Source organism: Bacillus sp. z33 (genome assembly GCF_058313615.1).
The window spans coordinates 461,372-576,714 of record NZ_JBZFQN010000003.1 but is presented as its reverse complement, the minus strand read 5'-3'; the positions used below and the strand labels follow the sequence as shown (position 1 = coordinate 576,714).

At 38.1% G+C, this 115,343-nt stretch carries 111 protein-coding genes and 2 riboswitches (2 of these 113 running past the window's edge); of the genes, 40 read left to right on the top strand and 71 right to left on the bottom strand.

Annotated features, from left to right (window positions below; translation table 11 throughout):
• On the top strand, positions 1-53 hold the 3' portion of the coding sequence (locus AC4G3L_RS14530) for a YeeE/YedE thiosulfate transporter family protein (RefSeq protein ID WP_491077692.1). Its footprint begins 1,012 nt before the window's first position; only the last 53 of its 1,065 coding nucleotides appear in the window; its start codon lies beyond the left edge, outside the window; it ends in the stop codon at positions 51-53.
• A gap of 20 nt (positions 54-73) precedes the next feature.
• On the top strand, positions 74-301 hold the full coding sequence (locus tag AC4G3L_RS14525; protein WP_491077691.1) for a sulfurtransferase TusA family protein: 228 nt from the start codon (positions 74-76) through the stop codon (positions 299-301).
• A gap of 47 nt (positions 302-348) precedes the next feature.
• Here the strand turns inward: AC4G3L_RS14525 and AC4G3L_RS14520 are convergent, their stop codons facing one another.
• Entirely contained in the window at positions 349-1,272 is a 924-nt protein-coding gene (locus AC4G3L_RS14520) for an MBL fold metallo-hydrolase (RefSeq protein WP_491077690.1), read from the bottom strand.
• 22 nt (positions 1,273-1,294) lie between these two features.
• A complete protein-coding gene (locus AC4G3L_RS14515) occupies positions 1,295-2,731 on the bottom strand; it encodes an NAD-dependent succinate-semialdehyde dehydrogenase (protein ID WP_491077689.1) in 1,437 nt (478 codons plus the stop codon).
• 189 nt (positions 2,732-2,920) lie between these two features.
• On the opposite strand from AC4G3L_RS14515, the gene AC4G3L_RS14510 reads away from it, so the two are divergent.
• The 7 genes from AC4G3L_RS14510 to AC4G3L_RS14480 all read left to right on the top strand — a co-directional run bounded on the left by AC4G3L_RS14510 (position 2,921) and on the right by AC4G3L_RS14480 (position 12,079).
• Positions 2,921-4,999, top strand: coding sequence for a peptidoglycan D,D-transpeptidase FtsI family protein (locus AC4G3L_RS14510; RefSeq protein WP_491077688.1), 2,079 nt, complete (start codon positions 2,921-2,923; stop codon positions 4,997-4,999).
• A 133-nt stretch (positions 5,000-5,132) separates the two neighbouring features.
• Positions 5,133-5,591, top strand: coding sequence for a hypothetical protein (locus AC4G3L_RS14505; protein ID WP_491077687.1), 459 nt, complete (start codon positions 5,133-5,135; stop codon positions 5,589-5,591).
• A 264-nt stretch (positions 5,592-5,855) separates the two neighbouring features.
• Positions 5,856-7,319 (top strand): hypothetical protein, encoded by a 1,464-nt coding sequence (locus AC4G3L_RS14500; protein WP_491077686.1) that lies wholly within the window; start codon positions 5,856-5,858, stop codon positions 7,317-7,319.
• 235 nt (positions 7,320-7,554) lie between these two features.
• Positions 7,555-9,015, top strand: a complete 1,461-nt coding sequence (locus tag AC4G3L_RS14495; RefSeq protein WP_491077685.1) for a spore germination protein — start codon at positions 7,555-7,557, stop codon at positions 9,013-9,015.
• Positions 9,016-9,025: 10 nt separating this feature from the next.
• Entirely contained in the window at positions 9,026-10,135 is a 1,110-nt protein-coding gene (locus AC4G3L_RS14490) for a GerAB/ArcD/ProY family transporter (RefSeq protein ID WP_491077684.1), read from the top strand.
• A gap of 5 nt (positions 10,136-10,140) precedes the next feature.
• A complete protein-coding gene (locus tag AC4G3L_RS14485) occupies positions 10,141-11,262 on the top strand; it encodes a Ger(x)C family spore germination protein (protein ID WP_491077683.1) in 1,122 nt (373 codons plus the stop codon).
• A gap of 31 nt (positions 11,263-11,293) precedes the next feature.
• Complete coding sequence (locus tag AC4G3L_RS14480) at positions 11,294-12,079, top strand: potassium channel family protein (protein ID WP_491077682.1); 786 nt, start codon at positions 11,294-11,296, stop codon at positions 12,077-12,079.
• 1 nt (position 12,080) lies between these two features.
• Here the strand turns inward: AC4G3L_RS14480 and AC4G3L_RS14475 are convergent, their stop codons facing one another.
• From AC4G3L_RS14475 to AC4G3L_RS14465, 3 genes are all read right to left on the bottom strand, one after another.
• Positions 12,081-12,503: a YugN family protein gene (locus AC4G3L_RS14475; RefSeq protein WP_491077681.1), complete on the bottom strand. Its 423-nt coding sequence runs from the start codon at positions 12,501-12,503 to the stop codon at positions 12,081-12,083.
• 161 nt (positions 12,504-12,664) lie between these two features.
• On the bottom strand, positions 12,665-14,017 hold the full coding sequence (locus tag AC4G3L_RS14470; RefSeq protein ID WP_491077680.1) for a glucose-6-phosphate isomerase: 1,353 nt from the start codon (positions 14,015-14,017) through the stop codon (positions 12,665-12,667).
• Positions 14,018-14,162: 145 nt separating this feature from the next.
• Positions 14,163-15,326: an iron-containing alcohol dehydrogenase gene (locus tag AC4G3L_RS14465; protein WP_491077679.1), complete on the bottom strand. Its 1,164-nt coding sequence runs from the start codon at positions 15,324-15,326 to the stop codon at positions 14,163-14,165.
• Positions 15,327-15,468: 142 nt separating this feature from the next.
• Here AC4G3L_RS14465 and AC4G3L_RS14460 point away from each other — a divergent pair, with 142 nt between their 5' ends.
• Complete coding sequence (locus AC4G3L_RS14460; protein WP_491077678.1) at positions 15,469-15,711, top strand: DUF378 domain-containing protein; 243 nt, start codon at positions 15,469-15,471, stop codon at positions 15,709-15,711.
• A gap of 46 nt (positions 15,712-15,757) precedes the next feature.
• On the opposite strand, the gene AC4G3L_RS14455 is transcribed toward AC4G3L_RS14460, so the two are convergent.
• Together AC4G3L_RS14455 and yugI are read right to left on the bottom strand one after the other, a co-directional pair.
• The gene (locus AC4G3L_RS14455) at positions 15,758-16,960 is read right to left on the bottom strand and encodes an ornithine--oxo-acid transaminase (RefSeq protein ID WP_491077677.1); all 1,203 of its coding nucleotides are present in this window, start codon (positions 16,958-16,960) and stop codon (positions 15,758-15,760) included.
• A 205-nt stretch (positions 16,961-17,165) separates the two neighbouring features.
• Positions 17,166-17,570 (bottom strand): S1 domain-containing post-transcriptional regulator GSP13, encoded by a 405-nt coding sequence (gene yugI, locus AC4G3L_RS14450; RefSeq protein ID WP_491077676.1) that lies wholly within the window; start codon positions 17,568-17,570, stop codon positions 17,166-17,168.
• Between the two features lie 244 nt (positions 17,571-17,814).
• On the opposite strand from yugI, the gene AC4G3L_RS14445 reads away from it, so the two are divergent.
• Positions 17,815-19,161: a sodium-dependent transporter gene (locus tag AC4G3L_RS14445; protein ID WP_491077675.1), complete on the top strand. Its 1,347-nt coding sequence runs from the start codon at positions 17,815-17,817 to the stop codon at positions 19,159-19,161.
• A gap of 44 nt (positions 19,162-19,205) precedes the next feature.
• The gene (locus AC4G3L_RS14440) at positions 19,206-19,553 is read left to right on the top strand and encodes a helix-turn-helix domain-containing protein (protein WP_491077674.1); all 348 of its coding nucleotides are present in this window, start codon (positions 19,206-19,208) and stop codon (positions 19,551-19,553) included.
• Between the two features lie 971 nt (positions 19,554-20,524).
• Here the strand turns inward: AC4G3L_RS14440 and AC4G3L_RS14435 are convergent.
• Positions 20,525-21,691 carry an aminotransferase gene (locus tag AC4G3L_RS14435; protein ID WP_491077673.1) on the bottom strand — a complete coding sequence of 389 codons (1,167 nt, stop codon included), beginning with the start codon at positions 21,689-21,691 and terminating at the stop codon, positions 20,525-20,527.
• On the bottom strand, positions 21,688-22,188 hold the full coding sequence (locus AC4G3L_RS14430; protein ID WP_491077672.1) for an Lrp/AsnC family transcriptional regulator: 501 nt from the start codon (positions 22,186-22,188) through the stop codon (positions 21,688-21,690). Before AC4G3L_RS14430 ends, AC4G3L_RS14435 begins: the two co-directional genes overlap by 4 nt.
• 220 nt (positions 22,189-22,408) lie before the next feature.
• Here AC4G3L_RS14430 and AC4G3L_RS14425 point away from each other — a divergent pair, with 220 nt between their 5' ends.
• Positions 22,409-23,578 (top strand): MalY/PatB family protein, encoded by a 1,170-nt coding sequence (locus AC4G3L_RS14425; RefSeq protein ID WP_491077671.1) that lies wholly within the window; start codon positions 22,409-22,411, stop codon positions 23,576-23,578.
• Positions 23,579-23,691: 113 nt separating this feature from the next.
• Here the strand turns inward: AC4G3L_RS14425 and AC4G3L_RS14420 are convergent, their stop codons facing one another.
• Both AC4G3L_RS14420 and AC4G3L_RS14415 read right to left on the bottom strand, forming a co-directional pair.
• Entirely contained in the window at positions 23,692-23,895 is a 204-nt protein-coding gene (locus AC4G3L_RS14420; RefSeq protein ID WP_491077670.1) for a hypothetical protein, read from the bottom strand.
• A 164-nt stretch (positions 23,896-24,059) separates the two neighbouring features.
• On the bottom strand, positions 24,060-24,800 hold the full coding sequence (locus AC4G3L_RS14415) for a peptidylprolyl isomerase (RefSeq protein ID WP_491077669.1): 741 nt from the start codon (positions 24,798-24,800) through the stop codon (positions 24,060-24,062).
• A gap of 130 nt (positions 24,801-24,930) precedes the next feature.
• Between AC4G3L_RS14415 and kapB the strand changes: the two genes are divergently transcribed.
• Complete coding sequence (kapB, locus tag AC4G3L_RS14410) at positions 24,931-25,317, top strand: kinase-associated lipoprotein KapB (protein ID WP_491077668.1); 387 nt, start codon at positions 24,931-24,933, stop codon at positions 25,315-25,317.
• 41 nt (positions 25,318-25,358) lie between these two features.
• Here kapB and kapD read toward each other — a convergent pair whose 3' ends face one another.
• Entirely contained in the window at positions 25,359-25,979 is a 621-nt protein-coding gene (gene kapD, locus AC4G3L_RS14405; protein WP_491077667.1) for a 3'-5' exonuclease KapD, read from the bottom strand.
• Between the two features lie 978 nt (positions 25,980-26,957).
• Between kapD and AC4G3L_RS14400 the strand changes: the two genes are divergently transcribed.
• The 7 genes from AC4G3L_RS14400 to mnhG are packed head-to-tail and all read left to right on the top strand — an operon-like array spanning position 26,958 to position 32,714.
• Complete coding sequence (locus AC4G3L_RS14400; protein WP_491077666.1) at positions 26,958-29,366, top strand: Na+/H+ antiporter subunit A; 2,409 nt, start codon at positions 26,958-26,960, stop codon at positions 29,364-29,366.
• On the top strand, positions 29,363-29,785 hold the full coding sequence (locus tag AC4G3L_RS14395) for a Na(+)/H(+) antiporter subunit B (protein ID WP_491077665.1): 423 nt from the start codon (positions 29,363-29,365) through the stop codon (positions 29,783-29,785). Before AC4G3L_RS14400 ends, AC4G3L_RS14395 begins: the two co-directional genes overlap by 4 nt.
• A complete protein-coding gene (locus AC4G3L_RS14390) occupies positions 29,785-30,126 on the top strand; it encodes a Na(+)/H(+) antiporter subunit C (RefSeq protein ID WP_491077743.1) in 342 nt (113 codons plus the stop codon). The genes AC4G3L_RS14395 and AC4G3L_RS14390 overlap by 1 nt, the downstream gene beginning before the upstream one ends.
• The gene (locus tag AC4G3L_RS14385) at positions 30,119-31,603 is read left to right on the top strand and encodes a Na+/H+ antiporter subunit D (protein WP_491077664.1); all 1,485 of its coding nucleotides are present in this window, start codon (positions 30,119-30,121) and stop codon (positions 31,601-31,603) included. The genes AC4G3L_RS14390 and AC4G3L_RS14385 overlap by 8 nt, the downstream gene beginning before the upstream one ends.
• 7 nt (positions 31,604-31,610) lie before the next feature.
• Positions 31,611-32,087, top strand: coding sequence for a Na+/H+ antiporter subunit E (locus AC4G3L_RS14380; RefSeq protein ID WP_491077663.1), 477 nt, complete (start codon positions 31,611-31,613; stop codon positions 32,085-32,087).
• Positions 32,087-32,368 carry a Na(+)/H(+) antiporter subunit F1 gene (locus tag AC4G3L_RS14375; protein WP_491077662.1) on the top strand — a complete coding sequence of 94 codons (282 nt, stop codon included), beginning with the start codon at positions 32,087-32,089 and terminating at the stop codon, positions 32,366-32,368. The genes AC4G3L_RS14380 and AC4G3L_RS14375 overlap by 1 nt, the downstream gene beginning before the upstream one ends.
• Entirely contained in the window at positions 32,355-32,714 is a 360-nt protein-coding gene (gene mnhG, locus AC4G3L_RS14370; protein WP_491077661.1) for a monovalent cation/H(+) antiporter subunit G, read from the top strand. Before AC4G3L_RS14375 ends, mnhG begins: the two co-directional genes overlap by 14 nt.
• Positions 32,715-32,763: 49 nt before the next feature.
• On the opposite strand, the gene AC4G3L_RS14365 is transcribed toward mnhG, so the two are convergent.
• Positions 32,764-33,150 (bottom strand): hotdog fold thioesterase, encoded by a 387-nt coding sequence (locus AC4G3L_RS14365; protein WP_491077660.1) that lies wholly within the window; start codon positions 33,148-33,150, stop codon positions 32,764-32,766.
• Positions 33,151-33,332: 182 nt separating this feature from the next.
• On the opposite strand from AC4G3L_RS14365, the gene AC4G3L_RS14360 reads away from it, so the two are divergent.
• Positions 33,333-33,512, top strand: a complete 180-nt coding sequence (locus AC4G3L_RS14360; RefSeq protein ID WP_491077659.1) for an asparagine synthase — start codon at positions 33,333-33,335, stop codon at positions 33,510-33,512.
• Between the two features lie 117 nt (positions 33,513-33,629).
• Complete coding sequence (locus AC4G3L_RS14355; RefSeq protein WP_491077658.1) at positions 33,630-34,052, top strand: YuzC family spore coat inner layer protein; 423 nt, start codon at positions 33,630-33,632, stop codon at positions 34,050-34,052.
• Positions 34,053-34,096: 44 nt separating this feature from the next.
• On the opposite strand, the gene ymaG is transcribed toward AC4G3L_RS14355, so the two are convergent.
• From ymaG to AC4G3L_RS14320, 7 genes are all read right to left on the bottom strand, one after another.
• Complete coding sequence (ymaG, locus tag AC4G3L_RS14350; RefSeq protein ID WP_491077657.1) at positions 34,097-34,342, bottom strand: inner spore coat protein YmaG; 246 nt, start codon at positions 34,340-34,342, stop codon at positions 34,097-34,099.
• Positions 34,343-34,489: 147 nt separating this feature from the next.
• Positions 34,490-35,998: a leucyl aminopeptidase gene (locus AC4G3L_RS14345; RefSeq protein WP_491077656.1), complete on the bottom strand. Its 1,509-nt coding sequence runs from the start codon at positions 35,996-35,998 to the stop codon at positions 34,490-34,492.
• 423 nt (positions 35,999-36,421) lie between these two features.
• Complete coding sequence (gene spsC / locus AC4G3L_RS14340) at positions 36,422-37,087, bottom strand: stationary phase survival protein SpsC (protein ID WP_491077655.1); 666 nt, start codon at positions 37,085-37,087, stop codon at positions 36,422-36,424.
• 129 nt (positions 37,088-37,216) lie between these two features.
• On the bottom strand, positions 37,217-37,540 hold the full coding sequence (locus AC4G3L_RS14335) for a YuiB family protein (protein WP_491077654.1): 324 nt from the start codon (positions 37,538-37,540) through the stop codon (positions 37,217-37,219).
• 96 nt (positions 37,541-37,636) lie between these two features.
• Positions 37,637-37,759: a YuiA family protein gene (locus tag AC4G3L_RS14330; RefSeq protein ID WP_491077653.1), complete on the bottom strand. Its 123-nt coding sequence runs from the start codon at positions 37,757-37,759 to the stop codon at positions 37,637-37,639.
• A 152-nt stretch (positions 37,760-37,911) separates the two neighbouring features.
• The gene (locus AC4G3L_RS14325) at positions 37,912-38,391 is read right to left on the bottom strand and encodes an NUDIX hydrolase (RefSeq protein ID WP_491077742.1); all 480 of its coding nucleotides are present in this window, start codon (positions 38,389-38,391) and stop codon (positions 37,912-37,914) included.
• 96 nt (positions 38,392-38,487) lie between these two features.
• Positions 38,488-39,705, bottom strand: a complete 1,218-nt coding sequence (locus tag AC4G3L_RS14320; RefSeq protein ID WP_491077652.1) for an NAD(P)/FAD-dependent oxidoreductase — start codon at positions 39,703-39,705, stop codon at positions 38,488-38,490.
• A 299-nt stretch (positions 39,706-40,004) separates the two neighbouring features.
• Between AC4G3L_RS14320 and AC4G3L_RS14315 the strand changes: the two genes are divergently transcribed.
• Positions 40,005-41,003: an NAD(P)/FAD-dependent oxidoreductase gene (locus AC4G3L_RS14315; protein WP_491077651.1), complete on the top strand. Its 999-nt coding sequence runs from the start codon at positions 40,005-40,007 to the stop codon at positions 41,001-41,003.
• A 122-nt stretch (positions 41,004-41,125) separates the two neighbouring features.
• On the opposite strand, the gene AC4G3L_RS14310 is transcribed toward AC4G3L_RS14315, so the two are convergent.
• Positions 41,126-41,491 carry a HesB/IscA family protein gene (locus AC4G3L_RS14310; RefSeq protein WP_491077650.1) on the bottom strand — a complete coding sequence of 122 codons (366 nt, stop codon included), beginning with the start codon at positions 41,489-41,491 and terminating at the stop codon, positions 41,126-41,128.
• A 250-nt stretch (positions 41,492-41,741) separates the two neighbouring features.
• Between AC4G3L_RS14310 and AC4G3L_RS14305 the strand changes: the two genes are divergently transcribed.
• On the top strand, positions 41,742-42,500 hold the full coding sequence (locus AC4G3L_RS14305) for a TraR/DksA C4-type zinc finger protein (RefSeq protein ID WP_491077649.1): 759 nt from the start codon (positions 41,742-41,744) through the stop codon (positions 42,498-42,500).
• Between the two features lie 64 nt (positions 42,501-42,564).
• Here AC4G3L_RS14305 and AC4G3L_RS14300 read toward each other — a convergent pair whose 3' ends face one another.
• Positions 42,565-42,801, bottom strand: coding sequence for a YuzB family protein (locus AC4G3L_RS14300; RefSeq protein WP_491077648.1), 237 nt, complete (start codon positions 42,799-42,801; stop codon positions 42,565-42,567).
• Between the two features lie 335 nt (positions 42,802-43,136).
• Between AC4G3L_RS14300 and AC4G3L_RS14295 the strand changes: the two genes are divergently transcribed.
• Positions 43,137-44,204, top strand: a complete 1,068-nt coding sequence (locus AC4G3L_RS14295) for an NAD(P)/FAD-dependent oxidoreductase (protein WP_491077647.1) — start codon at positions 43,137-43,139, stop codon at positions 44,202-44,204.
• Between the two features lie 143 nt (positions 44,205-44,347).
• Here AC4G3L_RS14295 and AC4G3L_RS14290 read toward each other — a convergent pair whose 3' ends face one another.
• On the bottom strand, positions 44,348-44,665 hold the full coding sequence (locus AC4G3L_RS14290; RefSeq protein WP_491077741.1) for a YuzD family protein: 318 nt from the start codon (positions 44,663-44,665) through the stop codon (positions 44,348-44,350).
• A gap of 147 nt (positions 44,666-44,812) precedes the next feature.
• On the opposite strand from AC4G3L_RS14290, the gene AC4G3L_RS14285 reads away from it, so the two are divergent.
• Complete coding sequence (locus tag AC4G3L_RS14285; RefSeq protein WP_491077646.1) at positions 44,813-45,049, top strand: NifU family protein; 237 nt, start codon at positions 44,813-44,815, stop codon at positions 45,047-45,049.
• 46 nt (positions 45,050-45,095) lie between these two features.
• Here AC4G3L_RS14285 and thrB read toward each other — a convergent pair whose 3' ends face one another.
• From thrB to AC4G3L_RS14270, 3 genes are read right to left on the bottom strand one after another with little or no spacing between them, the layout of a single operon-like run.
• Positions 45,096-46,001, bottom strand: a complete 906-nt coding sequence (gene thrB / locus AC4G3L_RS14280; protein ID WP_491077645.1) for a homoserine kinase — start codon at positions 45,999-46,001, stop codon at positions 45,096-45,098.
• Positions 45,998-47,059 carry a threonine synthase gene (gene thrC, locus AC4G3L_RS14275; protein ID WP_491077644.1) on the bottom strand — a complete coding sequence of 354 codons (1,062 nt, stop codon included), beginning with the start codon at positions 47,057-47,059 and terminating at the stop codon, positions 45,998-46,000. The genes thrB and thrC overlap by 4 nt, the downstream gene beginning before the upstream one ends.
• A gap of 1 nt (position 47,060) precedes the next feature.
• Positions 47,061-48,353: a homoserine dehydrogenase gene (locus tag AC4G3L_RS14270; protein ID WP_491077643.1), complete on the bottom strand. Its 1,293-nt coding sequence runs from the start codon at positions 48,351-48,353 to the stop codon at positions 47,061-47,063.
• 487 nt (positions 48,354-48,840) lie between these two features.
• Between AC4G3L_RS14270 and AC4G3L_RS14265 the strand changes: the two genes are divergently transcribed.
• Positions 48,841-49,323, top strand: coding sequence for a phosphatidylglycerophosphatase A family protein (locus tag AC4G3L_RS14265; RefSeq protein ID WP_491077642.1), 483 nt, complete (start codon positions 48,841-48,843; stop codon positions 49,321-49,323).
• A 67-nt stretch (positions 49,324-49,390) separates the two neighbouring features.
• On the opposite strand, the gene AC4G3L_RS14260 is transcribed toward AC4G3L_RS14265, so the two are convergent.
• From AC4G3L_RS14260 to AC4G3L_RS14250, 3 genes are all read right to left on the bottom strand, one after another.
• Positions 49,391-50,155 (bottom strand): TIGR01457 family HAD-type hydrolase, encoded by a 765-nt coding sequence (locus AC4G3L_RS14260; protein ID WP_491077641.1) that lies wholly within the window; start codon positions 50,153-50,155, stop codon positions 49,391-49,393.
• Positions 50,156-50,705: 550 nt separating this feature from the next.
• A complete protein-coding gene (locus tag AC4G3L_RS14255) occupies positions 50,706-51,158 on the bottom strand; it encodes a DUF86 domain-containing protein (protein ID WP_491077640.1) in 453 nt (150 codons plus the stop codon).
• A gap of 47 nt (positions 51,159-51,205) precedes the next feature.
• Positions 51,206-52,504: an EAL domain-containing protein gene (locus AC4G3L_RS14250; protein WP_491077639.1), complete on the bottom strand. Its 1,299-nt coding sequence runs from the start codon at positions 52,502-52,504 to the stop codon at positions 51,206-51,208.
• Between the two features lie 190 nt (positions 52,505-52,694).
• On the opposite strand from AC4G3L_RS14250, the gene AC4G3L_RS14245 reads away from it, so the two are divergent.
• Positions 52,695-52,961: a DUF3055 domain-containing protein gene (locus AC4G3L_RS14245; RefSeq protein WP_491077638.1), complete on the top strand. Its 267-nt coding sequence runs from the start codon at positions 52,695-52,697 to the stop codon at positions 52,959-52,961.
• 52 nt (positions 52,962-53,013) lie between these two features.
• On the opposite strand, the gene AC4G3L_RS14240 is transcribed toward AC4G3L_RS14245, so the two are convergent.
• Positions 53,014-53,289, bottom strand: a complete 276-nt coding sequence (locus AC4G3L_RS14240) for a YutD family protein (protein WP_491077637.1) — start codon at positions 53,287-53,289, stop codon at positions 53,014-53,016.
• Between the two features lie 248 nt (positions 53,290-53,537).
• Here AC4G3L_RS14240 and AC4G3L_RS14235 point away from each other — a divergent pair, with 248 nt between their 5' ends.
• The gene (locus AC4G3L_RS14235) at positions 53,538-54,530 is read left to right on the top strand and encodes a M23 family metallopeptidase (RefSeq protein WP_491077636.1); all 993 of its coding nucleotides are present in this window, start codon (positions 53,538-53,540) and stop codon (positions 54,528-54,530) included.
• A 191-nt stretch (positions 54,531-54,721) separates the two neighbouring features.
• Here AC4G3L_RS14235 and yunB read toward each other — a convergent pair whose 3' ends face one another.
• The 7 genes from yunB to adhE form a co-directional block, all read right to left on the bottom strand.
• A complete protein-coding gene (gene yunB, locus AC4G3L_RS14230) occupies positions 54,722-55,486 on the bottom strand; it encodes a sporulation protein YunB (RefSeq protein WP_491077635.1) in 765 nt (254 codons plus the stop codon).
• Between the two features lie 49 nt (positions 55,487-55,535).
• Positions 55,536-56,648 carry an HD-GYP domain-containing protein gene (locus AC4G3L_RS14225; protein ID WP_491077634.1) on the bottom strand — a complete coding sequence of 371 codons (1,113 nt, stop codon included), beginning with the start codon at positions 56,646-56,648 and terminating at the stop codon, positions 55,536-55,538.
• 221 nt (positions 56,649-56,869) lie between these two features.
• Complete coding sequence (locus tag AC4G3L_RS14220; protein WP_491077633.1) at positions 56,870-57,169, bottom strand: YunC family protein; 300 nt, start codon at positions 57,167-57,169, stop codon at positions 56,870-56,872.
• A 65-nt stretch (positions 57,170-57,234) separates the two neighbouring features.
• Entirely contained in the window at positions 57,235-58,602 is a 1,368-nt protein-coding gene (locus AC4G3L_RS14215) for a bifunctional metallophosphatase/5'-nucleotidase (RefSeq protein WP_491077632.1), read from the bottom strand.
• Between the two features lie 10 nt (positions 58,603-58,612).
• Positions 58,613-59,437 (bottom strand): sulfite exporter TauE/SafE family protein, encoded by an 825-nt coding sequence (locus tag AC4G3L_RS14210; RefSeq protein WP_491077631.1) that lies wholly within the window; start codon positions 59,435-59,437, stop codon positions 58,613-58,615.
• Between the two features lie 266 nt (positions 59,438-59,703).
• A complete protein-coding gene (locus tag AC4G3L_RS14205) occupies positions 59,704-60,549 on the bottom strand; it encodes a DUF72 domain-containing protein (protein ID WP_491077630.1) in 846 nt (281 codons plus the stop codon).
• A 134-nt stretch (positions 60,550-60,683) separates the two neighbouring features.
• Positions 60,684-63,287, bottom strand: a complete 2,604-nt coding sequence (gene adhE, locus AC4G3L_RS14200) for a bifunctional acetaldehyde-CoA/alcohol dehydrogenase (protein ID WP_491077629.1) — start codon at positions 63,285-63,287, stop codon at positions 60,684-60,686.
• A gap of 367 nt (positions 63,288-63,654) precedes the next feature.
• Here adhE and AC4G3L_RS14195 point away from each other — a divergent pair, with 367 nt between their 5' ends.
• Positions 63,655-63,960 carry a c-type cytochrome gene (locus tag AC4G3L_RS14195; RefSeq protein WP_491077628.1) on the top strand — a complete coding sequence of 102 codons (306 nt, stop codon included), beginning with the start codon at positions 63,655-63,657 and terminating at the stop codon, positions 63,958-63,960.
• A gap of 126 nt (positions 63,961-64,086) precedes the next feature.
• Here AC4G3L_RS14195 and AC4G3L_RS14190 read toward each other — a convergent pair whose 3' ends face one another.
• The 18 genes from AC4G3L_RS14190 to AC4G3L_RS14105 form a co-directional block, all read right to left on the bottom strand.
• Positions 64,087-64,968 (bottom strand): mechanosensitive ion channel family protein, encoded by an 882-nt coding sequence (locus AC4G3L_RS14190; RefSeq protein ID WP_491077627.1) that lies wholly within the window; start codon positions 64,966-64,968, stop codon positions 64,087-64,089.
• Between the two features lie 304 nt (positions 64,969-65,272).
• Positions 65,273-66,670 carry a Fe-S cluster assembly protein SufB gene (gene sufB, locus AC4G3L_RS14185; RefSeq protein ID WP_491077626.1) on the bottom strand — a complete coding sequence of 466 codons (1,398 nt, stop codon included), beginning with the start codon at positions 66,668-66,670 and terminating at the stop codon, positions 65,273-65,275.
• A 65-nt stretch (positions 66,671-66,735) separates the two neighbouring features.
• Positions 66,736-67,170: a Fe-S cluster assembly sulfur transfer protein SufU gene (gene sufU / locus AC4G3L_RS14180; protein WP_491077625.1), complete on the bottom strand. Its 435-nt coding sequence runs from the start codon at positions 67,168-67,170 to the stop codon at positions 66,736-66,738.
• Positions 67,160-68,389, bottom strand: a complete 1,230-nt coding sequence (locus AC4G3L_RS14175; protein WP_491077624.1) for a cysteine desulfurase — start codon at positions 68,387-68,389, stop codon at positions 67,160-67,162. The genes sufU and AC4G3L_RS14175 overlap by 11 nt, the downstream gene beginning before the upstream one ends.
• Positions 68,389-69,693, bottom strand: coding sequence for a Fe-S cluster assembly protein SufD (sufD, locus tag AC4G3L_RS14170; RefSeq protein WP_491077623.1), 1,305 nt, complete (start codon positions 69,691-69,693; stop codon positions 68,389-68,391). Before sufD ends, AC4G3L_RS14175 begins: the two co-directional genes overlap by 1 nt.
• 17 nt (positions 69,694-69,710) lie before the next feature.
• Positions 69,711-70,496: a Fe-S cluster assembly ATPase SufC gene (sufC, locus tag AC4G3L_RS14165; RefSeq protein ID WP_491077622.1), complete on the bottom strand. Its 786-nt coding sequence runs from the start codon at positions 70,494-70,496 to the stop codon at positions 69,711-69,713.
• A 337-nt stretch (positions 70,497-70,833) separates the two neighbouring features.
• Positions 70,834-70,986 carry a YuzK family famiily protein gene (locus AC4G3L_RS14160; RefSeq protein WP_491077621.1) on the bottom strand — a complete coding sequence of 51 codons (153 nt, stop codon included), beginning with the start codon at positions 70,984-70,986 and terminating at the stop codon, positions 70,834-70,836.
• Positions 70,987-71,288: 302 nt separating this feature from the next.
• Positions 71,289-72,122, bottom strand: a complete 834-nt coding sequence (locus AC4G3L_RS14155; protein WP_491077620.1) for a MetQ/NlpA family ABC transporter substrate-binding protein — start codon at positions 72,120-72,122, stop codon at positions 71,289-71,291.
• 12 nt (positions 72,123-72,134) lie between these two features.
• The gene (locus tag AC4G3L_RS14150) at positions 72,135-72,803 is read right to left on the bottom strand and encodes a methionine ABC transporter permease (RefSeq protein ID WP_491077619.1); all 669 of its coding nucleotides are present in this window, start codon (positions 72,801-72,803) and stop codon (positions 72,135-72,137) included.
• A complete protein-coding gene (locus AC4G3L_RS14145; RefSeq protein WP_491077618.1) occupies positions 72,800-73,831 on the bottom strand; it encodes a methionine ABC transporter ATP-binding protein in 1,032 nt (343 codons plus the stop codon). The genes AC4G3L_RS14150 and AC4G3L_RS14145 overlap by 4 nt, the downstream gene beginning before the upstream one ends.
• A 115-nt stretch (positions 73,832-73,946) precedes the next feature.
• Positions 73,947-74,059: riboswitch (SAM riboswitch) on the bottom strand.
• 100 nt (positions 74,060-74,159) lie between these two features.
• Positions 74,160-75,479, bottom strand: coding sequence for an O-acetylhomoserine aminocarboxypropyltransferase/cysteine synthase family protein (locus AC4G3L_RS14140; protein WP_491077617.1), 1,320 nt, complete (start codon positions 75,477-75,479; stop codon positions 74,160-74,162).
• A gap of 91 nt (positions 75,480-75,570) precedes the next feature.
• Positions 75,571-75,679: riboswitch (SAM riboswitch) on the bottom strand.
• Positions 75,680-75,990: 311 nt separating this feature from the next.
• Positions 75,991-76,272, bottom strand: a complete 282-nt coding sequence (locus AC4G3L_RS14135) for a thioredoxin family protein (RefSeq protein WP_491077616.1) — start codon at positions 76,270-76,272, stop codon at positions 75,991-75,993.
• Complete coding sequence (locus AC4G3L_RS14130; RefSeq protein ID WP_491077615.1) at positions 76,247-76,642, bottom strand: toprim domain-containing protein; 396 nt, start codon at positions 76,640-76,642, stop codon at positions 76,247-76,249. The genes AC4G3L_RS14135 and AC4G3L_RS14130 overlap by 26 nt, the downstream gene beginning before the upstream one ends.
• Positions 76,643-76,786: 144 nt before the next feature.
• Positions 76,787-77,170: a glycine cleavage system protein GcvH gene (gcvH, locus tag AC4G3L_RS14125; RefSeq protein WP_491077614.1), complete on the bottom strand. Its 384-nt coding sequence runs from the start codon at positions 77,168-77,170 to the stop codon at positions 76,787-76,789.
• A gap of 72 nt (positions 77,171-77,242) precedes the next feature.
• The gene (locus AC4G3L_RS14120) at positions 77,243-77,596 is read right to left on the bottom strand and encodes an arsenate reductase family protein (protein WP_491077613.1); all 354 of its coding nucleotides are present in this window, start codon (positions 77,594-77,596) and stop codon (positions 77,243-77,245) included.
• 544 nt (positions 77,597-78,140) lie between these two features.
• On the bottom strand, positions 78,141-79,925 hold the full coding sequence (locus tag AC4G3L_RS14115; protein WP_491077612.1) for an acyl-CoA dehydrogenase FadE: 1,785 nt from the start codon (positions 79,923-79,925) through the stop codon (positions 78,141-78,143).
• 66 nt (positions 79,926-79,991) lie between these two features.
• Positions 79,992-81,170 carry an acetyl-CoA C-acetyltransferase gene (locus tag AC4G3L_RS14110; protein ID WP_491077611.1) on the bottom strand — a complete coding sequence of 393 codons (1,179 nt, stop codon included), beginning with the start codon at positions 81,168-81,170 and terminating at the stop codon, positions 79,992-79,994.
• A 37-nt stretch (positions 81,171-81,207) separates the two neighbouring features.
• Positions 81,208-83,634, bottom strand: a complete 2,427-nt coding sequence (locus tag AC4G3L_RS14105; RefSeq protein WP_491077610.1) for a 3-hydroxyacyl-CoA dehydrogenase/enoyl-CoA hydratase family protein — start codon at positions 83,632-83,634, stop codon at positions 81,208-81,210.
• A 144-nt stretch (positions 83,635-83,778) separates the two neighbouring features.
• On the opposite strand from AC4G3L_RS14105, the gene AC4G3L_RS14100 reads away from it, so the two are divergent.
• Positions 83,779-83,907, top strand: coding sequence for a YuzL family protein (locus AC4G3L_RS14100; protein ID WP_491077609.1), 129 nt, complete (start codon positions 83,779-83,781; stop codon positions 83,905-83,907).
• 117 nt (positions 83,908-84,024) lie between these two features.
• Here AC4G3L_RS14100 and arcC read toward each other — a convergent pair whose 3' ends face one another.
• The 7 genes from arcC to rodA form a co-directional block, all read right to left on the bottom strand.
• A complete protein-coding gene (gene arcC / locus AC4G3L_RS14095; protein WP_491077608.1) occupies positions 84,025-84,987 on the bottom strand; it encodes a carbamate kinase in 963 nt (320 codons plus the stop codon).
• A 44-nt stretch (positions 84,988-85,031) separates the two neighbouring features.
• On the bottom strand, positions 85,032-86,447 hold the full coding sequence (arcD, locus tag AC4G3L_RS14090; protein ID WP_491077607.1) for an arginine-ornithine antiporter: 1,416 nt from the start codon (positions 86,445-86,447) through the stop codon (positions 85,032-85,034).
• 66 nt (positions 86,448-86,513) lie between these two features.
• Positions 86,514-87,524 (bottom strand): ornithine carbamoyltransferase, encoded by a 1,011-nt coding sequence (argF, locus tag AC4G3L_RS14085; RefSeq protein WP_491077606.1) that lies wholly within the window; start codon positions 87,522-87,524, stop codon positions 86,514-86,516.
• A gap of 43 nt (positions 87,525-87,567) precedes the next feature.
• Positions 87,568-88,800 carry an arginine deiminase gene (gene arcA, locus AC4G3L_RS14080; RefSeq protein WP_491077605.1) on the bottom strand — a complete coding sequence of 411 codons (1,233 nt, stop codon included), beginning with the start codon at positions 88,798-88,800 and terminating at the stop codon, positions 87,568-87,570.
• A gap of 239 nt (positions 88,801-89,039) precedes the next feature.
• Positions 89,040-89,495, bottom strand: a complete 456-nt coding sequence (gene argR, locus AC4G3L_RS14075) for an arginine repressor (RefSeq protein WP_491077604.1) — start codon at positions 89,493-89,495, stop codon at positions 89,040-89,042.
• A gap of 584 nt (positions 89,496-90,079) precedes the next feature.
• Complete coding sequence (locus AC4G3L_RS14070; protein WP_491077603.1) at positions 90,080-90,766, bottom strand: Crp/Fnr family transcriptional regulator; 687 nt, start codon at positions 90,764-90,766, stop codon at positions 90,080-90,082.
• Between the two features lie 352 nt (positions 90,767-91,118).
• On the bottom strand, positions 91,119-92,291 hold the full coding sequence (gene rodA, locus AC4G3L_RS14065) for a rod shape-determining protein RodA (RefSeq protein ID WP_491077602.1): 1,173 nt from the start codon (positions 92,289-92,291) through the stop codon (positions 91,119-91,121).
• A gap of 376 nt (positions 92,292-92,667) precedes the next feature.
• Between rodA and AC4G3L_RS14060 the strand changes: the two genes are divergently transcribed.
• Together AC4G3L_RS14060 and AC4G3L_RS14055 are read left to right on the top strand one after the other, a co-directional pair.
• On the top strand, positions 92,668-93,525 hold the full coding sequence (locus tag AC4G3L_RS14060) for an MBL fold metallo-hydrolase (RefSeq protein ID WP_491077601.1): 858 nt from the start codon (positions 92,668-92,670) through the stop codon (positions 93,523-93,525).
• 391 nt (positions 93,526-93,916) lie between these two features.
• Positions 93,917-94,498, top strand: a complete 582-nt coding sequence (locus AC4G3L_RS14055) for a YdcF family protein (protein WP_491077600.1) — start codon at positions 93,917-93,919, stop codon at positions 94,496-94,498.
• A gap of 79 nt (positions 94,499-94,577) precedes the next feature.
• On the opposite strand, the gene AC4G3L_RS14050 is transcribed toward AC4G3L_RS14055, so the two are convergent.
• Positions 94,578-95,090: an acyl-CoA thioesterase gene (locus tag AC4G3L_RS14050; protein WP_491077599.1), complete on the bottom strand. Its 513-nt coding sequence runs from the start codon at positions 95,088-95,090 to the stop codon at positions 94,578-94,580.
• 207 nt (positions 95,091-95,297) lie between these two features.
• Here AC4G3L_RS14050 and AC4G3L_RS14045 point away from each other — a divergent pair, with 207 nt between their 5' ends.
• Complete coding sequence (locus AC4G3L_RS14045; RefSeq protein WP_491077598.1) at positions 95,298-97,424, top strand: MMPL family transporter; 2,127 nt, start codon at positions 95,298-95,300, stop codon at positions 97,422-97,424.
• Positions 97,425-97,628: 204 nt separating this feature from the next.
• Entirely contained in the window at positions 97,629-99,959 is a 2,331-nt protein-coding gene (helD, locus tag AC4G3L_RS14040) for an RNA polymerase recycling motor HelD (protein WP_491077597.1), read from the top strand.
• Positions 99,960-100,024: 65 nt separating this feature from the next.
• On the opposite strand, the gene AC4G3L_RS14035 is transcribed toward helD, so the two are convergent.
• The 7 genes from AC4G3L_RS14035 to AC4G3L_RS14005 form a co-directional block, all read right to left on the bottom strand.
• Entirely contained in the window at positions 100,025-101,296 is a 1,272-nt protein-coding gene (locus AC4G3L_RS14035) for an ATP-binding protein (protein WP_491077596.1), read from the bottom strand.
• 145 nt (positions 101,297-101,441) lie between these two features.
• On the bottom strand, positions 101,442-103,622 hold the full coding sequence (locus AC4G3L_RS14030; RefSeq protein ID WP_491077595.1) for an alpha-galactosidase: 2,181 nt from the start codon (positions 103,620-103,622) through the stop codon (positions 101,442-101,444).
• A gap of 173 nt (positions 103,623-103,795) precedes the next feature.
• Positions 103,796-105,256, bottom strand: a complete 1,461-nt coding sequence (locus tag AC4G3L_RS14025; RefSeq protein ID WP_491077594.1) for a S1C family serine protease — start codon at positions 105,254-105,256, stop codon at positions 103,796-103,798.
• A 774-nt stretch (positions 105,257-106,030) separates the two neighbouring features.
• Complete coding sequence (locus AC4G3L_RS14020; protein ID WP_491077740.1) at positions 106,031-107,530, bottom strand: HAMP domain-containing sensor histidine kinase; 1,500 nt, start codon at positions 107,528-107,530, stop codon at positions 106,031-106,033.
• The gene (locus tag AC4G3L_RS14015) at positions 107,517-108,206 is read right to left on the bottom strand and encodes a response regulator transcription factor (RefSeq protein WP_491077593.1); all 690 of its coding nucleotides are present in this window, start codon (positions 108,204-108,206) and stop codon (positions 107,517-107,519) included. Before AC4G3L_RS14015 ends, AC4G3L_RS14020 begins: the two co-directional genes overlap by 14 nt.
• 80 nt (positions 108,207-108,286) lie before the next feature.
• Positions 108,287-108,985 (bottom strand): ABC transporter ATP-binding protein, encoded by a 699-nt coding sequence (locus tag AC4G3L_RS14010; RefSeq protein ID WP_491077592.1) that lies wholly within the window; start codon positions 108,983-108,985, stop codon positions 108,287-108,289.
• An 11-nt stretch (positions 108,986-108,996) separates the two neighbouring features.
• Positions 108,997-110,514 (bottom strand): ABC transporter permease, encoded by a 1,518-nt coding sequence (locus AC4G3L_RS14005; RefSeq protein ID WP_491077591.1) that lies wholly within the window; start codon positions 110,512-110,514, stop codon positions 108,997-108,999.
• 291 nt (positions 110,515-110,805) lie between these two features.
• Here AC4G3L_RS14005 and AC4G3L_RS14000 point away from each other — a divergent pair, with 291 nt between their 5' ends.
• From AC4G3L_RS14000 to dnaN, 4 genes are all read left to right on the top strand, one after another.
• On the top strand, positions 110,806-111,972 hold the full coding sequence (locus AC4G3L_RS14000; protein WP_491077590.1) for an MFS transporter: 1,167 nt from the start codon (positions 110,806-110,808) through the stop codon (positions 111,970-111,972).
• A gap of 87 nt (positions 111,973-112,059) precedes the next feature.
• On the top strand, positions 112,060-112,224 hold the full coding sequence (locus AC4G3L_RS13995; RefSeq protein WP_491077589.1) for a hypothetical protein: 165 nt from the start codon (positions 112,060-112,062) through the stop codon (positions 112,222-112,224).
• Positions 112,225-112,575: 351 nt separating this feature from the next.
• Positions 112,576-113,778: an MFS transporter gene (locus AC4G3L_RS13990; RefSeq protein WP_491077588.1), complete on the top strand. Its 1,203-nt coding sequence runs from the start codon at positions 112,576-112,578 to the stop codon at positions 113,776-113,778.
• 156 nt (positions 113,779-113,934) lie between these two features.
• Positions 113,935-115,068: a DNA polymerase III subunit beta gene (gene dnaN, locus AC4G3L_RS13985; protein ID WP_491077587.1), complete on the top strand. Its 1,134-nt coding sequence runs from the start codon at positions 113,935-113,937 to the stop codon at positions 115,066-115,068.
• A gap of 63 nt (positions 115,069-115,131) precedes the next feature.
• On the opposite strand, the gene AC4G3L_RS13980 is transcribed toward dnaN, so the two are convergent.
• Positions 115,132-115,343 carry the 3' portion of a YkuS family protein gene (locus AC4G3L_RS13980; RefSeq protein ID WP_491077586.1) on the bottom strand. The gene runs 31 nt beyond the window's last position, so only the last 212 of its 243 coding nucleotides appear in the window; its start codon lies off the right edge, out of view; it ends in the stop codon at positions 115,132-115,134.

Sequence of the window (115,343 nt, the reverse complement as noted above, 5' to 3'; positions counted from 1 at the left end):
TCCGAAAACAAAAAAACCAAAAAGTAGGAGCCGGCAATACAGCGGTAGCCTAATTTAATAGGAGGTTTACGTAATGACAAAAGTACTCGAAACAAATGGAATGGTTTGCCCCTTCCCACTGGAAGAAGCAAAATTGGCAATGACAGACATGACCACTGGCGAAGAATTAATCATCAATTTTGATTGCACGCAAGGAACAGAAAGTATTCCGCGCTGGGCTGCAAAAGAAGGTCATGAAATTACGAATTTTGAACAAACTGGCAGTGCTGAATGGCAAATCGTCTTAAAAAAAGGACAATAATATAATCAATAGGCAGTCGCTTTAAATTTATTAGCGACTGCCTATTTTTAGTTAACCCACAATGTTTCTCCTATGAGCAATGTCTTCAATTGTTCTTTTGGCAGTTTCTTTCTGCTCCATTCACCCAATAATCGGTCTAACGCTTCCGGTCCTGTATCATCAGCCAGTCGATAAGCACCGTAATGCATCGGGATAAAATAATCCCCATTCAATTCTAGAAATGCTTTAACCGCATCTTCCGGATTAATATGAGAGCTTGCCATGAACCACTCAGGCTCATACGCTCCAATCGGCATGAGCACATAATTGGGATGAAACGTTTCCGCAATATCCCTGAACCCTTTAAAGTAGCCGGTGTCCCCTACAAAATAGACTGTTTCAGCTGTACGACTATTTTCAATCACCCATCCTCCCCAATGGGAAGTATTCATATCGCGGATACCTCTTCTCGTCCAATGCTGAGCTGGAACGAAATGAAAAGCTAATTCTTTACTATTAAATATTTCCCACCAGCTTGCTTCATGAACATTACTATACCCTTTTTTTATAAATGTTCTCCCCAAACCTATGGGTACATAATAAACAGGATTCCCTTTCAGTTTACGGATGGAAGGGAAATCGAGATGATCATAATGTCCATGGGAAATTAAAACAGCATCAATCGAAGGCAAATCATCTATTTTTATTCCCGGTTCTGTCATTCGGGATTGAAATCCCATCCGCTTTGCCCAAACCGGGTCAGTAAGTATATTTATTCCGTCCATTTGAATTAAAAATGTTGAATGACCAATCCAAGTTATGGAAGTACGAGATTGATTTCTATTTAATTCCTCAATCTGCGGGTCATCAACACGGCTAATTTGAGTTTCTAAATCCTTTTGTTTTCTGCGCCGCTCTTTATTCCAACGATACATATCACGAAAAGTATGCTCATTCTTTATCGCATCAAGATTTTCAAATTTTTTTACCATATGGACTCAATTCCTCACCTTTTTATAAGCCTAGTGATATATATTTTATCTCTAAATATTCATCCAATCCATAGTGGCTTCCTTCTCTGCCCAGCCCGCTTTCTTTAAATCCTCCAAAAGGCGCCTGCGCTGTTGAAGGTAAACCATCATTAACTCCAACAATTCCGTACTCAAGATTTTCCGCAATCCAAACGGCTTCGCGGATATTTTCCGAAAATACATAGGCCGCCAATCCAAATGGTGTATGATTTGCCCGTTCCACCGCTTCTTCAATTCGATCAAACGCGGAGATAGGTGCAAGCGGGCCAAATGTTTCTTCTTTCATGCAAAGCATATCGTCAGTAGCTCCCGAAATTACCGCAGGAGTTATAAAATGTCCAGGCATATCTCCAAGGATTTTTCCGCCTGTCAGAATCGTTGCCCCCTTTTCTTTAGCATCATTGATGTGCCGTACCACCTTATTAATGGCTTGCTCATTAATAAGCGGCCCAATATCATTTCCTTTCTCCATTCCATTGCCTACCTTTAATTGCTCCACTTTTTTCGTATAAAGTTTCGTAAAATCCTCCATAACCGATCGTTGGACAAATATACGGTTTGCACACACACATGTCTGACCGGCATTACGGAATTTCGAATCAATAGCTCCATTAACAGCCTTTTCAATATCGGCATTCTCTGTCACGATAAAAGGTGCAAGACCTCCAAGCTCGAGGGAAATCTTTTTCACCGTATCTGCAGCATCTTTCATTAAAATTTTCCCTACCTCGGTCGAACCAGTAAATGTAATCTTACGTACTCTGGAATCCTTCTGCCAAACAGATACGATTCGTTTTGCATCACCTGTGACAATATTAATGACTCCGGCTGGGATACCAGCCTTCTCTGCCAGCTCAACTAATTTTAAAGCTGTAAATGGTGTTTCTTCAGATGGTTTAATGACGACCGTACATCCTGCTGCCAGAGCAGGGGCTACTTTTCTCGTAATCATGGCAGCCGGGAAATTCCAAGGGGTAATGGCCGCTATAACGCCGACTGGTTGTTTTTGAACAAATATACGTTTATTTGGTGAAGAAGCCGGAATGGTCTCTCCATATATACGCTTCGCCTCTTCAGCAAACCAGGTAATAAAACTGTTAGCATAACGTATTTCCCCTTTTGCTTCTTCAAATGGTTTGCCTTGCTCAAGTGTCATGATCTCCGCTAATTCTTCCATATGTATATCTATTAATCTCGACCATTGCTTCAGTTTAGCGCTCCGTTCCTCTGCTGTTAATCCTGACCAGTCTGAACCACTATTATATGCTGCCTCAACTGCTTCCTTTGCATCTGATTCTGTTCCATTCGGAGTCTTCCCCATTATTTCACCGGTTGCAGGATTATAAACACTTATTGTATTATCACGATCTATCCAACTCCCATTAATATACATTCTTTGCGGAAACGAAATACTCTTCATCGTTATGTCTCCCTTCCATATGTAAATAGATGCTAATTACTAGTTTCCCATTCTGTCTCAACTATAAAACATACACTCGGTTCTGCCTAACATAGAGAATCAGGAATTAAGCGAAAACAATAGTATTATCCATATTAATCCATTAAAATGATAATAAGACAGTTTTTAAAATATTTGGAGGTTGAAAGATTGAAAAATCCCCATCGAAAAAAAAAGAAGAAAAAGCCATCTGTTAATACTCGAACAAATATACTACTATTTGTTATTTTTCTATTATTTACGACTTTAATATTACGGTTAGGCATTCTACAGATTGCCCATGGTGAATCCTTCAAAAAAGAAGTGGAAAGAACCGAAGACATCACCGTTAACAAACCGGTCCCACGAGGCCTTATTTATGATAAGAATCATAAATTAATCGTCGATAATCAACCTGTCAATGCCATTACCTATACACGCAGCAAAACAGCTAAAACAAAAGAAATGGTAGAGACTGCTGAGAAATTATCAAAATTAATCAGTGTAAGTAGAGAAGATATGGAAGATATAAAAGAACGGGATCTTAAAGATTTCTGGATCATTATGAATCCGAAAGCAGCACAGAAAAAAGTAACAAAAAAAGAGCTCTCTGATAAGAAAGATAAAGAACTATATAAAATTCAGCTGGATCGCATTACTGAAAAAGAATTATCATCATTCACTAAAGCAGAGTTAACAACTCTCGCTATCTTCCGTAAGTTTAACAGTGGAACCTACTTAACTCCCCAAATCGTTAAGAATAAGGATGTTACAGATCGAGAAATGGCCCGAGTCACTGAAAATCTGGATGAAATGCCCGGAGTCGACACCTCAGTCGATTGGAATCGTAATTATCCATTTGACAGTGCATTAAAATCTATCCTCGGCAGGACCTCATCCTCTGATGAAGGTCTTCCAAAGGAAAAAGTCGAATACTATTCATCCCGTGGCTACAACCTTAATGAACGTGTCGGTATTTCAAATCTGGAACTGCAATACGAAGATATTTTACATGGTCAAAAAGCTAAATCAAAAAACAAACTCGACAAAAGCGGGAATATTATATCTACTGAAGAACTCACCAAGGGCCAACGCGGTAAAGATCTGGTTCTGACAATTGATATAGATTTTCAAAAAAAAGTAGAAAGCATTATTGAAGAAGAGTTAAGAGAAAAAAAAGCAGCTTATAATGCGCCTTATCTTGACAGAGCCTTTGTGGTTGCCATGGATCCTAATACAGGGGAAGTATTAGCTTTGGCAGGCAAACAATATGTCTGGAATGATGAGAAAAATCAATATGAAATGAAGGACTTTGCACAAGGAACCTATACAACAGCATATGCAATGGGGTCGTCAGTCAAAGCAGCGACCGTGTTAACTGGTTATCAGGAAGGAGCCATTGAACCTGGAACGACTCTTCATGATGCTCCAATGCTAATAAAAGATACTCCGGCAAAGAAATCATACACAAATATGGGATACGTTTCTGACTTAACCGCCTTACAGCGTTCATCCAATGTATATATGTTTAAAACAGCTATTGAAATTGGTGAAGGCAATTATGTTCCTAAAGGACCTTTATCCGTAAAACCTGAAGCCTTTGATATTATGCGGAATAATTTCAGTCAGTTTGGCTTGGGTAAACGAACAGGGATTGATTTACCGGGAGAACAAATTGGCTATAAAGGGACCGAATTAGGTGCCGGGAAATTGATGGACTTAGCGATTGGGCAATACGACACCTATACCCCGCTACAGCTGGCCCAATATATTTCCACAATTGCAAATGGCGGCTATCGTGTACAGCCTCGTGTTGTTAAAGAACTGCATGAACCGTTACTGGAGAAAGGCAAGCTCGGACCCGTTTTCAAAGAAATTGAACCTAAGATCCAAAATAAATTAAGTATGAAGGATGAGTGGATTGACCGTGTCCAAGAAGGGTTAAGACTTGTGACGCAAACTTCCAGAGGAACCGGTAAAGTGTTTATGGGAGAGCCATATCAGCCAGCAGGTAAAACAGGAACAGCTGAGGCTTTCTATGATGGACCAAAATGGACGCCGGGAACAGAGCAGCCTGAGACGTGGAATATTACGTTTGCTTCATATGCACCATTTGACAATCCCGAAATCGCTTTGGCCGTTGTCGTCCCCTGGGCGTATCAATCCAGTGGTCATTCGATGAATTTGGAGATTGGCAAAAAAGTATACAGGGCTTATTTCGGAATGGATAAGAAGAAGGAAGATTATTAAAGTGGGAGTCATATAAAAGGAAACGTTACGGCCTTATACCATTTGAGACAGTGCCCAACTTTCAGACGAATAAGCTCTTTCTATATAGTGACACATATACTATATGGAATTTGGTTCAGAAGGAGTGAAAGCAATGTCAAATGGATATGATCAGCAAAATGAAAATTTCCCACATGAAATGAGGCAACAAGGCTATTATGGTGGTGGCCATGGACAACACGGTCATCATGGTGGCGGCTATGGTCATCAAGGTCATTATGGTGGTGGCATGGGACATCATCACCATCATCATCATGGATATTATGGCGGCGGTATGGGGTACCCTCACTATTCAGGCGGAGGATACGGCCATCACATGCCTTACCATCCAGGCCATCATTTTGGTTCACATCATGGCTATGGTGGAGGTTATGGATTCCCACATCAGGGATGGCAAGGCCAGCATTGGGGGCAAGGGCAACAATGGGGGCAAGGAGCCCCGGGACAATTTGGTTTTGATGGAGGATATCCATCCCAAATCCGTGATCCGTATTCCTACGACGAATTTGAAACTGACCCTTCTCAAATAGCGAACCCATATTTTCAATATTAATATCTAAAGAGGCTGGGACAGAACTAAAATATCCACTTCTATATCCAAATCATTATAAGTTATTCAACAGATGAAGAATACTAAAAACCGAACTATTCCGAAACTCTAGATGTGAGAGTTTTAGAAAATAGTTCGGTTTTTTCCTTGAATGAAAACCTTTTGTGCCAGCCTCTTTTTAAGCGGAAAATTTAACCAGGTTAAACTTCTGTTATCAAGGGTAAAAAATTTTATACATATATTAAGTAGAAGAAAGGAATTTTAATCATGGAGGATATCTCGATAACTGACAAACAGGTATCCAGTGCTGACTTTCAGTTTGTATTTCCATTTTCTCTTATACGTGGTAAAGAGGAAGAATTGGTTGATAAGTTGAAGGAGAATCAATTTAAATGGTTTAGGCTGGATAACCTTGACAAAGAAGATGATTTCTATGGAAGGTTTGAAATAGATCACGAGAATTTAGAAAACTTTTTTCTCCCCTTTACGAATCGGATATTGTTCCCTAAAAAGGAGGACGGAAAAGGATTTCAACGATATTCCAAAATGTATCAAGTCTCTGGAACATTGCAAACCATGCATTCCAACACAAATTTTTTGGTTGAATCCCTTGACGTAACCGTGTGTCCATATCAAATAGGTTTTTTAACCGTACGTATCCATTTGGATGATCAGAATCAGTCATTGAATCTTTCTGAAGTCATTCAGTTTGCTTCAGAATTTAGAATTATGGAACAAAATCACCCCACATCCAAAATAATCTACGAAAATCAGGAGTTCGATCATGTTCAACATTTTCTACTAGATTATCTCATGCCTGATATTAAAAGATATATGGATGATAGCACTGAAGAGGATGCGTACTTTGAGTCCTTTCCTTTTTTTGAAAATAATCATTTATACGTCCAGTCTTTGATTGGATTGGCATCAGATGAAAAGGTTGAAGATTACGATGTATACCGCTTAGGAAATCTCGATGGATATACTAAAGATAAACAACCATACATAAGTTGCTATAATCAAAAATTCATTGACCACTATATCGATTCAGTTGGTTATACCCGCTGGGCACCATATACCTATTACATATCTGATGAACAAGGGATTGCCTGTATAACGAATCAGACAGGTGAATCATTCAATGACATTGCCACTACATTTTATGGCGAATATTATTACGGTTTGATGCTTACCTTATTTCATAAAATCACCTTGCTGAAGGTTGCAAATGAATACTCACATGTTCGGATTGAGCAAGATACAAAACGTGTAGAAAAATTAATTCATGCCATTAATGCCTTTTCTTCTAATTATTATTTCTTTGAACTGGCTAGTAATTCCAAAGGGCGTGACATATTTATCCAACTAAGAAAAATGTTTAAAGTAGATGAGTTGTTTGAGGATACGCGAACAACGTTGCAAAGCTTAAATCAGTATCAAGAAAATTTCAGTTCCAAACAAGGTAATATGCTTTTAGAAGTTTTGACCCTCTATACCGTGATAACTGGAATATTTGGAATGAATTTAGTTTCTGAACAACTCAAAGGAAATATTGACTGGTCCAAATTATTTCCACAATATAACGCATTAGAATTCCTGGCTTTATTTGTAACAGTGTCCGGTTTAGTCATCTCGATTTTCTTAAGCATTAGACTGGTTTATATGTGGTGGATGGATAAACGAGACCGTAAAAGGTGGCGCAAGGAAATTGAATACCCTAATACTAAATAAGTCTTATAATAGATTTCCCTTCGTTTTACTTTCGTAAACGGAGGTTTTTTATTTTTACACTAAAAACTGTAAGTGAAAGGTTCTTAGTATCACTATAATTAACAGTCCACATGTAAAACTTCTTCTCTCCACTCCCCTGCTACTAATCAAATATTGAAGGGTTACAATCTTTGAATAATATTCCTTTGTTTACTAATACTAACGTTCATCAAATAATGTTTGGGTGATGATGGATATGAATTTCTTTAAAAAGAAAACGGAAAATCAAAATAACGAACACATGCATTCCAATCAGGCTTCTTCTCCAGACATACGGAATTTACAGACTACCAGTTATCTGGAAGACAACATCGAAAAACTAAAAATGGCCTTTTCCAATACCTATGATTTCGATACACGATATTTCTCAAACGGTGATCAAAAATATGGAATGGCATACATCAAAACTATCATTAAAAAAAATGTGATCGATCAATTTATAGTAAAACCTTTAGTGATTAACTCCTCACTCAGCCCAGCTAATTTACCCGTGGCACATGTGTCTGTTTATACATCTTTTGACGATATTATCGACAATATACTGGACGGCAATATCGCATTATTTAAAGAAGGTGAAACAACCTGTTATTTAGTTGAAGCAGCAAATTTCAAGACTCGCTCTATTGAGGAACCTGCCTCCGAACAGAGTATACGAGGCTCTCATGAAGGATTTGTTGAGAAAATTGAAGACAACTTAAATCTGTTAAGAAAAAGGGTGAGAACGGAGAATTTCGTGGTTGAAACGAAAACATTAGGTAAAAATCCAAAGGCTACAGCCGCCTTATGTTATATAAAAGGTAAAGCAGATCCGGAGATTGTAGAAAAAGTACAAAAAAAATTAGATTCTATTCACATGGACGAAGCCATCAATACAGAAGTCATTCAAAATTATATAGAAGACTATGCTTATTCTCCGTTTCCGCAAATTTTGAATACAGAAAAACCCAATCGGGTCGCACATCACTTATCATTGGGTGCTATTGCCTTAATGACTGAAGGAAGCTCTACTGTCTTCCTGATGCCAATTACATTCTTTTCTTTTTTTCATGCAGCGGATGATATTGAGAGCCGGTTTTATATAAGTTCATTTGAACGACTTTTACGCCTATTTGCCTTATTTCTGGCCATTACCTTGCCATCCTTTTATATCGCTCTAGTATCATTTGATTTCGAGATTATTCCATTAAATCTTGTAGCAAATGTTAAAGGATCTTTGGAGAACATTCCCTACTCTCCTTTAATTGAAGCCCTTATTATGGTGGTCATACTGGAGCTTCTTAAGGAATCCGCCATCCGTTTACCTAGTTCCGTATCGCCAACGATTGGTGTTGTAGGTGCATTGGTCATTGGTACGGCAATTGTTCAAGCTAATCTGGTATCCAATACGATGTTAATCGTGATTGCAATCACAGCCATTTCATCATTTACAATTCCAAATCAGGAAGTAGCACAGATCATTCGTATTCTAAACTTCCCGCTTATCATTCTAACTTATATTTTTGGCTTAGTCGGAATATCAATTGGATTGACTTTAATTATCTTTCATTTATGTGGATTGGAATCTATGGGAAAACCATATTTAGCACCAGTCGCGCCTTTTAATTTTAAAGGTTTGTCGAAAATGTTATTCAAAATACCATTTAAGAAGGAGAGTTAAATGGACTATTATGGCTTCTAATACAAAATTATTGTCTGCTCACCAATTATACTTTCTAATTGTTCAATCCGTTAGCTCTGTCATGATTTTTGCCATTCCTTATATCGTCAATGAACATAGTAAACATAACGCCTGGATATCGGCCACCATCACTTTAATCTTCTTCCAGCTACTTGGATGGGTTATTTTTTCTTTACATAAACGCTTACCAGATAAAAATTTATTTCAAATGACAGAGATTCTGACAAGTACATGGATTGGAAAAATTATAAATTGGCTGTATATCATCTATTTCATACTCCTTGCTACATATACGACTCTATATTTTGCCTATTTATCAAAAGAATGGACACTGCCAGTTACTCCGCTGTTTGTTATTTATCTTATATTTATTTTAATGGGAATTTATTTAGCCAGAGGAACGATAACCACACTCGCACGATTTAGCGGTATAACATTACTGGCTTTAACGGGCTTTCTCCTTTTCTCTATTTGCTTTGCCATCCCCAAGATTAATCTTTTATTTCTACTGCCTGTTGGGGATGTTCCAGTAACCAAAATTTTGAACGGCTCCTATCATATGGGAATTGGGTATGCGGGCCTAAGTTCATTGCTTGTGTTATTGCCACTTGTTCAAGAAAACCTAAAAACAAAAAAAAGAGTGATTACCTTTTCAATCCTAACAATTTCACTCATCTACTTTTTTTTATTAGTTGTCTGTCTTGCTCATTTTGGTACATATGCATTAAAAATCGTTCCCATTCCAGTCCTCTATTTATTGAAATTATTGACCATTCTTAGCATTTTTGAACGCATGGATTTGGTGATTATGTGTGCTTGGATTTCGCCTATGCTCGTTTCCTATGTCCTATATATTTTTTTGGCAGGAGTAGGGATATCTGAAAATACTCCATTCAAAAACAAGAAAATCATCGTACTGGTTATTTCTTTAATCATCTCGATTCTATGTTATCTTTTTCCAGAATCGCAGGATAACATAATTCGTCTTACCGATGTTTTGCTCCCCTACACTTTCGTATTCATGATAGGGTTTCCCATTCTTCTACTGGCCATTTCTATGATTCGAAATATAAACCAGTCATCAAAACCAGGTAGGTGATATTCGTGAAACTATTAAAGCTCAGTTTATTAGTATCAATCTTAATCTCAACTACAGGATGCTGGGATCAGAACTTCTTAAGCAAAACTTCCTTGGCATTCAGTTTAGGATTCGATACAACCGATGACCCAGATACAGTAGAAGTTATTTCAATCATTCGTGCATTAAAGCCTTCTGGCGGGGGACAAATAGAACCCTATAATACAAGTTATAAAGTAAGAGGAAAATCTCCATTAATATTAAGGGAAAAAATGAATCAAATTACCCCTGGTGAATTCTCAATTAATAAGTTAAGTAATGTTTTAATTGGAGAAGAGTTAGCAAAAAAAGAGATCTATCCTCTGCTAGATGTGTTATATCGTGATGCTAAGAGTAATGTAAACGCAAAAGTCGTGATCACAAAAGGAAAATCACAAAAAATTTTAAAACCGGAATATATAAAAGGTACTTTAATTAGCAAAGCATTAAGAGATTTACTCAGCAGCGCAGAAGAACATTCCCTCATTCCGGAGCAAACATTGGCAACCATTATGCCCGCCATGTTCGATCCCGGTCAGGATTTTGTCCTTCCCTATATAGAACCAATAAAGGGCGGCCTGATAAGAGTAAGAGGTGTAGCACTTTTTAATAAATTAAGCTATACCGGAAAAAATTTAATTGGAGAGGACTCTTCTTTATACTTATTAATGGTTGGTAAAGAAGGTCCTTATGCTCAATTCACAATCAATGATCCAACATCCGAAAAAGGGTTTGATCAAAAAATTAGTTTTTTTATACGGAAAAGTAACCATAAAATTAAATTAAAAATTATAGACTCTAAACCAGTATATACGGTTTCCTTAAAGCTCAAGGTTTCTGTATCCGAATATACGAAGGGCTTGATTTCACGGTTTGAAAAAACAACTCTCGAAAAGCACATGACTGAAAACTTGACTAAGCAAGCACAAAAAGTAACCAATCTGTTAGTACAGAGCAATTGCGATGCACTGGCGCTTGGTCGCAAATTGATGATTGAAGATCCAAATCTATTTAAGGAATATAAAAAGAACGAAATGTTAGATTTGAAAAGAGTAGAAATTAATCCAACTGTTAAAGTGGAAATTGTTGATAATGGGATTTTAGATTGAATACAGATTTCTGATAAGAGCGAGGATGAGTATGAATACAGCTCAATATATTTTTAATAAACTTCATTTAGTTGCTCGCCTGATTATTATTATCGTTGGTATTATTCTTGTCTATGGTATTCTAATGCATTTAATTGAGCCTGCTACATTTCCCAATATCGGGGAGGGGATATGGTTTACCATTGAATCGATTACAACTGTAGGATATGGAGAAATCGTACCTAAGACTCTTCTAGGCAGATTAGCTGCCAGTACATTGATTTTAATTGGGGCTGCATTTGTTTCTTACTATTACGCCTCTATGTCATCCTATGTGATTAAGCGTCAGACAGCCCTGCAGCTCGGTTCTGCCATCTATACAAAAAAGAAGCATATCATAATAGTGGGTTGGAATGAATGTACGAAAATGCTAATTGATACATGGCACAATAAGAACCCGCGTCGAAATATAGTTATAATAGATGAGACTTTGGAATCTCATCCGTTGCCTGAAACTCATATATTCTTTTTGAAAAATGATAGTACAAATGAACAGACGTGGATTCATGCAAATGTAACTGAGAGTGAATTTATCATTTTAACAGCAGATCGCTCGAAATCTGAACGTGCATCTGATTTGCATGTCATAGCTTCTTTACTCTGCATTAAAGGCCTATATCCAGAAGCTACATGTATCTGCGAAATAATGGCTCCCTTTCAAATGAACAATGCCAAACGAGCTGGCGCAGACCATATTATTGCGACTAACTCGATTATAAGCCATTCTATTATTGAAGCAGTAAATCAGGAGCCTTCTATCCAGGATAAATTTATTTAGTTTACTCATATCCCAACACGGCAATTTCGGCCTCATTTACTAAGGCTTTTCCTAAATCAATATATCTTTCCAGGCTAGAATCCCCTAATGCATCCTCTGAAGAATCATAAGTGTTGTCGGAGTTGCATTCTTCCGCCTGTGAATACTGTTTCATAAAAAAGTTCGCTCCGGTCTTGGCTTCATAGGATAATAAAAATGGGGTCCCAAAGCGGATAACTCCATTTTTATCTTCTATGGAGCCCTTAAAAGTGGTAAAGGGAATTCTGATATAATTTGATTTATTTCCGCTATCCATTAAATAATCAAAGTACCCATGCTGATAATCCCAATTCCCGCCAACAATGAACCCTTGGCTGCCAAGCTGATGATGGGCATACACATAATTTGTCATAGTATTTGTAAGACGTGATGGAATTTCAATCATGCTTTTCCCTTCCTTCCATTAGATGATCCTTTATTATCATCCGCTTAATGAAGGAAAGGTATGTCTGGTATTGGCCGCCTTCAACACCTAATATTCTCACTTATGGTACATACAAAAAATACCCGGTCCATTTACCGGGTATTTTTTGCACAAACATATTGTTAAGAATTTAATCGTTTTTCAAGTTCAGCTTTCTTTTCTTCAAAGCCTGCTTTGCCAAGTAGAGCAAACATATTCACTTTATATGCTTCGACACCGGGTTGATCAAAAGGATTTACCCCCATTAAATAGCAGCTCATTGCGCATGCTTTTTCGAAGAAGTAAACCATGTAACCAAATGTATATTCATCAAGTGCCGGAATGCTCACAACCAAGTTCGGAACTCCGCCATCTGTATGAGCCAATAATGTACCCTCAAATGCCTTATTATTCACGAAATCTACTGTTTGTCCAGCTAAATAATTGAGGTTGTCCAAATCATTTGCTGCCTCTTCAAGAACTAATTCATGGCGTGGCTTTTCTACTTTAATAACTGTTTCAAACAGATCTCTGCGACCTTCCTGTACGTATTGTCCTAATGAGTGAAGATCAGTTGAGAAGTTCGCAGAAGATGGATAAACTCCTTTTTGATCTTTACCTTCACTTTCACCAAAGAGTTGTTTCCACCACTCGGAGAAATACTGTAAGGATGGCTCATAGTTAATCAACATCTCAATGGTTTTCCCTTTACGATAAAGAAGATTACGAACAACTGCATATTGATACGCCTCATTGTTCTCTAATTCAGATTCAGAATAATCTTGCTCAGCTGCGGCTGCACCTTTCATAATAGCATCGATATCCGCTCCGCTTGCAGCAATTGGCAGCAATCCAACAGCTGTAAGAACAGAATAACGTCCGCCTACATCATCAGGAATGACAAATGTTTCGAAGCCTTCTTCATCAGCAACTGTTTTTAAAGCCCCTCTAGCTTTATCTGTAGTTGCATAAATGCGGCTCTTTGCTGCTTCTGCTCCATATTTTTCTTCCAATAGCTTGCGGAAAATACGGAATGCAATCGCTGGCTCAGTAGTTGTACCTGATTTAGATATAACATTAATCGAGAAATCTTTTCCTTCAAGAAGATCTATTAAATCACGCATATATGTAGAACTGATATTATTACCTGCAAAAATGATTTGTGGAGCTTTACGTTTTTCACTAGGCAGGATATTATAAAAGCTATGTTGAAGCATTTCAATTGCCGCTCTTGCTCCAAGATAAGACCCGCCAATCCCAATAACCAATAAAACATCAGAATCGTTTTTAATCTTTTCTGCTGCTTTCTTTATACGTGCAAACTCTTCTTTATCATAATCAGAAGGCAAAGATAACCATCCAAGATAATCATTACCGGCTCCTGTTTTTTCATGAATCGTATGATGCAGTTGCTTTACAGTATCCTTCATATAAGACACTTCATGCTCTTGGAAAAATTCTAGCGCTTTTGAATAATCAAATTTAATATGAGTCATTTTTTGTCCTCCATTCAGTTTCCTCATTCTCACTTTACAGAATCCGAAAATGATAATCAAGTTGCGACTAATACCTTCATCTTTTTCAAGCGATTACATTTCGTAAAATTAAGAAAAAGGTCTTACAGGAAGACCTTTTCTCAAACTATAAAGATGCTTTGAGAATAGATAGTACATCCTCTTTGTTAAGCTTCTTAAAGTTTCCGAATTCACCGTTCACCATCGCTTTGTCTGCAATGATCTCTAGTTGCGAATCATCTATATCATAGTCAGCTAACCTTGATGGAGCGCCAATCCCTGTCCAAAAGTCACTGATATTTCGTATACAATCTTTAGCGATATCTTCTTTTGATTTACCAGCGGGATCTACATCGAATACCTCTACTCCCAATCTGACCAACTTATCGAGATCTTCATGCATACAATGCCTCATCCAGTTAGGGAATAAAATAGCCAATCCCCCGGCATGAGGAATATCATAAACAGCTGACACTGCATGTTCGATATTATGTGTTGCCCAATCGCCGCGGATTCCCATACTTAGTGTTCCATTAAGGGCAACTGTTCCACAATAAAGAATAGTTTCCCTATATTGGTAATCATCTAAATTATTTAACAATTTGGGAGCTGTTTCTTTAACTGTTTTTAATACGGATTCACACATTCTATCTTGTAATGGTGTATTATCCGTGTGATTAAAATAAGTTTCTAAAACATGTGACATCATATCAACAATTCCATAGATAGTCTGATCCCGAGGAACCGTAAAAGTATTGACCGGATCAAGGATAGAAAATTGTGGATATGTATACGGCGATCCCCATCCATGCTTTTCCTGTGTTTCCCAATTTGTAATCACACTGCCTGAATTCATCTCAGAACCTGTAGCAGCAAGCGTTAAAATCGTACCAAATGGCATAGCAGCTTTTACCTTAGCTTTCTTAGTCACTAAATCCCATGGATCTCCATCATACATAACCCCTGCTGCAATCGCTTTGGTACAATCAATTACACTTCCACCGCCAATGGCTAAAAGGAAATCAATTTCATTCTCTCTGCACAAGTCGATCCCTTTGCGCACCGTTGAAATACGTGGATTAGGTTCCACACCGGATAATTCATGAAAGGTTATATCTCCTTTCTGCATTTGATCAATGACACGGTTATATAAACCATTTCTCTTGATGCTTCCTCCCCCGTATACTAACAAAACATTTTTGACATCAGCAGGTAAAAGATGATTTAATTCCTCGACTGTATCTTTACCAAACACTAAATTTGTAGGATTTTTATATGTAAAATTTTGCATACCTATCCCTCCTTCTTATTATTCCGTTTACTATATCCTTAATTCCTTTAATTCCATTATTAAAAACCTATATTCATGTATAAAATTTTCTTTTTTACCCACTCTATTAAAAGAACCATGTTTTTTTGAAGGAGGAAATGAAATGAGTGGTATACAACGTACTGCACTTGTTTTGACAATAATAGGTGCAATTAACTGGGGACTTATTGGATTTTTCCAATTTGATCTGGTTGCAACTGTCTTTGGAGGCGGAAGTCAGGCCGGTGGTTTCGCACGTGTTATTTATGCACTTGTTGGAATTGCAGGCCTTGTCAATCTTGGATTATTGTTTAAGCCAAACGAGGAAATAAGCAGCCAGGAACAACCAAATCCATCAAAATCCTAATATCTATCGAATAGGCCCATCCCTTTGCTAGGATGGGCTTATTCATTTAAACAGACAATACCTTCTTAATTTTTGAAATAGCCCAATTAAGTTCTTCTTTCGTAATGATAAGTGGTGGGGCAAAACGGATAACATTATCATGAGTTTCCTTACATAATAAGCCTTCATCCTTTAATCGTTCACAATATGGGCGTGCTGCTTCCGTTAATTCCATACCAATAAATAAACCACGGCCTCTGATTTCTTTTATAATAGGATTTTCAATCTTTCTTAATTCTTCACTCAGATAAGCTCCCAGCTGTTCGGATTTTACAGCCAAATTCTCTTCAACTAACACATCAATAGCCTCCATTGATACCGCGCAGGCTAATGGATTACCGCCAAAAGTAGATCCATGGGATCCCGGATTAAAAACATCAAGAACATCATGATTAGCCAGAATACAGGAAATTGGGAATACTCCACCACCAAGGGCCTTACCTAAAATATAAATATCAGGAACCACATCCTCCCAATCACAGGCAAACATTCTGCCCGTTCTGCAAAGTCCAACCTGAATTTCATCTGCAATAAATAAAACATCATTAACCTTACATACATCATACGCTTCCTTAAGGAACCCTTCAGAAGGTATATTAATTCCTGCTTCACCTTGGATTGGCTCAATCAAAAAGCCTGCTGTATTGGGCGTAATCGCTTCCTTTAAAGCTTCTATATCGCCAAATGGGATAAGCTTAATGCCTGGTAGCATAGGACCAAAACCTCGTTTATATTCCTCATCAGAAGAAAGAGAAACAGCAAGCATCGTTCTGCCATGAAAGTTCCCTGTGCAGGCAATAAATTCTGCCTTGTCCTTCTCCACTCCTTTTACGTCATAGGCCCATCTTCTTGCAGCTTTAAAAGCTGTTTCGACCGCTTCAGCCCCCGTATTCATAGGAAGAGCTTTATCTTTTTTTGCCAGCTTGCATATTTTTTCATACCACGGACCGAGCTGATCATTATGAAACGCTCTCGAAGTCAGGGTCACTCGATCGGCTTGCTCCTTTAAAGCCTGAATAATTCTTGGATGACAATGCCCCTGGTTAACAGCCGAATAGGCACTCAGCATATCCATATAGCGATTCCCTTCAGGATCCTTCACCCATACACCCCGAGCTTCGGATATCACAATCGGCAATGGGAAATAGTTTCTTGCACCAAACTGTTCTGTTTGTTCAATCACTCCGTTTGATATCGTAGCCTTTGTCATGAATTGCCCTCCTATCTCAAGTTTCACGCTGGTAAAAGGAATCATTCGATCCGACTAAAAGATATTTAACTGAAAATTAAATCTTATTTTTATTATCCAATACTTCTTGTACAATTGGAATCAATAACATGATTTAGAAAAAAAACTGCCCTGATTACATTAAAAAAAGTAATCAGGGCAGTTTTCTGCAAGTTAGATTATTTACTTATTTTTTAATAAGATCTTCGCGTTTGGATTGTTCAATCCATTCTTCCAACTTATCTTTAAGTGTATTGAATCCTTGTGGTGTTTCAGCAGGTGGAATTTTAACTGAACTTTGAGCTGGTTTTTTCTTAGGTTTACGAGTTTCTTGTTTAACTGCAGGCGGCTCTTCTGTTGCACGAATGGATAAAGCAATCTTTCCAGCTTCTTCATTAACAGAAAGAACTTTCACTTGTACTTCGTCACCTAATTTTAATTGGTCATTAATATCTTTAACAAAACCATACGTGATTTCAGAAATATGAACGAGTCCTTGTGTATTTTCGTCTAAAGCAACAAATGCTCCATAAGGCTGAATGCCGGTTACTTTACCTGTAAGAATTTGACCTACTTCATATTTTGTAGTCATATAAAACACTCCTATAAATGTATTTACTTTTTCGTCTATATACGCAATTAAAAATTATAGCATAATGTTGTTCCATTATCAAAAATGACCTGCGTCATTCTTCTTGTTCCCCCTTTGTTTAAAAATAAACAACATTCACGAATGGAATAAATTACTTGCACACTGAGATTAAATATTCTGGCAATTCATTCTCTATAATGCTACTATAATACGATTAATAAGATTACAAACTAAGAGGTGCTACATGCAAAAACATGAACAATGGTCATCAAAAATTGGTTTTATCTTAGCTGCTGCGGGTTCAGCAATTGGACTGGGTGCCATATGGAAATTCCCGTACATGACAGGAACGAATGGCGGCGCAGCCTTCTTTCTTGTATTTATTGCGTTTACCCTTTTTATCGGCGCCCCCATTTTAATCGCTGAATTTATCATCGGTCGAAATACACAAAAAGATGCGGTCAATGCGTATAAAAGTATTGCCCCCCACACAAAATGGGCAGCACTGGGTTGGATTGGTGTAATCGCCTCCGTCTTGTTGCTATCCTTTTACAGTGTAGTTGGGGGCTGGATCTTATCCTATCTCAGCAGAGGTATACTCGGCCAGATTACCGGGATTGCCGGCAATAATTACGAATTATTATTTAACACCATTATTGAAAATCCTTTTGAATCTATTATTTCACAGTTCCTATTCATGCTATTGACTATATGGGTTGTCCGTGGAGGAATCAAAAAAGGGATTGAACGGGCAAGTAAATACATGATGCCAGCATTATTTATTTTATTTATTATATTGGCCGTTCGATCGTTAACTCTGGATGGAGCTATGGAAGGTGTTAGATTTTTCTTGCAACCGGACTTCAGTAAAATTACTAGTGACTCTATATTGCTGGCACTGGGACAGGCCTTTTTTGCATTGAGTGTGGGATTGTCCGTCATGGTCACTTACGCTTCCTATTTACCAAAGAATGAGAATCTAATGAAATCTGGTTTATCAGTTGTGGGCTTGAATATCCTAATCTCCCTATTGGCAGGACTTGTGATCTTCCCGGCTGTATTTGCTTTGGGATATGATCCCGCCTCAGGTCCTGGGCTTGTTTTTGTTATTTTGCCAGCTGTCTTTAATGAGTTAGCTTTTGGTGGACTATTCTTGACCATCTTTATGATTTTATTGTTATTTGCTACTCTTACTTCTGCCTTTTCCATATTAGAAATTATTGTGGCAGTTATCTCAAAAGAGAATCCTGAGAAACGGAAATCATCCGCATGGTTAGCCGGAATCATTACCTTCCTGGTTGGTATTCCAAGCGCTTTATCCTATGGCGTCTTAAAGGATGTTCATATTGCAGGTAAAACATTCTTTGATCTAGCTGATTATATTGTTTCAAACCTTGCCCTGCCACTAGGTTCTATATTTATCTCAATATTTGTCGGATACGCGATGGATAAAAATGTAGTCAGAAAAGAATTAGAAAGTGGATCGAAACTGAAAAGCTGGATGTTTAATGGTTGGTATATAATCATCCGTTACGTGTGTCCGGTAGCAATTTTATTAGTCTTCTTAAACTCTATTGGAATTATAAGGTAAGGTGGTAGAATATAGATAGGATGATTATTTAGGAGGGATTGATGATGTCTACAGTTGGCGAGAATATTCGTAAGTACAGGATTGATAAAGGAATGAGTGTAGAAGAGCTGGCTTTACGCTCCAGAATGGGCACTCACAAGCTTGAACAATATGAAGGAAATGAATTGACTCCAAGCCTCCAAGTACTCTTGACTATTTCGACCGCATTGGATTGTCCTGCCTCTGTTCTGATGGAGCATTCCAATTCAACCGGTCCAAGCCAACTCGACCCTGAACTCCAGGAACTAATCGATACCATGGGACAAACACGTGCAAAATTAATTCTAAAGAAAACCCAAAACATCACAGAAGCCGAATTCCTAAAGATAATAGAAACACAAACAAAAGGCTGAAGGGCCTTGCTCAGGAGCGAGGAGCATAAGACAGAGGCTCGAAGGGGATGTTTTCCCCCGCAGAGGCTATGCTTATGTCCTGAGCTCCTAGGCCCTGAAGCTGGATTAATTAAAAAGCTGAAACGGCTCTATTAAGGAACGAAGACTAAATTCGCCACGTCCTGTGGCAACGTCTTCATGACCTACTTCCTGTAGGCCCGCGAGGAGCATAAGACGAAGACTCGAAGGGAGGGTTAATTAAGGAGCAAAGACTACAAACGCCACATCGTGTGGCAACGTCTTTGTGACCTACATCCTGTAGGCCTCCGTAGAGTATTTGCTTATGACTCGAGCTCCTAGGAGCCGAAGCTGGATTAGTTAAAAGGCTGAAACGGCTCAATTAAGGAACGAAGACTAAATTCGCCACGTCCTGTGGCAACGTCTTCATGACCTACTTCCTGTAGGCCCGCGAGGAGCATAAGACAGAGGCTCGAAGGGGATGTTTTCCCCCCGCAGTGGCTTTACTTATGTCCAGAGCTTCTAGCCGTTGAAGCTGGATTAGTTAAAAAGCTGAAACGGCTCAATTAAGGAACGAATTAAAAATCAAAGACTAAGGACGCTACATAATGTAGCGTCCTTAGTCTTTATTAACAACATCTTATTTCCTAAGACAAGCATAAAAGAAATTGTTAGCTACTCATCAAAGATGTCTACTTACTTAATATCAGCTGGAACTAATTAAATAAATACGATTCGCTGGATTATTGTAGAGTTTGGCTGGATTAATGTGAATTACGGCTCAATTCCTGCTTGATCCGGCTGGATTCTTGCCCAACCTGGCTCTATTATTATCCTCTCATTATGACTTGAAAATTTTTTGCCTATGGGTAAGTAGGGTAATGACAAAATGATTAAAGCCTCCCCTGCATCCGATTTTATCTATCGAATGAGGGAAGGCCTTTTTTTAGCTTATATGGATTTCACAAGGTAACTTATGAATGAGTGCTTATAAATCTATCCATCCTGGTTACAGCTTCACGCAACTGATCGATTGATGTAGCGTAAGAGCAGCGAATATGCCCCTCCCCGCCCGCACCAAATACACTGCCTGGTACGACGGCAACCCTTTCCTCAATTAACAGTTTTTCTGCAAACTCATCAGAGCTCATACCAGTTGATTCAATGGAAGGAAAGGCGTAAAAGGCTCCACCCGGTGTATGGCATTTGAGACCAATCTCATTGAACGAACTGACGATATAATTTCTTCTGTGATGATAGCTCCTACGCATTTCTTCAACATATCCTGTTCCATATCGCAAAGCCTCCAGAGCTGCATACTGGGCTGATGTGGGTGCACACATAATAGCGTATTGATGTATTTTAAGCATAGCTTCAGAAATCTCTTCATTTGCACATACAAAACCAAGACGCCAGCCTGTCATGGCAAACCCTTTTGAAAATCCTGATATTAAAATGGTCCGATTCTTCATTCCTTTAATAGCAGCAAAGCTTGTATATTCTTCATCATAAACAAGCTCTGCATAGATTTCATCGGAAATAACGAGAATATCATGTTTAATGGCAATTTCAGCTAATGCTTTCAAATCATTCTTCGATAATTGTGTTCCTGTTGGATTATTTGGTGAACAGATCATGATTGCTTTAGTGTTTGGCGTAATGGCTGCTTCCAATTGTTCAGGTAACGGCTTAAAATCGGATTCTTTTGTTGTTCCAACTGTTACAACCTTACCACCCGCCATTGTCACTAATGGAGCATATGAGACGAAACAAGGTTCGACGACAATGACTTCCTCTCCAGGGTTGATAATAGCCCTTAATGCAATATCAATTGCTTGGCTTGCACCGACTGTTACAATAATTTGGCTCTCTGGTGAATACTCCACGTTAAACCGTCTGCTCATATAGGATGCAATTTCTTCACGTAAATCCAATAATCCTGCATTGGCTGTATAAGAAGTATACCCTTCCTCCATCGAGAGGATAGCAGCCTCTCTATATCGCCAAGGCGTAACAAAATCCGGCTCTCCCACACCTAGCGAAACGATTCCTTCAATACCTGCTGCCAAATCAAAAAATTTACGTATCCCCGATGGCTTCATTTCTCGTGCTGTATCAGATAGATAACTCGTTTTAATCATGGAGTTATCACGATCCTTTTATCCTCATCCTGTGGTAAAAATACAGTTCCGTCATGTTTATACTTTTTAAGGATAAAATGAGTCGTTGTAGAAATAACTGAATCCAGAGTCGACAATTTATCTGATACAAAGCGAGCGACCTCATTCATTGATTTGCCTTCTACAACTACAGACAAGTCATAAGCCCCCGACATTAAATAGACGGATGAAACTTCTTCGTAACGGTAAATTCTTTTAGCTGTCTCGTCAAAGCCAACACCTCTTTTAGGGGTTACTTTCACATCAATCATGGCTGTAACTCCTTCATGGTTTTTAACCTTAGACCAATCGATCAGAGCAGCATATCCGACGATAATAGAAGAATCTTTCAGTTTTTTTACTGCTTGCTCGACTTCCTCTTTAGACATGGCTGTCATTTTCGCTATATCATCCAGAGAGATTCTGGCGTTTTCTTCAAGAATATTTAAGATTTCAAGTTCCTTATTAGTAAGGTTCAAAACCTCACCTCCATATGTTGTTAGTTAGAAATATCTGAAAATTTAAATTAAACTTTTTACATTATAACACTTATTTTCTATCTATGAATATATAATCAATGATTTTCTCCTATGGAACACTGTTAATTTGCGCAAACCGTCTTTTTATAAGTACTGAGCTAACTGACAGACTATAGATATATGATAAAATAAGAGCATCTTACTTAAGGCGGGTGAAAACATGAGCGTTATATCAAATACAGAAACTGTTCTGAATCGCAAAGGAACAGGATCAATAAAATGGGATTATGTGGATTCATTATTTTCAGGAAGTGACCTCTTGCCGATGTGGGTGGCAGATATGGACTGGGCTTCACCTGCTCAAATACAGGAGGCTTTGCTTACCCGTATTCAGCACCCTGTTTTCGGATATACCTATGCGACTGATTCAGTATTCCAGACTATTATAAATTGGATGGAAGAAAAGCATCATTGGTCCATTAAAAAAGAAAACATTTTCTTCAGCCCGGGGGTAGTTCCATCCTTATCAGCTGCTGTCCGCGCATTTACAGGAGCAGGGGATCAAATAATGATTCAAACACCGGTATATGGACCATTCTATGATGTAGTCAATAAAAATGACCGAATCCTTGTTACCAATAGAATGGGCATTAAAAATGACCGCTTTGAGATCGACTATGAAGACTTTGAAAACAAGCTTCGTGATGGAGTGAAATTATTCATTTTATGCAGTCCGCACAATCCTGGTGGGACTGTTTGGTCAAAGGAAGATGTAACGAAAATGATCAGCCTTTGCCAACATTATCAAGTACCTGTTATTTCTGATGAGATTCATGCAGATTTGGTTCTTTACAGCAACAGACACACACCAGCCGGGACTATTAGCAAAGATGTCATTACGCTTATGGCACCTAGTAAAACCTTTAATATCGCTGGATTGCAAGGTTCACTGGTTATTAGCGAAAACAAAGATTACCTTCGGAAAATGGAGCAGGAATTCCTCAAACAGGGAGTTCATGGTATTAATGTACTGGCGTATACGGCTATGGAAGCCGCCTATAAATATGGTGCTGACTGGCTGAAAGAGACTGTATTAAAAATTGAAGAGAATATTAAAATCCTGACTGATTACGTATCTAAACATTTGCCAAAAATAAATGTCATTGTCCCTCAAGCCTCTTTCCTAGTATGGGTTGATTTACGGGCCATGGGAATATCAGATATTGAAATAACAGAAAGACTCATCCATAAAGGAAAACTGGCGCTTGAACCTGGTACAAAATATGGCCAGGATGGTCAGGGCTTTGTCCGAATGAATATAGGTTGCTCGAAGGAAACTCTTCAGGAGGGTTTGCGCAGATTCCATGAAGCATTCAAAGATCTTCAATAATAAGAAAACAGGCATTTGCTAACCAGGTTGGCAAATGCCTGTTTTCTTATTATGCGATTGACCATGATATGGGATAAAAAACAGCAAACTTTACAAGAAGCACTTCACAGCCATCACTCGATATTTTGCTCTTTTAATTTTTCCTCTAATTCTTTTGCTCTCTGTACCTGCTTACGATTGTAAACAATGATAAAACGCATGGTTAACACCGCAAACAAAGTAAAAATGGCCATCGTTAATCCCGCTGGAATGTATTCTCGTTTATCTTCTGGAAAATATAAGAATAGCCCTATGATAAACGCTAATGGTTGTGACATAGTAAAGACACCCTTTCTAATTTGAAGACATATGAAGGTTACCATATTATAACATAACACAAATCGGAAAGAGTGATATTTGATATGCTACATTTAGACGTTTTCTCCCACACAAAAAACAAGCTGCCCGAATGATACCGGGCAGCTATTTTATAACTTCTTACTTATTTTAAAATATTGATTTTTTCAATCACTACATCATAAACCGGTTTGTCATTAGGACCCACTTTAGTCGTCGCAATGTCATCCACAACATCCATTCCTTCAATAACTTGTCCAAACACAGTATGTCTGTGGTCAAGCCAAGGAGTTCCGCCTATTTCCATATATTTTTCTACTGCTTCTTGCGGATATCCCGCTTGCTCCATTTGACCTTTAAGGTTCGCTTCAACGGCACCTTTTTGAACAATGAAAAATTGGCTGCCATTTGTACCAGGACCGGCATTCGCCATAGACAGAGCCCCACGGAAATTAAATAAATCCATAGAGAATTCATCTTCAAAAGATTTACCCCAAATACTTTCTCCACCCATTCCTGTTCCGGTTGGATCTCCGCCTTGAATCATGAAATCATTTATCACACGGTGAAAAATGATGCCTTCATAGTATCCATTTTCGGCATGAGTCAAAAAGTTTTCTACGGCTTTAGGGGCTTGATCCGGGAATAATTTAATTTGAATGGAACCTTTATTCGTTACCATCTCCACTAATCTTTCATTACCTTGCACTTCTGTAAATTGAGGTAATACTGTCATTTTATCATCGCCTGCTTTCTCTATAATGGTCTGGTCCAGCTTAAGCATCGGTTGCTCACCGGATTGGAAAGTCTTATCTTTGATAAAAAAATTCCAAATCGCTGCACCAAGGAGGATTATTAATAATAGTATCATGGTCTTCCACTTCATTTAAACTACCTCCAATTTTCCACTTTACACGATTCTCAAAAAAAAAGCACCTTTCCGGAAGTCTTTTTCTGGGATTGTCTGGCGGACATCAGTATGATAGAGATAACAAAACTGAATGGGGGTATAAAAAATGATTGAACACCACATAGGCGACAAAGTGACTGCACATTATAAAACAGGAAAATATGTAGGAGAAGTCACAAATATTCGCTCAAATGGATATATTGTGGTTAAAACATTGGCTGTATTAAAACACCCTATGCAAGGTGACCTTCACCACCCAAAACAAACAGAAGTTGATTTTTTTCATGAACGAAAGGCTTTAGCTTACAGGGAACAAACAAACATTCCTGCTAATATGGTAAAACCTTTTACAGAGGATATTCCTGACTATACGAATTCCCTTCGCCATTCACTTGAAATCTTAAAACAGGACTTAAAAAATGATGAATCAAAATGGGCTGAAATGTGCCTGCAATGTTTAGCCAATTTGGAACACGAGTATTTTCCTTTATGACTAATGTAAAAAACCAAATCCCCTGCACTGATTTGGTTTTTTTACGCCAACCCATTGAATAGCTTTGAAAAATCTACGACATCTCCGATTGTTATTGGCTTATAGTGATTCACATATCTCCTGTCCTGCTCCATTAAAGTAAACAATTCGTAAGTCATCCTCGCATCATCCAAGGCTTGGTGCCACACAACATCACCCTTGTCCCCATATTGCTCAACCGCTTTCCGTAAACCAGTCTGATTTCGGTCCCCGAAAAATTTTTTATACACAATTGATACATCTACTTGTTTTCCGGTTAAAGGAAACGCATGGCCTGAGTACTGACAATTTTGCCTCAATACCTTCATGTCCATGTTCCCCCATGTAGCAATCGTTGGATAATCAGGGTAATTTAAATTCTGTAATAATCTTAAAAAATCTTCAAATTCCACTCCACTCTTAAGATCCTCTTCAGTAATCTTCAGAAATTTTCTGCATCTGTTTGTCAAAATCGGAAATGCTCTTGGGATCACGTAGGAACTATATTGATTAACTATCTTTCCCCTCTTTACTTCAATGATTCCATATTCGACGATTTCTGGAAAGAATCCTTTTGGATCGTCTCTTTCCTCAGGCATTGTAAATTCAAAATCTATAAATAAATATGGATCATCCTGATTCAAGACCCATCATCTCCTTAATTTCTTATTAATAACCCAACTTATTTTCCACATTTCCTCTTTTAAGTTGACTTACAGATTGTTAGGAATGTGGAGAATAATTCGTTTTACTATCATTTCACCTGCTGATCCGTCATTAAATGGTTCTCCCTGTCCTATAAACCGTTGGATCATCAGCAGTATCTATAAACTATTCTACTCATGAGCTTGTCTCGTTGATTGGGGGAAAACATATAAACCATCAACATTTAACCGAGTCTATGTCTATCTAAGTTCTCTATAGCAAAGCTCCACTACTAAGCCATTGCATGATATGCGCTTGTCTGTACTTAATTAACGCAGGCAACTACTGTTTTTATGAAGGTCGGCAGTCATGTGAGAGTTCATTCCGTCAAAAATTGTAACGGATGTATATGGGTAAATTATTATTCAGTGGCATATTGGAGAGGAAAGAAGTCCTGTTGTATAAGTACCGCAGATAGGATGCAGACAATGCTTACCGAGGTTGTTATGAATGGCACTGCACGGTCTGCCTACATCAATAAGCTTTAATGTAGAAAATAACATAAAACAGCAGTTAAAGAACAATAATATAATAAGGATAATTTAGTATTGGTATCTGGTAAGACGGCAGTCATTCGTATAGAGTCCATCGCTTTTAAAAAAGGAATTCGTTTTTATCATAATATAGACAGATAACGAAAGAACTGAATGCCATAATCGGTAGGAAGGAGATATAGCCCGTAACAAATGTATTGTTCATTTTCATTATTCCTTTTATTTTATATTTTCCCATTACTTTTTTTCTGAATTGATAAATGATTTTTTCCTTCATATAATAACGCGCTTTAAATCCCAAATACCAGTCTTTACAAGTACAGTATAATATAAATTTCCTGTATAATTTGCTATGCTAAATGTACTTATTAGTACATTTTGTTGTAAATTTTCAATATTTTATAAATAAATTAGGAGGTCCTTATGTCGATGCTTCACTTGAGTATATTATTGCCTTTTTTGGCTGCAATCTGCATCCCATTCCTGGGCAAATATGCTCGTAAAATACATACTGGATGGTTCGTACTGATTATACCTATCGTATTATTTAGCTATCTGTTTACGTTCCTGCCTGAGATCTCAAATCACCAATCCATAACAGCAAGTTTTGCATGGATTCCTTCACTAAATATCTCATTTGATGTTTATGTGGACGGATTAGGCCTGCTTTTCGCTATGCTGATAACGGGTATTGGTACGCTGGTTATTCTCTATTCCATCTTTTATATGGATAAAACGAAAGAAAAACTAAGCAATTTTTATGTTTATTTACTATTATTTATGGGAGCAATGCTTGGGGTTGTTCTATCTGACAACTTAATTGTCCTTTATACGTTTTGGGAATTTACAAGCCTTTCATCCTTCCTGCTGATTGGATATTGGCACGAAAGGAAAGGCTCTCGGTATGGAGCACAAAAATCTTTGTTAATCACCTTTTTAGGTGGCTTATCCATGCTTGGAGGTTTTATTACCTTATCCGTAATGGGAAATACCTTCAGCATCAGAGAATTAATCTCCATGGCTCCAGATTTAGTTAACCACCCGCTGTTTTATTTTTCCATGATACTCGTATTGTTAGGTGCATTTACAAAGTCCGCCCAATTCCCATTCCATATTTGGTTACCTGATGCGATGGAAGCACCAACACCTGTCAGTGCTTATCTCCATTCAGCAACAATGGTTAAAGCAGGAATCTATTTAGTAGCACGGTTGAGCCCTATCTATGCTTTATCAGGTGAGTGGATGTGGATTGTAGGCCTCGTAGGTATCATTACACTCATTTGGGGTTCCTTTAATGCAGTACGTCAGTATGATTTGAAAGGAATTCTTGCTTATTCAACAGTTAGTCAGCTCGGATTAATTATGTCCCTTCTTGGAATTGGCGCAGCTTCCATTCATTTTGGATCCGCTGATTCTAACGTATATATCGCTGCTGTTTCTGCAGCTGTTTTCCATCTGATTAACCATGCCACCTTCAAAGGTTCCTTATTCATGGTAGTTGGTATTATTGATCATGAAACAGGAACAAGAGACATTCGAAAGCTCGGTGGGTTAATGACCATAATGCCAATCACCTTTACGATTGCGACAATTGGGGCATCTTCTATGGCAGGCTTGCCACCGTTCAATGGATTCTTAAGTAAAGAAATGTTTTTTGGCAGCCTGTTAGACATAGCTCAGGCAGATTTCCTTAGCCTGCAAACTTGGGGAATTCTCTTCCCTATTATTGGATGGCTGGCAAGTGTATTCACGTTTGTTTACTGCATGATTCTCTTGTTCAGAACGTTCGGCGGTAAACTGCAGCCTGAGAAATTAGATAAAAAGCCGCATGAGGCACCGATTGGATTATTGATTTCACCAATCACGCTTGCAGCATTGGTTATTATATTTGGACTGTTTCCTAACATCCTATCTTCGACCATTATTGAACCAGCAACTTCGGTTATCCTGCCGAGCTTGTATGAGAACGGCAATCCGGAGCATCTCCATATCGCAATGTGGCATGGCGTAAATGGTGCCTTGCTGATGACAATTGGGGTTGTACTATTAGGAATCATCCTTTATAAGTTCTATCCAAAATGGAGCAAAATTTATACGTATTTCTCTGATAAATACACATTAAACAATGCGTATAATAAAGGATTAACTTCCCTGGATTCAGGTTCACGTATCATCACTCGCGGATATATGAACGGAAATATCCATGATTATTTAGTATATATATTTGGATTTTTTATCATCAGTTTACTTTATACAATATGGAAAACCGATAGCTTTACTGTCGAAACGACCGATATGACTCCGATTGGTGTATATGAAATTATTTTAGCCCTTATTTTAGTCATCGCATCAACAATGATTCTGTTTGCAAAATCAAGGCTAACTTCAATTATCTTATTGGGAGCAGTTGGTTACACGGTTTCACTTTTATTTGTTCTTTTCAGAGCACCTGACTTAGCACTAACGCAATTTGTCATTGAAACAGTATCTACCTCTCTGTTCTTGCTTTGCTTCTATCATTTGCCGGAGTATAAGCCAAAGGAAAAACGTATTCGCTTTAAAGTAACGAATATGGTGATTGCACTGGGTGTCGGTATTACCATGACACTTATCGCACTCACTTCTCACAGCACCAAGTTATTTGAGTCTATCTCTGAGTTTTATAAAGAGGTTACGTACAAAGAAGCCGGTGGAGAGAATATGGTTAACGTGATCCTCGTTGATTTCCGTGGTTTGGATACAATGTTTGAAATCACCGTATTATCCATTGCGGCCATTGGCATTTATACCATGATTAAGCTCCGTCTCACGAAAAGAGGAGGGGAAGAATGAAAACAAATGATTTGATTTTACAGACGGTTACTAAAATCGCTACATTTATTATTATTTTGTTCTCTATAAACATTTTCTTTGCCGGGCATTACACTCCTGGAGGTGGATTTATCGGTGGTCTAATGACTTCATCAGCCATCATTCTTTTATTGCTGGCTTTTGATTTGAAAACCGTTAAAGAATTTCTGCCGATCAATTATTTATCTTTGATAGCGGTAGGGCTGCTATTATCTGTAGGAACAGGGGCTGGCGCATTATTCTTTGATACTCCTTTCCTGACGCATGCCTTTCAATATTTTGATTTGCCGCTCCTCGGTCATACATCGCTCCATACAGCGGTTATCTTTGATACCGGCGTCTATCTGGTTGTCATCGGAGTCACAATGACCATTATTCAAACGATAGGGGAGAGTGAATGATGGAGATTTTAATGTGTGTTGTAATAGGAATATTGTTTACGATAGCTACCTATTTGCTTTTATCAAAAAGCTTGCTTCGGATTATTATCGGAACAAGTATATTGAGCCATGCGGTGAATTTATTGGTTCTTACCATGGGAGGATTAAAACAAGGTGCCGTGCCTATTTTAAGTGAGCAGGCAAAATCTTATGTGGACCCTCTGCCACAGGCATTAATCCTGACAGCGATTGTGATAAGCTTCGGTGTCACATCTTTCTTCCTGGTATTGGCCTATCGTTCCTATCAGGAACTTGGAACGGATAACATGGATCAACTGAGAGGAAATAAGTCATATGAATAACCTTGTTATATTACCAATATTGATTCCCTTATTGACTGGAATTTTATTGCTATTCCTAACGAAAAAAATAAATGCCCAACGAGTAGTCGCTTTATTTTCATCGATATTGCTCATGGTCGTTTCCATTTCACTTTTAATCGAAGTGAAAACAAATGGCATTTTAACTCTGCAAGCCGGCAGCTGGGATGCACCATTCGGTATCAGCCTTGTGGCAGATATGCTGGCAGCCTTGCTTGTTTTAACCACATCACTCATTACATTAGTGACGATTATTTATTCTTTTAAAAATATTGATGCAGCGCGTGAAAAGTATTTTTATTACGCCCTTATTCAATTTTTAATTGTTGGGGTTAATGGAGCATTTTTAACAGGCGATATCTTTAACTTATTTGTATTTTTTGAAGTAATGCTCATGTCATCCTATGTATTGCTGGTCACTGGCGGGACAAAAGTTCAGTTGCGCGAGTCCATTAAATACTTACTTGTAAATGTGATTGCTTCCGGCCTTTTTGTAGCGGCCGTCGCTTTCTTATATTCTGTCGTAGGTACGCTGAATATGGCAGATATTTCAGAAAGAATTGCAGAGGTAGATCAGCCGGGAATTATTACAGTTATAGCTGTTTTGTTCCTGATTGTTTTTGGCTTAAAAGCAGCCATCTTCCCTTTATATTTTTGGATGCCCGGTTCATACTTTGCACCGCCTATTCCAATCCTGGCCCTATTCGGCTCCCTTTTGACCAAGGTTGGGGTTTATTCCATTCTTAGAACCTTTACCATTTTGTTTTATCATCAAGCTGATTATACGCATACCTTGCTCGAGTACCTTGGAATTTTAACCATTATTTTCGGCAGTATTGGTGTATTAGCCTATATGGATGGTAAAAAAATTATTATTTACAATATTGTCATTGCCATTGGCGTCATTATCTTCGGTATTTCAATTATGAATACGGCTTCCATATCCGGTTCGATCATGTATACAATTCATGACATGATGATTAAAGCAGCTCTGTTTCTACTTATTGGAGTCATGATGGCCAAAACAGGGACAAGTAATATTAAGCGTATGGGTGGATTAATTCACGAATCTCCACTTTTAGCCTGGATGTTCTTCATCGCTGCTATATCATTAGCCGGAGTTCCGCCATTCAGTGGGTTTGCAGGAAAACTGCTAATCATTCAAGGTGCTTTTGATGAAAGACATTATGTAGGAGGGTTAGTAGTTCTATTCTCAAGTTTAATTGTTTTATATTCCGTAATGCGAATTTTTATATTTGCATTTTGGGGAGAGAAAAAGACTTACGACGAGGAAACTTCCAAAAAAGACAATCGCTTTTTATTGTTGCCGATTGGTATTTTACTCGTGGTCTCAATCTTGTACGGATTGGGTTCAGAATTTGTCTATACGTATGTTTCTGATGCAGTTGATGTATTATTGAATCCATCAGATTACATTCAGGCCGTACTGAAGGAGTGATGAAGATATGTCTTATCAAATATTATTAAATGTAATTTTGGCCTTGACCTGGATGTTCCTGACAACATCAGATACAGCCGCTTCATTTATTATTGGTTATCTAATTGGGGCGATTATCCTTTTTTTATTCAGACGCTTTTTTTCAACTCGTTTTTATATGCATAAAGTAGTTGCCGTTCTTCATCTTTTGGGAGTCTTTATACGTGAATTACTGATTGCAAATTTTGACGTTTTTAAAACCATTATTAGACCAAAGCTTGAATTGAAACCAGGCATCTTTACTTATGAAACAGAGCTTAAATCGGATTGGCAGATTACTCTTCTTTCCTGTCTGATAACTTTGACCCCCGGTACATTAGTGTTGGATATTTCTTCTGATAATAAGACAATATTCATTCATGCTTTAAATATATCGGAGATTCCTGAAATGCAAAAAAGCATAAAAAATTCATTTGAACGGCTTATTCTGGAGGTGAGTGAGTAATGATTAATTTTATCCTTCAACTGTCCCTCCTGTTTATAGCCATTTCCATGCTCATTCTAATCTATAGAGTAATCAAGGGACCTAGTATCCCTGACCGCGTGGTGGCTTTGGATGCCATAGGTATGAATTTAATTTGCATGATCGCCATTTTGTCTCTTTTACTCGACACATCCATGTTTTTAGAGGTGATCCTTCTGATTGGTATTCTTTCGTTCACTGGTACGGTTGCCTTTTCGAAATTCCTGGAGAAAGGGGAAATCATAGAAAATGAACGAAATTAGTTCCTATATTTTTGTTAGTATCGTTTTACTTGGATCTATTCTGGCCGTTATATCAGCACTCGGAATTCTCCGTTTACCTGATGTATATACACGTAGCCACGCTGCTTCAAAAACATCCACTTTGGGTGTAACCTTAGTATTGCTTGGCACATTTCTATATTTTTGGATTACTAAAGGCCATTTCAACTCCCGTTTAATATTGGCGATCTTCTTTATTTTTATGACATCTCCGGTGGCAGGACATTTAATCAGCCGTGCTGCATATAATACAGGCATTAAATTATGGAAACATAGTGTTCGTGATGACTTAAAAGAGGCAAGAAAAAAACAGCAAAATAATAAGTGACAAAAAAAGAGGATGTTCACAAGGTCATTGCCGACCTTGCAGAACATCCTCATTTTTTTAGTTGAATCACAGCAAGTGTACATCTGCTGATACAAATCAGTTCATTTTCTTCATCCGTTATTTTAATTTCCCATACCATGGTTTTTTTACCTTTGTGTATGATCGTAGCAGTTGCCGTCACGAATCCATCTTTCTTACTTTTAAGGTGATTCGCATTGATTTCTAATCCAACAACCGCTTCTTTTTCCTCATCAACCATTGAATATCCACCAAGGCTGGCTACCGTTTCAGCAAGTGCTACTGAAGCCCCTCCGTGAAGAAGTCCCATCGGCTGATGGGTACGATGGTCCACAGGCATTGTTGCTACAACCTTCCCTTTACTGACCTCAATAATTTCTATTCCCAATGTCCCCATCAATGTTTGGCTTAAATCCATTTAATTGCCAACCTTCCCATAGCTTATTTGTTATCAATTCGATAAAGAGCGGAAAAATAAAGAAGTAAAGTCTTCTTAAAACTGATTTACCTTGAAATTAGTTTTAAATGTAAATCCACCTTACCATTGGATATCTGTAAGACTTTGCAGTGAGCATATCATAAAGATGGAGGATTGATTACATGGATATTCGAGAAGGAATGGTTCCAACAGTATTAGGTGCTGCTGTCGCTGCTACAGGTTATGCCCTTAAACAATCGCATACCAGCAATAAAATGATCGCCAATACACTATTTGGTTTTGGGCTTGCCCACATTGCACTTGGAGTAATCGACTTAGTCGAGCATCGAGATAAATACTAAGCGAACCTATATATCCAAGAATAAGCAACTTAACCGTTGCTTATTTTTTTGGTACTAATACAATCCTATCTTCTCTTATATATAGATATACGTTTAATTCAATGAGGAGGTGCCCATATGTACGGAAATCAACAATTTTACAGTTGGACTCAAAGTCTTGGACCTCATTACCAAATACCCATGTGGATCAATCCGCCTGTGCGGTTTGTTTCTAATAGGAATTATTATTCGCCATATAGCAGAAAAGTTCCTGCCATAAATACAAGCAAATTTAGAAATTCGGCCAAAAAGACTGCATCCTATCTTGCTGAAGGATTAAATATTGCCAACCGAATTTCCACATCCCAGGAACTGGCTTATCAAATAATGACTGCTTCAGAGCTTAATAACATTAGCCAAGTGAATCAATTATTGCTTTCAACAGGTATTCAAATAGCCCCCTCCATTTATTATGATCCAGAGGGGATACGGCTCGTTTTTACTGACAAACAAACATCTCCCCCCTGTTGTGAAGTTGGAGTGGTTATCCGATGGAGCTAAAAACCAGCAGTTATCAAACTGCTGGTTTTGTTTACAAATTATTATTAATAAAATCCTCCACCATATCCCCATGGGTAGCCATATCCATACGGGGAACCATATCCATAGCCCCACGGATTGCTAAGTAATGCTCCCCCAATTAATCCACCGGCTAATCCTAAACCAAATCCTCCCCAGCCGAAAGGACGGCCAAATCCGAAACCAAAACCTGGCCTGCCGAAAGGACGGCCATATCCAAATCCACCACCAAAACCTGGCCTGCCCCAGGGTCTTCTCTGTCTATAATCCATCTGTAAAATACCTCCTGTGTGTTTGATGCCTACACTTATTATGTATGCAAAAACCTAGCAGCAGGTAAGGGCGGATGTCCTTAATAAGGACGGCATTTCTTTTTCATCACCTTAAATATCCTTTTTGTTTCCTTTAAGAAGGCTGGATTATTCTTCGCCATCCAAACCGAAACGTTCAACAAGTACGGCTAATGTCCTTGACATCACACCGGTAGCACCCGATGGGCCAAGCTCATAACCAGAACGTCTTGTGGATGTACCGGCAATATCTAAATGGACCCAGGGAGTGTCTTCAGCAAATTCACCAACAAATGCTCCCCCCATAATGGCATGCCCCTCTCCTCCCGGAGAATTATTTAGATCAGCTATTTTACTATTCCGGACCCGCGCTTTATCCTTTTCGGTAATCGGCAATCTCCACATCGGTTCTCCAGCTTCATCAGATGCTTTTAATACTTCCTCAAACCAGCTTTCATTATTTGTCATTGCTCCTGTCATATCAACACCTAAAGCAGTTATAACCCCGCCCGTTAATGTGGCCACATCAACTAAATAATCAGCTCCATGCTGTTTCGCATACGTGATTGCATCTGCTAATACAAGGCGTCCTTCAGCATCTGTATTTAAGACCTCAATTGTTTTGCCAGCCATAGAGACGATGACATCATCCGGCTTAAAAGCATTTCCGGAAATCATATTGTCCGTTGATGGTATTACAGCAACAACATTTTGTTCAGGTCTTAACTCACCAATAATCTCCATAGCTCCAAGGACAGCGGCTGCTCCACCCATATCTGTTTTCATTCCGACAATTCCTGTTTTAGTTTTAAGGGAGTACCCGCCTGTATCAAAGGTAATACCTTTACCGACCAATCCAATCACATTTGTCCATTCAGGTTTCCCTTGATATTTCAGGACAATCAGTTTAGGAGGTTCAGCCGACCCTTGATTGACGGCAAGCAAGGCTCCCATTCCAAGTTCCAGCATATCCTCTTTTTCAAGGATTTCACATTCAAACTGATACTTAACAGCTAATCCTTCGGCATAATTGGCCATGTCTGTTGATGTCAGCATATTGCCAGGCAGGTTCACTAATGTACGAGCTGAATTTGTCCCCTTTCCATATGTGTATCCAACAAAAAGGGACGATTCAACAAGCTCTTGATCTGCATCCGTGTAAACAGCAATCTCTTCAACTTTTTTAGCAGTTTCATTTTTCTTTTGCTTATAGCCTTCAAATTCATATGTAGACAATGCAAATGCTTCCCCTAATGCATGAGCAGCATCTTCGACCGTAATGACATCTGTTAAAAATGAGGTTAAATCAACACCAATCTGTGTCCACCCACTATCTTCAACTTTCTGAAACATTTTCCCAAAAGCCTCTTTTAGTTCTTCGAATGTTAGATCTCTTTGTTTGCCGAGACCTATGAAAACTAATCTTTCCGGAGGAATTAAACCAAGTGTATGTAAAGTCGATACTTTTTTCTTTCGAGCAGAAATATCGCCGATTTTAGCTAGTTCCTGAAGTTTACCATTCATCTTTTTGTCTGCGTCCGATAAGATGGCGGCTAGCGTAATCGGATGATTAAAAGCCCCTGTTACCAAAACAGGTATCTGTATCTGACTCGGATTTTCTTTGATTACTCTAAACATAGAACCCCTCCTAATCGTTTTTCTTTTACCAGTGCCTTTTGCTGATAATCAGTTTGGCACTCCCCCTTTATCTTACCATTGCCATTGTTATTTAGAACCCATTACGCATTATCACTTATCTTACAAATAAATGAAACAGCTCATAAAAATTCGTCTATTACATGTTTAGATAGGTGTAGGGGAACTGGAAAACCAGCATTTTAGCGGGATGAACAAAAATGCTGCTGAAATGTACGAAAACCTTCATGAAATGGATGCATATGGGATTCGTATACAGTTTAAGGAGTTTTCTGATGTAAGCCATGTATCAGTATTATTGCCACTTATAAATCGCGCCATTAGATTTGGGAGCATATAAAAAACAAATGCCACGGGGGGATTTAAATACAAAAAAAACCGCCCAAAAGGAACGGTGAGAAGTCTCTAATTTTTGTTCATGATTTGATTTCTAAATACTTGCAAACTCTCTGTTTCATTTAATACCTTTAGCTCTTCTTCAGTTAGCTTGCCTGTTCCCTTACTAATTACATATACATTTAGCTGCTTTTTCCCCCATTGCTGATAGACATCCTCCACGCTGTCATAAAAGAGGTCTATTTTGTTCCCTTTTATGGCCGAACCTGTATCAGCTACCACTCCATACCCATATGAAGGAATAAAGAGAATAGTCCCGATAGGAAATACGCTAGTATCTGCTGCTATTGTTGAATACAAATCCCGTTTCACCTTCACACCAGAATAAGTAATCCCATATCCAGGATGAGTTGGATTTTTCCCGGTGGACTCGTACCCCGCTGTATATCCGGTAGCGATTACTTCTTTAGCAGGATATTTACTCCAATCATCATTATCTTCCAGTGAGGAAGCCGATTTTGCTTGTTTAGTGGTTAATGCGGTATCGTAACTTGATAAAGACTTGTTTTCTGTCGGCTTTCTCAGGTTGTCCTTTACTATTTTGGAATGTATATGACGAAAACCAGGAAACTCATGAACATCGATCCCTGTAAAATATGAAAGAGTAACAAAAGTTGCCAGTAGTAATAAAAGAACTAGCGAAATTGCTCTGATTAATTTAAATGCATGGTCCATGTGATGATTTCTCCTTTCACACAAACCATTTTTCCCATTACCAGAAAATCTATTCTATTATCAGAAATGTGTATACGCGCATACGGATTAATTTAAATAAAAAAACCTTTACCAATTACTCGGTAAAGGTCAAAACATTCTGTATCCATTTGAACGAAGAATTCTAATTACTATGCCAGATAGAATAGAGCCTGCTAACCCTCCCAATAGAATAATCGCATCAGCGAGGGCAAGGTTGAATAAATGCTCCTTTAATAATTGAAAACTTGAAGATGGATTTACAAAGTACTCCGTTAACTTTAGATTATTAATAAAATATAAAGATACCAAAGGATAGATTACCGTCATAATCCATGTCTTTCTAAACAACATATTTAAAATAAACCCCAGCCCAAAAAATAAGATAAAGAATAAAACAAATGACACAATAACAACCGGAATCGACATGCCCATTCTCTATACTCCCCCTTAGTCGTACAAAAGTAAGTGTATAGGATGGAAGAATTTTCGTCAATTGGGTTGTTCTTGGAAAATAATATTCCGATGTTATTATTTTTTATTCTTTGTTTTTCCACTTCCACCGCAGCATGAACAGGTTTCAGATCCACCAAGCAATAATTGAAAATAACCTTTTCCGGAGCAATACGTGCACTGATATGATTTCTGATTCATAACCTAATCATCCTCCCATTTATTGAATTTTCAGATAATATAACAGAAAACACAGGAAATGAAAAGGGCTTTAAAAAATGTATAGATGGTATGTAAGCGCAATCATAATATCAATCCTTTTATATACTCGCTAATACGCAAGGATTATTTATTTATATAAACAACTTATAAGCTGTATATTGAAATATATCCCCTGGATTGATTCCTTCAAGTGGTTTTTTATGAAGAGACGCATGCTTTTCATTTAATTCCTTTAGTAGCAGAGAACTGTCCGGATCCCGCTTGATCTTCAGTTCATCCATGAAGGCAACATCCATTAGTTCATCTTCTTGAATCATGATCTCTCCAGCAATCGGTTCCAGTAAAAACAACAGCATATTATCGCTAATCTCATTGCGTATTACACCTGTTCTGAGACCAAATAACCCAATAACCTTTGTATCAATCCCTGTCTCTTCTTTAATTTCTCTGACCACAGCCTCGTCTGCAGTTTCCCCTGGATTTACGAAACCTGCCGGCAAAGACCATTTCCCCTTTAAACCGCCATATGACTTCTTCACAACGAGCCACCTGCCGTCTTTTGTTACGACTAGTCCCGCTACACCCAGCCATACATATTTGCTTCTTTCCAACATTTTATTTCAACACCCTTTCTTTAAATTACAAGATAACTTACAAAAAGCTGCCCTGAATGAACGGACAGCTTTCAATCTATAACGAACCCTAATTTAGATTAATTTAAATTTACCTTTTTTCATGAGAAGGGGTAATCCACCCATGATGTATAAAGCACGATTATCAATGATTTTTTTCATAGCTGATGCCCTTGCACCTTTTAATTTTTTACCAAAAACCACGCCAATTGCGTCATCATCGCCAAGTGAGCATACAGTTCCCTTTTGTTCGTACACAAAATCTCTTAGCTTTTCACCTCGAAGCAATGCAATAATATTCTCTGCACATACTTCAGCTTGCTGCATGGAAATTTGAGCAGTTGGTGGATACGGACGATTAATCTCCTCATTAATGATCAATGAACAATCTCCAATGACAAAAGTATCTTCAAGGCCCGGTGCTTGTAAAGTGGGCTCCACTTTCACACGTCCACGCATCGCTTCAATTCCTGACTTCTCTATGATACTGCTTCCTCTGACTCCCGCTGCCCAGATAACTGTACCGGCTTTAATTAATTCTATTTCATTCTCACCAATACCCACTAGGATTCCCTCTTCTGTACAACCTTTAACTGGTGTACCAATCATGAATTCAACACCTTTTTTCTCCAAACGGGCTACAGCATATTGTACCAGTTCCGGATCAAATCCTGGCAGTGCGGATGGTGCAGCTTCGACACAAATAATGCGCGCTTTTATAGGATCTACATCATATTCTTCGCAAAGAGCCGGTATACGGTTAGCAAGCTCTCCAATAAATTCAATACCTGTAAATCCGGCACCGCCTACTACTATCGTTAATCTTTCTTCCTTTTTATCTGTTTGATATTGAGAAAATTGATAATCAATATGTTCTCGAATATGACGTGCTTTATTCACACTGGAAATACTGAATGCATATTCTTTTAATCCTTCAATGCCAAATGTTTCAGATTCAGCACCTAAAGAAACGACTAAATAATCATATGAAACATTACCATTCTCGCAAATTACTATTTTTTCATCTTTTTTAATTTCTATAACGGTATCTTCAATCAATGTTACCTTATTCCGATCTATGACACTGCTAATGCCGTAACGTACTTTATCATGGTGTAATGTGCCTGCGGATGCTTCATGCAACCATGTAGTTTCATAATGATAATGATGCTTATTAATTAATGTAATCTCTGCTTCATTCACATTTAGCTTTTTTTGCAAGCGTTTAGCAGTTAATAGCCCGCCATAACCTGCTCCAAGAATAACGATTTGAGGTTTTTTCACTTGTATCACGTCCACCTTTTTATAAAATATAAAATGAAAATAAATTGTGATATCATTCACGTATATATAGATAAAAATGTCACAAAATATTAACAATTAGCTATAGATTACTATATTCCCTTTTGGTTAATTTTTCAAGTACTGGATTTTAAAAGAAAATTAATAAGCAACGATATTTGCTTTTACTTTTTAGAATAATTAAAATTATCTTCTTTATATACACTCTTAGCCTTTAGAGGAACGTTATACCAAAATATATGGTACTATTTATGTTATTAAGGATTTTTTCCAATATAGGGGGTTATCATGTGAATGAAGATCAAAATGTATATGATGTAACGGTCATCGGTGGAGGACCCGTAGGATTGTTCACGGCTTTTTATGGCGGTATGAGGCAAGCCTCTGTGAAAATCATCGAAAGTCTGCCCCAACTAGGCGGGCAATTATCCGCACTCTATCCTGAAAAATATGTATATGATGTTGCTGGTTTTCCAAAAATACTCGCTCAAGATTTAGTTAATAACCTTAAGGAACAAACGGCTAAGTTTGATCCAACTATTTGTCTGGAACAAGCTGTTCTTACTGTTGATAAACAGGCAGACGGCATTTTCAAATTAACAACAGATAAAGAAGTTCATTATTCCAGAACAATTATTATTACAGCGGGCAATGGTGCATTCCAGCCAAGACGCCTAGAACTCGATAATGCTTCTAAATACGAAGGAAAAAATCTTCATTATTTTGTTAATGATTTGAATAAATTTGCAGGTAAAAAAGTCGTTGTGTGCGGCGGCGGTGATTCTGCAGTGGATTGGGCATTGATGCTTGAGCCAATTGCAGAGGAAGTGACAATCGTTCATCGCCGTGATAAATTCCGCGCCCATGAACATAGTGTAGAAAACCTTAAAAATTCTAAAGTAATCATTAAAACTCCGTATATACCTTCTGAATTAGTTGGCGATGAAGAAAAAATCACACAAATTGTTTTGGATGATGCAAACGGTGAGCATAAAGAAATGATTGATGTAGATGACGTATTAGTTACATTTGGTTTTGTTTCTTCACTTGGTCCAATTAAAGAGTGGGGACTAGCTATTGAAAAGAATTCAATCGTTGTGAATAGTAAAATGGAAACAAATATACCGGGTATTTATGCAGCCGGTGATATATGTACGTATGATGGAAAAGTGAAGCTGATTGCAAGCGGATTTGGCGAAGCTCCAACTGCCATTAACAATGCAAAAGCATATATGGATCCTAAAGCAAGAATCCAACCTCTTCACAGTACCAGTATGTTTAAAGATTAATTCACTCTACTCCACAAAAAAGGAATTCAGACCAGTAAGAACTTTATGTTCTCAATTCTGAATTCCTTTTTTATTATATTTACGCCAGACAGTTCTTAAGATTTTTTCTATAAACCTTTAGTCTAACATTGTTCGGGAGTTCCCGTAGCTTTCGCTGTACGGAATGAGGACCCGCAGCCACATGTAGCAATCGCATTGGGATTATCAATCGTAAAGCCTCCGCCCAACATGGATTGTTTATAATCTATGCGCGTTCCATTCAAGATAGCTGCATCCTCTTTATTCACCAGAAAATGAATATCATGCTGAATCGTTTCAAGGTCATTTTCTGACTTTTTCTGTTCAAAATTCATACCATAGGATAAACCGCTGCAGCCTCCTCCATGAACGGATACACGTAAGTATGGCTGATCCTCGCCGCTTTCTTTTATCATCGTATTTATTTGAATAGCTGCCGCTTCCGTAACAATAATAACTTCATTATTCACGCCTACATTCCCCCTTAAAAAATGGTAGAAGGAAAATCAATCCTCTACTCATTAGTATATACATTAACCCGAGTCCCCTCAACCTTGGAAGTCACCTATATTAGGTATACTGCTTCCATTTCATGATCTAAATAAATGTCTTCACTAAGATGATTTTATTATTTTATCCAAAAGAATGAATTATATTTTTTACATAAACCGTTACAGAATGAAGGAAAATAGAAGGACGAAACTGAAAGGAGTTTCTATAATGCTTTCTTCTGAACAACAATCCAAATTTAAATCAAAACTAGTAGAGCAAAAAAAAGAACTTGAACATCATATATCCTTGAATAATCATTTTGGCGTCGGAGAAGATGAGAATTTTTATAATTATGTGGGAGAGCTTTCTACATACGATAATCATCCGGCAGATACCGCCACTGAATTATATGAACGTGGTAAAGACTTAGCCTTAAACGAACATTTTGAGAATGAACTTGCTCAGGTTAACCGAGCTTTGGAAGCAATAGAAAAAGGGACATACGGAAAATGTGAAACATGCGGGAGAGACATCCCATTTGAACGGCTTGAAGCCATTCCTTCTTCCACCTATTGCATCGAGCACAGTACTGAACAAACGGTCTCCCACGAACGCCCAATAGAGGAACAAGTCCTTCATCCGTTATATGAAAAAAAGCATGAAACTGAAGTGAATGGCTTTGATGAAGAAGATTCATGGCAGGCAGTTGCAGAATGGGGAAGTTCAGATAGTCCATCTGATTATTATGATCCAAAAGAGCATTACGACCAGGTCTATTTGAATTCCGATGAACATATTGGGTATGTGGAGGATATAGAAAACTTCGCCGGGAACGATATAGAGGGAAAAAATGTACAAATTTATCCCACAACGGAGCTTGAGCAATTAAAAGATCTATTGGATGAAGAAGGAATCATGACTTCCTTTGGAGATTTAAAACCTTATGAAGAAGAGCCCTATACTGAAGATGCCAATGATGAGGATTGATCCTTTTCGCGATAAAAGGGAAGAAATAAGCGTAATAATACGCCTGCTTCTTCCCTTTTTTATATTAAAACATAGGATTCTCTTCCAGATATTCATAAATATGATCGACCAGTTCTTCCGGGCTGTTCCCTGTCACAACTTCTCCATTTACCAGGGCATACATACTGGCTGAGCAGATTCCACAATAGCTGAGACATCCATATTCAATTACATCTAAATTGGGATCTTTATCTAAAATCTCCATAGCAGGCTGTGATCCGCTAACAAGATTACTGACACAGAATTCAATAATTGGTTTCATAAAATTGTCACCCCTCAGTACACCAAAATCCTACTCTAAAACGAAATAATAGTCAATTAATTTAGACAAAACAAAAGTTATATTACCCTTTTTCCCTCAAAAATATGGAAATGTCCTTTTTTAAAAATAAATCGACAAAATAAATAGACTTTTCACAAATTATACACTATTCAGTTGTTATTTTTGCTCATTTTCGATATACTTTGTATGGAATTTTACAATATTAACAACTATTCTCAATAATGGTATATATCCAATACTTTAAACCAAAATAGTATTCTAGCAAAATTTAAAATCAGAAAAAATGTATATCCAACAAAGGAGTCGTCATTTCTATGAAAAACTTAGTCATCCTCGGTGGTGGGTATGGTGGTATGAGAATATTGAACAAGCTCACCGATCATCATTTCCCTGCAGATGTTCATGTTACTCTAGTCGATAGAATCCCTTATCATTGTTTAAAAACCGAATTTTATGCATTAGCAGCTGGTTCCATTTCTGACCACACTATACGTGTTTCATTTCCTCAACATGAAAGAATTCAATATAAGTACGGAGAAGTAGACTCTATAGATTTACCAAATAAGCAAGTTCTGATGAAAGATCAAGAACCACTTTCATACGATGAACTGATTATCGGCCTCGGCTGCGAAGATAATTACCACAATATCCCTGGAGCTGCAGAATATACGTATAGCATACAGTCGATTGATAAATCCCGCAGCACCTATCAAGCTCTCAATAATCTTGGGCCAGGTAAAGTAGTGGCCATTATTGGCGCAGGATTAAGCGGAATTGAATTAGCAAGTGAATTAATTGAAGGGCGCCCGGATTTGAATATTAAGCTTTTTGACCGCAATGAACATATCCTATCGACATTTCCTCCAAAACTAAGTAATTATGTGGAAAGCTGGTTTATTGAACATCATGTAGAACTGGTGCCGAACAGTAATATTACAAAGGTGGAACAAAACTTACTATATAATGGTGACGTTTCCATTCCATGTGATGCCATTGTTTGGACAGCCGGAATTCAACCAGTCCGGCCAGTCATAGATTTACCTGTTGAAAAAGACAGCGGTAACAAAATAAAGCTGACAGCTCAGCACACCATTCCGGGATATCCTGATGCATTTGTCGTTGGAGATTGCGCAAGCCTTGGCCATGCCCCAAGTGCACAGCTGGCAGAAGGACAAGGAGAACAAATCTACCAGGTTCTACTTAAAAAATGGGCCGGAGAACCGCTCCCTGAATCTTTCCCGCCGATTAAACTGAAAGGGATTCTCGGATCTCTGGGTAGAAAACATGGTTTCGGCTTAATGGCTGAACGTACCATTACCGGCAGAATGGCTCGGCTATTAAAGTCAGGTGTTCTATGGATGTACAAATACCATAATGGGTAATGGAGCTTAATCTTTGTATGCCTCCAGCTTAGATTAAAAAAGCTTGCAGATCCAAACTGAACTGCCCCCTTAAAAGTTAGATTCGTGTCTAACTTTTAAGGGAGCAGTTCAACAGAGGATGCAAGCTTTTTCTATAAAATTCACTATTCATCTTTATAGCCATATTCCTTTAAAGCTTCCGAAATCGTTCTTAATCTCGGGTTTCCTTCACCGACTATTTGTCCGTTCAGGATGACCAATGGATAAAAGTATTCTCCTTCAGCAACTTTCACAGCTATTTCTTTTATTGACGGGTCTTCTGGCGGATGATAGATATCGATATACGTAATGGTTAATGGCTGATTCGGAAATTTCCTGGATAAAGCAGCCTGCAGCCACTCATATGTTTCCTTCGATGATGGCATCCCAACACAGCTTGCACATATTTGTGTCGCTCCATACACATATAAATTAGCAACCATCACCTTTTCTCCCCCTAATTAATCTCTTTTATTTTCATCTTACATAATTTAAATAAAGGAAACAAATTTTAACTGTAAGCTAAGGAAAGGAGATAGCTTTTTTAAAGTAAAATCATTATAATATGAGTAGGAAAGGAGTCGATAGCCATGGCAGAACAAGAGTTGTTTGGGCAAGTTCAGAATGTACTTGATAAATTGCGTCCATTTCTTCTTCGCGACGGCGGCGACTGCGAGCTGGTTGATGTGGATGATGGAATTGTAAAATTACGTCTTTTAGGGGCTTGCGGAAGCTGTCCCAGCTCCACGATCACACTGAAAGCTGGCATCGAACGTGCACTTCTTGAAGAAGTTCCAGGCGTTGTTGAAGTTGAACAAGTATTCTAATCACCAAAACATAAACAGCGATTCCCCTATAGTGGAATCGCTGTTTTTATTTCAGTATTTGGAGAACTGCTCCCTTATCTACCATTGGAACATGCAGTACAGTCATTTCTGGGAACTTCTTTTGCAGACGCTCACAAATTGAAGGAACGGCTTCATGAGGAGCCAACGTGAAAATAGTCGGTCCTGCTCCACTAATCGAGCTTCCAAATGCCCCTGCCTCTTTTGCTATCCGTTTAATCCTTGAATAGTGAGGAATTAATTCACTGCGGAACTTTTCATGAAAGCAATCCATCTCCATCATCTCTCCAACTAGTTTCCAATTATTTGTGGCAGCAGCTGCTACTAATATATTTGCTGCTGCACTTGAAGAAACCGCTTGAGGATGCGAAAGTTGGACTGGCAATACACTGCGTGCTCTTTCAGTATTCAACTCAAAAGGAGGAATGATTACAATCGCCTGAACATCCCCAATCGGTAAGGCTACCAGATTGGTTTCATGATCATTATGTAAGCCAACGATTAAACCTCCGTAAATGGAAGCCCCCACATTATCAGGATGCCCTTCTTCTATACTCGCAAATCTCAGTTTTTCTTGTTTACTCAATCCCAGGTTGCAACATGCATTGGCAAGCTCGACTCCCGCAACAATCGCAGAAGCACTGCTGCCCAATCCTCTTGCCAAAGGGATTTCACTTTCCACAATCAATTTACAAGCCGGCATTTCTGCTCCAAAATAGGTTGCTGCTTTCTTAGCCATACATACAATATAATTTCTTTCATCTGTAGGCGTAGATTTTAGCTCTTCCGATTTCACGATGACCTTCCATTCATTAGATAGAACAGCCTCTATTTTTAAGTACAAGCCTAATGCTATTCCAATGGAATCAAATCCCGGACCCAAATTAGCTGTGCTTGCCGGTACTTGGATGTGCAACTTGCCAGGCTGGTTCATGATAGAAATACACCGCCAAAGTATTTCGCCAATTCATCTACATCATTTTCAATGACTTTTGGGGTTATATGGCTACACTCTACAGCTGTAGCAGGGTCTTTAAGTCCATTACCGGTTAACACAGCGACAACTGTTTGTCCCTTCTTGATTTCACCAGTTTGCAATTGTTTATAAATACCTGCAATAGAAGCACAGGAGGCCGGTTCAGCAAATACCCCTTCTTTTCTGGCTAATAATTGATAGGCCTGCACAATTTCCTCATCGGTTATTTCATCCATTTTACCATTCGATTCCTTTACCGCCTCAACCGCATATTCCCAACTTGCCGGATTTCCGATTCGAATAGCAGTCGCAATGGTTTCCGGTTGTTCAAACACCCGATTATGAACAATCGCTGCAGCACCCTCTGCTTCAAACCCTCTCATTTCCGGGAGACCGGTTTGGTAATGCTCATTATATTCTTTAAACCCCTTCCAATAGGCTGTAATATTGCCGGCATTTCCAACCGGTATAGCCAGTATATCAGGTGCTTTTTCTAATTGTTTGCAAATCTCAAAAGCAGCTGTTTTTTGTCCTTCAATTCGAAAAGGATTTACCGAGTTCACAAGAGTGATCGGATATTGAGCACTGATTGAGCGAACCATGGCCAATGCTTGATCAAAGTTTCCTTTAATGGCATAAATTTCAGCTCCATACATAACAGCCTGTGCCAGCTTTCCCATTGCAATTTTGCCATCCGGAATGACAACAATACACCGTAAACCTGCTCTGGCAGCATAAGCTGCCGCTGCCGCTGATGTATTACCGGTTGAAGCACATATAATTGTGTCACTGCCTGCTTCAATTGCTTTCGCCACTGCCATCACCATGCCTCGATCTTTAAAGGAACCTGTTGGATTTGCTCCCTCATATTTGGCATATAAATCTATTCCCCATTCTTTTGAGAGGGCATTACAATGAATCAACGGTGTATTCCCTTCCAACAGACTCAAGTTTGGAGTCTTGGCATTCACTGGCAAAAAATCTTTAAATTCCTGTAATAGCCCATTCCAGCTCATCTTAAACTCCTCCTTCAACTCGGTATGTGCTTTTGATCGAATATACTTTTTCATGTGATTCCAGCTCTCGCAAAACCTGATCAAAATTAGATAAAGGAGCCTGATGTGAAACAAGTATAATCTCCGATAATTCATTTACTTTAATCGGCAGCTGCATAATTTTCTCAAAACTTATCCCGTGATTAGCAAAAATAGATGTCAGTTTGGCAAATACTCCGACCTCATCCTTTACATGTATTCGCAGAAAATACTTACTAATCATTTCTTCATCTGTCTTTAATTTCTTTTCAAATTGGGGTATAACCGCACTCCGGCCATTTACCTTTAATCTCATGTTTTTCATGATTGCGACAAGGTCTGATACAACCGCTGTTGCTGTTGGCAGGCTCCCGGCTCCCGGTCCGTAAAACATTGTTTCCCCAACAGCCTCACCATACACATACACTGCATTATATTCGTCGTTTACAGTTGCAAGAGGGTGTTCCTCCGGTAAAAGGGTAGGTTGGACGCTTACTTCTACTTTCTGATTGCTTCTCTTGGCAACCCCCAGTAGTTTCATGGTATAGCCCAGTTTTTTACAAAGTGCTAAATCCTCCTCAGAAACAGCTGTAATTCCCTGAACCTTTACATCATTCAAACCAATATTCATCGAAAATCCCAGGGTAGCCAGAATCGCCATTTTCCTTGCTGCATCTAAACCGCCTACATCAGCAGTTGGATCTGCTTCAGCAAACCCAAGCTTCTGTGCTTCATCTAATGCATCCTGATAAGAAACCTTTTCTTTGGTCATTTTTGTCATAATATAATTCGTCGTACCATTGACAATCCCCATTATTTTAGTAATGTGATCAGATGCCAGTCCATCTACCAAGCTTCGTAAAATTGGGATTCCTCCAGCTACACTTGCTTCATAAAATAAATCACAGCCATTCTCCGATGCTGTACGCAATAAACCCGGTCCATAGACCGCCATTAAATCTTTATTGGCTGTTACAATATGTTTTTTATTTTTTAATGCTTGCATCAACAATAAGTAGGTGTCTTCCACACCTCCAATTACCTCAATGATAATATCAATTTCGGGATCAGAAATGATTTCCATAGGGGATGTCGTTAAAAGTTCAGACGCTAAATCCATCTCCCTTTCTTTATTTAGATCTTTAACAAGGATTCTTTTGATCTCAATCGGGCAACCAACTTGATGCATCAGTTTGTCCTGATGGTTTTGAATAATTTGTACAACACCTGTTCCGACTGTTCCCAGCCCCAGTAATCCAATAGTAATTGGTTTCACCCTATCCCTCCTATTTTGTCCTTATTAAAAATACATTTGTCTATGTATAAAAGACATTATAAATATAAATATACCTGCTTACAACTTAAATTGTTTAAAAATATAATAAATTTTACTCTATTGTTTTATTATACATAATATTCTAACTATTTTTTAAAAATAATTAGAACAGCCTCTCAGCATAAGAGTGATTCTCTTGCCAATTACAAAGGATATTCTTCTCTGCTTCAAGTTTATTCCTTAAGTACTCCCTGTCTTAACTGCCTCTCCAGCTTATTTCTCGTCATTCTTATTCAGTAAAAAACTAATCACCTCTTTTCACCAAACTTACTAAGATATAGAAAGAAGATTTTCTCTCTCATTTATCAAGGACAAAAAAAGATTATCCCGTTCCAGCAAAGATGATGGGGCTGTTTCATTTTCTCTTTATCACTATTTGTATGTACTATAAATGGAAGTCGGTGTATATTTTATGAAAGGCAAACCCATGGATAAAACCGAACAGACTGCACGAAAATGGCTAAATGACCGTGGTGTATCAATCAAGGAAATCGGTGAATTAGTCATGTATCTTCAACATATGTATCATGAAAACTTGCAATTGGAAGATTGTATTTACAATGTGGAACGCGTTCTTGCTAAACGTGAGGTTCAAAATGCTATTTTAACAGGCATTCAGTTAGATATGTTAGCTGAAAAGGGGTTATTGGAGGAACCTATACAGTCCATTATTAAAAGCGATGAAGGTTTGTATGGCGTAGATGAGAATCTTGCATTAAACATTGTTAATGTATATGGATCCATCGGCTTTACCAACTATGGATATGTCGATAAGCTTAAACCAGGGATACTGAAAGAATTAAATGATAAATCAACTGGAAAATGCCATACTTTTCTTGATGATATCGTTGGAGCCATTGCAGCTGCAGCCTCAAGTCGCTTGGCACATCGTGTTGAAAATGTGGAATAGACATAAAATAAGAAGGGACTCACTTTAAAGGAAATATTTCCTTAGATGTGAGACCCTTTTTTTAAAATTAGATGGTCCATTGATCCAATGAATCGATTGTATAGGTCGGCTTTTGATCATACCCGTTTAAATGTTCTCGGGTCGTAACACCTGTATGAACAAGCAGTGTGTCAACTCCGGCATTTATTCCAGCCATAATATCTGTATCATAGTTGTCACCAACCATTAGGGTTTCTTCCTTAGCTAATCCGAGTACCTTCATGGCCTGTTCCATAATAATAGATTCCGGCTTTCCGATAAAAATAGGCTCCGTTTGTGTGGATACGGTAACAACGGAAGTTAAGGATCCGTTCCCCGGTAACAGGCCTCTCTCCGTTGGAATCGCAATATCTGCATTGGTTGAAATGAATGTGGCTCCATTACGGACAGCCAGACAGGCTACCGTTAATTTTTCATATGTAATACCACGGTCAATACCAGTAATTACAAAATCAGCATCTTCTTCTTTAAAGGCAAATCCTTTTTCTTTGCATGCTTCAATGATACCGTCTTCACCGATAATAAAAACGGAGGCATCCTGTTTTTTCTCATATATATAGTTTGCGGTAGCCATGCTTGTTGTAAACACTTGCTCTCCTGTAGCAGGAATTTCAAATTGACGTAGCTTTTCAGCTACCTGCTCAGGAGTACGTGATGAATTATTCGTTACGAATAAATAAGGAATATCCTGTCTCTTAAGTTCTTGCACAAAATGGACAGCTTCCAGTATCCTTTCCGTTCCTTTGTACATCGTTCCATCTAAATCAATTAAATAACCTTTATACTTTTTCATACGCTTGTTCTCTCCTGGACGTGTTAGATTTACTCCATTTACTTTACCACAGTAGAATTCAATCGAAAAGCGGAAGCCCGTTAGATAGCTCTCCTATGTTTAATAGGGCTTTATATATTATTCCTTATTTAGTATGTCAAATTTTGCAGAAAGGTTACCCAGTTTGTTTTTTTGAAATTGAGCTCTCCTTTTACCCCTGGAAAGAGTGTTTGGCTGGATTTTAGTCAACTTCGGCTGGTTTACGGCTCACTTTAGATCAATTTCCGCTCACTTCGGCTGGATTATCCCGTTTCCTGCTCTATTCCCTCCCACTTTGGCTCGGGTTCCGCCTTCCTTGGCCGCACTCTTCATTTATATTTGTTAAAACAGACTCTCTTTTCCCCCTGGAAAGAGCGTTTGGCTGGATTTTAGTCAACTATGGCTGGTTTACGGCTCACTTTGGTTCGATTTCCGCTCACTTCGGCTCGATTATTCCCGTTTTCCGCTCTATTCCCGCCAATTTGGAAATAAAAAATAAACGACAAGCATACCGGCTCATCGTTTCTATGTACTATAATTTATTATATGGTTTAAAAGCGGTCACGACACCTAACTCAGTTTCAATATAGCTTCTTACACATGCTGGGAACTGTTGAATGGTGCTCAAATTTTCATAGATTGCTTTTTGCAGGTTCTCGTGATGAATAGCTGTGTAGGTTTGTACGAGTGCTTTTCTATAGGGCAGCAATGCTTTTAAATTCGGCTCCATTTCTGTGCCAATCACTTTTTCATCCAGCAAGATATCAATAATGTCTTCATAGCTGCCAGGGTCTCTCATGATAAAACCATCTATCATTGCATTTCCGACATCCAGGATTGCATCTATGGTTGTTTGAAAGATACGCTCTAATGCCAGACTCTCAATAACTGATTCAGTCCAATCTTCTTTACTCTCCAGTAGATTTGTCTGTGTTTCTATATAGCACAGTTTATCCTCAATTGCTTCTCGATCTACGAAGTACATCCTGTATTCCTCCTCATCATCTCACCATATCGATTATCTTTATAAGCTTATATGGTGGCCAACGAAAGTTCAAGAAATTGTGGTCTTCCATAAAAATATCCTTGAGCGAGGTCTACCTTATTCCGTTTCATCACTTTGGCTTCATCTTCATTTTCAATTCCTTCTGCCACGACAAGGGAACCAGTTTCTTTAGCAATTAGCAGCAAGCCTTTAAGCATAGATTCTTTCACACTGTTGGAATGAATATTATGTATGACTGTACGATCGATTTTTATGATATCAGGCAATACTTCACCGATAATATGCAAGCTCGCATAGCCAGCTCCTGTGTCATCAATAGCAATCCTGATTCCAATTGAACGCAAATAGCATACATTTGCTCTTAATAAATGAATTCCTTCAATCGAATCTCTTTCTGTTATTTCAAATACAACCATAGACGGATCTATCTCATATTCCTTTAATAGCATCTCTACATGACGTGAAAAATTACGTTCTCCCATCGTAATGGGTGTGAAATTGATAAAAATATCGCCCTCTATTTCTGTCTTTTGTATATGCTGAAATACCTTTTCCAGCACAATCATTTCAAGGGTAAACAATCTGCCTGTTTGTTTAGCAACAGCAAATAACGTTAAAGGGTTTTCAAGCTTCGTTCCAGCTGGACCTCTCGACAGCATTTCCCAGGCTTTCACTTTGCCCGTTTCTACATCTAATATAGCCTGTGACATCAGGCGAATCGATTTATCATGGATAATACCAGTAAGCTGATGAATCATTTCATTATAATCCGGCTCTACTTCATTACGAGCCATCGAATGTGCCAAAACGAATGCCCGATTAACTGCTGTTTCGACATTTTTATATGTACGGTCACAGTACATATACCCATGTCCAACTGTAAACTCAATTGGTGAATGTCTGTATACATGAGATGTCATGACTGACTGGTGTATATTTACTATGATATTATCCAATGGATCGGCGTCTGGTGTGGACAACGGCATCTTCACATACAAGACAATACTATCCCGATTAAAATCCTGAACACCCATAATATCTGTCGTACAAATATATGTTTTAATAGCGTCCTCAAAGTCTTTTTTCATCTCATAAAAGAAGGAATAATAGGCTTGCTCACCCGCCATTTCCTTCAATTCATCCATTTTGCTCAAATGAAATACAACGACAGCGATTTCATTTTGATTTCCAAATGCTTTTGTTATCCTAGAAACAATTGGGTTTCTCATTGTGAATTTTGGAGGATAGAACAGAAGTCTGGAATCCGGAAGAAAAAAGGATAGCCATTTATTCCATTTCACTCTTCCGTTATTGGTACGAACCATATTACACAATCCTCTCACAGAAGCATAGTAGGAATTTATATCCAGTATACTGAACACTTATTATAAACCTATTATATCCTTTTTTATAAATTTTTGTTGAAAAATGTTAAAATAATACAATAATTGAACAAAATAAAAGCTATACATTTAAAAGGTGAAATACTACAAATCAAAATGGCGGAGGGATTATATGTCAGAACAATTTTTTCTTTATGATGATACACTTGATACGAAAACAAGGTTTGTCAGTTTTATGGGGGACAACAGCAGAATTGACCTTGCTTTAACCCGAACCGATCGTTTTTATGGAAAAACACTCGTGTTGGATATGCAGGGAAATCGATTTGCCATTATTGGTCCAGATGATTTGGAGGAGCCCGGTTATTTGGAATACGCTTTTTCTATTACGAGTGATGAGGCACTGGATTGGAAGAAGTTTTTAGACGAGATTATCTAATAGCATAATCGATGCATAAAAGCCCCCCATTAAAAAATGGAGGGCTTTTCAATTACTTTTTAGTCTTCTTTAAGATAAAGTATGAACAGCCAAAATTACAGTATTCATAAAGGTATTCTTTGATGGTGCTGATCTTATTATCGTACGATGCTTTTTGATTTTGGTCATCAAAAAAACCTTTAAGGCGAAGCTGCCCATATCCCCAATCCCCAAGAATATAGTCGTAGCGGTTTAATATCTCACTGAAACGGCTTTTAAAAGTTTCTTCATTAAACCCATCACCATATTCTTCTACAATCTCATATTGAGTGTTATTAATGGTAATCATTTGTTCACCTCTTACTCATTTCATCCATGATTTGTTTCCTTATTATATCATTCTCCACATATAACCATGAAGTTTTTTATTTGCGTCTTCGAATGGTGCATAATTGTCTTCCATTTACTTTACTACCCTTTACCTGCTCTTAGTAGGATGAGCAATCTTATATGAATTACAATTACTTTCCAATTTCCAACTAAAATAATCATCCATATTTTTCGGTATACTAACGAACAAGTAAAGGAGTGTTCCATATGTTCTATCGCGTATTGATTCTATTCATCCTGGCAGCTACGATTTCTACTTGTATACCCATGCAGGCTGCAGCTAGTCAAGATGAGCAGCAACTAATTAAAAAACGAATGGAATTGTACAAACAAGTCGAAGACTCCACCCTACTACCCTGGTATTATATAGCTGCTTTTGACCAATATGAACGAAGTATCAGATTAGCTCGAAAAGATCTCCCGGACCCTAATATATTAGGTATTCTAATCCCCCCTGATAAGTGGACCGGCCTTGCAAATTTAAATAATGAAGACACTAACCCATTAACTATTTCTTTTTTTGGGGGCATGGGGCTAGATGGTGATCAGGATGGAAAAGCAGATCGTTCCAATGAATATGATCAATTAGCTGCAATCAATCAGTATTTGCTTTCTTATGGAATAGATAAGGATAATTTCCGTATTGGAATATGGGAATACTATAAAAGGGACAGGGCAGTGAGTATTATTATGAGCAATGCTGAATTATTTAAAAAACATCAAACCATTGATTTGCAGAAAAAAGCTTTCCCTGTACCTCTCGGCAGCCATTATACATATAACAGCACATGGGGAGTTGCCCGCGGCTGGGGTGGCCGCCGAACTCATGAAGGCACAGATATCTTCGCAAATTATGGTGTACCTGTCAGGTCTACCTGTTACGGAATTGTTGAGCTGAAAGGCTGGAACAAATTCGGTGGATGGAGAATCGGGATTCGTGATATTAATAACACCTATCATTATTTCGCCCATCTGAATGGTTTTGCAAAAGGGATTAAGGTCGGCCAATTAGTTGAACCAGGTACTCTCCTTGGCGGTGTTGGCAGTTCTGGCTATGGCCCACCCGGCACATCAGGAAAATTCCCTCCCCATCTTCATTACGGAATGTATAAAGAAAACGGACGAACTGAATGGTCCTTTGATCCATATCCATATTTAAGACTTTGGGAGAGGAAAGAACGAGCTGCAAAAGCAAAGTGAAAATTTTGAACTGATATGAAAAAGACGGATATATCTTGTAAATAAAGAAATGGCCTGAATCCTGCATGAAACAAAATTCAGGCCTTTCACTTTGTCTTTCATCTTTAAATACATTTAAGCGTTCACTTAAAGCTTCCCTGAGGTGTAATTAAAACTAAACAACCAAAGGGGACCAATTCCTAACAGAACCTCTATTTTGTCGGCACTTGAATGGCTGGACTTCCCCCTGTTCCACTGCCATTAAAATAAGTTGGGACATGACCGGAAACGACTCTCATCCCCATTGGAATACTTGTGGTAATCTTCGTTGGCTTTGAAGCAAATGGAATAATTACCTGTGCATGAACTTCAACCTCTAAATAGACTTTAATGAGTGCGTTGTTTATTCCATATGGCTCCAAAGTTGTTTTTACGTCACTTTGAACATCACTTATGGTTTCCATTCTCACCGGGATTTTGGGACCAAGATTGCCCAATAAAGCATTATTGGTAGCTTTCCCAAGGGGTACCTCATGAATGGTTCCTTTTGAACGTTTTGACTCTGCCATTACTTGATCCTTTAAATAATCAAAGGATGATAAATTGCCATTTTCTATTTGACTTAATTGCTTTTGAATAAGTAAAGAAGTTTCTGAACGAATCCTGTTAATAATTTCAGTGTTAAACTGGATTCCGTCCACTGCTATATTATCTCCCTGCTTCGGTATATCTGTAATTATTTCATTCATATCACTATTTTTGGAAATGGTTTCTTTTATCGCATGATTAATGACCAAGCTGGTAAGTTTTTTGGTTTCAGATTCGGCATAACGCATCAATGTGGGTTCAATAGCTGCATTCACAATCCAAAGGCTGAGCAAGCTTGTTGCGATAAAGAAAAGAAACGTAATAAGGAGGACATGTTTAACAGGCAAGGGACCTCTCATAATAGTTCGTTTCCTTCTAATTCGTTTCATAAAAAATCCCCTCCTTACAAGTATATCTATGCTTGTAAGGACGGGATTATTAGCTTAATTTCTGGGAGTGGCTGCTGTAAGTGACGTCACATTTTTGAATGGTGACATCCAACTGGCTTTTCAAATCAACCTCATACCTAAATGGTAAAGGTTCACCATTTTTTTCATACACTTCTATGACTGGACGATCGCTAAAACCTATATTTTGCCTGGATACAATCCCTTTGCGTTCATCGCTTAATACCACTGCTATACCTACTGGATATATGGCTACTGATCTCTTAAATGCATCTACAACTTCTCTATCAAACTTCGTGCCGACGCCTGAATACAAAAGTTCCAAAGCTTCACTTGGCAACATGGCATTCCGATATACCCGGTTAGATGTAACAGCATCAAAAACATCTGCGACAGCAATAATTTTAGCCATGTACAGGATTTCATTGCTTTTTAGCCCGCGGGGATATCCACTTCCATCAAGTCGTTCATGATGTTGATAGGCACAATGAGCAACGAGTAATGAAAGACTATGGACCTGTCTGAGTATGTTGAACCCATCCTCCGAATGCTGTTTAATCAAATGGAATTCCTCTTCCGTCAGTTTGCCAGGTTTAAAGAGGATTTCTTCTGGAACGGTCATTTTTCCCACATCATGCAGAATGGAACCAAGTCCTAAAGTTTTTAATGTTTCTGGCTTTAATTTCAATTCCAATCCTATGGCGAGTGAGTATAACGTAACATTTAAAGAATGATTAAAAACATAGTTGTCAAATGTAAAGATATCAGAAATAATATGAAATAAATCCTGGTGACCTTTTAATTCATCTGTAAGTTGATCGATAAGTTTTGACATGCTAAGGGTAGCATGATCTATAACCATACTTTTAGATTGCTTGATCTCGTCTTTCATATTCTCAAAAGTATCTTTAATTGTCACAATAGCTCCTCTTCGGAGTTTATCAGGAATACTATCTTCAGGAATTATATGACTGGTTTCTACTTCATCAATATAAACATATAGGATATTGTATTTCTGCAGCCGTTTAATGTGCCAATCTGTAATTTGCACACCTTTATTCAAGAGGATCCGGCCCTTCATATCAACGATTGGCTTTCCTAGAACGGCACCCGATGATAAATAAGCTGTCTGAATGATTCTCATTTTTTATACCTCTGTTAAGGAAAAGGATTAAAATGTCTATAATTTGACATCTTTCCACTTATTATAACAGATTAAACCAAATATCTTTTTAATTTTTGGAATATATTATAAATAATTGCTTTTTTTAGAAAAAATGAGTTTATCCAAACTCCAGCATTATAATAGTTCTAAAATGTATCTGAATCCAAAAAAGAAGAGCATTCCCTATATCGAGGAATACTCTACATGAACTGAATCGCATCTTTTCCAATCATTCCCGGGATAATCCCTCTCTTTTTAGCTTCATCGGTGACCGATTCGAGCGGAGCATTTAGTAATTCTTCAAAGGTACGTACCCCTACGGCTCTGCCGGCGATAATCCCACGTCCATTAAGCCTTTCATTCAATAACCCAATATCCAATGCTCCGCACATAATATACCCCTCCTGTCCTGATATCACCAGGAGAGATGTTTTTGGCAACTGTACACATACTCCCTTGTATAATTTTCCGGCTATTTCAAAGGGCAACATTTCTATCATGAGCTTCACCCCTTTTTCAAGGTATCATTTCATAAAGTATATGACTATTCACAGGAATAATACCCTTAAGATACTTCCATAGCTAATTTCCAGGCAAGAATATCTCTTAGAAATTCCGGCATAAGATACATCTTATTCTCAATCTCCCTGACTGCCGGAAACAAATATCCAAATGTAAACATATCAGGGATAGCTACGCGGTAAATTTTATTTTTTTCGATACTTTGACCGTTATGCAGCCACTGACTTTGATTCTCTATATCTATCATTTGTATCCCTGCATATACAAATATCCCCATCACTTTCCCTCTGAAACCAAGACCCTTTACTTGGAAGTGAGGCCATTCAGGATTGCGGGTCATGTTTAAGATTTGGATTAATTTTTCTCCATTTATCGTCAAAATACATGGATTGATTGGGTGTGGACAAATTTTATGGATATCATATTTTGTCACAACGCCGGCTTTCAAACCATCCAGTAATAAACCTGAATTTACTATAGCTATATCTGTTTTACACCAATCCTTTAAACCTTGGCAAAGTATATCAGGAAGATCCGATTTATGAAACCAGTCTGTTTTTAGGGGCTGTTTTAACGTAAGAATCGCTTCATCCAGTGATATCTCACCGATTCTATATAATTTATTGGCCAGTTCCTGTTCTTTTTCTGTCAATCCATCTACCCTCATATCTTTTAGAGTAGCCCGTGTTGTAATAAATCCTTCATCTATCGTTAATTCAACATGCCCGACAAACATGCCATATTTACCTGCACAGCAGAGGAGGGTATTATTAATCTTTTTTCCGCTATGCAGAATATGATGAGTATGCCCGCCAAGAATAATGGTGATTTCCGGATGTTTAGCAGCAATTTTTTCATCACTTGGTAAGCCTAAATGAGAGAGTAAAATAATGATATCTGCTTTCCCTTTTAATTCATTCAGAATACGCTCTATTTCCATGAATGGGTCTGTTATGGACCATCCAAGGAGCTCATATAATTCAGTAAATGGTGCTGTTACTCCAAAGAAAGCAATCCGTCTCCCTTGCGGTGTTACCCTGATATAATAGGGGATAGCCCATTCAGGTCTACTTCCATCAGGTTTATAAAGATTGGCCACGGTTACCGGGAATTTTGCTTCCTTGTATAATTGATCCAATTCATCATGTGGTAAAGTAATTCCCTCATTATTACCAATTGTTGCGCCGCTGATCCCAGCCTCATTTAATAACCGGACGTTCCCTTTTCCCATTGTACCTTCCGTATAAGGATGAAACCGGTCAACATGATCACCAATATCGAGCTTAAATACAAGATCTCCCGCTTCTTCATAACCTGCTTGCTGGTTGTTCATATATGTCACAATTTTATCCCAATGTTCAAAATGACTATGTAAATCATTTATATGAAATAAATGAATGGTTTCTTTCATATTCTCACCTCTAGATAAGCGCTTGTACCCCTTCCCAGATCAATTTTATGCCAACGACTACCAGCATAATTCGGAGTGCGATGACCAAGGTGGTACTTTTCATTTTTGTATTAGCATATGCACCCAATTTTGCTCCAATATATCCGCCTGGAATGAGGGCCAATGCATAGAGCCAGATGACATGGCTTTGCAAGATATGGCTAACGGATCCAATAATGGATGAGAAGAATATTAACAGCATCGATGTTCCTACAGCGACGTGGGGAGGGAAATGGAAAGCTAACAGCATCACAGGAACCATGAGCGAGCCTCCGCCTATCCCAAATAAAGAGGATAAAAAACCAACAACAAAAGAAACTAATATAGCACTGCTTTTTCTGTATCCATATTGGTGCTCTTGCCCTTCCTTATCTATGTATGTACGGGTAACCATGCCATTAAAATCGCTCTTTTTCGGCTTAAGTTTATTCCTTATCATTAGCAGAAAGGACATAAAGACCATTAAAATCCCAAAGAGGATATTAAAGGCTTCCACATTTAAATAGGAATTGGCCCATCCACCAATTAAACTGCCCGGTGCAATTCCAAGCAGAAATAAATAAGCACTTTTATAATCTACTGTCTTCTGTTTTAAATAGGCAAGGGTAGAAGACAATCCTGTAAAGATCAGGGTGAAAAGAGAGGTACCAACAGCCATTTGGGGGTTGATGTTACCAAGAACTCCACCAGATAAAAAAAGAAGAATCGGAACGATGATAATTCCCCCTCCCAATCCAACCAGAGAACCGAAAAAACCGGCTGTCAATCCAACGATAATTAATAATAAATAACTCATATGATCCGCCTTCCAATGATACAGTATATATAGATAAAGCTAAGTGATTATAGTTAGTTTTCATTTATATAATTAATAATGCATGGGTGTTATTGTGACGAAAAATCGTCTTGGCGCCAGCCCAATAAATTCCTTGCGATTTTCTGCTATCCACCGGAGTCTTTTAACTTATTTTTAGTCGATGTTTGAACTTCCACTGAATTAATTTCTTATTCTTGTATTTATCTCGCACCTGCCTGAGGCGGGAGATTTCTGCCTTAGTCAAGTTAAAATAAATCCATCTGTCTCGGACTTAAATCCTGATAGGTAATTCCTAATAATTTTTGAAATTCTTTCGCATTACCAGCTGCGTCACCACCGGAATTATTATTGAATAACACAATAATATCCTTTGTATCCTTTGCTAACTCCGTAATTCTCATTCTCCATTCAAGTAGCTCTTCTTGATTATATTTATATAAATAACGAACTTCACGCCAATTCGCATCATTCGGTTTATTCCAGCCATACACGTTTCTTCCATGCATCCGTACAAGTGTCAGTTCTGAATTCGTCGCAATGGGGACTGTCGGGACAGAACCCTCTCCAGCCTGTGGTTCATCCACAACAGAATGAATCCAACCTTCCTCTTTCATAAAAGACAAAGTTGCTTCTCTAAATTTTTCGTTATACCATGATTGATGCCGAAATTCCAATGCTATCTTACAATCTCCCATCATTTCTTTACAATATCTTAAATAATGGACATTCTCTTTGTTACAATCAAACCATGGCGGAAATTGAAACAGAACCATCGCCAATTTATTTGCATCTATGTATGGCTTTAAGGATTCCTTAAAAGCAAGAAACATATCTTTCTTTGTCTCAAAAGGGATATCGCCACGCTGATGCCCTGTCATTCCCTGATAAGCTTTAACCACGAAACGAAACGTATCCGGTGTTTCTCTTACCCATTTCTCCGCATTCTTGATCGGTTGTACAGCATAAAAGGATGCATCAACTTCCACTACTGGAAAATGGCTGCTATACTCAGCCAGTTTATCTTTAGCTTTTATATTCGCAGGATATAGGGTATCATGGTCACCCCATCCGGTTACCCCAATATAAATCATAAAGGATCCCTCCTACGTCATATCATAGCATATGAATGCAGATACTTGGCTAATGGTGCTTCTCCATTGATAAATACCATTGTACAAAAAAAGACAGCACCAGGGTGCCGTCTTTTTAACTGTTTAGATACCTTTTAGATACCTTTATACGCTTCTCTTAAAATTTCTTCAAGTTCACTGATAAGAGGTAATTTTGGATTGGCTGTTGTACATTGATCTTCAAATGCACGCTCTGCCAATACTTTTACTTGTTCTTCAAAACGTTCTTCCGTGATTCCTTGTCCTTTAATGCTCATATCAATTTCTAATGATTTACCAAGTTCAGTGACAGCCTGAATTAAGGATTGAACCCCTTCTTCCATTGTATTTGCAGGAAGTCCCAGCATTCTTGAGATTTGCGCATATCGTTCATCCGCACAATAGTATTCATATTTTGGGAAGAGCGCATGTTTTCTTGGACGTATCGCATTGTAACGGATAACGTGAGGCAAAAGAATCGCATTGGAACGGCCATGTGGGATATGGAATTCAGCTCCAATTTTATGTGCCAGACTATGATTTATTCCAAGGAATGCATTGGAGAAAGCCATTCCTGCCATACAGGAAGCATTATGCATTTTCTCACGCGCTTCCTCATTGGCTCCATCATGGTACGCTGTTTTTAGGTTATTAAAGACAAGCTCGATTGCTTTTAAAGCTAATCCATCTGTATAATCATTTGCCATAACGGATACATACGCTTCAATCGCATGTGTTAGTACGTCCATACCAGTATCGGCTGTGATGTTTTTTGGAACGGTCATGACAAACTGCGAATCCAGAATGGCCACATCCGGTGTTAGGGCGTAGTCAGCCAAAGGATATTTTACATTTGTTTCCTTATCTGTAATAACGGCGAATGGTGTTACTTCAGAACCAGTGCCGGATGTTGTCGGGATGGCAACAAATTGGGCTTTTTCACCTAAGTCAGGATATTTAAATGTACGTTTCCTGATATCAATGAATTTTTGTTTAATGTTAAAGAATGTAGTTTCCGGTTGTTCATAGAATAACCACATCCCTTTAGCCGCATCCAGCGCGGAGCCCCCGCCTAAAGCGACAATCACGTCGGGTTCAAAACTGTGCATTAATTTAGCTCCCTTGAAAACTGTTTCATCAGATGGATCCGGTTCTACATCTGCAAACATTTCAATGGCTTCAATTCCTTTATTTTTCCATAAATATTCTTTAACAATATCCACATAACCAAGGCTTACCATACCAGGATCAGTTACAATAAAAGCACGTTTAATTTTTCTCATTTTTGCTAAATATTGTGTTGAATATTTTTCAAAGTAGATTTTAGGCGGCAATTTGAACCATTGCATATTATTACGGCGTTGTGTCATCTTTTTCACGTTAATTAGATGAGTAGCCGATACATTCTCAGAAATTGAATTATTTCCATATGAGCCACAGCCCAGTGTCAAAGATGGGATGAAGGCATTATAGATATCACCAATTCCCCCTTGAGCAGATGGAGCATTTACAATGATGCGGCAAGCCTTCATTTTCAATCCATATTCCCGTTGGATTTGCTCATTCGTACTGTGAATAACGGCAGAGTGTCCAAGACCGCCAAGGTTTAGCATATCCATACAAGCCCCAAAGCCCTCTTCCGTAGATTTCACACGGATACAAGCCAATACTGGACTTAATTTTTCACGGGATAAAGGATATTGCGGACCGGCGCCATCGATTTCGGCAATCAAGATTTTTGTATGCTCCGGTACTTTGATTCCAGCCATTTCAGCTATTTCCTCAGCAGATTTACCAACTATATTGGCATTAACGGCACATGTACTTTCATCAATAACAAGACCTTCTAGTTTCATTAATTCTTGACTATTTACAAAATAGCAGTTGTTTTTAATAAACTCTTGTTTAACTTCTTCGTAGATTTCATCATCTACAATAATTGCTTGCTCAGAAGCACAGATCATTCCATTATCGAACGATTTGGATAAAATCACATCATTGACTGCGCGTTTTAACTTAGCAGACTTTTCAATATAACATGGTACGTTACCAGGGCCTACACCAAGTGCCGGTTTACCTGTTGAATATGCTGACTTCACCATTCCTGCTCCACCTGTAGCAAGCACTAATGCAATATCTTTATGATTCATTAATTGCTTGGTTGCTTCGATAGATGGATGTTCAATCCATTGAATACATCCCTTAGGAGCACCTGCAGCCACAGCCGCATCATGTAAAATTTGCGCTGCCATCTTGGAGCATTTCTGTGCTGATGGATGGAAAGCAAATATGATGGGATTACGTGTTTTAATCGATATTAAGGCTTTAAACATAGTAGTGGAAGTTGGATTCGTAACCGGTGTAACACCAGCGACAATTCCGACAGGTTCTGCAATATCCATTACACCTGCTTGTTCATCTTCATGAATGACGCCAACGGTTTTATCATATTTAATACTGTGCCAAATATATTCAGTCGCAAATATATTTTTAGTACATTTATCTTCATAAATCCCTCTGCCAGTCTCTTCAACTGCCATTTTGGCTAAAAGCATATGTTGGTCCAGACCGGCAATTGCCATTTGATGAACAATATCATCGATTTTTTCTTGATCAAATGTTTCAAATGTTCTCAGGGCAGATTTTCCATTTTCAATTAACTCTTCAATCATCTCAGAAACGGTTAGGACTTCTTCTAATTTTTCTTCTTTAATAGCCACTATAATTTCCTCCTTATAGAAAATCGTTTAATGGTCACTAATTGTCCCGCCGGGATAATTAGCGTCCCTACTAGTGAAAAAAATTTTGACATCCTATCTGATAAGTTTATAATATCAGATTATTTAAAAACAATCTGTAAATAAATTGTGAACATTCGCTCTAATTTTATCAAAAACAATATGTGAAGTATATCACAAACTTAGTATATGCTTGATTTGAGCAAATGTCTATCTGTTATTTCGTTTTTTTTAAATATGAGTCCTTTGTCATAGATTTATCGATACTCTATACAAACCTTTATAGTGGACAAAAATTGAAACTTCAGTAAAGTAATTCTTAGATAACCCAGAAAGGAGAAAGAATCCAATGTACAAGAAAGCACTCCTGCTGATTGGCTTGGCCTTTTCATTAACAGCCTGCTCTTCCGGTAATGAAGAAGAATCTCAAAAGCCTCAAACGGAAGAAGAAAAAATATATGCCAATAATTGCGCTTCCTGTCATGGCAATGCCTTAGAAGGCTACGCGGGACCGAAATTAGATGATATCGGAAATAAAATGAGTAAAAAAGAAATTTTAGAAACGATTAACGATGGTGCAACAGGAATGCCAGCAGAAATAATTCAAGGCGAAGAGGCAGAGAAGGTTGCTACATGGCTTGCTGAGAAGAAATAAAGAACCTTACCTTTATTCTCTTTAATTATTTCCTATACTCAGAAAACTGTTCATTATATAAATAAGTTTCAATAGGGAGTAACCTTAATCATAAGAAATGCCGTCACCATTTGATGACGGCATTTCTTATTGTTCTGTATATTCTTTTTGTCTATCTTGTATAGAAAATTGTTGTGATGCTAAACAAATTTGGTTATCGTACAGTTTTTGAGCTATGACTTTCTTCACCAATTGAGCTGCTTCTAAATAGTGTTCATCATCCACAGTAGCTTTCACAGAAAAGCGATAGCCATAGAGGCTGCTATCTAAAGAAGATAATCCATGGACTTGATATGGTTCGAGATATTCACCGAATATATCCTCTTTAAGATAAATGTAGTGCTTTTCGTTGAGCTCAACACATGCCTGACCAAGTAACTCTTCTATTTTCTCAGGATTTTCCTTGAAACTTACGATCACACTCTCAAAAACCCTTCTCTTTTCTACATTACCATTTTCTACTTTTCGGATTTCACCATTCGGAACAGTCATCAGTTTTCCGTTCACTAAACGAATTTTTACCACTCTAAATCCCATTTCCTCGACAGTTCCACCATCAATCTCCCCATTAACATGAACAAAATCTCCTCGCTGAAATTGTTTTTCAAATATCATAAAAAATCCAGCCAGAAGGTCAGTCATAATCTTTTGGGCCCCGAGCCCCACTACTATCCCTAATACTCCACCCGCTACAAGTATATTTTTAATATCTACAAAGGGTTTAATCATAGCAAGAATAATAATAAAAAAAGCTAAATATGTAGACGTGTTGCGTACAACGGATTCAATTGTTTGTTCTTTTTTCTCACTAAAAAAATGGGTATGTTTAAAAAAATTGTGGAGAATAAACCTAACCAAATAAATTAAAGCATACGTGATTATAACCGTGTAAAGAATAGATAAGCCATAGCTTTTAAGTTGAGTCCAATCAATATTGATAGTATTTTGTATTCTATTAAAAATATCCATTCCCATCCCCCATTTTAGTATTAAACTTACTAAATACTACTAAAAATACTGGTAATATCCAAGTATAGTAGAAGGTTTTTTGTAATTAATTCTAATTAACAGTAGTTAGAAGCAGAAGAATTGCAGGGTCCAAAACTAAGTGGATTCGTGATTATTTAGGTGGGACCTAAAGGTCATAAGTGTAACATAAACGAGCTATAGGTATTTAACTCGACTTTTATTGCATCTTTTAACTTTGAATCAAAAAAAGAATCCGAAATTAGATTCGGATTCTTTCATGAATATGGAATTTGTTATATCAGGATTATCCGATAGAACCTTCCATCTCAAATTTAATTAATCTGTTCATTTCAACGGCGTATTCCATTGGCAGTTCTTTCGTGAATGGCTCAATGAATCCCATAACAATCATTTCTGTTGCTTCTTGTTGTGAAATACCTCGGCTCATTAGATAGAAGAGCTGCTCTTCAGATACTTTAGAAACTTTCGCTTCATGCTCAAGAGAAATATTATCATTGTGTATTTCATTATATGGAATTGTATCGGATGTTGATTCATTATCCATAATAAGCGTATCGCACTCAATATTGGAGCGAGCTCCATCCGCTTTTTTACCAAAGTGTACAATACCGCGGTATGTTACTTTACCACCATGCTTAGAAATTGATTTAGAAACAATAGTGGAAGAAGTATTTGGAGCCAAGTGTATCATTTTAGCACCGGCATCCTGATGTTGACCTTTACCGGCAATGGCGATGGAAAGAGTCATTCCACGAGCGCCTTCTCCGCGTAAAATACAAGCTGGATATTTCATAGTAAGCTTGGAACCGATATTTCCATCAACCCATTCCATTGTACCATTTGCATCTACCACTGTACGCTTTGTTACAAGGTTATACACATTGTTTGCCCAGTTTTGGATCGTTGTATAACGGCAGTAAGCATTTTCCTTAACAATGATCTCAACAACTGCACTGTGAAGTGAATTCGTTGTGTACACAGGAGCCGTACAGCCTTCTACATAATGCACGGAAGCATCTTTATCAACGATGATTAAAGTACGCTCAAATTGACCCATGTTCTCCGAGTTAATACGGAAATATGCTTGCAATGGAGTATCCATTTTAATACCTGGTGGTACATAGATAAATGATCCACCGGACCATACTGCAGAGTTTAATGCAGCAAATTTATTATCAGCTGGTGGAATTACTTTTGCAAAATGTTCACGGAAAATGTCTTCATTTTCACGTAAAGCGGAATCTGTATCTTTGAAGATGATTCCCATATCTTCCAAATCCTCTTTCATGTTATGATACACAACTTCGGATTCGTACTGAGCGGAAACACCAGCAAGATATTTTTGCTCCGCTTCAGGAATACCCAGCTTATCAAACGTACGTTTGATTTCTTCAGGTACTTCATCCCATGATTTTTCGGATTTCTCGGATGGTTTTACATAGTACGTAATTTCATCAAAGTTTAATCCTGCAAGATTGCCTCCCCATTGTGGCATTGGCATTTTATAAAAAAGTTCAAGAGACTTCAGGCGGAAGTCCAGCATCCATTGTGGCTCGTTCTTCATGCGAGAGATTTCTTCAACAATCTCACTAGTTAAACCGCGTTTAGAACGAAAGATGGAAACGTCCTTATCATGAAAGCCGTATTTATAATCACCGATATCAGGCATTTTTTTAGCCATCGATCGCTTCCTCCATTCTTTCTGGTATGAGCTGCTCCCTATACACAGCCCATACCTTGTCATTTTTATTTTTCGTTAAGCCCTTTTTCCATAGCTTTCCAGGCAAGCGTTGCGCATTTAATCCGTGCTGGAAACTTACATACACCCTGTAGGGCCTCTATATCACCAAGGTCCAAATCACCTTCGTCATATTCCTTGCCTAACATCATATTTGAAAAAATTCCAGCAAGTTTCATTGCATCCTCGATGCTTTTTCCTTTAATGATTTGTGTCATCATAGAAGCAGATGACATTGAGATAGAACAACCTTCTCCATCAAACTTTGCATCGTGTACAATTCCATCTTCTACTTTTAGAGTAAGGTGGATTCGATCTCCACAAGTAGGATTATTCATATCAATCACAAGGCTGCCGTCTTCCAGACTTCCTTTGTTCCGTGGATTTTTATAGTGATCCATAATTACTTGCCTGTAAAGGGTATCTAGATTATTAGAAGCCATTACTGAAATACTCCTTTGTTTTAACGAGTCCTTCGGCCAAACGGTCGATATCTTGTTCCGTATTATATAGATAGAAACTAGCTCTCGCCGTTGACGAAGCATTTAACCATTTCATAAGAGGCTGTGCACAATGGTGCCCTGCTCTGATGGCAATCCCATCAGCATCCAGCACAGTAGCCACATCATGCGGATGAACATCCTCAAGATTAAATGTAACTACCCCAGCTCTTGATTTAGGATCTTTAGGACCATAGATTTGCAACCCATCAATACCTGATAATTTATCAAGTGCGTAAGCAGCAAGCTTATGCTCATGCGCTTCAATATGGTCAAGGCCAATTTCATTTAGGAAATCGATTGCGGCTCCCAGTCCAATGGCGCCTGCAATTATAGGTGTGCCAGCTTCAAATTTCCATGGAAGCTCTTTCCATGTAGAATCCTGCAACCCTACAAAATCAATCATCTCTCCGCCAAATTCAATTGGTTCCATTTTCTCCAGATATTCCTTTTTCCCATACATGACACCAATGCCTGTTGGTCCACACATTTTGTGGGCGGAAAAGGCGAAGAAATCACAATCAAGATCCTGAACATCCACTTTCAGGTGGGGAGTGCTTTGCGCACCATCGACCACCATAACGGCACCATGTTCATGTGCAATTTTGCCGATTTCTTTAACTGGATTGATCACACCGAGTACATTCGATACATGCATGACCGACACAATCTTAGTTTTTGAAGTGATTACTTCTCTAACTGTTTCAATCGAAATGGTACCGTCTTCCTCAAGTGGGATATATTTTAGCGTGGCGCCAGTAGCCTTAGCTACTTGCTGCCACGGAATGATATTACTGTGATGTTCCATCATACTGATCACAATTTCATCTCCAGCTTGAAGATTTGATCTTCCGTAGCTGGCTGCAATCGTATTAATAGAAGTCGTTGTTCCTCTTGTAAAGACAACTTCTTCGATGGATTTGGCATTAATGAACTTTCTTACCTTTTCACGAGCTCCCTCATAAGCATCCGTAGCTATTGTTCCAAGCGTATGAACACCACGGTGTACATTTGAGTTATACCGTTTATAATACTCATCAATAGTCTGAATGACGGATACTGGCTTCTGTGATGTTGCTGCACTGTCCAGATATACCAATGAATGACCATTGACTTTCTCATTTAAAATTGGGAAAAGTTCTTTAATAGTAGTTGGAATCATTATTTAACTTTCCTTTCAATTACCTCTGTTAACTGCTTTTTAACAGCCTCTACAGGTAACTGATTGACTACTGGGGCAAGGAACCCATGGATAATTAAACGTTCTGCATTTGACTTACTAATCCCTCTGCTCATTAGATAATAAAGTTGAGTAGGATCCACACGGCCAACAGAAGCTGCGTGGCCTGCTGTTACATCATCTTCATCAATCAACAGAATAGGATTCGCATCCCCACGTGCTTTTGGACTAAGCATTAATACTCTGGATTCCTGTACGGCGTCAGATTTAGTTGCACCATGTTCAATTTTACCGATTCCATTGAAAATAGAAGATGCTTCATCTTTCATAACACCATGCTTCAGGATATATCCATTTGAATTTTTGCCAAAATGAATCACTTTCGTTGTAAAGTTTTGGATTTGTTTACCCGTACCAACAACTACTGTTTTAGTATCACCATAAGCACCGTTACCATGTAGGTTCGTAATATTTTCTGAAATCGTATTGCCATCGTTCATTAAGCCCAATGCCCATTCTATTCTTCCATCATTTCCTACAGATGCATTACGGTTTACATAGGTTTTCATGTCTTTGGATAATGTGTCAACTGCACCATATTTAACGGTTGCATTGTCTCCGACTACTACCTCAGAAATGATATTTCCAATGGTTTCTTTCCCATCAACCAGTGAAATATAGTTTTCAACGTATGTGACGGAGCTGCTCTCTTCTGCAACAACTAGTACGTGATTATATAACTCAGTATCCGCATGATCAATCATGAATACAGCCTGGATTGGTTCTTCCACTACTACATTGCGTGGAATATAAAGGAAAGCTCCCCCATTAAAAAGGGCTGCATGCAAAGCTGTCAGCTTATTCGTATTTACAGGGACACTTTTCGTCATGAAGTATTTTTGCAATAGTTCAGGATGATCTTTAGCAGCAGTTCTGATGTCTGTAAAAATAACCCCTTTATCACGCAGCTCCTGCGAAAGTGTTAAATATGCAGCTGTATGGTTTCGCTGTATATATAAACTTCTATTCTCATTAGGATTGATCAGTTTCTTCACGTCTTCAGTGAGTTCATCAATAGAAGTAAATGTCTCACTTGTAACGGAGTTCACTTTCATATCCTCTAAATTCCATTTATCAATCTTCGTTTTATCAGGTTTAGGCATAGGCAGCTCAACTGAGGCAGAAAGAGCGTCTAAACGGAAGCTTTCAAGCCAGGCAGGCTCACTATGTCCTTTTGAAAAAGAAGATATAACGTCTTTTTCGAGTAATGTAGTTTCGATTGTCATAACGATCCTCCTATAGCTTATGCTTCAATTTCTATTGTTTCGTCTTCAATACCTAATTCTTTTTTAATCCAGTCATATCCTTCTGCTTCCAAACGTTGCGCTAGTTCCGCACCGCCGGATTTCACGATTTTACCTTGCATCATAACGTGAACATAATCTGGAGTAATATAGTTCAATAAGCGTTGATAGTGAGTAATCATTAGGCAGCCAAAATTTTCGTTTCTCATTTGATTGATTCCTTTGGAAACAACTTTTAGAGCATCGATATCTAGACCGGAGTCGATTTCATCAAGAATCGCAATAGCTGGTTCCAACATTAATAATTGCAGGATTTCATTACGTTTCTTTTCACCGCCAGAAAATCCTTCATTTAAGTAACGTTGTGCCATGTCTTGGTCCATTTCTAATAAATCCATCTTTTTATCCATTTCTTTAATGAATTTCATCAAAGAAATTTCTTCTCCCTCTTCACGTTTACTATTTATAGCAGAACGCATGAAGTCCGCATTTGTAACTCCAGTAATTTCACTTGGGTATTGCATAGCTAAAAACAGACCGGCACGAGCACGTTCGTCTACTTCCATCTCTAGTACATCTTCCCCATCCATTGTAATAGAGCCACTTGTTACTTCATATTTTGGATGACCCATAATAGCAGAAGACAATGTAGATTTCCCTGTACCATTTGGTCCCATAATTGCGTGAATTTCTCCACCTTTAACTTCAAGGTTTACACCTTTAAGAATCTCTTTACCTTCTATTGCTACGTGTAAATCTTTAATTGTAAGAACTGAACCAGCCATTCTTATACCTCCAATATATAGTCATCTAAGTTTTAGATTATTTCTATTCTCAATTTATTCTCATTACAATCTTATAACAAATCAAATCTAGATTCAACTTTTTGAAATAAGAAATTACATATAATGGACACAATATGCTACCATACTACTAACCTTTATTGACATTATAAAGTTAATTTTTGTGAAAGAAAAGAACCATCATTTTCTGCCTTCCACTAGCTCTGAAAAATAACGATCATTCTCAAGTTTTTAAAGGATATCTTAAAAATATAAAAACAGGCAGAGGAAAACAACTCGTTTTTCCTCTGCCTGTTTTAAGAAAATATTCATTTATCCATTATCCATAGACTCTTCTATTCACATCATTTAAGATTTGATTGCCCTTCATATAGCTGCGTTCACGCTTTTCTTCTACTTTCATGCGCACATTCAAATTCTGGCTGTATACTTGATATCCAACCCCGTGTGCCTGTCTCATCGCTTTATCCATTTCATCTGTTACTCTAAGTTGTAACTGATTAACAAAGATAATAAATCATTCCTTTCCATTTATTATGAAATAAGTGTATCACTCTGTATAAAAACCCTCAAAGTCTATATACCACTCTGAGCACATCTTAAAAGTGATATTGCTTATTTATTTAAAGAAATTCTTACTCATTCAAAAAAATGATACCAAAGAGACTTACATTTATGGTTAAAAGCGATCAAAAGCGATGTCTGGGAAACCATAATATAATAGAAGAAAAAAGGTACAGCCGCTAATTTCGACTGCACCTTTTCGTTTAGATATTATTTAGTTGCAGGGATAACAGACCCTTTGTATTCCTCAGTAATGAAGTCCTGAATTTCTTTTGAATGAAGGACTTCAACTAATGTTTTAATTTCTTTTTTATCCTTGTCATCAGATCTGACAGCAACAATGTTTACGTAGGGATTATTTTCAGAACTTTCCAATGCAATAGCGTCTTCTGCGGGCACAAGATCTGCTTCGATTGCATAGTTGGAATTAATTAGAACTGCATCACCTTCGTCATTATTATAAACCTGTGTTAACATAGGCGCTTCAATATCTGTTTTAAATTTTAAATTCTTAGGATTATCTGCAATATCATCTACCGTTGCAGCTGTTTTATCAATGCCTTCTTCCAGCTTTATTAAGCCTTCAGTTTCAAGCATGGATAACATACGGCCATGGTCAGCTATTGAATTGCTCATAATAATCGTTGCGCCTTTTGGAAGATCATCCAGGCTTTTGTACTTTTTGGAATACACACCAATCGGTTCGATATGGACACTTCCTGCATTGGAAAAATCATATCCATTATCTTTAACTTGGCCTTCGAAATACGGAATATGTTGGAAGTAATTCGCATCAATTGATCCGTCTTCTAAAGCTTTATTTGGCATCACATAATCTGTAAACACTTCAACTTCTAGTTTAATGCCTTTTTCTTTAAGTAAAGGCGCTGCTTCTTCCAGAATTTCCGCATGCGGTACATTTGAAGCACCAATTTTAATTGTTTTTAAATCTTTGTCACCTGACTTGGATTCATCGCCTGACCCTCCGCAAGCTGTCAATAGAAGAGTTAATCCTAAAACAAGTATGAATGATAACTTTTTCACTTTGGTTCCTCCCTATCGTTTGTCTAATTTTCTTGTTATTAAATCTCCAATAAACTGGATAATAAATACTATAATCAATACTAAAACAGTGGCGACAAACGTGACATCTGTTTGACCGCGGCTAAACCCTTCCGTATAGGCGAGGCTTCCCAGTCCGCCCGCACCAATCATACCAGCCATCGCCGTATATCCAACCAATGCAATGGCAGTAACCGTTATACCTGATACTAACGCAGGCAATGATTCAGGTATTAAAACCTTTCTTATAATCGTAAATGAAGTAGCACCCATAGATCTTGCGGCTTCAATCACACCTTTATCAATCTCGCGTAACCCAATTTCAACCATTCGAGCATAGAACGGGGCCGCGCCAATAATTAAAGCAGGTAAAGCGGCCTTAACACCGATAATACTTCCAACCAAGGCCTTTGTGAAAGGGATAAGCAGGATAATCAAGATGATGAAAGGAATCGAACGGAATATATTAACGAAAGCTCCTACGATTCCGTATACCATTTTGTTTTCCCACATATTTCCCTTTGAGGTCAAAAATAAGAGGAGACCCAGTATAATTCCCAAGAAAAAAGTTGCAACTAATGAGATACCAGTCATATATATGGTTTCCCAGGTTTTTTCATAGATACGTTCCCATACTACATTTGGAAATAATGTTTCTATCATCCGGACATCACCTCCACACCAATTTCCTGTTTGTGGAGATAATCAATGGCCTTTGAAACTTCAGTTGCATCCCCGTCAACATGAATAAACAATGTTCCGTAAGATCCATGCTGAGTCTGTGAAATTTTACCTTGCAATATATTGACATGAATTTTATAAGAGCGAATGACTTCTGATAAAACAGGCGTTTCAGCAGATTCGCCAATAAAAGATAATTGAACAACTTTTCCCGTCGGATATTCCGTAAGTAAATGTTCGATCGTATCTTTCGTTTCTTCCGGCTCAGTAACTTGCTGTACAAATCGCTTTGTAATCGGGGCAGTTGGTTTTTTAAATACATCAAGCACTTGACCACTCTCCACTACTTTCCCCATCTCCATCACGGCTACGCGATGGCAGATTTTACGTATAACATGCATTTCATGCGTAATTAATACGATTGTTAAGCCCAGCCTTTTGTTTATATCAACAAGTAATTCTAAAATATCATCTGTTGTCTGCGGATCAAGCGCAGATGTAGCTTCGTCACAAAGAAGTACTTTCGGATTATTCGCTAAGGCCCGTGCAATTCCAACGCGCTGTTTTTGACCGCCGCTTAACTGGGATGGGTAGGCATTTTCACGTCCATCCAATCCAACCAGATTAACAAGCTCCTTTACTCTCTTTTTACGTTCCTTGCTTGGTATACCAGCAATTTCTAAAGGAAACTCTATATTTTCACTGACTGTCCTTGACCAGAGAAGATTAAAGTGCTGAAATATCATACTTATTTCCATTCTGGCTTTTCTTAGTTCAGCGCCTTTAATAGCAGCCATGTTTTTACCTGCTACTACTACACTGCCTTCGGATGGTTTCTCTAAACCGTTCAGCATTCTAATCAGGGTACTTTTTCCTGCTCCGCTGTACCCGATGATTCCAAAGATCTCTCCCTTTTCAATTGATAAAGAGACTTGATCTACTGCTTTGACAGCTGATGAACGTTTAAAAGTTCCAGAGAAGGTCTTCGATACATCACGTAATGTAATCATGAAAAGTTCACCGCTCTTTCTATCAACATCTAATTTTAAGATAGTTTTCAGTTAAAATAAAAATGCCTTTCTGCGGAGGCAGAAAGGCATGATTAGTATATAAACATGTTCCTTTCTCTCATCTCCCAGGATTTATAACATCCTGTGTGAATTGGCACCTTTTCAATCTAATCGATTGCCGGTTGCCGGGCTTCAAAGGGCACATCCCTCCACCTCTCTTGATAAGAGTACATAACACACTATTCAATTTAAATCTAACTGTCTGCTATCCTATCATGTTTTAGAAAGAACTGTCAACACCAAAGTCTTCTTCGCATGGTCAAAAATGTTATTTCAAAACTTCTTTAATCGAAGATATGCCTGTTGCCTTTTCTATCGCCAGTTCCAATTCTTCAATTAAATCTTCTGTATTTTCAATGCCGACGGAAAGTCTGATTAAATCCTCCTGCACACCGGAGGCTTTTAATCCCTCCTCATTCAGTTGCTGATGAGTCGTGCTTGCCGGATGAATAATTAAGCTTTTTGCATCACCCACATTTGCCACATGGGACCATAACTCAATGGAATCAATCAGCTTTTTACCTGCCTCACGTCCTCCCTTTATACCAAAAACAACAACTGCCCCCGCCCCTTTCGGTAAATATTTCTTCGTTTTTTCATAGTCACCGTGATCTGGATCTCCAGGATATAAGACCCATGATACTGCTGGATGTTGTTTTAAATAATCGACTATTATTCTCGTATTTGCGACATGCTCCTTCATTCTTACATGCAGGGTTTCCAGTCCCAGAATAAATTGAAAGGCGTTAAATGGACTAAGGGACGGACCCAAATCTCTCAATAGCTGTACTCTTGCCTTCACGATAAACGCCCCTGCTCCAATTGCCTCACTATAAATCAAGTCATGATAACTTGGGTCCGGTTCAGTAAAACCAGGGAATTTAGGTGAATTCCAGTCAAACTTACCTCCATCTATTATGACCCCTCCCAGTGTGGTTCCATTTCCAAGCAGCCATTTCGTAGCAGAATGGACGACAATATCTGCTCCAAATTCAATAGGTCGGCTTAAATAAGGAGTCGCAAAAGTATTATCAATGATTAAAGGAATTCCAGCTTCATGAGCAATTTCCGCTACCCTCTCAATATCCAGCACTTGCAGACTTGGATTTCCGATGGTCTCTCCAAAAATCGCTTTCGTCTTTGAAGTAATGGCTTCTCTGAAATTTTCCGGATCGTCTGGATCTACAAATTTCACATGAATCCCATACTTAGGAAGAGTATTGGCGAATAAATTATAGGTTCCGCCATATAGAGTAGAGGCTGATATGATTTCATCACCCGCACCCGCAATATTTAAGATAGAGAGTGTGATAGCTGCAGCACCACTTGAAACTGCCAGTGCTCCAATTCCACCTTCGAGTTCAGCTATGCGTTCCTCAAATACACTTGATGTGGGGTTATGGATCCTTGTATAGATATATCCGGGTTCAGCTAATCCAAATAAGTTCGCAGCGTGATCTGTATCTTTAAATACATACGCATTCGACTGATAAATCGGTACACTTCTCGCTCCTGTTAATGGATCTTGCTGTAAGCCTCCGTGTATACCTACTGTTTCAAACCGATACTTCTTTTGCTCATTAGCCATTCCACATCTCTCCATTTCGTTTTAAGTAGAGAATTAAGTAAATGAAAAAAACTCTTCCTAAATATAAGAAGAGGCAGGCATTTTCCATCTCTCCTTATCTCCCGGATTTGTTTGTATCCGCAGGAATTGGCACCGTGTATTATAAAAATACCGGTTGCCGGGCTTCAACGGGCCAGTCCCTCCACCTCTCTTGATAAGAATCAAGCTAGTATTAAGTTGTTAAAACTATAGCATAGGAAAAAACAACAGTCAACAGATTATTCTGAATATTTAAACAAAAAGATAAATCATTCATGATTTTAGCTTCTACTATTCTTCAATCATTAATAAATCATTTTATCTGGCTACATGGAAACTATGCCAAACAACCGAGAACCCGGGCTATAATAAGAGCATCTTACAAATATCTTCACGCAATCTGACATATAAAAAGTATGCAAAAGTGAATGTCAATTATATAGACATTCACTAGCAAATAGTCATCGACATATTTCCTGAGAAATAATCCCTACTAATCTATCATTAGTTTCAATCGATCTACGAGATACGGAACGGAATGAAAGGCATATATTTTCTCTATTACCTGGTTGTCTTTAATTAATATGAGGCATGGTACACTTTCAATTTGATATTCTTCTGCAAGTTCTTTTGCAAAGTTGAGATTAATTTTTTCCAATGGTGCACTTGGGAGAACTTCTTTTGCAATATCAAGCATTCTGCCTGCTAATTGACAGGTACCGCAAAGAGGGGTATACGTATAGATTGCTTTATTGTTCGTGGTTAGATCGTTCATTTTTAATAACATCCTTCATTTGTTTTAAGAATTCAGCCTTTACATCAATATTGGCTCCCAAAAGAATCGTTGCCAAATGATATCTTGGCGCATTTGCCACTTCCCGATATGTTCGATCAATATATAAATGAGAAGCATTTGGCATTTCTTGACGCAACTGTTTTCTTAATTTTTCTCCGGATTCATCAGCATCTGCCAGAATGTATACGTCCTTATGTTCAAGCATTTCAACCAATTCATCTAATTTTGATAAACTGATTGTTCCATTCGTACATATAATTTCTACAGATTCATTAAGAATAGGCTGTATCTTTTTGCGGTCGGTAGACCCTTCTACAATTATTACCTTTTCATTTTGAGTATCCAGCATGATTAATCACCTTTTGTCCGGAGACTATGTTAAAAGCACAAAGATACTCTCCATTTTCGTTACAAGTATCTTACCCTAACCTCCTGAAAAGTATCAATTGATTAATAGTAAACTTAAAAAGGAAAGAAGCAAGCTTCTCTCCCTTTAATCTTCGCTAGTTGCTGTTTCGTATTGGCCAGCATCCATTAGCTCATCGTATTCGCTTCTTTCGGATGGTTCAATCACTAACATCCATGCTTTTTCATATGGAGATTCATTTACGTATTCAGGATTATCCATTAATTCTTCATTTACTTCAACAACTGTACCACTGATTGGAGCATATAATTCAGATACCGTTTTAACTGATTCCACACTGCCGAAAGGCTCGTTGCGCGTTAACTCATCCCCTACTTCAGGAAGCTCGACAAAAACGATATCTCCCAATTCTTTTTGAGCAAAATCTGTTATTCCAATTCGAATCCTGCCGTCCTCTTGTTTTACCCATTCATGCTCCGCTGTATAACGTAATTCCGCTGGAATGCTCATGATCCTAATCCCCCCAAATATATATATGGTTCTTCCTCATCATGACATCAAACTGATCATTTTACAATAATTTCATGCCCATGAATTTTGGAAATTTTCTTCCTTAAAACCGACTGTTACTCTCTCTCCATTATAGGCGATTGGACGCTTAATTAACATCCCGTCAGATGCAAGCAAGGTTAGCATTTCCTCTTCTGACATTGCCTTTACTTTATCCTTTAATCCAAGCTCTCTGTATTTCATTCCACTTGTATTAAAAAACTTTTGAAGAGATAATCCGCTTTTTTTATAAATTGTTTCCAACTCTTCTTTGGATGGTGGATTTTGTGCTATATCGATTTCTTGGTAGGAGACTTCCTTTTCATCAAACCATTTCTTTGCTTTTCTGCATGTCCCACATTTGGGATACCAATAAAATGTAATCATCTTTTCACCTCAATTGAAGCATACCATATTTTTTTAGCCTGCTTAAACTGATTTACATATGCTTAAATAAGTGTTCATTTCGGTTAACACTATTTTCTGCAGAATGGGCTCGCTATCCCCGGGCAAGCATCAACCCTCCTCGCACTCTGCGCTGCAGGGTCTAGGGTACGCTTGGTCTTCTCGCAGGAGTCTCTCCCATTCTACAGAAATAGGACACTTTGTTATATATGAGAATCCTCAGATACGGCAAAACCTAATATAAGTAACCATTAGACCCCAAGATAATTATTCATGACTACTCAGTAAAGGACGAGCGACCAGCGATTTTACTCACTCGTTTTACATAGACGACTTTAAGAGGACTTAAAAAAGCGATGCTTTCTCTTACTGACATGAACTTGAAAACATGGCTAATTAAAATTATGAAAGTCCAAAAATAAAGGAGGGATTCAGAATATGGACTCTATAGAGCCCTTCTGAATCCCTTCTTTATAATCTTAAGCCTGGTTTTCTCCCTGGCTTTTCTATTTAATTAACTTATAGGTTAAACAGTGTAACGTTCAACCTCAACCAATTTTACTGCCGCTTCACGTTTTGTTGCAATGACATTAAATGGTGTGAAGCGTGTAAATTTACGTAAAGCAGATGTCATCATACGCAATGTATCACCTGTTTCTGTTGCTACCAATGTTTCTTTAGCATGCTTTTCGATTTCTCCAAATGCTTCCTGGCAGAAGATTTGAGTATATAGAAGTTTTTGTTTGTTCTTTTCTAAGCCATCTCTTTTAATTGCTTTCTCTGTACGAAGAACAACCGATTCCATTGCATAGACAAAGGAAGCGATATCTGCAATATTTACAAGAATTTCTTGTTCTTTTTCCAATTCAGCACCAAATTTTTGCGCTGCTAATCCTGCAATCATAATACCGATATTTTTTGCATTTTTAACGAGATGTTTTTCTTGATCAAGAGGCTCCGTACCTGGCTCTTCAGGCATAAGCATCATTAAACCTTCAGATAGTTCCTGCGCTTTTTGCAAGAGTGGCAATTCACCTTTCAACGCTTTTTTCAGGAATGTTCCCGGGACAAGCAGACGGTTAATTTCGTTTGTCCCTTCAAAAATACGGTTGATTCGGGAATCACGATACATTCTTTCAATTTCATACTCTGCCATGAAGCCATAGCCGCCATGAAGTTGAACGGCTTCATCGACAACATAATCCAAAACTTCAGAAGCAAAGAATTTATTTAAGGAACATTCAATTGCATATTCTGCAATGGACTTTGCGACTTCTTTCCCATCTTTTATTTCTTCATCACTAAGTCGGCTCATTCTTTCTTCAAATAAACCAACTGTCCTGTAGACAGAGCTTTCAGCTGCATATATTTTGGAAGCCATTGTAGCCAGCTTTTCTTTTGTTAAATTAAATGAAGAGATTGGTGTTTTAAATTGCTGGCGCTGATTGGCATACGTAGCTGCCAATTCAAATCCACGCTTGGATGCTCCAACTGCGCCAACTCCCAATTTATAACGGCCAATGTTAAGAATATTAAAGGCAATCACATGCCCTCTTCCCGCTTCACCCAAAAGGTTTTCAACAGGTACTTCTGCATCTTCAAGGATTAAGGTTCTGGTTGAAGAACTTTTAATTCCCATTTTCTTTTCTTCTGGTCCAGTAGAAACACCTGGATATTCTCTTTCTACAATAAAGGCAGAGAATTTATCTCCATCAATTTTCGCGTATACAACAAATACATCAGCAAAGCCTGCATTTGTAATCCATTGTTTTTCACCATTTAAAATATAGTGAGTTCCCGCTTCATTCAATTTTGCAGTTGTTTTTGCACCAAGTGCATCAGAACCTGAACTTGGCTCTGTTAAAGCATAGGCAGCTAATTTTTCACCTGTAGCCAATAATGGAAGGTACTTTTGTTTTTGCTCTTCATTACCAAATAAAACGATTGGCAGTGAACCGATCCCGACATGCGCTCCATGAGAAATGGAAAATCCTCCTGCACGTGATAATCTTTCTGAAATAAGCGCAGAGCTTACTTTATCCAAACCTAAACCACCGTATTCTTCAGGAACATCCGCACCCAATAAGCCAAGTTCTCCGGCTTGTTTCAATAATTTCACTGAACGATCAAACTCATGATTTTCTAAATATTCTACCTGGGGTAATACTTCATTTACCAAATAATCTTCAGTCGTTTTTGCAATCATTTTGTGTTCATCTGTGTAATCCTCAGGAGTAAACATATTTTCAGCTTCAATATCTTCAATTAAAAATGCTCCGCCTTTTAATACTTCTTCTGTTTGATTAGCCACTTTACTTCCTCCTAATTTGGAGATGACCCAAGTTTTTATACCCAATCATCTCATCACTTTTCCTTTTTATGCCAATAATTCAAAAACTCCAGCGGCGCCCATACCTCCGCCAATACACATCGTTACGATTCCAAACTGTTCATTTCGGCGTTTCATCTCGTGAAGGAGGCTCAATGTTAATTTAGCTCCTGTACACCCAAGTGGATGTCCCAATGCAATCGCACCGCCATTCACATTTACCTTCTCCTCATCGATACCCAAGTGGCGTATGACTTGAATGGATTGGGATGCGAATGCTTCATTCAATTCAAATAATCCAATATCAGATAAGCTTAATCCAGCCAGCTTAAGCGCTTTAGGAATTGCTTCAACCGGACCGATTCCCATAATTTCCGGTGGTACGCCTGCAACGGCGAATGATCGGAATTTCAAGAGGGGTTTGAAGCCTTCCGCCTCTGCTTTCTCCCGGTCCATAAGTAATACAGCAGCTGCTCCATCGCTTGTTTGTGAAGCATTGCCCGCTGTTACTGTTCCTGTGAGTGAAAATGCAGGTCTCAGTTTTGCAAGCACTTCAGTTGTTGTACCTTCACGAACTCCTTCATCTGTTGTAAATTGAACAGAGCGCTCTTTTAATTTATGATCCGAACCAACATGGCGAAGAGTCACATCTACAGGAACAATCTCATCTTTAAACTTTCCATCACGGATGGCCTGTGCAGCCTTCTGATGGCTGTGTACGGCAAAGGCATCCTGTTCCGCGCGGGTAATACCGTATTTTTTAGCAACCTCTTCAGCTGTATGTCCCATTCCCATATAGTATTCAGGAGCTGCTTCGGCCAGCTTGTAATTTGGACGGACTACATGCCCCATCATTGGAACCATGCTCATTGATTCGACACCGCCGGAAATGACCGTTTCGGAATGCCCCAGCATAATCCGTTCTGCACCGTAGGCAATGGACTGCAGACCTGATGAACAGTAGCGATTTATCGTAATAGCCGGCACATTGTATGGTAAACCTGCCAAGGCACCGATATTGCGCGTCACATTGAGTCCCTGCTCAGCTTCAGGCATTGCACAGCCAAAAATCATATCATCAATTGGCCCATCATAATTTTCTGCTCGCTTCAGCGTTTCCTTTACTACCAGTGCACCTAAATCATCTGGTCGAACGTTTGCAAGGGTTCCTTTTTTGGCTCTGCCAACCGGGGTTCTGGCTCCGGCAACAATCACTGCTTCTCTCATGCCCATCCTCCTCTTAATCAATCAAAATTCCGGTCTATTAGTTACGTAATGGTTTTCCTTTAACAAGCATATGTTGCATGCGCTGTTGGGTTTTCCCCTCTTGGACAAGGCTGATAAACGCTTCTCTTTCTAAATCAAGCAAGTATTGTTCATCCACTTCAGTTCCATAAGGCACTTTACCGCCAGCTAAAACATAGGCAATTTTTTGAGCGATCTTCAAATCATGCTCTGAAATATAGCCGGAATACAGCATTGATTGCGCTCCCAGTAATAAAGCCGCATAACCTGGTTCACCTGATACCGGAATTTTTTTGCGTACCGGAGGCTTATATCCGGTATCATGCAACGCAATGACGGCTTGTTTTGCATCATATAGCTGATGATCAGGATTGAAACTGATTCCATCCATGTTGTTGAGGAAGTTGTTTTCTCTGGCTTCATCACCAGAAGTTGATACTTTGGCAGTGGCAATTGTTTCAAATACATTAATAGCAATCTTAGTAAGGTCGAAATCAACCCCGTTTGGTAAGCTATTAAGCTGTTTAATATATAGCTCTTTATTTCCGCCTCCGCCCGGCAGTAAGCCCACTCCTGTTTCCACCAATCCTATATAGGTCTCAGATGATGCCTGAATCTTTGCTGCAGGCAGGCAAATTTCAGCCCCTCCGCCAAGCGTCATATTAAACGGCGCGGCAACAACCGGTTTCCTGCTATATTTAATATTCATCATCGCTTGCTGGAATTGACGTGTAATCATTTCCACATCAAAAATATTGTCATCTTGTACTTCCATTAGAATCATAGCCAGATTGGCTCCAACGCAGAAGTTTTTACCTTGGTTGCCTATCACTAGTCCTTTGTAATTTTTCTCCACTTCTTCAATCGCATAATTGATCATGTGGATAATATCAAAACCAATCGCATTATTAGGTGAATGGAATTCCAGTAATGCTACTCCATCGCCTATATCGATCAGGCTGGCACCGCTATTTTTCTTAATGACCCCTTTTTGTTTCTTAATCAACTTCAAATTAATATTTTTTTCGTTCACTTCAAGTTGTTGATATTCACCGTTTGCATAATAAAGTGTTCCATTTTCTCCTTCTTTATAGAAGCTTGTGTTTCCGTCTTCTATCATTTGCGTTATCCACTCAGGAACATGGTGTCCTTCCTCCTGCATCTTGGCAACAGATTTCTCTAAACCAATCGCATCCCATGTTTCAAATGGCCCAAGCTGCCAGCCAAATCCCCACTTCATCGCCTGGTCGATGGCTACAATATCATCCGCAATATCGCCAAGTAATTCTGCCGAATAGATTAAAGTAGGACTTATCACATTCCATAGCAGTTCACCGACACGATCTTTTGAATAAATAAGCGCTTTCAATTTTCTTGCAGCGCCTTTCTCCTGTTTTACCATTTCCAATGAAGGTGCTTTTAACTTTTTACGCTCTACGTATTCCATAGTGGAAGGATCAAGTTCCAGTATTTCCTTTCCTTTTTTCAAGAAAAATCCCTGGCCCGATTTACTTCCTAACCAACCATTTTCAAGCATTTTTTTCATAAACTCAGGTACTTCAAATACGGATTTCTCTTCTTCATTATCTACATTGTCATACACATTTTTAGCTACATGGGCAAAGGTATCCAGCCCTACTACATCCAATGTACGGAACGTAGCACTCTTTGGACGGCCAATTAAAGGACCTGTTACAGAATCAACTTCTCCGACGCTGTAGCCTCGCTCCATCATTTCACGAACAGTTACCAATAAGCCGTAGGTACCAATTCGGTTTCCAATAAAATTGGGAGTATCTTTTGCTATTACTACCCCTTTGCCTAAAACATTCTCCCCAAATTGTTTCATTGCACTTACTATTTCAGGCGACGTTGTTTTAGTCGGAATGATTTCTAACAGCTTCAAGTATCTAGGTGGATTAAAGAAATGGGTGCCAAGGAAGTGCTTACGGAAATCTTCAGAACGCCCTTCCGTCATTGCTTCAATGGAAATCCCAGAGGTATTTGAACTTACAATACTGCCTGGCTTTCTATATTCGTCTATTTGTGCAAATACACTTTGTTTAATATCTAGTCTTTCAACAACGACCTCGATAATCCAATCGCAGTCACTAATTTTCGATAAGTCATCTTCAAAGTTTCCTGGCTCAATTAGAGATAAATTCTTCTTGGAGGTTAACGGTGCAGGTTTTTGTTTAAGTAGTTTTTGAATGGACATTTGGGCCAATCGATTACGTACTTGATTGTCTTCAAGTGTTAGTCCTTTTTTCTCCTCATCTGCGGTAAGTTCTCTTGGAACGATATCCAATAACTTAACCGGAATTCCAATGTTGGCTAAATGTGCTGCGATGCCTGAACCCATAACCCCTGATCCAAGTACAGCTACTTTTTTAATTTGAAGGTTCAATATTAAATCCCCCTTTATTTTGAATGAATGTTCATTCATTTTTATCGAAAAAAATTTTGGAATAAAAATCCTACATATCTAACTATAAGAGATTTTAGAAAATTCCGCAATTAAAATATCCAAAAATATGGCAGTTTGTTATTAATTTTTAATTTGGTCAAACTAATAGAGGAGGTGATTTTAATGGCAAAGCTTAAAAAGAACCCAAGCAAATCAGGAGTCAGTGCTGCAAGCGTAAAGGGAAATGCCGGTCCACATCACGAAAAGCTTCATTCTAAAGTAAACAGTCAAAATAACCAATTTAAAAAATAATATATCATTATTCATTTATATGTACGAGATGTAGTTATTGTGCTCCACCCAACTAAAAAAGAACAAAATATACCCCAAATCATCGTAGATTTGGGGTATACATTTCATGCATATATGTTAGGCCATTACTTTTTCTTCCTGCATAGAAATGATTGTTCCGGCATTGCCTTTCAATGCATCTAAAGCTTTATCAAGTGATGTTATAATTGTGGAACGGCCTGGTCTTGATTCTGCAAATTGAATGGCAGCCTCAACTTTAGGAAGCATACTGCCCGGTGCAAAATGACCTTCCTCCGCCAATGCTTTTATCTCCTTGGTTGTAATGGATTCCAGTTTTTGTTGATTCGGCTGATTATAGTTAATGTAGATGTTATCTACTGCAGTCAAAATAATTAAAGCATCTGCATCTACTAATTCTGCCAGCTTCTCAGAAGCGAAATCTTTATCGATAACGGCTTCTACACCAATCAGTTCATCGTTGGATTTTAGGACTGGAATACCACCGCCGCCTGTAGAAATAACGATCTTTCCGCTTTCTACAAGACTGTTAATACTCTTATGCTCCAAAATGCTTACTGGTTTTGGTGAAGGCACCACTCTTCTCCAGCCTCTGCCTGCATCTTCCTTAAAGGAAGCACCAGTCTCTTGAATCAATTTCATCGCTTCTTCTTCTGTATAAAAAGGACCAATTGGTTTAGTAGGATTTTTGAAGGCTCCATCGTTTTCATCAACAACAACCCTTGTTACAATACCTACTACATCCTTATGGATTCCTCTTTTAGAAAGAGCCTTGTCCATAGCGTTTTCCAACCAATATCCAATCATACCCTGTGACATAGCCCCACATGTATCAAGAGGCATAGCTGGATTTTTTTCTGAATCAGCTGCTTTTTGCTGAAGAAGGATATTGCCTACCTGTGGTCCATTACCATGTGAAATGATGATATCCACTCCATTTTCCACTAGCGTTGCAAGTTGTTCAGCCGTTTTTTCTAGTGCCAGCTGTTGAGCTTTTGCACTGGCATCTCCGGATTGAATGGCATTACCGCCTAAAGCTATAACTACTTTTTTTCTTTCCATACGTAGTCCATACCTCCAAAAATCAGTCTGTAGTTAGATACTTGTTAAATGGAAATGTTTCCGTTAATCAAACCAACAATCGCCATGCAGGCAAATACAACAAAGGCTGCCGCAATAGCCATTTCTGTTTTCGTAAATACTTGTTTAACATCCGCTTCTTTCTGTACAGCTCTGTAAATCAGGATACCCGGTGCATATAAAAGCATCGTTAATAGTAAATATCCGATACCGGCTGCATAGACCATCCAGATACCATATACACTTGCCACGATACCAATGATAATATTTTTAATGCGATCAGCCGCGTTATCTTGTAAGGAATATTTTAATTGATAGAAAGCAGAGAACGCATAAGGAATTAAGATGGCTGAAGACGCCAATGAAAAAGCAAAGTTATATGCTTGCTCAGATACAAGGAATGTTAATAGGAACAGTTGAATTAAACCATTTGTAAGCCATAAGGAATTAGATGGTGCTCCGTTTTTATTTACTTTTGCGAACCATTTAGGGAATAGCTTATCTTTCCCTGCCAAGTAAGGAATCTCAGATGCCAGCAATGTCCAGCCTAACCATGCACCTAGGACAGAGATAATTAATCCAAGATTGATAAATGTTGCTCCCCATGGACCTACCATTTCTTCAAATACATAGGCCATAGATGGATTATCCAATCCAGCCACATCTACACGATTCATCGCACCGATGGACATGATGGAAATTAATACATAGATAATTAACGTACCAATTAAACCAATGACTGTTGCTTTACCAACATCCTTTTTGTCTTTCGCACGGCTAGATAAAACAACCGCCCCTTCAACACCGATGAATACCCATAAAGTTACGAGCATTGTATTCTTTGTTTGAGACATAACGTCACTGAATTGGAAGCCTGCACCAGTTCCCCAGAAATCATCTAAGAAAATATCAGCATTAAATGCAAAGATACCAATAATGATAAATAAGAAAATAGGAACTAATTTCGCAATGGTCGTTACGATATTTACAAGTGAAGCTGAGTGAACCCCACGTAAAACTAAAGCATGCACAGCCCATAGCAGTATGCTAGCACCAATAATCGCCGCAATATTTTGTCCACCTTCAAACACTGGGATGAAATATCCAATAGACGAGAACAGAAGGGTAGCGTAAGCAACGTTACCTAACCATGCTGATAACCAGTATCCCCACGCACTATTGAATCCCATAAACTTACCAAATCCAGCGGAAGCATAACTGTATACCCCACCATCAAGATCCGGTCTTTTTGCATTCAAGTTTTGGAAAGATAGCGCAAGAGCTATCATCCCTATACCAGTAATTGTCCATCCTAAAATAATGGCCCCTGGGGATGCGGCACTAGCCATATCTGAAGCAAGGTTAAATGCTCCTCCACCAATCATAGAACCTACAACAATTGCAATTAAAGCAAACAAGCCAATCTTTTTATCGTCTGCCATTCTTCTTCACCTCTATTTGATAATGGTAGCAGGGAATTGTATAGAACCAATTCCCTGCTCATCTACTTATTCAATATTGCCTAATGTTAAGGCCATTACAGATTTAATCGTATGCATTCTGTTTTCTGCCTGATCGAAAACTTTGGAATGCTTGCTGCGGAAGACTTCATCTGTTACTTCCATTTCAGCTAAACCATGCTCTTCATGAATCGCACGTCCATATGCTGTTTCAAGGTCATGGAATGCCGGCAAGCAATGAAGGAAGATTACATTTTCGTTTCCAGTCATTTTAATCATGTCCATATTCACTTGATATGGAGCTAAAAGAGCAATACGTTCTGCAAATTTATCTTCTTCTCCCATAGATACCCAAACATCTGTATAGATTACATCTGCTCCGGATACTGCTTCTTCAACATTAGAAGTAATCGTAATGCGACCATTAGATTCCTTAGCCAATTCTTCAGCCAGTTCTACAATAGAAGCTTCAGGGAATAGGGATTCAGGAGAGCAAATACGTACATCCATACCAACTTTTGCTCCGCCAACTAATAAGCTGTTCGCAACATTGTTACGTCCATCTCCCACATAGACAAATTTAACACCTTTTAAATGGCCAATATTTTCTTGTACTGTTAAGAAATCTGCCAATGTTTGTGTTGGATGCCATAAATCTGTAAGACCATTCCATACAGGTACTCCGGAATGCTCAGCCAAAGCTTCCACTTTTGAATGCTCGAATCCACGGAATTCGATCCCATCAAACATGCGTCCCAATACTTTAGCCGTGTCTTCGATGGATTCTTTTTTACCAAGTTGGATATCATCTTTTCCTAAGTACTCAGGATGTGCACCTAGATCAGTACAAGCTACCGTAAATGCACAACGAGTACGGGTTGATGGCTTTTCAAACAAAAGGGCAATATTTTTACCTTCCATATAACGATGAGGAATGCCTTGTTTTTTCTTTTCCTTTAACTCAGCAGCAAAATCAATCATGTGTAAGAATTCAGCTTCCGTGAAATCTTTTTCAGCTAAGAAACTTCTACCTTTAAGATCCGGTCTTGTCTTAATCATTACGACTTCTCCTTCCAAAGATAACTTACTTTCTATATATTGATTAAATATCTTCACGTACAAGCGGCATGCTCATGCAGCGTGGGCCCCCACGGCCACGAGCCAATTCCGAGCTTTTGATTTCAATAACCTTGACTCCATGTTCGCGCAGAACTCTATTGGAGACTTGGTTTCGATCATATGTAACAACCACACCTGGTGCAATTGCCAATGTATTAGATCCATCATTCCATTGTTCACGAGGAGCTGCGATTTCATCTCCATCACCGCAAAGGATGATTTCAAGTTCAGGCAATCTAAGTACTTCTTTAAGAGTTTCTTTAAGATCTGTGCGATGCGTGATATTTACTGAGTATTCATCAGAACCTTTTTCAAGGATGTAAATATTCATTTTACCGCCAGGTCCCTGAATCATCGGATGCATTGTAAACTTATTGTAGTCAACCATTGTAAATACAGTATCCAAATGCATAAATGCACGGCAGTTTGGTATTTCAATAGCTATTACTTTCTTGAATTGATCTTGTTTATTCAAGATGCTAAGTGCAAATTTTTCGATTGCTTTAGCGGATGTTCTCGCTGAAACTCCGATTGCGACTACTTCTGGGCTTAATACCAGCTCATCTCCACCCTCAATTGGGTTATGATACGTACGATCAAGCCATACAGGAACATCTTTACCAGCAAATCTTGGATGATGCTTGATAATATACTCCATAAACAAAGATTCTCTGCGTCTTGCAGGTTCACGCATGTTATTAATTGTTAATCCATTTCCAATAGATGCTGCTGGGTCACGCGTAAAATAAAGGTTTGGCATTGGATCTGTATAGAATGGATAATGGTCCTCCATCAATTCATACAAATGTGTTTTTTTGCTGATCTCCAGTTCATTTTTGCGGATACCGGACATAATTTTTTCAATCATGTCTTCATTTGAAAATGATAATAAATACTCTTTAAGATTTTCAAATGTACCCTGTACCTTTGCATTGCTTTCTTCAAGCATGCGACTAACAAATTCCTCTTTCACTTCAGGATTTGTCAGCGATTCTGCAGCAAGCTTCTCAAGGTATAATACTTCTATCCCTTGATCTCTTAGTGTATTAGCAAAATAATCGTGCTCTTCCTGAATAATCGGCAAATACGGGATATCATCAAATAATAGCCTCTCCAGATATTCCGGAGTAAGATTTTCTACTTCTTTACCAGGACGCTTTAACATAACTGTTTTTAACGTACCAATTTCAGAAGTAACATGAATTGGATTTGTCATCTTGCCTTTCCTCCTGCACATCTTATTTTTCTTACATTCTTAGTGTACAAAAGTAAAAAAAAGAGATTTGTGATATTTTTCACACTTGAAATGTGTAAATCTTCACATAAATCTCTTTAAATAAAAAATACTTTGTATAAATATTCAATTAATTATGCGCAATTTCTATTAACCCAGCCAATCTATGTATATTTTCATGCATAATAGGCTCATGATTTAGAAGAAATAATTTTTCTTTCTTATAAATTTGCAACCGATTTTAGCCTTTCTTCCAGCACCTCTGCCTGAGTAACTGTCCGGCAAATAATCATACACGTGTCATTCCCGCATATCGTTGCTGCTTTTTCTTCCCAGTCAAGTTCATCTAAAATAGCACCAAATGAGTGTGCATGACCAGGTAATGCTTTAATGATAATAAAATATTCAATTCTTTCTATATTAAGTAAGGCATCCTGCATTTTTTTTCGGAGTTTCATTGTATCATTGTACTTATGCTCACCAATAAAGCCATATTTCGTTCCCCCGGTCTTAGATGGATATTTTACTAAGCTTAGTTCCCGAATATCTCTTGAAATAGTAGCTTGAGTGATATGTAATCCTTGCTTTGATAATACTTCAACCAGTTGTTCCTGAGTTTTAATCTCATTATTTTGAATTACTTCCTTAATAATAGCGAGTCTTTTTTCCTTATTCATGATAGTAGAATGCTCCCTTCGCCATGTATTATAATTCTATTGTATACAGATTTGTGCATTAATGAGCAAGTTAATCATACGAAATTATAGTGTATAAAAGGTTTCTTTTTATACCCATTACACTATTTGGATATAAACCAATAACGATTAAATTTAAAAGGAGGAATAGTCTTTCAAGTACAGATCATAGCGTGCCCGGAATAATGTAAACCTGGTATTAATATTCTTAAGGAACGCGTTGCTAAGATGCTCATCGAATCCTTTCCATTATGAAGATAAAGTCGATTATGAGAATAAACTGAATTGGGTAAGGACTTAAAAACTCATCTCTTATAGGAATGGTAACGCCATAGAAAATATAACGTCAACAGAAAGTTCCAGATGTATGTGGATAAAATACAAATCGGAGAAACGAATAGAATAGCAACGTTTCTCCGATTTATTCCACATATTTTTAAGGACAGGCAGCGCTTTAACCGTCACACAATTTGGATTGGATAGTGAACTTTAGGTACTTTTTCACTTCTAGCTAATTCGTCAGTTGACAATTGGACGATACCAATTAATCAGTTTATATAGTTACTTCAGATGACTTCCTTTTCAAAGTATTCAGGTTTATGTATATGAAGCATTCGATCTTTTATGGATAGGATTTGGTCCTTCTTTAATCTATTTACGACCATACTTACAGTTTCTCTCGATGTTCCAGACATAACTGAAATTTTAGTTGTCGTAATCGGACAATTAATACGTATAAATCCTGATTCTCTTTCTCCGATATCATTCATTAAATAGTTTATGGTATTTAATACTCGTATATGAGCACTTGCAGTCATAACATTTTTAACTCTATTTTCTTGTACTGCAAGCAACCCATTGATTTGAAGAATAACTTTTTTGAGAAGAACATTATTTTTAGCGACAACTCGTTCAAATACATCCGCCACCATATAAAAGACTCGAATATCAGTTTCCGCAATGGCGCTATGCCTATACTCTTCACTTTCAAATAAGCCCATAAAAGGAAATACTGTATTCTTTTTCACATAATTCGTATATAACAAACTTCCCTCTCGGTTCGACTTTTCGAGCATAACAAAACCATCAAGCAGTATATAAATTCTAAGCCTCGGATCCCCCTCAAAAAATAGATATTGCCCTTTCTTATATGTTCTTTCATATAGGAAAGGCTCTAATTCCTTTATCTCTTTTTCTGATAAGCATGAAAATAAGTCAACCTGTCTTAATAATTGAATTGCCTTAGCTTTCATTCGTACACCCACTTATATGTATTGTTCAGTTGAAGTTAATCCTCTATTAAACTCGAGCTTGCAAACAAAGTATTTATTGAAACGGATAGCATACAAAGATTTCTATAAATCATGAAGTTTCTATAACTTATAACCTTTCATTACTTCTCTTTATATAGTAACAAAAAAATGATATTAAAATAATAATATTTAACCAAAAAAATTAAAAAGTATGTATTTTCAATAAATTAAATGCAAAGTAAGTACTTTAAACACTAGATGCAGTTTTGCCTGAAATCCTTCTCTTTTCTCTCTATAAAAAATACCTCCTGCCAAATCAAACTTAGGCAGGAGGTATTCTTTAATTAATTCCTTATGATGAGGTAGAGAACATGTATTTCTTGTGATGAAATCTTATACTAAATATTAATCCAAGCGCCAACATATTTCCGAGGAGTGAACTTCCTCCATAACTTAGGAATGGCAAAGGTATACCGGTAATCGGCAACAAGCCGATTGTCATTCCGATGTTTTCAAATACATGGAAAGTCAGCATGCAGATTACACCCACACAGATATAGGTATTAAAATCATTCTTAGTCTCAAGACCAATTTTTGTCATATTATAAATCAATAAGAAGAATAAACTAATGACAATACTTGAACCAAGGAATCCGTATTCTTCTCCAATGACAGCAAATATAAAATCTGTATGGCCTTCTGGCAAGTAAACTTCTCTATTCGCAAATCCCTTACCGGAAGTGGTCCCTGATCCAATCGCTAATAATGATTTAATTAACTGATAGCCTTCGGCAGAAGTATAGTTATACGGATCGAGCCAAGCATATATACGCCCAAATTGATATTGTTTAACATGAAAATATTTTTCCATAATATTCGGATGCCAAACGATAAGGTAAAAAATAACTCCAATTAACAGAAAGCCTCCGCCAAAAATAGACAAGAGTATTTTCCAGGTGATTCCTGATATGAAAATCATCCCAATCATAATCGCAATCATAACAAGAGAAGTTCCCAAGTCAGGCTGCTTCATGACAAGTAAAATAGGAATTGCTGTAGTAATTACAATTTTAAATAAAAGCATAAAGTCGGTTTGAAGTGTTTTAATTCGATGCTTCATATGATGATTTTGAATAAGGGCTGCCAATGCCATAATCAGAAATACCTTCATAAACTCTGATGGCTGAATGGAACCTATACCGGGAAATCTAAACCAACTTTTTGCGCCATTAACAACCGGTGCAATACTTGGTGGTGCAATGATTATAGACACCAACAGGAATAAGCCGAAGAAGTATAAATACCAGCTCATTTTTTTCAACTGATCTGCATCAAATCTCATAATCACAAATGCAAAACTGATTCCTACGACATACCACACAATCTGCTTTACAAGAAAGTTTTCTGTATATTGTCCTGTCGTTTGTGCACTATATATAGCCATACAGCTCGTTATAAAGAGCAGAAACACGATAAATAGAAGACCATAATCTATTCTCGACGTAAAATTTTTATTGTTAGACATGATAAACCACCATATTCATACTAGTTAGGCTTGCAGCCATTTCTTTTATTATACTTGAACAAGATAAAATCACAACTGACATGGTATAAAGAATATACTTCCTGAAAAAGATAATTATACATATATTTCATTACCAATTCCAGTTCCTTCTATTTTCTATATCTATTAATTTTATATTATATAGGTATCCTATCTTAATTTTCACAAAAGCTATATTGATTAATAGTCAGCTAGTATTAAAACTCTCCTCAAACGCTCAACATGTTCGCCTAATAGAAATACAGGCGTTCATTCACAGCTTTTTCATTTTTCTTGTTAATGAGAAATGAAATCAGGGTACATACTAAGTAAAGAGCCTATCTTAGGAGGGATTTTTATGGAACATAAATCTAAACCAACATTCCGTCATACATATATTCCTTTAACATCATCTACGAGCGGAATGGGTATTGAAGTGAAAGAAGATATTTATGTCCTGAATACACAAATCGTTAATATTACGCTGGTAGGATTACCTCAGCAAGACGATTTCGTTTTGATTGATGCCGGCATGCCTAAGGCCGATGATGAGATTATCGAAGCAGTAAACAAACGTTTTGGTAAAGAAAGCAAGCCAAAAGCGATCATTTTAACACATGGCCACTTCGACCATGTTGGTGCCCTTGAAGAATTATTGGATAAATGGGATGTGCCCGTTTATGCTCATGAACTGGAGATTCCTTATTTAACCGGGCAAAAGAATTATCCTGAACCTGACTATAAAGCAGATGGCGGGCTCGTTCCTGACATTGCGCGTTTTTTTCCTAACCACGGTATTGATATCGGCGCTAAGGTGCAACCTCTTCCGGCTGATGGGAGCGTTCCAGAAATGCCTGGCTGGAGATGGATTCATACGCCTGGGCATACACCAGGGCATATATCCCTTTTTCGCGAAGAAGACCGCTTTTTAATAGCCGGTGACGCATTCGTTGGCGTAAAACAGGAATCACTTTATAAAGTCCTAACCCAAAAACAAGAAATCAGTGGTCCACCGAGTTACTTTACTACAGATTGGAACGCAGCCAAAGATTCTGTGATTAAGTTAAATCAGCTGAACCCGAACTTTGCCGTCACAGGCCATGGTCTCCCGCTCCTTGAGGAATATCTAAAAAAGGAACTGAACATCCTGGCAAACCATTTTGATGAAATGGCTATACCGGAACATAGCATTTATAATTATAAGAAGAAGGAATAGCCATACATTCAGCCACCAGGTTATAAGGGGCATCCCTTCAGATGCCCCCGCCATTTAGGATATAGTGTTTCTTTCCTAATCAACTCCCTATAAAAAGAGATTAACTGGTCGATGTATTTGGATCTCTTTTCCTTTCATACTCAGTTTCTAAGGGATATCATTTATCCTTTTTAAGGATCTTAATAAAATATACATTTTTTTAGTTACCATACTTAACGAACACATTAAATATGCCTCTCGTTTATACGACATCACGATTAATCCATTTTCTTGTTATCATTTATGCTATATTGATTGTTATGTTTTAAACTCTACCCCACAACTTTTTTTACACTTATTCCCAAATTTCCTTTATGATTGTTATAGGATTTATGAAGGGAGTTAGAGAGTAATGAAAAAGAACATATTGATTAGTTTTGTTGCTATTATCTTGATTTTACTTATTTACATATCCATTCTTCAATTTAATATGTTTCGTTATGCAAACCAAGAACAGAAGGAATCGATTGAATATATTATTGTATTGGGTGCGAGGGTAAAAGGTGAGACTCCTTCCCTTTCATTGCAGTATCGAATTGATGCAGCAGCTAATTATTTACTGGATCATTCGAATTGTATGGCCATTCTTTCCGGAGGCCGAGGAGAAGGAGAGGATATTTCAGAAGCTGAGGCTATGAAGAGAGGATTGATAGAATACGGTATATCCAGTAACAGATTAATACTGGAAGATACTTCTGCAAATACGAAAGAAAACATTGCTTTTTCGAAAGAGCTTATACCAAAACATTTAAAATCCGGGGCAGTCGTAACGAATGGTTATCACCTCTATCGAACTATTAAAATCGCTGAGAAACAGGGTTTGAATTTGATTGGCATACCAGCTAAAACCCCTAAAATAGCAATATTAAAATCTCATGTTAGAGAATACGCAGCAATTACATCCTACCGAATCAAAAATGACATAAGCTGGTGATGAAAAAAGAAGTACATAAAAAAAGAATGGAGATAATGGCATCACCATTCTTCTACATCCCTTTTTAGTAAGACTTCTATTATTCCCAAGGCCTTTTTGTCGTAATAAATTCTGCAAGCTCTTTACTTTGTATACGATGTTGTTTTCGTTTTGCAGCTCGAATGCTTCCTGTCTCGTTCAGCTTCTTCTCTTCCTCAGTTTCAGGGATGATGGTCGGAACACGACATGGTTTTCCTGTTTCATCCAATGCAACAAATGTAAGGAATGCGGTTGCTGCTATTTTACGTTCACCACTCATCAAATTTTCAGCAATCACTTTTACGAATACTTCCATCGAGCTTTTACCGGTATAGCTCACATATGACTCCAAACATACAGAATCAGCAGTTGTAATAGGATATAAAAAATCTACAGAATCTGTTGATGCTGTCACAACTGTTTTACGGCTATGCCTCGTTGCTGAAAGTGAAGCAGTCATATCAATGTCACTCATTAATTTACCGCCAAATAACGTATTATGATCATTTACATCGCTCGGAAATATACGGTTTGTCTTCACAATTCTGGTTTCACTGCAAGTCTTTGTATCCAATTTGTTACCTTCTTTCATTGTATACACTTATTATACCCTTTATATCTCACTAGCTGGATTGTTTCAAATAATACGTTTTAGCATTCAAAATGATAATTCGGTCTTGCTTTAATCTATCTTTATTTTTGATATATCCGAGCATAAATTATTTAATTGAAATAGACAGTAAAACTATATTCCAAAACTTACCCTAAAGGAGGAATACTATTGAAAAGATTATTAGCCGCACTAACAGATAGGGTTACTACTAAACGGGGCATGTGGATAACATTAATTGCATGGTTAGTGGTAACCTTAGGATTATTCCTATTTGCACCAAGTGCCAAAGATTATGATGTTTCGAGTATACAAACATTACCTGATGATGCAAAATCCGTTATTGCCAACGAAGAACTGAACAAATATTTTAAAGATGATCAGGGGGTCCCAGCCCTTTTAGTATTCTCGACTAAGTCAGGAAAAGCAGACACGCAGACAATAAGTCAAGCGATGGATGTGATTATTAAGGAAGATATAAAAGGAGTTAAGGAAGCTGTTCCTTTTTCTTCACTGCCTCCACAGGCGCAGGCACAATTCTTATCAAAGGATGGAACAACAGCTGTTATACCGCTTAACTTTGAAAGCTCACTTGAATCAAAAGAGATTCAAGCCGGTATTGAGGATATCTATGCTGCAGTAGAAGATACCACTGCTGATATGACATTCAAGATTACTGGACCGGCAGGAATTGCCTCTGATACATTGGGCTTATTTTCAAAAGCCGACCTGGTTTTATTATTTTCAACAGTTGGACTGATTTTAGTCCTGCTAATTGTTATTTATCGCTCCCCATTATTGGCACTTATTCCGCTTTTGGCTGCTGGTTTTGTGTATATAGTAGTGGATCAGTTGCTCGGAATAATGGGGAAAGCTGGTTTGGAAATGAGTACACAATCTCTTTCCATTATGACCATTCTATTATTTGCTGCTGTTATAGATTATTCTCTATTTGTCTTTGCACGATATCGAGAAGAACTGAAACGATATACCAGCAAGCATGAAGCAATGAGTTTGGCGATGCGAGAAACAGGCGAACCTGTTTTCTTCTCAGGCGGGACTGTTTTGGCAGCCATGCTTGTCCTATTCCTAGCTAAAAATGGAGATTACCAAAGCTTTGCACCTACTTTTGCAACAACGATGTTTATCATCATGATTGCGTCAGTGACGCTCGTTCCGGCTTTATTCACCCTATTTGGCCGAAAATCCTTTTGGCCTAAGATCCCTCAGGTTGGAGAAAGCAAGCAAACAAAAGCAACTTTCTGGTCCAGAACTGCAAACTTCGTTACCACCAAGCCTTTAATGGCAGGAGGAATTGTTTTTACAATTCTAATCATCTCTGCCTTAAACATATTTACTATCAAATATGAATTTGATACGGTTAAGGGATTCCCTGAGGATATGCAGTCTCGAGAAGGCTATGAGATTGTTGAAGAAAAGTTCGATAAAGGCGATCTTGCACCAACGACCGTTTTACTTAAGTCTGAGCAATCTATATCAAAGGACCAAAGTGAAAAACTTGCAAAAACACTTGAAGAACAAAATCTAGTGGCAAGTATACGCCAATCAGGTGCTACTGAAGATGGAAAAGCACTGCAGTACAACCTTTCATTTTCGGAAAGTCCATATGCATTAGAAACTTTAGATGCTTTAGAGACCATACGAGACAAATCAGATACGCTCTTAAAAGAAGCAGACATTGAAGGAAAGCTATACTTCGCTGGAGAAACGGCAACAAAAGTGGATGATCGAACCATTAATGATCGGGATATTATCGTGATTGTCATTGCAGAAACATTACTGATTTTAGTCTTACTGTTTGTTCTGACCAGATCCTTCAAAATGCCTATTTATATGATGGGAACGATTTTGCTATCCTTCCTGGCAGCTTTAGGCCTTGGAACCTTTTTAATAGATATCCTGTTTGGTATTGATGCTATTAACACTAGGGTACCACTGTATGCTTTCGTTTTCCTTGTAGCACTTGGTATTGATTATAATATCATCTTGATATCCAGATACAAGGAAGAACGTGAAAAACACTCTGTTAGAAAAGCGGTAGAAATCGCTGTGGCCAATACAGGCGGTGTCATCTCCTCCGCAGGGATCATTCTTGCGGCAACATTCGCCGTGTTAATGACACAACCAATTGCCGTATTGTTTGTTTTTGGTTTTATTGTAGCAATAGGCATTCTATTAGATACATTCCTTGTAAGAGGCCTGTTGCTTCCTTCTCTTATCCTGTTCTTTGAGAAAGATGCGGATCAACAGAAAGAAGTTCATTCAACTAATATGTAATCAATCCAAACCCATGCCCGGTATTGCTGGCAGGAATCGACTGTCATTCATACCGGGTTTTAATCTTTTATAATGTGGAAAAGAATAATTTAACTCGATACTCATCACAGTATACAAAATTCAACATTCGTATTTGCAGACTTAAACTTTCCCTAAAGTATCATAAGCTTTTTTTAAGATCCGATTTCGTCAGGAGGACACGATATGACCGAACAAAAATTAAATCAAGATGAAGAGCAACGGCTATCAACCATTATCAAGATAATTGATCATAAAACGAACATGCTGGAACAATCCTCAGGTGGGATAAAAGAAGAAGTCAGTCATATTCGAAAAACCTTTTGGGAGGATGTCACAGTCAATCTGGATAATGCGGAAGATGCAGTCGAAACACTGGCAAGCATTAAACAACAATCAGAATTGCTTTCAGAAAGGGAAAGAACCCAAAATCTGGTTACGAAGCAATTGAAAACATTGGACCTACTTAAAGACTCTCCCTATTTCGGCAGGATTGATTTTCATGAAGACGGTGAAGAACAAACGGATACAGTCTATATAGGAATTGCTTCTTTAATGGATCAAAACAACGAAAATTTCCTTATTTATGATTGGCGCGCCCCTATCTCGAGCTTATATTATGATTACTCTCCCGGTCCGGCTGAATATCAAACACTAGATGGGGCAATTACGGGCACCATGGAGCTAAAAAGACAATTTATCATAAAAAATGGACAGATGAAAAGCATGTTTGATACCGGTTTAACAATTGGCGATGAACTATTAAAAGAGGTTCTTGGTACCCATGCGGATAATCAAATGAAAAACATAGTTGCTACCATTCAAAAAGAGCAAAATAAAATTATTCGTAATGAACAAAGCAAGTATTTAGTCGTTCAGGGAGTTGCCGGAAGCGGAAAAACATCAGCTGCGCTTCAGCGTGTTGCCTTTTTACTGTATCGTTATTTAGGAAAAATTAAGTCAGATAATATACTGTTATTTTCTCCAAATCCTTTATTCAATAGTTATATAGCGACAGTATTACCTAATTTAGGTGAAGAAAATATGCAGCAAACCACCTTACACGATTATATCGATAAATATGCAGGAAAAGATTTTACGATTGAGGATCCATTTAAACAGATGGAATACGTATTAAAAAATGAAAATGGCGAATATGATCAAGCCAGACTGGAAGGAATCCGTTTCAAGGCCGGATTGCACTATAAACGAATAATGGATGAATATATAGAGCATCTCAGCATAAAGGATCTTAGGTTTAAAAACATCACTTTTCGAGGTGAAACACTTATTACATCGAATGAGATAGCAGCATACTTTTACTCTCTCGATTCACGTAATCCGATTTCAGCTCGTATACAGATCGTGAAAGAATGGCTGTTACGTGAATTGAATGAGAAGGAAAAAATCGAATATAAATGTGACTGGGTCGAAGATGAATTAGAGTTGTTGGAAACAGAAGAATATACAGAGAATTATATGGAGCTCGAGGCAAAGCAGCACAACTCAGAAGACACATTTATTGATTTTAACCGAGAAAAAGATGAATTGGCAAAAAAAATAGTTCAAACCTATTTTAATCCCATAAAAAGAGCCATTAAAAAACTAAAGTTTATCAACGTAAAGGCGATCTATACGAACTTTTTCATCAATGGCTATAAACATATTAAGGAGGCGGAATTCCCTGAGATGTGGCCACAAGTTTGTGAATACACCTTGAAACGGAGCAAACAAAACGAATTAGCCAATGAAGATGGAATAGGCTTTGTCTATTTAAAAGCAAAGCTGGAAGGACGAAAAACGGATAACCTGATCCGTCATCTATTTATTGATGAAGCACAGGACTATACACCCTTTCAATTCGCAGTCCTAAAGGAGCTATTTCCCGCCAGTAAAATGACGATATTAGGGGACTTTAATCAGGCCATTTATGCTCATTCCATTCATGCACCAACTTTGCTTTCTGATGAGCTTTATGACACGGATGAATTTGAAAAAATAGAACTGACGAAAAGCTACCGATCAACACGTCAAATAGTTGAATTTACGAAAGAGATACTGGATGAAGTTCAAATTGAACCGTTTAATAGAACTGGACCAAAACCTATCCTAAAAATAGTAAATAACAATTCCCAACGTACTCTTGCCATTAGCAGCCTGATCTCTTCTTTAGAAAAAGCAGGTCATCAAACGATTGCAATTATATGTAAAACCGAAGAAGAAACACGGGAAGCCTACGAACAATTATCCAAGAATCTAAATGTCCAGCTTATGGAGAAAAACACCTATTCATATAGTAAAGGAATTTTGATTCTGCCTTCTTATTTATCAAAAGGGATAGAATTTGACGCTGTCCTTATTTATGATGCCTCGAAAGAAACATATAGGCGTGAATTGGAAAGAAAATTATTCTATACCGCCTGTACAAGAGCTATGCATGAACTTTATCTCTTTAGTAAAGGGGAACTAAGTCCGTTTCTTAAGACCATATCACCTGAATTATATACGATTGACTGACTGATCAATAAAAAGACCTGATGGTCCCCTCCATTCAGGTCTTTATTGATCGTTTATGTTTTAATTCACATTGATTTCAGTTCATGTCCCGGAAAGTAGATGGTAAAGGTTGTACCTTCACCAGGTTTACTTTTAACACGTACGGCCCCTTTCATCGAATCAATAATTCTATACACTGCCATCATTCCAAGCCCTGTGCCTTCTACACCTTTTGTTGAAAAGTAGGGCTCACCCATACGCTTTATTTGTTCAGTGTTCATACCAATCCCCGTATCAACAATAATGATATCTACACCCTTCTTTTTTTTGACAGTAGTTAATGTAAGAATTCCTCCATGCTCCATTGATTCAATACCGTTTTTTAAAATATTCACAAAACATTGTTGAAATAATGGCCTCTCCCCCTCCACTATATAGGGAGACACGTCAATCTTAATGCTTACATTTTGCATATTCGCCAGCGGTTTTACGATATCAACCACCTTATTCAATTCTATTTGTATATTGATATGATCCTTACGGTCTATTTGTGGTTTAGCAAATGCCAAATAGTCGTTGATAATGGTCTCAGCTCGGTCTAATTCAGATAACGCAATATCAATAAACTGCTGTTTTTTTTCCTTCGTTAGATTCTCGTCATTTCTTAATAATTGCAGAAATCCTTTCGTAGCCGTTAATGGATTACGAACTTCATGAGAAATAGAAGCAGCTAAATGACTGACTGACTGTAATTTCTCTGTATCAATTAATTTATTTTTTAAATTTCTGCTTCTTTCCAGCCTTTCAATTGTATAAACCATCCATACCATTCCAAATGTAAATAATAGAACATATAAGAAACTGCTTTTTAGGCTGGATTCTTGAACATACATAAACGTAAAGATAATCATAATAGCCAAAGAGGAAATAAGCGCCGTTAAACTGGATGCAATCAATCGCTGATTAGTCATTAGTTTCTTATATCTTTCTTTAAAAATGGATGCAGCGAAAAAGGAAATAAGACCTGAAAAGAAGTAAAACCATTCAAATGAGGTGGTGTGAAGGAAAGATGCAATAAGTGTGATTATATACAAACCGACTCCAACTGAATACCGGCCATAATAAATACCAAGAATAATAGATATAGAGCTTAAACTAACCATCTCGGCACCAGGCGATGGTTCAACAGAGAAAAATAAAATATTTAATAGAATACTAATCGCTTGGCCTATCCCAACGATTATATAGTTAATCTCTCCCAACGCTCCATACTTTACATGCCAAAAGTAAATTAGCTGAATAATGATCAGGATGATAAATAGATTAATAAATAAATTTTCTATATATTCACTTGCCATCTAACTCTCCTTCTTAAACAGCGGTATACTTTAAAGTTTAGAGGAAAATATATCCAAAGTAAATTGTTAATTTTGATTTTTCTGTATATTCAACTCTTTCCTTCTGAATACGGACATCTATATTGGCATGCCATTACTTATCACATTAGGAAAATCTCCATAACATACTGCAATAATCACCTTTCATTTCAGGGATAGAAAGCCCCGCGTACATCAATTCATCTCCTCCATATAATAAGGAAGTATCTTTATCGATGTATTTTTTAACAGGATTTAATCCTCTTAACCTGAAGATACGAAATGGTTCTGCAGGCTGCGCCATCAGCCTGAAATACATAACAACCGTCTCAGATAAATCCGTACTGACAAATTGCCAAGCTGCCTGATTTCCCGCAAAAGGGCTAAGCAACCGATAAAACGTACCAAATTGAATAACAGAACGAATTTCTTTATACAATTTAATCTGTTCTTTAATGATTTCCTTTTCTGACTGGCTTAGTTTCGCAAGATCAAGTTCATATCCTAAATTTCCTGAAAAGGCAACATGTCCGCGCATGGATAAAGAAGTATGGCGGTGCACTTGATGATTAGGGCTAGCTGAAACATGTGCCCCAATCGATACTGGCGGATATACGAGGCTGGTTCCATATTGAATTTTCAACCTTGAGACAGCATCAGTATTGTCACTAGTCCACACCTGTGGCATATAAAAGAGCATTCCCGGATCAAATCTGCCTCCTCCCCCTGAACAATTTTCGAATAAAACGGTTGGGTGGCGGTTAGTTAATACCTCTAATATATAATAGAGTCCCAGCATATAGCGATGTTCTATTTCCCTTTGCCTTTCTGGTGGTAAAGCAGATGAACCAACTTCTGTCATATGACGATTCATATCCCACTTCACATAGCTGACAGGAGCGGATGATAAGACATCAGAGACAGCATCAATTATGTACTCACATACCTCACCCCTTGTTAAATCAAGGACCAATTGATTACGTCCCAGTGATTTCGGACGATTGGGAACATGTATACACCAATCTGGATATTTTCGAAATAGGTCACTATCCATAGATACCATTTCCGGCTCAAACCAGAGGCCAAATTTCATCCCCAGCTGATTAATCCGCTCAGCCAGCTTTTTTAACCCACCAGGCAATTTTTGTTCATCCACTTTCCAATCTCCAAGCGAGGACTTTGCGTTGTTACGTTTTCCAAACCACCCGTCATCCAAGACAAATAATTCAACACCAAGCTCCTTCCCTGCTTGTGCAAGCTGTTCAAGTTTATCGGAGTTAAATTTAAAATAAGTGGCTTCCCAATTATTTAACAATACAGGGCGCAGGCAATCTCTATATAGCCCTCTTGCCAAACGAAATCGATATAATTCATGATAAGTTCTTGACATATCGTTTAATCCTTTATAGGAATAAACCAAAACTGCTTCCGGTGTTTGAAAGGTTTCACCGACCTCCAAATACCAGCTGAAATTAAAGGGATTAATACCGATAGATAGACGCGTTGTTTCATACTGATCCACCTCTGCTTGTGCCAAAAAATTCCCGCTATAAACGAGGCTGAACCCGTATACTTCTCCATACTCTTCATTTGCATCTGGCTTTGCCAGACATACAAATGGATTATGCTGATGGCTGCTGGCCCCACGCGTGCTTTCGATGAGTTGGCTTCCAGCTGTCAAACGTTTTCTGGAAAGATTACATTCATTGGCATGAGCACCATATAAGGTCAGTAAGTCATAATCACTTTCCCTGAAATCAACGGAAGCGCTCATGGCTTTAAGAATTTTCACTGGTTTTTCTCCATAGTTGATAACCCGGACCGACCGAGTAATCACATTATCATTTTCATAAGTACAATACGTCAATATCGCTATAAGGCCTGTTTGTTCATCCATAAGCGTAATATCAATCGAAGTCGATTCCTTTGCATCCTCAACATAAGTAGCTGGTAAACCGGCTAATTCCCGTTTGCCCTTATAAATATGAAAATATTTATATTTTAAGTCTGTAATGGTTGTCCCATTTGGGAATTGGATTTGATAGGCTGGCGTACGAAAATCTGTATTTCCATGTGCGGGATATTCCTGAGGCAGTGTATCGAGAGAAAATGTCTTGTCAAACCCTTCTGGATTTGGAGAGAATAGACGGTATTTAAACTGTAACAGATTACTTTCATTGGACTCCTTAATCCTTCTTCCCCAATATAAATGTGCCAAATACGCATGATGGCAAATCTTTATAACATAGCTCATCTCACCTGCTTGCAGATGGAATAACTTTCGTCTAGGACAGTACGATATCCCCATTTTGTCCTCCCTGATTTCTTTTTCTCTTATTATATGAACACCAAAATAATAACTTGCTCTTAGTTAAGAAAAAAAGAAGCCCATATATCAGGCTTCAAAGCGAAATCTTCATCTATTTAAATAATGTCGCTTACCTAAGGGGACAAGGTAATGAACATTTATTCTCCAACTCATTATTTCTCAGTAACTGTAACGGATACGGTTTTTTCTGCTCCGTTTCTGTATAGCTTGATTTTAACTTTATCTCCATTATCAGCAGTGGTATACAGGTATTTTCTGAATTCTCCAAGTGTAGTGACTTCCGCATCATTGATTGCCACAATCACATCTTTAGCCTCTATACCTGCTTCAGCACCTGGAGAACCGATTTCCACCTGAGTTACGACTACACCATTTGTTATATTTTCCGGAAGTCTCAATTGTTGCTGCAAAACATATTGAGGAATTTCGGAAATAGATTGCAAACTTACACCAACATATGGCCGTTGAACTTTTCCATCAGCAAGCAAATCATTCACAATGTCTGAAACATCCTTACTTGGGATAGCAAACCCTATCCCTTCCACCTCTTCAGATGCTATTTTCATACTGTTGATACCGATAACTTGTCCTTCTGAATTGACAAGCGCTCCTCCACTGTTTCCGGGATTTATCGCTGCATCCGTTTGAATTGCATCCATATCCCATTCACCTGCTGAAGTGCTAACCGTTACTGTTCGTTGCAAGCCGCTTATGATACCTTGGGTTACTGATCCCGAGAAGTCAAGGCCCAATGGGTTCCCGATTGCTAATACTTGTTCACCAACGCTTAGCTTTTCGGAATCTCCAAATTCAGCTACTTTTGTGACTTTGCTTGCATCAATCTTTAATACAGCCAAGTCTGTTAATGGATCTGTACCTACTAATTCTGCCGTTATTCTTGTTCCTTCTGCCAAAGACACTTCAATCGTATCTGCATTTTCGATAACATGATTGTTTGTCACGATGAATGCATCTTTTCCAGATTTTTTAAATATAACCCCTGAGCCTGTGCCGCTCTCCTGATTGCTATTTGATTCCTCATTTATTGCTGGTTGGCGGTATTCGTAGTAATCAGTGGCATTCTGTATATTAACAATACCTACTACAGCTGGAGATACTTCTTCAATCATTTGAATTAGTTCAGAAGTCGTTTTCGTTGTATCTATAATTTTCAGGCCATCTTCACTATTTACTTTATCATTTGTAGCGATAGCTGTTTTAACAGAGCTGGCTTCGTCTGGAAGTAGCCCTGATAAATCTACAAAGCCAAAGTAAGAACCTACGCCCAGTGCCACTGTTCCGCCTAGAATCGCGGTGATGACCGGCGTCAGCCATCTGTTTATTTTTTTCTTTTTTCCAGCCGTCCTTAGCTCTATTTCTTCACTCGAAGCAAGAGACTGTGGTTGTGGCAGGGGATCATTTACGATACTCTTTTTTTCAAGGACTCTCTCTTCGCCATTTGACGAACGTAATTCATGATACCCACGGTACGAAAGGAATTCCTTTTCAATCTCTTGTTCGTTTTGCATCTCAGGCTTCTGGTTTCTATCTTGATTAGCAGCATCTATTGGTTTATCAAAATGTTCATAATCATGGTGATTATTGTTTTCCATCAAAATTCCTCTCCTTGCAAATTAGACTGTCTATTTAATATATTACGATAATTATAGTGAAATTGCATTTCTGTTCATTCATTACACTGTCTACTATACTAACTGTATGTGTCAACAAAATGTCAAATATACGTAATTTTTTCATTTTAAATAAAAAGCTGCCGGTCTCTCATTGGCAGCTTTAGCATTAGTTATGTTTTTTGTAATCTAGCTTCAACTCCTAGTCCCTCGAGTCATAAGCAAATACTCTACAGGAGAAGCCCCCTCCCTTCGAGTATTGGTCTTATGCTTCTAAGGACTGAACAGTCGTTTCAGCTTTTTGGGCAATCTAGCTTCAACAGATAGAAGCTCAGGAGGCCTACAGGATGTTGGTCATGAGGACATTGCCACAGGACGTGGCGAATTTAGTCTTCGTTCCTTAATTCAAGCCGTTTCAGCACTTGGTGTAATCCGGCTTCAGGGCCTAGGAGTTCGGGACATAAGCATAGCCACAGCGGAGGCCTACAGGATGTTGGTCACGAAGACGTTGCCACAGGATGTGGCGTTCTTAGTCTTTGTTCCTTTAACCCTCCCTCCGTGCCTCTGTCTTATGCTCATCGCGGGCCTACAGGATGTAGGTCATGAAGACGTTGCCACAGGACTTGGCGAATTTAGTCTTCGTTCCTTAATTCAAGGCCCTTCAGCACTATAGTAATCCGGCTTCAACGGCTAGAAGCTCAGGACATAAGCATAGCCTCTTCCGGAGGGAAGAACACCTCCTTCTGAGCCTCTGTCTTATGCTCCTCGCTTCTGGGCAAGCCGTTTCAGCACTATAGTAAAGGTTGTACCTTTTTTACTGCTATTTGTTAATACCAAATCACCATCCATGGCTTTGGCCAGCATTCTGCTGAATGGCAATCCCAGTCCTAAGCCACGGACTTTGTATTTTTTTTCTTCGCCGCGATAAAAACGTTCAAATATTAAGTCTTGTTCAGCAAGAGGCACTCCCGAACCGCTGTCCTCTACATCAATGACGGCAAAATCTTCGTCACGCTTATAGACACGAACCTCTATTGTTCCCTCTCCTTGAATGGCTTGCTTGGCATTATTCATAAGGTTAATGATAATTTGCTGCAAACGGAGAGGATCCGCCGATACTATCATGTCTTCCTTGGGTTGTTTCATAGTAACCTTAACAAGTTGATCCTCCTGTACAATTTCCCATTGATAGATCATTTCTTTTATGATTTCCCCGATTTGAATCGATTTTCTATTAACTGGGATTGCATTGACCGTAAAAGAGTTGAACTCCAATAGATCCCCCACCATTTTTTGCATACGAGTTGTTTCCTGTAAAGAGATCCCCAGAAACTCTTTTGCTTCTTCTCCTGTTACAACTCCATCATTAACAGCCTGAAGTAAACCACTGATTGATGTTACAGGAGTCTTCAATTCATGCGTAACGCCTGCCAGCAATTCTGCTCTCATAGTTTCCAACTGCTCCAATTTAATCGCCATTTCTTTAAAGGAGTGGACAAGATCATACACTTCCTGTTCGTTTACCTCTACCTCTTCAATAAGTTCAATATTATAATTGCCTTTTTGAACCTGTTTAGCTGCTTCAGCTACATTCGCAATCGGCTTAACCAGTCGTTTGGATAAAAAGTAAATCGCAACCCATCCAAGCAAGGCCAAACTTAAAATCATAATCAAAAGTAATTTGTATTCCTGATCTACTGCCGTTAACTCAGCCTCGGATTGCATAACTACAATCCAACTAAACACCGTATCATTCACAACAAGAGGCCGCTTGACAAGATAATAATCTTTACCTCCAATATTGTTTAGCTGTTTGACTTCATCCTGACTATTAAGCAGTGCAGGTGAAAATGAAGATACATTAAGGTGGTTACTAGAACGATTTTCGATTACTATTTTTCCATTGACATCCACTACATAAATAGAAGGATTACCGCTAACCTCCAATAGTTTTTTTCGATTTGAAAAAACTTCGGGATTCTGCTCTGGCAGGATGTCAGTGCCAACTGTCTGATCCAGTATCCGCGCTGCTACTTCCTCTGCCAAGTATTTATTAATATCAAGATTCTTATTAAGTGTGGATTGCCTGATAATGATACCTGAAACAAATCCTATGACGATAAGGCCAATAAACAGGGTTACCAGATATCGTGTCGTCCAGTATTTCAACAAACTGACACGTTTAGTCGGATGACTCTTCTTTTTTAGATCCAAGTGCTTCAAAAAATCTATTTGTAGTTTATTATTTTTTTTCATAGACACTTAATTGATACCCCAATCCTCGCAGTGTTTTAATTTCTCCTTCAGATGCAGGCCAGTTTTGCAATGACTTTCTCAATCTTTTAATGGACAAATCAACTGCTCGGTCGCTCCCTTCGTAGTCCAACCCCCATACATGATCAATTAATTGATCTCTCGTAAATAGTTGATTTGGGTGCTGAGCCAGGAAGATTAGCAGAGAAAGATCACGTGGTGTTAAATCAAGCTCCACTCCATTTAATGTAACGCTATGTGCTTTTACATTAATGCATAATGCACCATAGTGTTTCTTCTCCTTATCATCAATAACTTGTACTGATCTTCTCAAAACTGCCTGGACGCGGGCAACTACTTCATCACCAATGAAAGGTTTAGTGATATAATCGTCGGCCCCCTCATTCAAGCCTGCGAGCCTGTAATTGATATCGCCAAGTGCCGTGAGCATGATAACAGGGCATGCGCTTTTTGTACGAATTTCTTTTAATATATCCCATCCACTCATACCTGGAAGCATAACATCTAACAAAACAAGATTAGGTTGAAATTCTTCAAATTTAGCAATTGCTTCACCACCTGTAAATACTTGTTCAACTTCGTAGTTCACTTTCTTCAAGTATGCCTTTAGAACCTGGCTGATGGCCTTTTCATCTTCCACAATCAAAATCTTTTGCATCTAGTGCTCACTCCTCAGGGTAAAAAGATAGGACAAAAATCCCCGATATCTCGGAGATTTCCATTAAAATATACATTCACTTATCGGGGCAATTGTTCGTTTATATTATTTACAATCATGATTTGACCTTTAGAAAGGCGAATCGTTTGATCTGCAATTTCAGCAATATGTTGATCGTGCGTAACGATAATCACACATTTATTTTCCTCATGTGCCAGCTGCATAAATAACTTAATGATGTCTTGAGCAGTATCCTCATCAAGATTTCCGGTCGGCTCATCCGCAACGATTAACTCTGATTTACAGCAAAGGGCACGGGCAATGGAGACACGTTGCTGCTGTCCGCCACTCAATGTCAGTACCTTTTGTCCCGCCTGTTTTTCATCGATACCCACTTTCCTAAGCATCTCAAGTGCATACTGTTTTTTGTCCTTAACCTTATTGCCGGTAATCTCCATGGCTGTAATGACATTTTGTAATGCAGTCATATAAGGTAATAAATTATAAGCTTGAAAAACAATTGATACATATTTATTTCGAAAAGTCGTATATCCAATTTTTCTAATATCTTTACCTTCGTATAAGACCTGTCCGTCTTTCGGAGCATCTAACGCGCTTGCTAACGCCAGCAGCGTGGTTTTACCCGAACCGGACGGACCGACTATAGCATAAAACAGTCCCTTATTAAAAGATACATTAATTTTCTTTACTATATCATGCTGTTTGTTATTATGTCTGTACCAATAACTTAGATCCTTAAACTCCAATAATGCGCTCATTTATATTCCTCCTAATCCTGTCTTGAAAGTATGGCCTTTGGCTGTAATCGAAGTATGGATAATGATGGGATCAATGTAGCCAGGATGGCAATCAGTAAACCAATACTGGATAATTTACCAAGATCAGAGGCTGTCACTTTAACGTCTAAATCATCCACTTGAGCTGTTTCTGCCTGTGGCTGATTTGGCCCTCCAGGACCGTTTCCTCCGCCTCCCATTCCTGGACCCATACCGCCTCCCATTTGCATTCCTTTACCACCAAATGGATCATTTGTGGATTGTGTCTCCGTTTCAACTTGCTGGGACAATAATTGGTCACCAATTTTATCAGCTGCTAGATTACCAGTTACGGAAGATATACCAAGAGCAAACACAGCAATAATTAATATTTCAACAATAAATTGTCCAATCAGCTTGCTTTTCTTCTCTCCGATGGCAAGCAGTACACCCATCTCGTATTTCCGTTCCCGGATACCAAGCATGACTATCAATCCTAGAATGATAGCACCCGCGATGGTTACAAGATACACAACGTTCTTAGAGAAGGAGGCTACATTGTTAATCGGTTCAACCATTTGTTGATATAACTGATCATTAGCATCCAATTTAAATACATCCGTATTAATGGCTCCGGTCGCTTCCGCATCCTTAATAAAAGAATCCGTATCTGCCGGATCATTCATATAATAAACTGCACTTTCGATTGTATCCTCATAGTCTTCACCCTTTAGTTCATTGACAAGTGTGTATGGTACATATACTTTGTTATACGGATTCATGGCAGCAAAATTCATCATACCTGAATCCGTTGATGCTGAAGAAGTTTTATAAATACCAATTATCTCAACTTCAACCGTCGTATCTTCATCTGTTGCAGAAGCTACCTCTAATTGGTCCCCGACAGCCAATTCATTTTCCTCAGCCAGTGTCTCTTCAATAATGGCTACCTTTTTAGTTAAATGATTATCTGAAATATGAGAGCCTTCTATCATTTCGGCCTCTCCATCCATAAATTCGCTTGTTGTATCTGTAAAAGCGACTCCTTGAAGACTAATATCGGCATCTGCCATACTTGGACCGCCGCCTCCTCCAAATCCCGGAGCTTGGCCATTCTGGTTCGTTTCATTTGTTGTACTTGTTGACTCTGTTTCGATTGGGTCAAAGTTTTCAGCTATTGCAAATGTAGTAGAATAGTAGTTATATCCTTTAATCTGTGACAATGATAATAACTCATTTGCATCGCTAACCGCGACCGGCTCTTCCATCAATCTAACAGGTTCTCTACTTTCTCTGTTTTCTTGATTTTCTCGCTCCTGCCGTTGCTGTTCCATTAATTTTTCTCGATCTGCACTTAGTGTGACTTCACTGCCAAGACTTTGTTTTGCGAGCTCTGCTGATTTATTTGCTGCTGTCTGAATGGAAAGACCTGATAAAACTAACACACAGATAGCAGTAAATATAACCAACTGTAAAATGCTCTTCCCTTTTCTGGCTTTTACACTTAAAAAAGCCCTTTTAATAAAATTCATCTTATTCATCCTCTCTGAAAATCTATAACAGTTATATAGTTCGAAAAGCTTTTCTATAATTAAACTATAGGACCATCATGTGTCAGTAAAATGTCAGATAAAACATAAAATGTTATTTTATAAGCCCACTATATTTTTTTGAAAGTCTTTACAATTGACGTTTGAAATACTGATTTTGTACAGTTGAAAGGAACATAACTATAACTTAACCGCTTAATACATAAATCAGTTTTACATTCTGAGCACTTTTACTCCATTCAAGCTTTTTGAGCGGTTATAGAGGAGAAACGTATGGAAAATAGAAAAGTATTGCCCCTTTTGTTCCTGGTCATGTTTTTAGTTATGGTTGGCTTCGGCATTATCATACCGGTCCTGCCATTCTTGGCAGAAAAGGTAGGAGGCACGCCCACCCAGCTTGGTTTCTTAATGGCGGTTTATTCTTTAATGCAATTATTTTTTGCTCCTGTTTGGGGGAAAGTTTCGGATCGGATTGGCAGAAAACCAGTTATGATGATTGGCATTTTAGGGCTGGCTTTATCATTCTTCATCATGGCAGCTGCCGATTCATTATGGCTCATGTTTGTCGCACGGATTATTGGCGGAATCCTTTCTTCTGCCAATATGCCAACCACGATGGCCTATGTAGCAGATATTACGACTGAAGAAAATCGAGGAAAAGGAATGGGGATTATCGGTGCTGCAACTGGTTTAGGCTTCATTTTCGGTCCGGCAATTGGCGGGGTCCTTTCAAAATCAAGCTTAAATACCCCTTTCTTGATTGCTGGAATTCTATCAACTTTCACATTCCTGTTAGTTCTTATTATCCTGAAGGAATCCTTGCCTGCGGAGGAGCGGGGAAAACAGAACTCGATAAACGAATCAATATGGAAGAACTTTACAGGCGCAGTTTCCATTCTTTTCATACTTCAATGCATAGTATCTTTGTCAATGGCTGGCCTCGAAACAACTTTTGCTTATTTTGCCGCTAAAAAGGCGGGAATTAATACCGTTCAACTAGGCTATATGTTTATGGTAATGGGATTTGGGAGCGCAATTGTGCAGGGCGGACTCATTGGAATCATGACAAAGAAATGGGGAGAAGGCCGAGTCATTCAAATTGGGCTAGTCGTATCAATTATTGGATTTACCCTGATCTTATTCAGCAATAGTTTCTGGACAGCTACGATCTTTTTAACCATCTTTGGTTTGGGTAACGGGGTCATTCGCCCAGCTGTTACTGCATTGCTGACAAAGACTTCAACAGGGGGACACGGCGGCTCAACCGGACTTCTATCATCCTTTGATTCCCTGGGCAGAATCATTGGCCCTCCACTGGGAGGTTTATTGTACTCATACTCCATCGGGCTTCCTTATATTTCAGGAGCGATTCTTTCTGTAGGAGCACTTTTGCTTTATCAGGTTTACCATGCTCAAGTGAGAAAGGTTCAAGCTTTATAATGAATACTGATTAATTGCCGTTGGTTTTGCACCAACGGCTTTTTTATTTCAAAAAAGACAATCTTATGTTCCATAAAGAGGCACCCATTGGATTTTTCCGGATTGGCTGGATTCTACTTGCTTTCGGCTGGATTTTCTCCTGGTTTGGCTGGATTCTTCCTGCTTTCGGCTGGATTCGCTACTGGAGCGGCAATTCTTCCTGCCTTCCGCTGGATTCTACTTGCATCGCCTCAAATCATCCGCCTATTTTAGATAGAATAGGTTAATTACCGACATTTCCTTTCAACTATTTTACTTGATTCTACATTCCGTCCGTATTATAGAAGGAATTTTGAGTGAATTATAGAATAGGTATATCACAGAGAGCATTTGGCAAATGTACGATTCAAGATAGGAATCCTCTTAATCCCTGCCTATAAAATTAAAATAAATTGATTACTCATCCAGGTGAATAATAATTTTTCACCACTTAAAATAAAATCTTGATAAATCTATTCCCCCAAGATTTATCTACTTATGAATGTGAGGAATACATTTCATGAAGAGTCCAATTTAAATCCCCCCTTCGATTGAAAATAATAATCGGAAGAATGGGGGATTCAAATGAATAAAAATTTCAGCTTATTACTTACTGGTCAATCGCTGGCCAATATGGGTGACATTCTTTATACAGTGAGCATAATTAAGTTAATTTTTTCTTTAACCGGCTCAGCAACCGCAGCGTCTTTTGTACCATTTACGATCACAACATGCATGTTCATATCCAGTCTATTAACACCTCTGTTATTCGGGAAAATCAGCCTAAAGTGGTTAATGACCGGTTCACAAATCGGGAAAACTTTTCTGCTAGTCCTTTTAGGTTTCTTGTTAATCGTAATAACAGTTGCTAACTTTTATTGGGTATTTTTACTCATCGGGTTGATTGCATTGCTTGATGGGTGCGCCAATCCAATCAGACAAACGCTGATTCCCCACTATGTGAACGCTGAACAGCTGCTAAAAGCGAATGGAATCAGTGAATCAGTCACCCAATTTATCCAGAGCATCATGTGGTTCATAGGCAGTTTATTCTTGACAATCTTAAGTTCACAACAGTTGATATGGGTTGTCGGATGCCTATTTGCCCTAGCCAGTATTTTTCTTTCGTTTTTGGAAAATGTCCCTAGCAAACAACCCATCAAACAAGGAGGGAAGCTAGCACAAGTTCAAAAAGGCTGGAGTACAATATCGTCGACACCCATATTGAGACAAATTGTAAAGGTAGATATTCTTGAGACGATTGCAGGGACAGTCTGGATCGCGGCGATTGTCCTGGTATTTGCCAACGAGGTCTTAAATAGTGATGAAAAATGGTGGGGGTTTATTAACGGTGCATACTTTTTCGGTTTAATAGCAGGAAGCATCTACTGTGTGAAACACTCCTCCTTTATCGAAAAAAGATTAGGGAATGTCATTCTACTAAATTCGTTGGCGACATTCCTTATAACGGTGCTATTTAGCATAAATAGCATTCCCATAATCGCTTTATGTCTATCTCTATGCGTAGGTATTTTTGGACAAATAAAGAACATACCGCAGCAAACAATCATCCAATCCAGTGTAGCGAAGAAAGAATTATCAACGGTATATACTTCTTTAGGATCTGTCTCTACCGGTATTTTTGGCATTTCTTCTTTACTCATGGGAATCATGGCAGATTTAATGGGAGTGAGATCTGTATTCCTGATTTCTGGCCTGTTACTTGCCTTGGCCAGTATCATCATTTTTAAAAATAAGAAGCTATTCATCAGAAATGTTATAGAGTAAACAATTATCGTGCGGAGCACCAGGAAGACATCCAGTGCCCGCACTTTTTTAAAAGAGGGTACGACTGCCTGAAATTATCCATGCTGAAGGAAGGAATATGATTTTTCATAGAGAATAGAATATATATCAAAATAATTAAGGACATGGAGATTTCTTATGGAATTTATAATAGATAAAGAGTATTTCAATCGGGCATTATCTGATGTTAGCAGAGCAGTAACAACGAAATCACTATTACCAATTTTGAGTGGGATCAAAATAGTAGCCCATCCAGATGGTTTAACTTTGATTGGCAGCAATACAAATATAATAATAGAAAATAAAATCCCCTTAGAAATGAACGGAAAGTTCGTTTTAAAAGTAGTAGAACCAGGCTCTGCAGTCCTTCCAGCTAAGTATTTGTGTGAAGTGGTAAAAAAATTATCAGAGGATATTCATATTAAGGTAAATGGAAATAAAACTGCCAATATTCAATCAGGCCAAGTCATGGTCTACTTAAATGGATTAAATCCTGGCGAATATCCCACTTATCCTTCAATTGATGCAGATCCTTTTATACAGATAAACAGCTCTACCTTAACGGAAATAATCAATCAAATGACTTTTGCAGTTTCCAATAGTGAAACTAGACCTGTCCTAACTGGCGTTAATATGTCTTTTAAAGCTAATAAGCTTACTTGCATTGCGACTAATTCACATCGACTGGTTTTAAGGGAAATACCTATACACTCACGAATTGAAGCTTCTTTTATTGTTCCTGGAACCAGCCTTACTGAGCTCACAAAATTACTGAATAGGGAAGAAGCTTTTATACAGTTTTACATAACAGACAACTATATCGTATTCAAATCACCAACTACCTCTTTATATTCCAGACTTATTGAAGGTAATTTCCCAGGCATATCTAAACTAATACCAATCGAATCAAAAACTGTTATCACACTGGATACGGAAAAGCTATTAAAGGGAATTGATCGGGCTCGCCTGTTTGCAAGTGTATGGAAAAATAACAATATATTTATTGAAATGCGAAATGGTAAACAACTAAAGATTTCTTCTAACTCAACAGAAATGGGGAAAATTGTAGAGATCCTGGATATCAATATGGTTCAAGGTGATAAAGAGTTAAGCATTACTCTTGATGGAGATTTTCTGCTCGATGCCTTAAAAGCTATTAAAGAAAAAGAAATAAAATTAAGTTTTGACGGATCTTTTAGACCAGTTTTGATTGAACCTGTTAACAACCCATCTTATCTTCACCTCATTTCACCAGTACGATCATATGGATAAAAATAATTTTCCTTCTATAACATAAAAATAACGGCTGCTTATTCAGAGCAGCCGTTATTTTGTTTACAGAATTTTGTTTTCAACTGCCTGACACACTTCCTCAGCAGTAAGACCGTCAGCATTAATGACTGAACCTTGCATTACAGTATCCTGCATACCCATTACGTTATGATCCAGGCCTGATACAACACAGCAATCGCACCCTTCTGTGTCATTTTCCTGTTTTAATTCAATCACATTATGTCCTTTATCACGTAAAGCTTGTTGAACATCTG

Excerpts from the sequence above, each read along its gene's own strand:
- AC4G3L_RS14525 (WP_491077691.1), top strand. The coding sequence starts at position 74 with ATGACAAAAGTACTCGAAACAAATGGAATGGTTTGCCCCTTCCCACTG.
- AC4G3L_RS14520 (WP_491077690.1), bottom strand. The coding sequence starts at position 1,272 with ATGGTAAAAAAATTTGAAAATCTTGATGCGATAAAGAATGAGCATACT.
- AC4G3L_RS14515 (WP_491077689.1), bottom strand. The coding sequence starts at position 2,731 with ATGAAGAGTATTTCGTTTCCGCAAAGAATGTATATTAATGGGAGTTGG.
- AC4G3L_RS14505 (WP_491077687.1), top strand. The coding sequence starts at position 5,133 with ATGTCAAATGGATATGATCAGCAAAATGAAAATTTCCCACATGAAATG.
- AC4G3L_RS14500 (WP_491077686.1), top strand. The coding sequence starts at position 5,856 with ATGGAGGATATCTCGATAACTGACAAACAGGTATCCAGTGCTGACTTT.
- AC4G3L_RS14495 (WP_491077685.1), top strand. The coding sequence starts at position 7,555 with ATGAATTTCTTTAAAAAGAAAACGGAAAATCAAAATAACGAACACATG.
- AC4G3L_RS14490 (WP_491077684.1), top strand. The coding sequence starts at position 9,026 with ATGGCTTCTAATACAAAATTATTGTCTGCTCACCAATTATACTTTCTA.
- AC4G3L_RS14480 (WP_491077682.1), top strand. The coding sequence starts at position 11,294 with ATGAATACAGCTCAATATATTTTTAATAAACTTCATTTAGTTGCTCGC.
- AC4G3L_RS14475 (WP_491077681.1), bottom strand. The coding sequence starts at position 12,503 with ATGATTGAAATTCCATCACGTCTTACAAATACTATGACAAATTATGTG.
- AC4G3L_RS14470 (WP_491077680.1), bottom strand. The coding sequence starts at position 14,017 with ATGACTCATATTAAATTTGATTATTCAAAAGCGCTAGAATTTTTCCAA.
- AC4G3L_RS14465 (WP_491077679.1), bottom strand. The coding sequence starts at position 15,326 with ATGCAAAATTTTACATATAAAAATCCTACAAATTTAGTGTTTGGTAAA.
- AC4G3L_RS14460 (WP_491077678.1), top strand. The coding sequence starts at position 15,469 with ATGAGTGGTATACAACGTACTGCACTTGTTTTGACAATAATAGGTGCA.
- AC4G3L_RS14455 (WP_491077677.1), bottom strand. The coding sequence starts at position 16,960 with ATGACAAAGGCTACGATATCAAACGGAGTGATTGAACAAACAGAACAG.
- yugI (WP_491077676.1), bottom strand. The coding sequence starts at position 17,570 with ATGACTACAAAATATGAAGTAGGTCAAATTCTTACAGGTAAAGTAACC.
- AC4G3L_RS14445 (WP_491077675.1), top strand. The coding sequence starts at position 17,815 with ATGCAAAAACATGAACAATGGTCATCAAAAATTGGTTTTATCTTAGCT.
- AC4G3L_RS14440 (WP_491077674.1), top strand. The coding sequence starts at position 19,206 with ATGTCTACAGTTGGCGAGAATATTCGTAAGTACAGGATTGATAAAGGA.
- AC4G3L_RS14435 (WP_491077673.1), bottom strand. The coding sequence starts at position 21,691 with ATGATTAAAACGAGTTATCTATCTGATACAGCACGAGAAATGAAGCCA.
- AC4G3L_RS14425 (WP_491077671.1), top strand. The coding sequence starts at position 22,409 with ATGAGCGTTATATCAAATACAGAAACTGTTCTGAATCGCAAAGGAACA.
- AC4G3L_RS14420 (WP_491077670.1), bottom strand. The coding sequence starts at position 23,895 with ATGTCACAACCATTAGCGTTTATCATAGGGCTATTCTTATATTTTCCA.
- AC4G3L_RS14415 (WP_491077669.1), bottom strand. The coding sequence starts at position 24,800 with ATGAAGTGGAAGACCATGATACTATTATTAATAATCCTCCTTGGTGCA.
- kapB (WP_491077668.1), top strand. The coding sequence starts at position 24,931 with ATGATTGAACACCACATAGGCGACAAAGTGACTGCACATTATAAAACA.
- AC4G3L_RS14400 (WP_491077666.1), top strand. The coding sequence starts at position 26,958 with ATGTCGATGCTTCACTTGAGTATATTATTGCCTTTTTTGGCTGCAATC.
- AC4G3L_RS14395 (WP_491077665.1), top strand. The coding sequence starts at position 29,363 with ATGAAAACAAATGATTTGATTTTACAGACGGTTACTAAAATCGCTACA.
- AC4G3L_RS14390 (WP_491077743.1), top strand. The coding sequence starts at position 29,785 with ATGGAGATTTTAATGTGTGTTGTAATAGGAATATTGTTTACGATAGCT.
- AC4G3L_RS14385 (WP_491077664.1), top strand. The coding sequence starts at position 30,119 with ATGAATAACCTTGTTATATTACCAATATTGATTCCCTTATTGACTGGA.
- AC4G3L_RS14380 (WP_491077663.1), top strand. The coding sequence starts at position 31,611 with ATGTCTTATCAAATATTATTAAATGTAATTTTGGCCTTGACCTGGATG.
- AC4G3L_RS14375 (WP_491077662.1), top strand. The coding sequence starts at position 32,087 with ATGATTAATTTTATCCTTCAACTGTCCCTCCTGTTTATAGCCATTTCC.
- mnhG (WP_491077661.1), top strand. The coding sequence starts at position 32,355 with ATGAACGAAATTAGTTCCTATATTTTTGTTAGTATCGTTTTACTTGGA.
- AC4G3L_RS14365 (WP_491077660.1), bottom strand. The coding sequence starts at position 33,150 with ATGGATTTAAGCCAAACATTGATGGGGACATTGGGAATAGAAATTATT.
- AC4G3L_RS14360 (WP_491077659.1), top strand. The coding sequence starts at position 33,333 with ATGGATATTCGAGAAGGAATGGTTCCAACAGTATTAGGTGCTGCTGTC.
- AC4G3L_RS14355 (WP_491077658.1), top strand. The coding sequence starts at position 33,630 with ATGTACGGAAATCAACAATTTTACAGTTGGACTCAAAGTCTTGGACCT.
- ymaG (WP_491077657.1), bottom strand. The coding sequence starts at position 34,342 with ATGGATTATAGACAGAGAAGACCCTGGGGCAGGCCAGGTTTTGGTGGT.
- AC4G3L_RS14345 (WP_491077656.1), bottom strand. The coding sequence starts at position 35,998 with ATGTTTAGAGTAATCAAAGAAAATCCGAGTCAGATACAGATACCTGTT.
- spsC (WP_491077655.1), bottom strand. The coding sequence starts at position 37,087 with ATGGACCATGCATTTAAATTAATCAGAGCAATTTCGCTAGTTCTTTTA.
- AC4G3L_RS14335 (WP_491077654.1), bottom strand. The coding sequence starts at position 37,540 with ATGGGCATGTCGATTCCGGTTGTTATTGTGTCATTTGTTTTATTCTTT.
- AC4G3L_RS14330 (WP_491077653.1), bottom strand. The coding sequence starts at position 37,759 with ATGAATCAGAAATCATATCAGTGCACGTATTGCTCCGGAAAAGGTTAT.
- AC4G3L_RS14305 (WP_491077649.1), top strand. The coding sequence starts at position 41,742 with ATGCTTTCTTCTGAACAACAATCCAAATTTAAATCAAAACTAGTAGAG.
- AC4G3L_RS14300 (WP_491077648.1), bottom strand. The coding sequence starts at position 42,801 with ATGAAACCAATTATTGAATTCTGTGTCAGTAATCTTGTTAGCGGATCA.
- AC4G3L_RS14295 (WP_491077647.1), top strand. The coding sequence starts at position 43,137 with ATGAAAAACTTAGTCATCCTCGGTGGTGGGTATGGTGGTATGAGAATA.
- AC4G3L_RS14290 (WP_491077741.1), bottom strand. The coding sequence starts at position 44,665 with ATGGTTGCTAATTTATATGTGTATGGAGCGACACAAATATGTGCAAGC.
- AC4G3L_RS14285 (WP_491077646.1), top strand. The coding sequence starts at position 44,813 with ATGGCAGAACAAGAGTTGTTTGGGCAAGTTCAGAATGTACTTGATAAA.
- thrB (WP_491077645.1), bottom strand. The coding sequence starts at position 46,001 with ATGAACCAGCCTGGCAAGTTGCACATCCAAGTACCGGCAAGCACAGCT.
- thrC (WP_491077644.1), bottom strand. The coding sequence starts at position 47,059 with ATGAGCTGGAATGGGCTATTACAGGAATTTAAAGATTTTTTGCCAGTG.
- AC4G3L_RS14265 (WP_491077642.1), top strand. The coding sequence starts at position 48,841 with ATGGATAAAACCGAACAGACTGCACGAAAATGGCTAAATGACCGTGGT.
- AC4G3L_RS14260 (WP_491077641.1), bottom strand. The coding sequence starts at position 50,155 with ATGAAAAAGTATAAAGGTTATTTAATTGATTTAGATGGAACGATGTAC.
- AC4G3L_RS14255 (WP_491077640.1), bottom strand. The coding sequence starts at position 51,158 with ATGTACTTCGTAGATCGAGAAGCAATTGAGGATAAACTGTGCTATATA.
- AC4G3L_RS14250 (WP_491077639.1), bottom strand. The coding sequence starts at position 52,504 with ATGGTTCGTACCAATAACGGAAGAGTGAAATGGAATAAATGGCTATCC.
- AC4G3L_RS14245 (WP_491077638.1), top strand. The coding sequence starts at position 52,695 with ATGTCAGAACAATTTTTTCTTTATGATGATACACTTGATACGAAAACA.
- AC4G3L_RS14240 (WP_491077637.1), bottom strand. The coding sequence starts at position 53,289 with ATGATTACCATTAATAACACTCAATATGAGATTGTAGAAGAATATGGT.
- AC4G3L_RS14235 (WP_491077636.1), top strand. The coding sequence starts at position 53,538 with ATGTTCTATCGCGTATTGATTCTATTCATCCTGGCAGCTACGATTTCT.
- yunB (WP_491077635.1), bottom strand. The coding sequence starts at position 55,486 with ATGAAACGAATTAGAAGGAAACGAACTATTATGAGAGGTCCCTTGCCT.
- AC4G3L_RS14225 (WP_491077634.1), bottom strand. The coding sequence starts at position 56,648 with ATGAGAATCATTCAGACAGCTTATTTATCATCGGGTGCCGTTCTAGGA.
- AC4G3L_RS14220 (WP_491077633.1), bottom strand. The coding sequence starts at position 57,169 with ATGATAGAAATGTTGCCCTTTGAAATAGCCGGAAAATTATACAAGGGA.
- AC4G3L_RS14215 (WP_491077632.1), bottom strand. The coding sequence starts at position 58,602 with ATGAAAGAAACCATTCATTTATTTCATATAAATGATTTACATAGTCAT.
- AC4G3L_RS14210 (WP_491077631.1), bottom strand. The coding sequence starts at position 59,437 with ATGAGTTATTTATTATTAATTATCGTTGGATTGACAGCCGGTTTTTTC.
- AC4G3L_RS14205 (WP_491077630.1), bottom strand. The coding sequence starts at position 60,549 with ATGATTTATATTGGGGTAACCGGATGGGGTGACCATGATACCCTATAT.
- AC4G3L_RS14195 (WP_491077628.1), top strand. The coding sequence starts at position 63,655 with ATGTACAAGAAAGCACTCCTGCTGATTGGCTTGGCCTTTTCATTAACA.
- AC4G3L_RS14190 (WP_491077627.1), bottom strand. The coding sequence starts at position 64,968 with ATGGATATTTTTAATAGAATACAAAATACTATCAATATTGATTGGACT.
- sufB (WP_491077626.1), bottom strand. The coding sequence starts at position 66,670 with ATGGCTAAAAAAATGCCTGATATCGGTGATTATAAATACGGCTTTCAT.
- sufU (WP_491077625.1), bottom strand. The coding sequence starts at position 67,170 with ATGGCTTCTAATAATCTAGATACCCTTTACAGGCAAGTAATTATGGAT.
- AC4G3L_RS14175 (WP_491077624.1), bottom strand. The coding sequence starts at position 68,389 with ATGATTCCAACTACTATTAAAGAACTTTTCCCAATTTTAAATGAGAAA.
- sufD (WP_491077623.1), bottom strand. The coding sequence starts at position 69,693 with ATGACAATCGAAACTACATTACTCGAAAAAGACGTTATATCTTCTTTT.
- sufC (WP_491077622.1), bottom strand. The coding sequence starts at position 70,496 with ATGGCTGGTTCAGTTCTTACAATTAAAGATTTACACGTAGCAATAGAA.
- AC4G3L_RS14160 (WP_491077621.1), bottom strand. The coding sequence starts at position 70,986 with ATGGATAAAGCGATGAGACAGGCACACGGGGTTGGATATCAAGTATAC.
- AC4G3L_RS14150 (WP_491077619.1), bottom strand. The coding sequence starts at position 72,803 with ATGATAGAAACATTATTTCCAAATGTAGTATGGGAACGTATCTATGAA.
- AC4G3L_RS14145 (WP_491077618.1), bottom strand. The coding sequence starts at position 73,831 with ATGATTACATTACGTGATGTATCGAAGACCTTCTCTGGAACTTTTAAA.
- AC4G3L_RS14140 (WP_491077617.1), bottom strand. The coding sequence starts at position 75,479 with ATGGCTAATGAGCAAAAGAAGTATCGGTTTGAAACAGTAGGTATACAC.
- AC4G3L_RS14135 (WP_491077616.1), bottom strand. The coding sequence starts at position 76,272 with ATGAACGATCTAACCACGAACAATAAAGCAATCTATACGTATACCCCT.
- AC4G3L_RS14130 (WP_491077615.1), bottom strand. The coding sequence starts at position 76,642 with ATGCTGGATACTCAAAATGAAAAGGTAATAATTGTAGAAGGGTCTACC.
- gcvH (WP_491077614.1), bottom strand. The coding sequence starts at position 77,170 with ATGAGCATTCCAGCGGAATTACGTTATACAGCGGAGCATGAATGGGTA.
- AC4G3L_RS14120 (WP_491077613.1), bottom strand. The coding sequence starts at position 77,596 with ATGATTACATTTTATTGGTATCCCAAATGTGGGACATGCAGAAAAGCA.
- AC4G3L_RS14110 (WP_491077611.1), bottom strand. The coding sequence starts at position 81,170 with ATGAGAGAAGCAGTGATTGTTGCCGGAGCCAGAACCCCGGTTGGCAGA.
- AC4G3L_RS14105 (WP_491077610.1), bottom strand. The coding sequence starts at position 83,634 with ATGAATGAACATTCATTCAAAATAAAGGGGGATTTAATATTGAACCTT.
- AC4G3L_RS14100 (WP_491077609.1), top strand. The coding sequence starts at position 83,779 with ATGGCAAAGCTTAAAAAGAACCCAAGCAAATCAGGAGTCAGTGCTGCA.
- arcC (WP_491077608.1), bottom strand. The coding sequence starts at position 84,987 with ATGGAAAGAAAAAAAGTAGTTATAGCTTTAGGCGGTAATGCCATTCAA.
- arcD (WP_491077607.1), bottom strand. The coding sequence starts at position 86,447 with ATGGCAGACGATAAAAAGATTGGCTTGTTTGCTTTAATTGCAATTGTT.
- argF (WP_491077606.1), bottom strand. The coding sequence starts at position 87,524 with ATGATTAAGACAAGACCGGATCTTAAAGGTAGAAGTTTCTTAGCTGAA.
- arcA (WP_491077605.1), bottom strand. The coding sequence starts at position 88,800 with ATGACAAATCCAATTCATGTTACTTCTGAAATTGGTACGTTAAAAACA.
- argR (WP_491077604.1), bottom strand. The coding sequence starts at position 89,495 with ATGAATAAGGAAAAAAGACTCGCTATTATTAAGGAAGTAATTCAAAAT.
- AC4G3L_RS14070 (WP_491077603.1), bottom strand. The coding sequence starts at position 90,766 with ATGAAAGCTAAGGCAATTCAATTATTAAGACAGGTTGACTTATTTTCA.
- rodA (WP_491077602.1), bottom strand. The coding sequence starts at position 92,291 with ATGTCTAACAATAAAAATTTTACGTCGAGAATAGATTATGGTCTTCTA.
- AC4G3L_RS14060 (WP_491077601.1), top strand. The coding sequence starts at position 92,668 with ATGGAACATAAATCTAAACCAACATTCCGTCATACATATATTCCTTTA.
- AC4G3L_RS14055 (WP_491077600.1), top strand. The coding sequence starts at position 93,917 with ATGAAAAAGAACATATTGATTAGTTTTGTTGCTATTATCTTGATTTTA.
- helD (WP_491077597.1), top strand. The coding sequence starts at position 97,629 with ATGACCGAACAAAAATTAAATCAAGATGAAGAGCAACGGCTATCAACC.
- AC4G3L_RS14035 (WP_491077596.1), bottom strand. The coding sequence starts at position 101,296 with ATGGCAAGTGAATATATAGAAAATTTATTTATTAATCTATTTATCATC.
- AC4G3L_RS14030 (WP_491077595.1), bottom strand. The coding sequence starts at position 103,622 with ATGGGGATATCGTACTGTCCTAGACGAAAGTTATTCCATCTGCAAGCA.
- AC4G3L_RS14025 (WP_491077594.1), bottom strand. The coding sequence starts at position 105,256 with ATGGAAAACAATAATCACCATGATTATGAACATTTTGATAAACCAATA.
- AC4G3L_RS14020 (WP_491077740.1), bottom strand. The coding sequence starts at position 107,530 with ATGAAAAAAAATAATAAACTACAAATAGATTTTTTGAAGCACTTGGAT.
- AC4G3L_RS14015 (WP_491077593.1), bottom strand. The coding sequence starts at position 108,206 with ATGCAAAAGATTTTGATTGTGGAAGATGAAAAGGCCATCAGCCAGGTT.
- AC4G3L_RS14010 (WP_491077592.1), bottom strand. The coding sequence starts at position 108,985 with ATGAGCGCATTATTGGAGTTTAAGGATCTAAGTTATTGGTACAGACAT.
- AC4G3L_RS14005 (WP_491077591.1), bottom strand. The coding sequence starts at position 110,514 with ATGAATTTTATTAAAAGGGCTTTTTTAAGTGTAAAAGCCAGAAAAGGG.
- AC4G3L_RS14000 (WP_491077590.1), top strand. The coding sequence starts at position 110,806 with ATGGAAAATAGAAAAGTATTGCCCCTTTTGTTCCTGGTCATGTTTTTA.
- AC4G3L_RS13990 (WP_491077588.1), top strand. The coding sequence starts at position 112,576 with ATGAATAAAAATTTCAGCTTATTACTTACTGGTCAATCGCTGGCCAAT.
- dnaN (WP_491077587.1), top strand. The coding sequence starts at position 113,935 with ATGGAATTTATAATAGATAAAGAGTATTTCAATCGGGCATTATCTGAT.